The 115,343-nt window shown below is 34.4% G+C and carries 114 protein-coding genes, 2 tRNA genes, 1 other RNA gene and 1 riboswitch (1 of these 118 running past the window's edge); of the genes, 60 read left to right on the top strand and 57 right to left on the bottom strand.

Translation table 11 applies throughout. The features are described from left to right. Nucleotides 1-173 precede the first annotated feature (173 nt). The 6 genes from BKP56_RS09985 to addA all read left to right on the top strand — a co-directional run bounded on the left by BKP56_RS09985 (nt 174) and on the right by addA (nt 11,570). Complete coding sequence (locus tag BKP56_RS09985; RefSeq protein ID WP_072694938.1) at nt 174-794, top strand: 50S ribosomal protein L25; 621 nt, start codon at nt 174-176, stop codon at nt 792-794. A 144-nt stretch (nt 795-938) separates the two neighbouring features. Further along, a complete protein-coding gene (locus tag BKP56_RS09980; protein WP_072694937.1) occupies nt 939-1,640 on the top strand; it encodes a tRNA (adenine(22)-N(1))-methyltransferase in 702 nt (233 codons plus the stop codon). Further along, nucleotides 1,637-2,755, top strand: a complete 1,119-nt coding sequence (locus BKP56_RS09975) for a Nif3-like dinuclear metal center hexameric protein (RefSeq protein ID WP_072694936.1) — start codon at nt 1,637-1,639, stop codon at nt 2,753-2,755. The genes BKP56_RS09980 and BKP56_RS09975 overlap by 4 nt, the downstream gene beginning before the upstream one ends. A gap of 72 nt (nt 2,756-2,827) precedes the next feature. Continuing rightward, nucleotides 2,828-4,057: a peptidase T gene (gene pepT / locus BKP56_RS09970; protein WP_072694935.1), complete on the top strand. Its 1,230-nt coding sequence runs from the start codon at nt 2,828-2,830 to the stop codon at nt 4,055-4,057. Between the two features lie 92 nt (nt 4,058-4,149). Continuing rightward, entirely contained in the window at nt 4,150-7,770 is a 3,621-nt protein-coding gene (locus BKP56_RS09965; RefSeq protein WP_072694934.1) for a PD-(D/E)XK nuclease family protein, read from the top strand. Next, a complete protein-coding gene (gene addA / locus BKP56_RS09960; RefSeq protein ID WP_072694933.1) occupies nt 7,767-11,570 on the top strand; it encodes a helicase-exonuclease AddAB subunit AddA in 3,804 nt (1,267 codons plus the stop codon). The genes BKP56_RS09965 and addA overlap by 4 nt, the downstream gene beginning before the upstream one ends. 59 nt (nt 11,571-11,629) lie before the next feature. Here the strand turns inward: addA and BKP56_RS09955 are convergent, their stop codons facing one another. Genes BKP56_RS09955 through BKP56_RS09945 form a run of 3 tightly spaced genes read right to left on the bottom strand, consistent with a single transcriptional unit; the run spans nt 11,630 to nt 14,403 of the window. Further along, nucleotides 11,630-12,862, bottom strand: coding sequence for a putative glycoside hydrolase (locus BKP56_RS09955; RefSeq protein WP_072694932.1), 1,233 nt, complete (start codon nt 12,860-12,862; stop codon nt 11,630-11,632). Further along, a complete protein-coding gene (locus BKP56_RS09950; protein WP_072694931.1) occupies nt 12,859-13,746 on the bottom strand; it encodes a polysaccharide deacetylase family protein in 888 nt (295 codons plus the stop codon). The genes BKP56_RS09955 and BKP56_RS09950 overlap by 4 nt, the downstream gene beginning before the upstream one ends. 12 nt (nt 13,747-13,758) lie before the next feature. Then, nucleotides 13,759-14,403 carry a YkyA family protein gene (locus BKP56_RS09945; protein WP_072694930.1) on the bottom strand — a complete coding sequence of 215 codons (645 nt, stop codon included), beginning with the start codon at nt 14,401-14,403 and terminating at the stop codon, nt 13,759-13,761. Nucleotides 14,404-14,631: 228 nt separating this feature from the next. Here BKP56_RS09945 and lspA point away from each other — a divergent pair, with 228 nt between their 5' ends. From lspA to pyrR, 3 genes are read left to right on the top strand one after another with little or no spacing between them, the layout of a single operon-like run. Then, the gene (gene lspA, locus BKP56_RS09940) at nt 14,632-15,108 is read left to right on the top strand and encodes a signal peptidase II (protein WP_072694929.1); all 477 of its coding nucleotides are present in this window, start codon (nt 14,632-14,634) and stop codon (nt 15,106-15,108) included. Next, the gene (locus BKP56_RS09935) at nt 15,108-16,013 is read left to right on the top strand and encodes an RluA family pseudouridine synthase (RefSeq protein WP_072694928.1); all 906 of its coding nucleotides are present in this window, start codon (nt 15,108-15,110) and stop codon (nt 16,011-16,013) included. Before lspA ends, BKP56_RS09935 begins: the two co-directional genes overlap by 1 nt. Nucleotides 16,014-16,046: 33 nt before the next feature. Beyond that, a complete protein-coding gene (gene pyrR / locus BKP56_RS09930) occupies nt 16,047-16,598 on the top strand; it encodes a bifunctional pyr operon transcriptional regulator/uracil phosphoribosyltransferase PyrR (RefSeq protein WP_072694927.1) in 552 nt (183 codons plus the stop codon). A 71-nt stretch (nt 16,599-16,669) separates the two neighbouring features. Here the strand turns inward: pyrR and BKP56_RS09925 are convergent, their stop codons facing one another. Next, entirely contained in the window at nt 16,670-18,370 is a 1,701-nt protein-coding gene (locus tag BKP56_RS09925) for an NFACT RNA binding domain-containing protein (RefSeq protein ID WP_072694926.1), read from the bottom strand. Between the two features lie 157 nt (nt 18,371-18,527). Between BKP56_RS09925 and BKP56_RS09920 the strand changes: the two genes are divergently transcribed. The 16 genes from BKP56_RS09920 (at nt 18,528) to ffh (ending at nt 37,350) form a co-directional block, all read left to right on the top strand. Next, nucleotides 18,528-18,983 carry a MarR family winged helix-turn-helix transcriptional regulator gene (locus BKP56_RS09920; protein ID WP_156849246.1) on the top strand — a complete coding sequence of 152 codons (456 nt, stop codon included), beginning with the start codon at nt 18,528-18,530 and terminating at the stop codon, nt 18,981-18,983. Nucleotides 18,984-19,019: 36 nt separating this feature from the next. Further along, nucleotides 19,020-19,616 carry an ECF transporter S component gene (locus BKP56_RS09915; RefSeq protein ID WP_072694924.1) on the top strand — a complete coding sequence of 199 codons (597 nt, stop codon included), beginning with the start codon at nt 19,020-19,022 and terminating at the stop codon, nt 19,614-19,616. Between the two features lie 138 nt (nt 19,617-19,754). Then, the gene (locus BKP56_RS09910) at nt 19,755-20,894 is read left to right on the top strand and encodes a zinc-dependent alcohol dehydrogenase (protein ID WP_072694923.1); all 1,140 of its coding nucleotides are present in this window, start codon (nt 19,755-19,757) and stop codon (nt 20,892-20,894) included. Between the two features lie 157 nt (nt 20,895-21,051). After that, nucleotides 21,052-21,756, top strand: coding sequence for a YrrS family protein (locus BKP56_RS09905; protein WP_072694922.1), 705 nt, complete (start codon nt 21,052-21,054; stop codon nt 21,754-21,756). A gap of 169 nt (nt 21,757-21,925) precedes the next feature. Then, nucleotides 21,926-23,194 (top strand): YcjF family protein, encoded by a 1,269-nt coding sequence (locus BKP56_RS09900; protein WP_072694921.1) that lies wholly within the window; start codon nt 21,926-21,928, stop codon nt 23,192-23,194. Nucleotides 23,195-23,592: 398 nt separating this feature from the next. Continuing rightward, the gene (locus BKP56_RS09895; protein WP_072694920.1) at nt 23,593-23,904 is read left to right on the top strand and encodes a PTS sugar transporter subunit IIB; all 312 of its coding nucleotides are present in this window, start codon (nt 23,593-23,595) and stop codon (nt 23,902-23,904) included. A 24-nt stretch (nt 23,905-23,928) separates the two neighbouring features. Beyond that, on the top strand, nt 23,929-25,218 hold the full coding sequence (gene celB / locus BKP56_RS09890; protein ID WP_072694919.1) for a PTS cellobiose transporter subunit IIC: 1,290 nt from the start codon (nt 23,929-23,931) through the stop codon (nt 25,216-25,218). 86 nt (nt 25,219-25,304) lie between these two features. Continuing rightward, on the top strand, nt 25,305-25,610 hold the full coding sequence (locus BKP56_RS09885) for a PTS lactose/cellobiose transporter subunit IIA (RefSeq protein ID WP_072694918.1): 306 nt from the start codon (nt 25,305-25,307) through the stop codon (nt 25,608-25,610). A gap of 13 nt (nt 25,611-25,623) precedes the next feature. Then, entirely contained in the window at nt 25,624-27,009 is a 1,386-nt protein-coding gene (locus tag BKP56_RS09880; protein WP_072694917.1) for a glycoside hydrolase family 1 protein, read from the top strand. An 86-nt stretch (nt 27,010-27,095) separates the two neighbouring features. Beyond that, nucleotides 27,096-29,045, top strand: a complete 1,950-nt coding sequence (locus BKP56_RS09875; RefSeq protein WP_072694916.1) for a BglG family transcription antiterminator — start codon at nt 27,096-27,098, stop codon at nt 29,043-29,045. A 161-nt stretch (nt 29,046-29,206) separates the two neighbouring features. Further along, nucleotides 29,207-29,905: a ribonuclease III gene (gene rnc, locus BKP56_RS09870; RefSeq protein WP_072694915.1), complete on the top strand. Its 699-nt coding sequence runs from the start codon at nt 29,207-29,209 to the stop codon at nt 29,903-29,905. Between the two features lie 63 nt (nt 29,906-29,968). Continuing rightward, nucleotides 29,969-33,529: a chromosome segregation protein SMC gene (smc, locus tag BKP56_RS09865; protein ID WP_072694914.1), complete on the top strand. Its 3,561-nt coding sequence runs from the start codon at nt 29,969-29,971 to the stop codon at nt 33,527-33,529. Nucleotides 33,530-33,633: 104 nt separating this feature from the next. After that, a complete protein-coding gene (locus BKP56_RS09860) occupies nt 33,634-34,446 on the top strand; it encodes a Cof-type HAD-IIB family hydrolase (RefSeq protein ID WP_232226876.1) in 813 nt (270 codons plus the stop codon). Nucleotides 34,447-34,510: 64 nt separating this feature from the next. After that, a complete protein-coding gene (ftsY, locus tag BKP56_RS09855; RefSeq protein WP_072694913.1) occupies nt 34,511-35,557 on the top strand; it encodes a signal recognition particle-docking protein FtsY in 1,047 nt (348 codons plus the stop codon). 12 nt (nt 35,558-35,569) lie between these two features. Beyond that, a complete protein-coding gene (locus BKP56_RS09850; protein ID WP_072694912.1) occupies nt 35,570-35,920 on the top strand; it encodes a putative DNA-binding protein in 351 nt (116 codons plus the stop codon). Nucleotides 35,921-35,925: 5 nt separating this feature from the next. Next, the gene (gene ffh / locus BKP56_RS09845) at nt 35,926-37,350 is read left to right on the top strand and encodes a signal recognition particle protein (protein ID WP_072694911.1); all 1,425 of its coding nucleotides are present in this window, start codon (nt 35,926-35,928) and stop codon (nt 37,348-37,350) included. Between the two features lie 70 nt (nt 37,351-37,420). On the opposite strand, the gene BKP56_RS09840 is transcribed toward ffh, so the two are convergent. Next, the gene (locus BKP56_RS09840) at nt 37,421-37,756 is read right to left on the bottom strand and encodes a hypothetical protein (RefSeq protein WP_072694910.1); all 336 of its coding nucleotides are present in this window, start codon (nt 37,754-37,756) and stop codon (nt 37,421-37,423) included. A 183-nt stretch (nt 37,757-37,939) separates the two neighbouring features. Here BKP56_RS09840 and rpsP point away from each other — a divergent pair, with 183 nt between their 5' ends. The 7 genes from rpsP to BKP56_RS09805 all read left to right on the top strand — a co-directional run bounded on the left by rpsP (nt 37,940) and on the right by BKP56_RS09805 (nt 41,468). Continuing rightward, nucleotides 37,940-38,212, top strand: coding sequence for a 30S ribosomal protein S16 (rpsP, locus tag BKP56_RS09835; protein ID WP_072694909.1), 273 nt, complete (start codon nt 37,940-37,942; stop codon nt 38,210-38,212). Between the two features lie 66 nt (nt 38,213-38,278). Beyond that, complete coding sequence (locus BKP56_RS09830; protein WP_072694908.1) at nt 38,279-38,524, top strand: KH domain-containing protein; 246 nt, start codon at nt 38,279-38,281, stop codon at nt 38,522-38,524. A gap of 311 nt (nt 38,525-38,835) precedes the next feature. Next, nucleotides 38,836-39,351, top strand: coding sequence for a ribosome maturation factor RimM (gene rimM, locus BKP56_RS09825; RefSeq protein ID WP_072694907.1), 516 nt, complete (start codon nt 38,836-38,838; stop codon nt 39,349-39,351). Further along, nucleotides 39,348-40,082 (top strand): tRNA (guanosine(37)-N1)-methyltransferase TrmD, encoded by a 735-nt coding sequence (gene trmD / locus BKP56_RS09820; protein ID WP_072694906.1) that lies wholly within the window; start codon nt 39,348-39,350, stop codon nt 40,080-40,082. The genes rimM and trmD overlap by 4 nt, the downstream gene beginning before the upstream one ends. 140 nt (nt 40,083-40,222) lie before the next feature. Further along, on the top strand, nt 40,223-40,573 hold the full coding sequence (gene rplS / locus BKP56_RS09815; RefSeq protein ID WP_072694905.1) for a 50S ribosomal protein L19: 351 nt from the start codon (nt 40,223-40,225) through the stop codon (nt 40,571-40,573). A gap of 109 nt (nt 40,574-40,682) precedes the next feature. After that, nucleotides 40,683-41,138: an alpha/beta fold hydrolase gene (locus tag BKP56_RS09810; protein WP_072694904.1), complete on the top strand. Its 456-nt coding sequence runs from the start codon at nt 40,683-40,685 to the stop codon at nt 41,136-41,138. 51 nt (nt 41,139-41,189) lie between these two features. Continuing rightward, nucleotides 41,190-41,468, top strand: coding sequence for an alpha/beta fold hydrolase (locus tag BKP56_RS09805; RefSeq protein ID WP_072694903.1), 279 nt, complete (start codon nt 41,190-41,192; stop codon nt 41,466-41,468). Between the two features lie 104 nt (nt 41,469-41,572). Here the strand turns inward: BKP56_RS09805 and BKP56_RS09800 are convergent, their stop codons facing one another. Next, a complete protein-coding gene (locus BKP56_RS09800; protein WP_072694902.1) occupies nt 41,573-41,923 on the bottom strand; it encodes a hypothetical protein in 351 nt (116 codons plus the stop codon). Between the two features lie 205 nt (nt 41,924-42,128). On the opposite strand from BKP56_RS09800, the gene BKP56_RS09795 reads away from it, so the two are divergent. The 4 genes from BKP56_RS09795 (at nt 42,129) to BKP56_RS09780 (ending at nt 44,831) form a co-directional block, all read left to right on the top strand. Then, on the top strand, nt 42,129-42,614 hold the full coding sequence (locus BKP56_RS09795) for a hypothetical protein (protein ID WP_072694901.1): 486 nt from the start codon (nt 42,129-42,131) through the stop codon (nt 42,612-42,614). A gap of 8 nt (nt 42,615-42,622) precedes the next feature. Beyond that, nucleotides 42,623-43,042 (top strand): OsmC family protein, encoded by a 420-nt coding sequence (locus BKP56_RS09790; protein ID WP_072694900.1) that lies wholly within the window; start codon nt 42,623-42,625, stop codon nt 43,040-43,042. Nucleotides 43,043-43,146: 104 nt separating this feature from the next. After that, on the top strand, nt 43,147-43,860 hold the full coding sequence (locus BKP56_RS09785) for a SatD family protein (RefSeq protein ID WP_072694899.1): 714 nt from the start codon (nt 43,147-43,149) through the stop codon (nt 43,858-43,860). Continuing rightward, nucleotides 43,857-44,831, top strand: a complete 975-nt coding sequence (locus BKP56_RS09780; protein ID WP_072694898.1) for a hypothetical protein — start codon at nt 43,857-43,859, stop codon at nt 44,829-44,831. Before BKP56_RS09785 ends, BKP56_RS09780 begins: the two co-directional genes overlap by 4 nt. Nucleotides 44,832-44,969: 138 nt before the next feature. Here BKP56_RS09780 and BKP56_RS09775 read toward each other — a convergent pair whose 3' ends face one another. Continuing rightward, entirely contained in the window at nt 44,970-45,878 is a 909-nt protein-coding gene (locus BKP56_RS09775; RefSeq protein WP_072694897.1) for a helix-turn-helix domain-containing protein, read from the bottom strand. 148 nt (nt 45,879-46,026) lie between these two features. Here BKP56_RS09775 and BKP56_RS09770 point away from each other — a divergent pair, with 148 nt between their 5' ends. Then, on the top strand, nt 46,027-46,317 hold the full coding sequence (locus BKP56_RS09770) for a hypothetical protein (protein ID WP_072694896.1): 291 nt from the start codon (nt 46,027-46,029) through the stop codon (nt 46,315-46,317). Nucleotides 46,318-46,739: 422 nt separating this feature from the next. Here the strand turns inward: BKP56_RS09770 and BKP56_RS14015 are convergent, their stop codons facing one another. After that, entirely contained in the window at nt 46,740-46,796 is a 57-nt protein-coding gene (locus BKP56_RS14015) for a putative holin-like toxin (protein ID WP_232226965.1), read from the bottom strand. 315 nt (nt 46,797-47,111) lie between these two features. On the opposite strand from BKP56_RS14015, the gene BKP56_RS09760 reads away from it, so the two are divergent. From BKP56_RS09760 to BKP56_RS09745, 4 genes are all read left to right on the top strand, one after another. Beyond that, on the top strand, nt 47,112-47,591 hold the full coding sequence (locus BKP56_RS09760) for an AI-2E family transporter (RefSeq protein WP_072696113.1): 480 nt from the start codon (nt 47,112-47,114) through the stop codon (nt 47,589-47,591). A 39-nt stretch (nt 47,592-47,630) separates the two neighbouring features. After that, nucleotides 47,631-48,434 (top strand): hypothetical protein, encoded by an 804-nt coding sequence (locus BKP56_RS09755; protein WP_072694894.1) that lies wholly within the window; start codon nt 47,631-47,633, stop codon nt 48,432-48,434. 230 nt (nt 48,435-48,664) lie between these two features. After that, entirely contained in the window at nt 48,665-48,988 is a 324-nt protein-coding gene (locus BKP56_RS09750; RefSeq protein WP_083540538.1) for an AbrB/MazE/SpoVT family DNA-binding domain-containing protein, read from the top strand. Then, nucleotides 48,988-49,395 carry a type II toxin-antitoxin system death-on-curing family toxin gene (locus tag BKP56_RS09745; RefSeq protein ID WP_072694893.1) on the top strand — a complete coding sequence of 136 codons (408 nt, stop codon included), beginning with the start codon at nt 48,988-48,990 and terminating at the stop codon, nt 49,393-49,395. The genes BKP56_RS09750 and BKP56_RS09745 overlap by 1 nt, the downstream gene beginning before the upstream one ends. 933 nt (nt 49,396-50,328) lie before the next feature. Here the strand turns inward: BKP56_RS09745 and BKP56_RS09740 are convergent. After that, the gene (locus BKP56_RS09740; protein ID WP_072694892.1) at nt 50,329-51,186 is read right to left on the bottom strand and encodes an aldo/keto reductase; all 858 of its coding nucleotides are present in this window, start codon (nt 51,184-51,186) and stop codon (nt 50,329-50,331) included. Between the two features lie 213 nt (nt 51,187-51,399). Next, nucleotides 51,400-51,610: riboswitch (Lysine riboswitch) on the top strand. A 106-nt stretch (nt 51,611-51,716) separates the two neighbouring features. Between BKP56_RS09740 and BKP56_RS09735 the strand changes: the two genes are divergently transcribed. The 7 genes from BKP56_RS09735 to BKP56_RS09705 all read left to right on the top strand — a co-directional run bounded on the left by BKP56_RS09735 (nt 51,717) and on the right by BKP56_RS09705 (nt 58,591). Next, the gene (locus BKP56_RS09735) at nt 51,717-52,919 is read left to right on the top strand and encodes an aspartate kinase (protein ID WP_072694891.1); all 1,203 of its coding nucleotides are present in this window, start codon (nt 51,717-51,719) and stop codon (nt 52,917-52,919) included. 36 nt (nt 52,920-52,955) lie between these two features. Next, entirely contained in the window at nt 52,956-53,945 is a 990-nt protein-coding gene (locus BKP56_RS09730) for an aspartate-semialdehyde dehydrogenase (RefSeq protein WP_072694890.1), read from the top strand. Then, complete coding sequence (dapA, locus tag BKP56_RS09725; RefSeq protein WP_072694889.1) at nt 53,946-54,830, top strand: 4-hydroxy-tetrahydrodipicolinate synthase; 885 nt, start codon at nt 53,946-53,948, stop codon at nt 54,828-54,830. It begins immediately after the preceding gene. After that, nucleotides 54,831-55,565: a 4-hydroxy-tetrahydrodipicolinate reductase gene (gene dapB / locus BKP56_RS09720; RefSeq protein ID WP_072694888.1), complete on the top strand. Its 735-nt coding sequence runs from the start codon at nt 54,831-54,833 to the stop codon at nt 55,563-55,565. It abuts the gene before it with no gap. A gap of 4 nt (nt 55,566-55,569) precedes the next feature. After that, entirely contained in the window at nt 55,570-56,283 is a 714-nt protein-coding gene (gene dapD / locus BKP56_RS09715) for a 2,3,4,5-tetrahydropyridine-2,6-dicarboxylate N-acetyltransferase (RefSeq protein ID WP_072694887.1), read from the top strand. Nucleotides 56,284-56,382: 99 nt separating this feature from the next. Beyond that, on the top strand, nt 56,383-57,531 hold the full coding sequence (locus tag BKP56_RS09710; protein ID WP_072694886.1) for a M20 metallopeptidase family protein: 1,149 nt from the start codon (nt 56,383-56,385) through the stop codon (nt 57,529-57,531). A 1-nt stretch (nt 57,532) separates the two neighbouring features. Beyond that, nucleotides 57,533-58,591, top strand: coding sequence for an alanine racemase (locus BKP56_RS09705; RefSeq protein ID WP_072694885.1), 1,059 nt, complete (start codon nt 57,533-57,535; stop codon nt 58,589-58,591). A 190-nt stretch (nt 58,592-58,781) separates the two neighbouring features. Here the strand turns inward: BKP56_RS09705 and BKP56_RS09700 are convergent, their stop codons facing one another. The 3 genes from BKP56_RS09700 to pflB all read right to left on the bottom strand — a co-directional run bounded on the left by BKP56_RS09700 (nt 58,782) and on the right by pflB (nt 62,876). Further along, nucleotides 58,782-59,711, bottom strand: a complete 930-nt coding sequence (locus BKP56_RS09700) for a manganese-dependent inorganic pyrophosphatase (protein ID WP_072694884.1) — start codon at nt 59,709-59,711, stop codon at nt 58,782-58,784. A gap of 115 nt (nt 59,712-59,826) precedes the next feature. Then, complete coding sequence (pflA, locus tag BKP56_RS09695) at nt 59,827-60,570, bottom strand: pyruvate formate-lyase-activating protein (RefSeq protein WP_072694883.1); 744 nt, start codon at nt 60,568-60,570, stop codon at nt 59,827-59,829. 47 nt (nt 60,571-60,617) lie between these two features. Beyond that, a complete protein-coding gene (pflB, locus tag BKP56_RS09690) occupies nt 60,618-62,876 on the bottom strand; it encodes a formate C-acetyltransferase (protein ID WP_072694882.1) in 2,259 nt (752 codons plus the stop codon). A gap of 317 nt (nt 62,877-63,193) precedes the next feature. Here pflB and adhE point away from each other — a divergent pair, with 317 nt between their 5' ends. Then, nucleotides 63,194-65,809, top strand: a complete 2,616-nt coding sequence (gene adhE, locus BKP56_RS09685; protein ID WP_072694881.1) for a bifunctional acetaldehyde-CoA/alcohol dehydrogenase — start codon at nt 63,194-63,196, stop codon at nt 65,807-65,809. A 76-nt stretch (nt 65,810-65,885) separates the two neighbouring features. Here the strand turns inward: adhE and parC are convergent, their stop codons facing one another. Together parC and parE are read right to left on the bottom strand one after the other, a co-directional pair. Next, entirely contained in the window at nt 65,886-68,351 is a 2,466-nt protein-coding gene (parC, locus tag BKP56_RS09680) for a DNA topoisomerase IV subunit A (protein WP_072694880.1), read from the bottom strand. Between the two features lie 19 nt (nt 68,352-68,370). Then, nucleotides 68,371-70,344 (bottom strand): DNA topoisomerase IV subunit B, encoded by a 1,974-nt coding sequence (parE, locus tag BKP56_RS09675; protein ID WP_072694879.1) that lies wholly within the window; start codon nt 70,342-70,344, stop codon nt 68,371-68,373. A 351-nt stretch (nt 70,345-70,695) separates the two neighbouring features. Between parE and plsY the strand changes: the two genes are divergently transcribed. Beyond that, nucleotides 70,696-71,292, top strand: a complete 597-nt coding sequence (plsY, locus tag BKP56_RS09670) for a glycerol-3-phosphate 1-O-acyltransferase PlsY (RefSeq protein WP_072694878.1) — start codon at nt 70,696-70,698, stop codon at nt 71,290-71,292. Nucleotides 71,293-71,606: 314 nt separating this feature from the next. Then, nucleotides 71,607-72,803 (top strand): IS110 family transposase, encoded by a 1,197-nt coding sequence (locus tag BKP56_RS09665; RefSeq protein ID WP_072693656.1) that lies wholly within the window; start codon nt 71,607-71,609, stop codon nt 72,801-72,803. A 208-nt stretch (nt 72,804-73,011) separates the two neighbouring features. Here the strand turns inward: BKP56_RS09665 and BKP56_RS09660 are convergent, their stop codons facing one another. The 17 genes from BKP56_RS09660 to BKP56_RS09580 all read right to left on the bottom strand — a co-directional run bounded on the left by BKP56_RS09660 (nt 73,012) and on the right by BKP56_RS09580 (nt 89,523). After that, nucleotides 73,012-74,343 (bottom strand): ISL3 family transposase, encoded by a 1,332-nt coding sequence (locus BKP56_RS09660; RefSeq protein WP_083540537.1) that lies wholly within the window; start codon nt 74,341-74,343, stop codon nt 73,012-73,014. A gap of 152 nt (nt 74,344-74,495) precedes the next feature. Further along, the gene (locus tag BKP56_RS09655) at nt 74,496-75,323 is read right to left on the bottom strand and encodes a hypothetical protein (RefSeq protein ID WP_072694877.1); all 828 of its coding nucleotides are present in this window, start codon (nt 75,321-75,323) and stop codon (nt 74,496-74,498) included. Nucleotides 75,324-75,377: 54 nt separating this feature from the next. Further along, nucleotides 75,378-76,799, bottom strand: coding sequence for an ATP-dependent protease ATPase subunit HslU (hslU, locus tag BKP56_RS09650; protein ID WP_156849244.1), 1,422 nt, complete (start codon nt 76,797-76,799; stop codon nt 75,378-75,380). 10 nt (nt 76,800-76,809) lie between these two features. After that, nucleotides 76,810-77,349, bottom strand: coding sequence for an ATP-dependent protease subunit HslV (gene hslV / locus BKP56_RS09645; protein ID WP_072694875.1), 540 nt, complete (start codon nt 77,347-77,349; stop codon nt 76,810-76,812). A 46-nt stretch (nt 77,350-77,395) separates the two neighbouring features. After that, the gene (gene xerC, locus BKP56_RS09640; RefSeq protein ID WP_072694874.1) at nt 77,396-78,292 is read right to left on the bottom strand and encodes a tyrosine recombinase XerC; all 897 of its coding nucleotides are present in this window, start codon (nt 78,290-78,292) and stop codon (nt 77,396-77,398) included. Nucleotides 78,293-78,458: 166 nt separating this feature from the next. Continuing rightward, a complete protein-coding gene (topA, locus tag BKP56_RS09635; protein ID WP_072694873.1) occupies nt 78,459-80,528 on the bottom strand; it encodes a type I DNA topoisomerase in 2,070 nt (689 codons plus the stop codon). 201 nt (nt 80,529-80,729) lie between these two features. Continuing rightward, the gene (gene dprA / locus BKP56_RS09630; protein WP_232226875.1) at nt 80,730-81,629 is read right to left on the bottom strand and encodes a DNA-processing protein DprA; all 900 of its coding nucleotides are present in this window, start codon (nt 81,627-81,629) and stop codon (nt 80,730-80,732) included. A gap of 74 nt (nt 81,630-81,703) precedes the next feature. After that, the gene (locus BKP56_RS09625) at nt 81,704-82,495 is read right to left on the bottom strand and encodes a ribonuclease HII (protein WP_425434153.1); all 792 of its coding nucleotides are present in this window, start codon (nt 82,493-82,495) and stop codon (nt 81,704-81,706) included. Further along, a complete protein-coding gene (gene ylqF / locus BKP56_RS09620) occupies nt 82,470-83,339 on the bottom strand; it encodes a ribosome biogenesis GTPase YlqF (protein WP_072694872.1) in 870 nt (289 codons plus the stop codon). The genes BKP56_RS09625 and ylqF overlap by 26 nt, the downstream gene beginning before the upstream one ends. Nucleotides 83,340-83,450: 111 nt before the next feature. After that, the gene (lepB, locus tag BKP56_RS09615; RefSeq protein ID WP_072694871.1) at nt 83,451-84,104 is read right to left on the bottom strand and encodes a signal peptidase I; all 654 of its coding nucleotides are present in this window, start codon (nt 84,102-84,104) and stop codon (nt 83,451-83,453) included. Between the two features lie 88 nt (nt 84,105-84,192). Then, nucleotides 84,193-84,732, bottom strand: a complete 540-nt coding sequence (gene lepB / locus BKP56_RS09610; protein WP_072694870.1) for a signal peptidase I — start codon at nt 84,730-84,732, stop codon at nt 84,193-84,195. A 156-nt stretch (nt 84,733-84,888) separates the two neighbouring features. Next, a complete protein-coding gene (locus BKP56_RS09605; RefSeq protein ID WP_072694869.1) occupies nt 84,889-86,373 on the bottom strand; it encodes a S41 family peptidase in 1,485 nt (494 codons plus the stop codon). A gap of 54 nt (nt 86,374-86,427) precedes the next feature. Further along, nucleotides 86,428-87,138: a purine-nucleoside phosphorylase gene (deoD, locus tag BKP56_RS09600; protein WP_072694868.1), complete on the bottom strand. Its 711-nt coding sequence runs from the start codon at nt 87,136-87,138 to the stop codon at nt 86,428-86,430. Nucleotides 87,139-87,159: 21 nt separating this feature from the next. Then, nucleotides 87,160-87,384, bottom strand: coding sequence for a YozE family protein (locus tag BKP56_RS09595; RefSeq protein WP_072694867.1), 225 nt, complete (start codon nt 87,382-87,384; stop codon nt 87,160-87,162). Next, the gene (msrA, locus tag BKP56_RS09590) at nt 87,381-87,905 is read right to left on the bottom strand and encodes a peptide-methionine (S)-S-oxide reductase MsrA (RefSeq protein WP_072694866.1); all 525 of its coding nucleotides are present in this window, start codon (nt 87,903-87,905) and stop codon (nt 87,381-87,383) included. Before msrA ends, BKP56_RS09595 begins: the two co-directional genes overlap by 4 nt. Nucleotides 87,906-87,981: 76 nt before the next feature. After that, entirely contained in the window at nt 87,982-88,611 is a 630-nt protein-coding gene (locus tag BKP56_RS09585) for a YpmS family protein (RefSeq protein ID WP_072694865.1), read from the bottom strand. 36 nt (nt 88,612-88,647) lie between these two features. Further along, nucleotides 88,648-89,523 carry a GDSL-type esterase/lipase family protein gene (locus tag BKP56_RS09580; protein WP_072694864.1) on the bottom strand — a complete coding sequence of 292 codons (876 nt, stop codon included), beginning with the start codon at nt 89,521-89,523 and terminating at the stop codon, nt 88,648-88,650. A gap of 219 nt (nt 89,524-89,742) precedes the next feature. On the opposite strand from BKP56_RS09580, the gene trhA reads away from it, so the two are divergent. Next, the gene (trhA, locus tag BKP56_RS09575) at nt 89,743-90,399 is read left to right on the top strand and encodes a PAQR family membrane homeostasis protein TrhA (RefSeq protein ID WP_072694863.1); all 657 of its coding nucleotides are present in this window, start codon (nt 89,743-89,745) and stop codon (nt 90,397-90,399) included. 77 nt (nt 90,400-90,476) lie between these two features. Here the strand turns inward: trhA and BKP56_RS09570 are convergent, their stop codons facing one another. The 8 genes from BKP56_RS09570 to BKP56_RS09535 form a co-directional block, all read right to left on the bottom strand. Next, on the bottom strand, nt 90,477-91,340 hold the full coding sequence (locus BKP56_RS09570) for an IS3 family transposase (protein ID WP_198033939.1): 864 nt from the start codon (nt 91,338-91,340) through the stop codon (nt 90,477-90,479). 26 nt (nt 91,341-91,366) lie between these two features. Then, entirely contained in the window at nt 91,367-91,702 is a 336-nt protein-coding gene (locus BKP56_RS09565) for a helix-turn-helix domain-containing protein (protein ID WP_072694862.1), read from the bottom strand. Between the two features lie 173 nt (nt 91,703-91,875). After that, the gene (locus BKP56_RS09560; RefSeq protein WP_072694861.1) at nt 91,876-92,622 is read right to left on the bottom strand and encodes an ATP-binding protein; all 747 of its coding nucleotides are present in this window, start codon (nt 92,620-92,622) and stop codon (nt 91,876-91,878) included. After that, nucleotides 92,615-94,174, bottom strand: a complete 1,560-nt coding sequence (gene istA / locus BKP56_RS09555; protein ID WP_072694860.1) for an IS21 family transposase — start codon at nt 94,172-94,174, stop codon at nt 92,615-92,617. Before istA ends, BKP56_RS09560 begins: the two co-directional genes overlap by 8 nt. 50 nt (nt 94,175-94,224) lie before the next feature. After that, entirely contained in the window at nt 94,225-94,704 is a 480-nt protein-coding gene (locus tag BKP56_RS09550; RefSeq protein ID WP_072694859.1) for a helix-turn-helix domain-containing protein, read from the bottom strand. Nucleotides 94,705-94,790: 86 nt separating this feature from the next. After that, entirely contained in the window at nt 94,791-95,279 is a 489-nt protein-coding gene (locus BKP56_RS09545; RefSeq protein WP_072694858.1) for a dihydrofolate reductase, read from the bottom strand. Between the two features lie 267 nt (nt 95,280-95,546). Next, a complete protein-coding gene (locus BKP56_RS09540) occupies nt 95,547-96,494 on the bottom strand; it encodes a thymidylate synthase (protein WP_072694857.1) in 948 nt (315 codons plus the stop codon). Between the two features lie 16 nt (nt 96,495-96,510). Next, a complete protein-coding gene (locus BKP56_RS09535; RefSeq protein WP_442914833.1) occupies nt 96,511-98,355 on the bottom strand; it encodes an ABC-F family ATP-binding cassette domain-containing protein in 1,845 nt (614 codons plus the stop codon). Between the two features lie 249 nt (nt 98,356-98,604). Here BKP56_RS09535 and BKP56_RS09530 point away from each other — a divergent pair, with 249 nt between their 5' ends. Beyond that, nucleotides 98,605-98,820: a cold-shock protein gene (locus BKP56_RS09530; protein WP_072694855.1), complete on the top strand. Its 216-nt coding sequence runs from the start codon at nt 98,605-98,607 to the stop codon at nt 98,818-98,820. Nucleotides 98,821-98,869: 49 nt separating this feature from the next. Here BKP56_RS09530 and BKP56_RS09525 read toward each other — a convergent pair whose 3' ends face one another. Then, nucleotides 98,870-99,304 (bottom strand): EbsA family protein, encoded by a 435-nt coding sequence (locus BKP56_RS09525; RefSeq protein ID WP_072694854.1) that lies wholly within the window; start codon nt 99,302-99,304, stop codon nt 98,870-98,872. 42 nt (nt 99,305-99,346) lie between these two features. On the opposite strand from BKP56_RS09525, the gene BKP56_RS09520 reads away from it, so the two are divergent. After that, the gene (locus BKP56_RS09520; protein WP_072694853.1) at nt 99,347-99,751 is read left to right on the top strand and encodes a ribonuclease HI family protein; all 405 of its coding nucleotides are present in this window, start codon (nt 99,347-99,349) and stop codon (nt 99,749-99,751) included. A 42-nt stretch (nt 99,752-99,793) separates the two neighbouring features. Here the strand turns inward: BKP56_RS09520 and BKP56_RS09515 are convergent, their stop codons facing one another. Continuing rightward, nucleotides 99,794-101,110 carry a hemolysin family protein gene (locus tag BKP56_RS09515; protein WP_072694852.1) on the bottom strand — a complete coding sequence of 439 codons (1,317 nt, stop codon included), beginning with the start codon at nt 101,108-101,110 and terminating at the stop codon, nt 99,794-99,796. Between the two features lie 235 nt (nt 101,111-101,345). Between BKP56_RS09515 and BKP56_RS09510 the strand changes: the two genes are divergently transcribed. Beyond that, nucleotides 101,346-102,188 (top strand): DUF368 domain-containing protein, encoded by an 843-nt coding sequence (locus BKP56_RS09510; protein ID WP_232226874.1) that lies wholly within the window; start codon nt 101,346-101,348, stop codon nt 102,186-102,188. A 185-nt stretch (nt 102,189-102,373) separates the two neighbouring features. Here BKP56_RS09510 and BKP56_RS09505 read toward each other — a convergent pair whose 3' ends face one another. The 6 genes from BKP56_RS09505 to BKP56_RS09480 form a co-directional block, all read right to left on the bottom strand. Continuing rightward, the gene (locus tag BKP56_RS09505; protein WP_072694850.1) at nt 102,374-102,886 is read right to left on the bottom strand and encodes a GNAT family N-acetyltransferase; all 513 of its coding nucleotides are present in this window, start codon (nt 102,884-102,886) and stop codon (nt 102,374-102,376) included. A gap of 48 nt (nt 102,887-102,934) precedes the next feature. Next, nucleotides 102,935-104,056 (bottom strand): THUMP domain-containing class I SAM-dependent RNA methyltransferase, encoded by a 1,122-nt coding sequence (locus BKP56_RS09500; protein ID WP_072694849.1) that lies wholly within the window; start codon nt 104,054-104,056, stop codon nt 102,935-102,937. A gap of 36 nt (nt 104,057-104,092) precedes the next feature. Continuing rightward, entirely contained in the window at nt 104,093-104,521 is a 429-nt protein-coding gene (locus tag BKP56_RS09495) for a hypothetical protein (RefSeq protein WP_072694848.1), read from the bottom strand. Between the two features lie 144 nt (nt 104,522-104,665). Further along, nucleotides 104,666-105,032, bottom strand: an RNA gene (gene rnpB, locus BKP56_RS09490) — RNase P RNA component class B. 21 nt (nt 105,033-105,053) lie between these two features. Beyond that, nucleotides 105,054-105,371, bottom strand: coding sequence for a cell division regulator GpsB (gene gpsB / locus BKP56_RS09485; protein WP_072694847.1), 318 nt, complete (start codon nt 105,369-105,371; stop codon nt 105,054-105,056). Nucleotides 105,372-105,493: 122 nt separating this feature from the next. After that, nucleotides 105,494-106,036, bottom strand: coding sequence for an SLOG family protein (locus BKP56_RS09480; protein WP_232226873.1), 543 nt, complete (start codon nt 106,034-106,036; stop codon nt 105,494-105,496). Nucleotides 106,037-106,132: 96 nt separating this feature from the next. On the opposite strand from BKP56_RS09480, the gene recU reads away from it, so the two are divergent. Then, the gene (gene recU, locus BKP56_RS09475) at nt 106,133-106,759 is read left to right on the top strand and encodes a Holliday junction resolvase RecU (RefSeq protein ID WP_072694845.1); all 627 of its coding nucleotides are present in this window, start codon (nt 106,133-106,135) and stop codon (nt 106,757-106,759) included. A gap of 147 nt (nt 106,760-106,906) precedes the next feature. After that, nucleotides 106,907-109,531: a transglycosylase domain-containing protein gene (locus tag BKP56_RS09470; RefSeq protein WP_072694844.1), complete on the top strand. Its 2,625-nt coding sequence runs from the start codon at nt 106,907-106,909 to the stop codon at nt 109,529-109,531. A gap of 51 nt (nt 109,532-109,582) precedes the next feature. Here the strand turns inward: BKP56_RS09470 and BKP56_RS13915 are convergent, their stop codons facing one another. After that, nucleotides 109,583-109,777 carry a hypothetical protein gene (locus BKP56_RS13915; RefSeq protein ID WP_198033938.1) on the bottom strand — a complete coding sequence of 65 codons (195 nt, stop codon included), beginning with the start codon at nt 109,775-109,777 and terminating at the stop codon, nt 109,583-109,585. A gap of 505 nt (nt 109,778-110,282) precedes the next feature. Here BKP56_RS13915 and BKP56_RS09465 point away from each other — a divergent pair. Further along, nucleotides 110,283-110,594 (top strand): hypothetical protein, encoded by a 312-nt coding sequence (locus tag BKP56_RS09465; RefSeq protein WP_072694843.1) that lies wholly within the window; start codon nt 110,283-110,285, stop codon nt 110,592-110,594. Between the two features lie 85 nt (nt 110,595-110,679). Here the strand turns inward: BKP56_RS09465 and BKP56_RS09460 are convergent. The 4 genes from BKP56_RS09460 to BKP56_RS09445 form a co-directional block, all read right to left on the bottom strand. Further along, nucleotides 110,680-110,752, bottom strand: a tRNA-Gln gene (locus tag BKP56_RS09460). 8 nt (nt 110,753-110,760) lie between these two features. Next, a tRNA-His gene (locus BKP56_RS09455) sits at nt 110,761-110,833 on the bottom strand. A gap of 464 nt (nt 110,834-111,297) precedes the next feature. Next, nucleotides 111,298-111,552 carry a hypothetical protein gene (locus BKP56_RS09450; RefSeq protein ID WP_072694842.1) on the bottom strand — a complete coding sequence of 85 codons (255 nt, stop codon included), beginning with the start codon at nt 111,550-111,552 and terminating at the stop codon, nt 111,298-111,300. A 71-nt stretch (nt 111,553-111,623) separates the two neighbouring features. Then, entirely contained in the window at nt 111,624-111,881 is a 258-nt protein-coding gene (locus tag BKP56_RS09445) for a hypothetical protein (protein ID WP_072694841.1), read from the bottom strand. A 191-nt stretch (nt 111,882-112,072) separates the two neighbouring features. Between BKP56_RS09445 and BKP56_RS09440 the strand changes: the two genes are divergently transcribed. Further along, nucleotides 112,073-112,492: a hypothetical protein gene (locus BKP56_RS09440; protein ID WP_072694840.1), complete on the top strand. Its 420-nt coding sequence runs from the start codon at nt 112,073-112,075 to the stop codon at nt 112,490-112,492. Between the two features lie 77 nt (nt 112,493-112,569). Here the strand turns inward: BKP56_RS09440 and BKP56_RS09435 are convergent, their stop codons facing one another. From BKP56_RS09435 to BKP56_RS09415, 5 genes are read right to left on the bottom strand one after another with little or no spacing between them, the layout of a single operon-like run. Continuing rightward, nucleotides 112,570-113,643 (bottom strand): N-acetylmuramoyl-L-alanine amidase, encoded by a 1,074-nt coding sequence (locus BKP56_RS09435; protein WP_072694839.1) that lies wholly within the window; start codon nt 113,641-113,643, stop codon nt 112,570-112,572. 1 nt (nt 113,644) lies between these two features. Next, nucleotides 113,645-113,902 carry a phage holin family protein gene (locus tag BKP56_RS09430; protein ID WP_072694838.1) on the bottom strand — a complete coding sequence of 86 codons (258 nt, stop codon included), beginning with the start codon at nt 113,900-113,902 and terminating at the stop codon, nt 113,645-113,647. A gap of 3 nt (nt 113,903-113,905) precedes the next feature. Next, nucleotides 113,906-114,211 (bottom strand): hypothetical protein, encoded by a 306-nt coding sequence (locus tag BKP56_RS09425; RefSeq protein ID WP_072694837.1) that lies wholly within the window; start codon nt 114,209-114,211, stop codon nt 113,906-113,908. After that, complete coding sequence (locus BKP56_RS09420) at nt 114,208-114,615, bottom strand: hypothetical protein (RefSeq protein ID WP_072694836.1); 408 nt, start codon at nt 114,613-114,615, stop codon at nt 114,208-114,210. The genes BKP56_RS09425 and BKP56_RS09420 overlap by 4 nt, the downstream gene beginning before the upstream one ends. A 43-nt stretch (nt 114,616-114,658) precedes the next feature. After that, nucleotides 114,659-115,105, bottom strand: a complete 447-nt coding sequence (locus tag BKP56_RS09415; protein ID WP_072694835.1) for a hypothetical protein — start codon at nt 115,103-115,105, stop codon at nt 114,659-114,661. Nucleotides 115,106-115,232: 127 nt separating this feature from the next. Here BKP56_RS09415 and BKP56_RS09410 point away from each other — a divergent pair, with 127 nt between their 5' ends. After that, nucleotides 115,233-115,343: the beginning of a hypothetical protein gene (locus tag BKP56_RS09410; RefSeq protein ID WP_072694834.1), read on the top strand. 495 nt of this gene lie beyond the right edge of the window; 111 of the gene's 606 nt are visible here — the first part of the coding sequence; it begins with the start codon at nt 115,233-115,235; its stop codon lies beyond the right edge, outside the window.

Here is a 115,343-nt window from a genome sequence, read left to right as displayed (position 1 = left end):
AAAGGCCACTTTAAAGTGGCCTTTTACTATTTAATGATGCTAAAATATAGATTGAGAATATCAGCGGTTGGTGGTTTCTTTTGCTTTAATCCCCTATATTTGGTATAATTATATAGTAAACGTCAGAAAATAAGTATCTTACTTATTTAATATATATTCGGAAGGTGAAATTAATGAAATTAAAAGCAACTAAGCGTACTGAAACAGGTACATCAGCTTCGAAAAAAGCAAGAACTGAGGGATTAGTACCCGCAGCTATCTATGGTAAAGAATTGGAAACTGTGCCTGTATTGTTAAATCAGAAAGAATTGGAAGACACTTTGCGTAAGGTAGGGGCTAACGGAGTATTCGACGTTGAAGTTGACGGAGAAACTTATCATGTTTTTGTTAAAGAATTAAAAACAGCTGCTATCAAACCTATTTTGTATCATGTAGACTTATTATCCTTTACTAAAGGTCAAAAAGTTCATATGACTATTCCAGTTTATATTTCTGGGGAAGACGAACTCAAAGAAGGCTATGTTTCTCAATCAATCTCTGAATTAGAAGTTGAAGTTGCGCCAGCTGAAGCTCCTTCTGACTATACAGTAGATGTATCATCGCTTACTATTGGTGATACTATTAGTGTAAGTGATCTTGAAATTGGAGAAGGTGCTACACTATTGACTGATGCTGAATTAACTGTTGTTTCAATTTCTGCTCCTGATGCAGTTGAAGAAGAAACAACTGAAACATCAGATGACATGCCAGAACCAGAAGTGATCGGCGAAGACAAAGATGAAGATTCTGAATAATCTTTATTTTTCCTAACAATCACGTTTTTAACAGGACCTGCAGAAGAGAATTCTCTTCTGTGGGTCTTTTATTACATATTTCCTTTTATTCTGCTAGTGGAAGCTGTTAAAATGAGAAATATAAGAATTAAGAAGAGGTGCAGGATGGAATCGATACAATTATCTAAAAGACTAGAACAAGTAGCGGCATACATACAACCCGGAGCAAGATTAGCTGACATTGGTTCTGATCATGCTTATTTACCTTGTGCACTGGCTCAGAAAAAGTTAATTAACTGGGCAGTGGCTGGTGAAGTAGTAAAAGGTCCCTACAATAAAGCAAAAAAAGAAGTTTCGTATAGAAAACTTGAAAATAAAATTGAAGTTAGATTGGGAGACGGTTTGGAAGTCATTCACTCAGATGATAGAATCGATACAGTTACCATTTGCGGGATGGGTGGTACTCTGATTCGCGATATTTTACAGCGAGGAGTAAATAATGAAGTACTTTCCAGAAAAGAAAAACTGATTCTACAGCCAAATGTAGGCGAAAAGACACTCCGAACTTTCTTGATGAATAATCAGTACAAAATCATAAACGAGGAAATTTTAGAAGAAAACGATAAAATCTATGAGATCATTGTAGCGATTCCAACTGATGAAACTATTCAATATAGTGAACTAGAATTAACTTTTGGACCTGTTTTACTTATGAATTCTTCTTCGATATTCAAGCTGAAATGGACTCGTGAGTTAGAAAAACTCTTTTATATTAAAGAAGAACTAAAAAAGTCTAAAGAAGTGAATTCAATTAAATTAAACAGGTTAGATCAGGAAATTGATCAAATCACGGAGATGATAAAATGACCCAAGTAAAAGTTAAAGATATTATTCAACGAATCGAGCAGTTTGCACCTCCATATCTAGCTGAAGAATGGGATCCTATTGGCCTTTCTTTTGGTACATTAGATAAAGTAGTTAATAAGCTCATGATTGCTCTTGATGTTGATGCCGATACAATTCAGGAAGCTCAGGAATTAGGAGTTGATCTAATTTTTACTCATCATCCTGCTATTTTCAAACCATTAAAGTCATTGAATACTGAGAATCCCCGCAGGAGTGAATATATTGATTTAATTAAATCAGATATAGCTGTTTTTTCTGCTCACACGAATATAGACGCTGCTGACTTCGGTATGAGTGACTGGTTAGCTGATGCTATAGGTCTTCCAAAAGACAGAGAAATAGTTTTTCCAACTTACCGTGAAGGTTATAAAAAATTAGCTGTATATGTTCCTGAAAAAGATGTTGAAAAAGTTAGAAGAGCATTACATCTTGCTGGAGCTGGTGAAGTAGGAGACTATCAAGATGTTTCATATAGTATTAAAGGACAAGGCAGATTCACTCCGCAAAAAGGGTCAGATCCTACTGTTGGAAAGATAGGAAAAGAAGAGATCGTCAATGAAGTTCGTATTGAAGTGATGTTCCCTCGTCAGTTAACGACAAATGTAATAAATGCAGTACAAACCGCCCATCCCTATGAAGAACCTGTTTATGATCTTTATACTCTTGAAAACGAAAATAAAGTTTATGGTTATGGAAGAATCGCTGCCTTTGAAATTACAACTGAAGAGATGTTGACAAAAGTTACGTCCGAACTTGAACTTAATGGTCTGAAGTATGCAAGTAAAAATCCGAAAAAATTGCACAAAAAAGTGGCTATATTTGGAGGAGCGGGTTCTGACTATTATTTCGATGCAAAACAAAAAGGTGCCACACTTTTTATTACTGGGGACGTTTCTTATCATAATGCACAGGATATGTTAAGAGATGGGGTTGATGTTATCGATGCTGGTCATTATATCGAATCAGTTTTCGTTTCAGAAATGCACCAGATCATTAATAACTGGAAGATAGAAGAAAATTGGGATCTTAAAATTTACCCTTCCAAAAAGCAAAAAGATGTATTTAATTTTAAATAATATCAGGAAATGACTGACTTTTTAGTGTAAAATAAAAGAATCAATATAGTAAACAGAAAAGGAAGGACCAATATGTATACAAACTTAGTAGATCGTTTTATAAAATATGCAAAAATTAATACTCGTTCAGACGAGTCAAGTACTATGGTTCCATCAACTCAATCACAAATAGATTTTGCAAATATATTAATGGCAGATTTAAAAGAAATCGGATTAAGTGATATTGAGTATAATGATAAAAATGGATATGTAACAGCGACTCTTCCTTCTAATATGGATCAGGAAGTTCCAACAGTTGGATTTATTGCTCATATGGATACAGCTGATTTTAATGCTGAAAATATTAATCCGCAAGTACATGAAAATTATGATGGTAAAGAAATCATCTTAAATAAAGATCAGAACATTATTTTATCTCCAGAAGATTTTCCAAATATGAAAAATTATATTGGCCAAACGCTTATTACTACTGATGGAACTACACTTTTAGGATCAGATGATAAATCAGGAATAGTAGAAGTGATTAGTGCTGTAGAATATTTACTTGCAAATCCAGAAATTAAACATGGAGACGTTAGAATTGCTGTTGGACCAGATGAAGAAATTGGTATTGGGGCGGATCGCTTCGATGTAGAACATTTTAACGCAGAATTTGCATACACTGTCGATGGTGGTCCTATTGGTGAACTGGAATATGAGAGTTTTAATGCCGCTTCTGCAAACATAACAATTCAAGGTAAAAATGTTCATCCAGGTACTGCTAAAAATACAATGGTCAACGCATTAAAATTAGCCATTGAACTTGATTCAATGCTGCCTGAAAATGAAGTACCCGAAAAAACAGAAGACAGAGAAGGTTTTTATCATTTATTAGGCATTAATGGAACGGTTGAAGAAGCAAGTATGGGATATATTATTCGTGATCATAGTCGAGAGAAATTCAATGAGAAAAAGGAAATGATCCAATCAATTGCAAAACAGATTAATAATCGATTTGATCAGGATCGAATCAAAGTTGAAGTAAAAGATCAGTACTACAATATGAGAGAAGTTATTGAAAAAGATATGCGCTCAGTAGAAATTGCAGATGAAGCAATGCGCAATGTTAATATTGAGCCTGATATCAAACCAATTAGAGGCGGAACTGATGGATCTAAGATCTCTTTCATGGGACTTCCAACACCAAACTTATTCGCTGGCGGAGAAAATTTCCATGGTCGTTACGAATTCGTTGCTGTTGAAAGTATGGTTAAAGCTACTGATGTTATTGTAGAAATCATTATGCTAACCAGCAAAAAATAAGAACTTCTTTAAAAAGATAGATACTAGAGAATAGAGTATCTATCTTTTTAGCTTTTATAGCTTTTTATTATCTAGTAGAGAGGAGTTTTGATTTGAGTTTACAATTTGTAATCGGACGAGCATATACGGATAAAGAATCTGAATTGATTCGCGAGATGAAGCAAACGATGGATACAGATCCAACTGCCCAAGTCTTTTATCTAGTTCCTGATCACATTAAATTTGAAACGGAAATCAAGGTGCTTGAATTTTTGAAAAGCGAACGAGAAATAAAGACTGATTATACAGGCATGATTACTCTTCAAGTATTTAGTATCAGCCGTCTGGCTTGGTATTATCTGCAAAATTCAGCAATTTATAACCAAACTCAATTAACTGAAACCGGATTATCTATGCTGATAAGGAAATTATTAAAAGAAAACGAAGAAAATCTGACTATATTTCGTGGCGAAAGTATGCAGCAGGGTTTTGTTGAAAAACTGACTACACTATTTATGGAAATGAGAAATGGCCGAATCACTTCAGATGATTTAGAAAACTTCTTTACACCGGAACAAATAGAAAACCATTCAGGTAATGATTTTATACAGAAAATTGCGGATATAAATTTATTATTTCAAGCTTTTAATGATAATCTGATTGGTCAATATATTGAAAAAGAAGATATTATAAGATCGTTGATTGAAGAAATCAAAAACAGAGATATGTCTAATACGAAGATTTACATTAATCATTACCAGAGCTTTTCAGCCCAAGAACAAGAACTGATTATTGAACTGATCCGTGCATGCAAACAAGTAACGGTCTCATTGGTGTTGGATCAGAAATTTGCTGTACAACCTCCTGAATTGACACATTTATTCTATGAAACAGGAATGACTTACTATCGTCTTTATCAAAATGCACTAGAAGAAAATCTTCCTGTTTTAAATGATATTATCTTAAAGGAACCAAGTAATACAAGGTGTGCTGAGCTGAATCATTTAGATAATTATTGGGTGGAAAGTTCGATCGGTTCTACGATCGGAACTTCTAGTAAAACCAGTTTGAATATGAATGAGTGTATAGAAATATGGGCAGCTGAAAACAAACAAGCCGAAGTAATGCATATAGCTAATTCAATTCGACGTATGGTTGCTTTTGAAGGATATCGCTTTAAAGATATTATGTTGATGAGTCGCTCTATTGATGAATACAAGACTGTAATAGAACCGGTTTTCAAGGAAAGTGAACTTTCTTTATTTATTGATGAACCTGACTCAATGTCTGGACATCCTTTAGTTGAATTTGTTCAAAGTCTTTTCTTGATTGCAAAAAGACATTGGCGCTATGAAGATGTTATGCGTTTTTTAAGAACAGAGTTGTTTATTCCACAGAAAGTTGATGCTGTACCTAAAGAAGAAAGTCTTAGAATAGATTATTATAAAAAAGCAAACATCGACTGGAGATATAAAGTCGATTTAACCGAAAATGTAATTTTGGCCTACGGTTATGAAGGTAGTGACTGGACAACAGACCAAGAATGGATATATGCACGTTATCAACTAGAAGAAGTAGAGGCACAATTAGACGCAGATAAGCAGATTCAAGCTATTTCAAATCAGGTCAGACAAACCGTAAGAAATATACTGCTTCCTTTCTTCAAAAAGATACAAAAAGCAAAGTCTAATCAGGATGTTGCCCGATTACTATATCAATTTATTGTGAATAATGGAATAGATAAACAAATTGCTTATTGGCGTGATCAAGCTATAGCAGCAGGAGATCTTGTCGAGGCAAGAAAACACGAACAAGTCTGGGAAACTTTCATTGGACTTTTAGATGAGTTTGTAGATGTGCTTGGAAATGATGAGTGGGATATGGATTCTTTTTTAACGATTATGGAAACAGGGTTTGAACAAGCAACTTATAGTATTGTTCCACCAAGTCTTGATCAAATAATGTTTACAAATTTTGATAAAATTCGTGTAAATACAAAAAAGGTTGTTTTTATTTTAGGAATGACTGACAATAGTTTACCATTAAATCGAGAGAACGAATCTGTACTGACGGATGAAGACCGAGAAACGTTACAAGGTGATCTTCCAATTGATAAATTTCTGGCACCTTCTTCGCAATCCATATTAGCTGCTGAACCATTAGCTGCTTATATGGCTTTCAGTAATGCATCAAATAAACTGATTTTCAGTTATCCGGTTCAACAAGACGGAACAACAGATAATCGAATAAGCCCATATATCCAGAGAATATCAGATCATTTAATGATTCAGGTTCAAAAAAAGCTTGCAGATAGTCATCTGGTTCTAGATGAAACGATTGAAACAAATTTATCTTTTATAGGTTCCAGAAAGCAAACCATTGGTCAACTAGTAACTGTTTTGAGAGAAGGGATAGATCGAGATACCCTGCCTAATATGTTCTGGTTGTTGCTCTATAATAAAATGAGAGATTACGATAATTTATTTGAGAATCGTGTTTTTTACAGTCTGGAACATAAGAATATACCGGTTCCTTTACCTCCGGAACTTGCTGAAAATCTATATGGTAAAGACCTTTATTTATCTGTATCTCAGTTAGAAAGTTTTTATTTAGATCCGTACAGTCATTTTCTTCAATATGGTTTGAAATTAAGAGAAAGGGCCATTCAGGAGCTTACACCAATGGAAACCGGTAATTTTTATCATGATGCTCTTGATAGTATTTTCAAAACGATTATTGAAAGAGATATCCGGTTAGAAGAGTTGAATGATAAAAATCTGTCTCTATTGACTGATGAGGTATTAGAAAAGTTGTATGATAAGAATCAGTTTAGACTCTTGTCTATGTCTAACCGAATGAAATTTATCCGAAATCAATTAAGTAAAACTGTAAAAAAAATGATGTGGGCAATAAGCAATCATAATAGACGCAGTAAATTGACTCCTCAAAAATCAGAAGTTTTATTTGGTAGAATTGGTACTGCAAATGGCATACCTGGTTTATCTTTTCCTATGAAAAATGGCGGTAAACTTCATGTCCGAGGAAAAATTGACCGTTTAGATACTATGGAAATCAATGAGCAACTTTATCTGAGTATAGTTGACTACAAATCCAGTCAACATAATTTTAAATTTGATGAATTATATTATGGATTAATGATGCAGATGATTACCTATTTAGATACAGCGATCGAATTCTCTCCAGAATTATTTGGCAAAAAAGCTAAACCAGCTGGAGCTTTTTATGCTCAGGTCCAAAATCCATACGTTAGGCCAAAGAAAAGAAATCCTGAAGACTGGATGTTAGAACTACTTAAAGAATTTAAACTAACAGGACTAGCCATCAACGATGATACAGTTTTGAGCAATCTGGATTTATCACTAGAAGCTGGTAATCATTCTTTAATTTATCCTATTAATCAATTAAAAAGTGGATTGTTAAAAGGGCGAGGATTAATGACTGCAGAAGAGTTAGAGATTTTATTTCAGCATAATCGAAAACTGATCACAGATGCTGGTAATAAAATATTGTCAGGTGCAAATGAATTACAGCCTTTTATGGAAAAAAGGAGATTTACACCTTCTGTTGCAGGACCTTATAAAGCAATCTCCCAATTTGATGTTTTACTTGATGAAAACAATTATCGTCATTTTGAAACAATATCTGATAAACCTAGTTTAATTGAAAAAATTTCTAAAAAACTGATTCTGCCTGGAGAGGAGGAATATAAATGAATCGAATACCTGAGAAACCTAAAGATAGCCTGTATACTGAAAGTCAATGGAGATCAATTCACGATGACGGGAAAAATCTTTTGATATCCGCATCTGCTGGTTCAGGAAAAACGACCGTTCTCGTTCAACGCGTTATTGAAAAAATTAAAAAAGGTATTGGTGTGGATGAACTACTAGTCGTTACGTATACAAATGCTGCCGCTAGAGAGATGAAAGAACGAATACAAAGAGCCATCCAGAAAGAAATAAATCAAACAAAAGATTCGGCATTAAGGCGACATTTAGTTCAACAGTTACCTTTACTAAACCAAGCAAATATTTCAACACTCCATTCATTTTGTCTAAAGGTGATTAGACGTTTCTATTATTTGATTGATTTAGATCCTGTATTTCGACTATTAACAGATGAGACTGAAAATATCTTGATGAAAGAAGAAGTTTGGAATGACTTAAGAGAGAAATTGTATGGAGAAGAGGACTCCATGTTTCAAATTTTAGCTGAAACCTATTCTAATGATCGTACTGATGATGGTCTAACTGAACTGATATTTTCATTATATAATTTTTCCAGATCAAATCCGGACCCTGATCGATGGTTATCTGATTTAACTAAATTATATACTATTCCTGATGGTCAGCTATCAGATAGTGAACTTTATAAGAAATTAGCAAAACCGCAAATGTTACAAATTATTGATAACTTTATTGAACTCAATGGAAATGCTCTTTCAATCGGTTACCAAGACAGTGAATTGGAGAAATTAATTAATATTTTAGAGGACGAAAGTGTTCACTTTAAATTAATAAGAGGTTACATTACTGAAGATAGGCTCGAAGATGCTTTCAAAGCCATACAGTCATTTAAGTTTAAGACTTGGAGTGCTCCGAGGAAGAAAACTACCCCTGATGATATAAAAGCAGCAGCAAGCGAGATGAAAAATTTTAGAGACCAAGCTAAATCAGCTTACCTTAGGCTTCAGGAAGAATACTTTAATATGTCTATAGAAAGTCAAGTTGAACTTATCCAATCTGTTAAAGTTTTGGTAAAAGAGATGTCAAGAGTTACTAAATTATTCTCTCAAGCCTTTCAGGAGCATAAATACGAAAGACGCCTTCTTGATTTCAATGATTTAGAGCATATGACCTATGAAATTTTAACACAAAAAGTTCAGGGAAAACTTGTTCCATCAGAAGCGTCTAATTACTACCGAGACTGTTTTAAAGAAGTTATGGTAGATGAGTATCAAGATATCAATTTTCTACAGGAAAGTATCTTAAAATGGCTCACACATGATTATACTGAAGAAGGAAACCAATTTATGGTCGGAGATGTCAAACAGTCTATCTATGCTTTCCGTTTGGCTGATCCTGATTTATTTATCGACAAATACGAACGCTATGCTTCTGGAATAGAAGGCGAGCGAATTATTTTAGCAGAGAATTTCAGATCCAATGCGCATGTACTTGATTTTACCAATTATATTTTTTCTCAATTGATGGATAAAGAAGTGGGCAATCTTTCTTATGATAATTCGGCACGTTTAGTACAAGGGTATAAAGATTTCCCGGCAGACTTACAGTGTGAAACAGAAATTTTGATATATGAAAAAGAGACACAAGAAGAGACGGAATTAACCGAACAATCTGACTTTGAAGATTCATCTGAAACATTTCAAATTGATTCTAAAACTGAAGGCGAATTGCTGATGGTTGGAGAAAAAATTCTTGAGCTAAAGAACAACGGTTTTGAGATTTTTGATAAAAAGCTGAATCAGACTAGACCGATTCAGTTTGGTGATATTGTTTTGCTGACACCTACTAAAAAAAATAATATTGTCATTCAAGATGTATTTAACAAACAATTAGATATCCCAACTGCAATTAAAGATACACAGAATTATTTTAGAACGACCGAAATTAGTATCATGATGTCTTTACTGAATGTTATTGACAATCCATGGCAGGATATTCCATTAGCTGCTGTACTAAGGTCTCCCATAGTTGGACTCAACGAGATTGAATTAACCAAAATCAGATTGATGAATGCCACTTCTAGCTACTATGAATCTTTACTGGAATTTGTTGAGCAAGAAGAAATAGATCCAAGTAATAGACGTTTACAGCTCAAATTGAATGAATTTTTGGATATGCTTGAACGTTGGAGAGAATTAGCTAGACGCCAAGCAATCGTCAAGCTCATTTGGACTATTTATGAAGATACTGGCTTTTTATATTATGTAGGCGGAATGAGTTCAGGAAAACAACGAAAAGCAAATCTTCATGCTTTATATGAACGAGCAGCTTCTTATGAGAAAACTAGTTTTAAAGGATTGTTCCAATTTATTCGTTTTATTGAGAAAATGCAGAAAAAAGATAAAGATCTTGCAGAACCTTCTGTTATTAGTAGTGGAGAGGATTCTGTCAGAGTAATGACAATCCATGCTAGTAAAGGATTGGAGTTTCCAGTCGTGTTTATTTTAGATATGACCAAGAAATTTAATCAGACAGATCTTAAAAAGTCCTATATATTTGATGAAAAATTTGGTGTAGGTGCTGAATATAAAGAAATTTCTGAATCTGCTGATTTTCAAAATGGGAAATTCACAACACTACCTGAAAAAGTATTGAAAACACATAAAAAGAATAAACTTTTATCAGAAGAAATGCGCGTTTTATATGTTGCTCTAACTCGCGCAGAACAGAAACTATTTTTAGTTGGTTCCTATAAAGATAAGGAAACAGCTTTAAGAGAATGGGGAACAGTTACGGGTCATAATAATTCTGTTTTACCAGCTGATATCAGGTTACAATCTTCAAGTTATATGAGTTGGATAGGGCTTGCTTTAGCACGTCACCATTCATTGGATTACGACAGCTGGCTTACAAATTCAAATAAAGAAATTACCAACCATCCAGTAAGGTTCACTCTATCATTTTTTAATCATGCAGATTTGGAAGCAAATTTACTAAAGCTGCAAAGTAAAGAGAAAACAATGTGGTATAAAAAGTTTAAAACCAAAAAGTTGCAGTTGAATGAAGATGCTCAAACCAAACAAGCAGTTGTGAAAGCAGTAGATCTGATTAATATGTCTTATACTCATCAAGTTGCTACGATGACGACAAGTTATCAATCTGTATCAGAAATTAAGAGGTTGTTTGAAGAGCCTAATGATGGACAAATGATGAAAATAGATGTAACAAATCCTAGAAAGCCAAATAGATATGTTGAAGATCAGTTGGAAAGACCTTCATTTATATCCGAAGTTCTTAAACCAACAGCACCTGAAATTGGTCAAGCTACTCATTTAGTGTTGCAATCTTTAGACTTGTCCGAATATCCAACAGAATCATCAATAGAAAAACATATAGAAAACCTCGTGAAAAAAGAAGTTCTTACTAAAGAAATGGCGGCTTTAATCAGAATCGATCAGCTAGTTCGCTATTTTAAGACAGATTTCGGGCACAAAGTCATTAAATCAGCAAACCAAACAAAAAGAGAAGTTCCATTTTCTTTAATTTTGGAAGCAAGAGAATTATTTTTAGATATGGAGAATGAAAAAGATCACATTTTGATTCACGGTATTGTCGATGGATATATAGAAGAAGATGATGGGATAGTCCTTTTTGATTACAAAACTGATCAGTTAAGTCGGTATAAAGATCCAGCAAAAACTATGCTTGAAAAATACAGTGGTCAGTTAAGACTTTATAGAAAAGCATTGGAATCTATTTTGAAAAGACCGGTTAAAGAAACTTATCTGATTTTATTAGATACAACAGAAATTTTATCTATTGCATAAAAAAACGTAGAGCTCAGAGAAGAAATTAATCTTCTAAGCTCTACGTTTTCCTTTTTTATTTAATCAAAACTATATTGAACATCTTCAGAATATACATTTCCAGCATTCCACAGCAGGAATTCATTTATTCCATGTTCATTCAATGCACGAATCTGATCTTGAACTTCTTCAGCGCCATACTGCTTGTAATAACCAGAACCAAGGTAAGAAGCCGTAAAGTCCTGTAACCATGGTCTTGAAGTTGGAGCCTTATCACCTAATTGTTCAAAAATATCATTTTCATATTCCATATAATTATCTACAACTTTATACGGTTCCAAGTCTGGGCGATCTATACCTAAAGAACCAACTCCCCAATGACTAGGGTAGATCATTGAAGAAATAGCATCTACATTCTCTGCGATACGAGAGAAATTCTGACCAATGCCTGGTGTTTCCTCTAGAGTTGCAGCATAACCAAAGATATCTACGGAAACATCTACATCATACGATTGTAGTTCTTGTCTAGCATATGCAACAAAGTCAGTTACTGCTTCAACCCGTTGTTTTGTATTATTCAAATCACTTTCCGCATAATCGCCTCGAGAATAAGTCAATTCTTCATCTCGATTTTCAAATCCTTCAGGAAAGCGAACATAGTCAAATTGAATGTCTTTGAATCCTAATTTTGCGGCCTGTTTAGCTACTTCAACATTATATTCCCAGACTTCTTTTTCAAAAGGATTAACAAAACTTTCATTACCACCATTTTGCCAAACCTCTCCGTTTTCATCGGTGAATGATAGATCTGGGCGATCGTTTGCTAATTTAGTATCTTTAAAGACCACAATTCGGGCGATAGGGTAAATATCATTTTCTTCCATAGTATTCATAAACTCTTCAGGATCTACAACGTTTTGGGTAGACTGATTGATTAATTCATTATCTGATCCAAGTGGCATCATCATATTTCCATTATCATCTTTCACATCTACTACCATTGAATTTAATTCCGTTTCATTTAACATTTTAACTAAGCTATCCATTTTAGAGCCGCCAGCAGAGTAGCCTGTTACGAAAATCCCTTTAACTCCATCTTCTGGATAGTCAATATCAACACCGCTGTCATATTTGAATTGACTAGGGAATTCTTCAGGAACAGATAGAATTGGTTCTTGAGAAAGTGTTAAAAATTTTGTTTCTCCTTCTTTAGGCTGATCAGAATTTTCATCTGCAAGAACAGTTGAAGGGGCTAAGGAAACTAAAGTAATTAAACTTGAAGTTCCTATGATAATTTTCTTTTTCAAATTCATAATTCAAAATCCTCACTTTCATTGTTTACTGATTTAATAAGGGCAGGATCAATTATTTCATAATCCTTCTCACGTAAGCCTGTAACAATATCAGGCGTAGCTTCCATTGTCCATTGTCGATCATGCATTAATAAATTAGATCCCGATACCAACAAATTGGTATTAAGCATGATATCCGTAAGTGCATCTGCATCTTGATATTCTGCATTCCAGTCATATCCATAAGTCCAATTCATTAATTCCATACCTTGTTCATGAGCTAGTTCAGTTGAATAATCAGTATTTGAACCAAATGGCGCTCGGAAAAATCGAGGTCGTTCACCAGTAGCTTCTTCTACTAAATCACTGGTTTTAACGATTTCATCATATTGTTCTTCTTCGCTGATATCTGGTAGACTGGCGTGTGTCTGACTATGATTTCCAATTTCAAATCCCATATCATAGATTTTTCTGATTGTTTCTTTTCCTTCATCATCTTCAAGGTACATACCATTAACAAAGAAAATAGCTCTTGCATCTAGGTCGACTAAAGATTCCGCAATCTCAAGTGCATGTTGATCAGGAGCATCATCATATGTAAGCAAAGCAATTTTTTTATTTGCTTGTGTACCTTCAATTGGATTAATATATGCATAATTTTCAGTATTTACTTGGTATTGAAATTCAATTTGCTCATTTTCCTCTTCAGTGATATCTGAACCATCTTCGTTTATTTCCGGTTCTTCTGATTCTACTTCATTTTCTTCAGTCGTCGTTTCATCGTTTTTAGTTTTTGAATCAACAGCAGCTTGTTCATTTTCAGTAGTAGGTGTATTTTCATCATTTCCGCAAGCAGACAAGAGTAGGACAGAGGTGAACAAAAAAGCATATTTTGATTTATTCATAAGTTATTCTCCTTATTCATTTTCAGTAAGTGCTGTTTCAATCATTTCTTGTGCTTCTGTAATATGTGTATCTAAAGTAACTAATGTCTCATCTAAAATAACTAAGTCTTCTTGAATACTTGTTTGTTGTTCATTTATTGTATTAATACCATCTGAAAAAGTATCATAATTTGCTTCTTCGCTGCCGATAGAAGTAAAGTATTCCTCTTGTGAGGTGAGTGAAGCATCATAATCGGTTGTAAATCCTTGAAGTTGAGATGAAAATTCATCAATTTTACTGTTTAAACCATCGAGTTCTTCACCTGATAAACTTTCGCCTTCATAAGAAGCTAAAATTTCTTCTTGCTCTTCAAATTGTTCATTTAGACTATTAATTGAATCTAAATGTTCTCTTCTCGATTCAATATTTTGAAAAACAACAGCAGAACCATCTGAGAAAGTTGTCAACTCTTCATCTGATTTAAGTGTTTCATCAAATGCATCTTGAAGCATTGTTTCTTCCTCGGTTAATGCATTTAATTCTGTGATAATATCATCATGAATCTGATCGATTTCATTGACTGATGTCTCCATCTCTTCAATATTTTCTCCATCACAGCTTGCTAGAAGAAACGCCGAGAGACCAAGATTCGCTAGAATATATTTTTTCTTTATCATTACAAAGATCTCCTTTAAATAAAATAATACAAGTCTATATGCTTATAAAAGTGTTACCAAAAGAGTATAACAAAAATATACATCAGTTAAAAAGGAAATGAATAATATTTTAGCAGGTTCTACTAAAAAACTTAGAAGTATTAAAGAATGAAAATGGTTATAAGTATGTTTTTCACACTCAAAATAAGGTACAATTAAGAGGTATCTTATTTAAGAAAAGAGGTCAACATGGTTATTTATTATATTATTGCAGCGATCTTTATCTGTATTGATCAGCTCGTAAAATACTTAACGGTTCAAAACATACCCTTACGTGAAACAGTAGAAGTCATTCCAAATGTCTTATCACTTACCTATCATCAAAATACTGGGGCAGCTTGGAGTATTTTAGAGGGACAAATGTGGTTTTTCTATATTGTCACACTAATTGTCGTTGGAGTAATTCTATATTATTTGCACACTCAAGGACGTCAGAGTAAGTTGTTTTCAACAGCTTTATCTTTTTTATTGGCTGGTGCAGTTGGAAATTTGATAGACAGATTATTTCATCAGTTCGTAGTAGATATGTTCCAACTTGAATTTATTCAGTTTCCAATTTTTAATGTTGCAGATTCAGCTTTAACTATTGGTGTAGCACTGATGATTCTTTACTTGATTATCGATGAAATCAAATTATACAAACAAAAGAAAGCAGCTGATAAGTAATGAAGGATCACTATACATTTTCAAATGAAGGAATAAACGAACGTATTGATAAGTTTATAACTGAGAAAGTAACAGATGCTTCTCGTTCACAAATTCAAAGTTTAATTAAAGAAGGGCACATAACTGTCAATGGCTCTTCAGTTAAATCCAATTACAAAGTACAATCAGAAGATATAATCGAAGTCAATATACCCGAGCCCGAAGTTATAGATGCAAAACCTGAAGATATAAGCATTGAAATTATTTATGAAGATCAAGATGTCTTGGTTGTCAACAAACCTCAAGGTATGGTAGTTCATCCATCTATTGGTCATAGTTCTGGTACACTTGTTAACGCTTTGTTGTATCATATAAAAGACTTGTCTGGAATAAACGGGAAAATTCGACCTGGAATAGTGCATAGAATTGATAAAGATACTTCAGGGTTATTAATGATAGCAAAAAATGATGTTGCGCATGAAAAATTATCTGAACAGTTAAAAGAAAAAAAAGCACAGAGAGAATATATTGCTTTAGTCCACGGTTTAATTCATCATGATAAAGGCACGATTGATGCCCCTATTGGAAGAGATTCTAGTAATAGAAAAAAATATGCAGTTGTCGATAACGGCAAACCCTCTGTAACTCATTTTGAAGTTATTGAAAGATTCAACAAATATACTTTAATAAAGTTAATTCTTGAAACAGGTCGAACTCATCAAATTAGGGTCCATATGGATTATATCGAACATCCTTTGGCTGGTGATCCAATTTACGGACCTAGAAAAACAATTAAGGGAAATGGGCAGTTTTTGCATGCTGAAACTTTAGGTTTTACACACCCGACTACGGGGAAAGAAATGAAGTTCTCATCTCCAATACCAGAAATTTTTCAAGAAACACTTGAGATTTTAAGGAAACAATAATGCCTATTATATTTATTAAGGAGGTTATCTTAATTGGCTACAACTGTTACCGTTTTAGATGAAATTGCTATGCAGAGAGCTTTAACTCGGATTTCTTATGAAATCATTGAGCGCAATAAAGGGATTGATCATTTAATTTTGGCAGGAATTAAAACACGTGGAATACACATTGCCAATCGAATTGCAGAACGTATCGAGCAAATTGAAGGAAAGATGATTCCAGTTGGAGAATTGGATATTACTTTATATCGAGATGATCGTCATTTTCCTGATGAAGTTGGAAATCCTGAAGTTAAAGGACAAAATTTTTCTGTCTCAGTAGAAAATAAGGTCGTTATATTAGTTGATGATGTTATCTTTACTGGTCGAACAATTAGAGCAGCAATGGATGCTGTAATTGATCTTGGAAGACCTAAAAAAATCCTTGTTGCCTCATTGATTGATAGAGGACATCGTGAAATTCCAATTAAAGCAGATTTTATTGGGAAAAATATTCCAACTTCAATGAAAGAACAGGTTAAAGTATCTGTTATAGAAGTGGACCATAAAAATGCTGTAGAAATTATCAAAACTGAAGAAATCTAAAAAAACATGCCTATCTTCAACTTGTACACTACAAAAGTGATAAGAGGGGATAGGCATGTTTTAAGCTATAGTTAACTTTTTTTCAGTTTATTTATTAATTCTTCTTTAGGCGTTACATAATAAGTCGTTTGGCCTTCATAAATGACGAATCCAGGTTTAGCACCGTTTGGTTTTCGGATATGTTTGACTTGAACTGTATCAACAGGGACTGAAGCAGATAAACGATATTTACTAAAATATGCAGCAATTGCTGCAGCTTCTTCTATAGTCTCTTCAGAAGGATGCTCACTTCGTATAATAACATGTGATCCCGGAATATCTTTAGTGTGTAACCACCAATCTGTTTTTCGGGCTGTTTTCATAGTCAATTCATCATTTTGCAGGTTGTTTTTTCCTACCAGTATCAAGGTGCCATCCGAAGATAGAAATTGATCTGGTTTTGTGGACTGACGTTTTTTTCCTTTTTGTTGCTTGCGTTTTTTCTTTATATATCCGCCGGCTTGTAACTCATCTCTTATATCTTCGACATCTCTTGGAGAAGCTACTTCCATTTGTGTCATGACTGACTCTAAATACTGAATTTCTGCTTTTGTGCTTTTTATCTGACCTTCAAGATGCTTAATAGCATTTTTTAATTTTTGATATCTAGAAAAATAAGCCTGAGCATTTTTAGAAGGGGTTTTACGGGGATCCAAATCTATTTCAATTTTTTCATTTTCCTCATAGAAATTATCTAGAGTAACGGACTCCATCCCTTGTTCAATCTCATGAAGATAGGCCGTTAAAACTTCTCCCTTAATACGATATTGATCTGCTTTTTGAGTTTGCTGCCACTCTTTTTCAAGCTTAATCAATTTCTTTTCATTTCGTTCCGTTTCATTTTTTACTAGACCGAATAGATCATTGGCTTGTTGCTGAACTCGATCTCGTTCAGATTTATTACCATAAAAACGATCTGCACAAGCACTAAGCGTTTTAAATAGGATTTGTTCTCCCACAAGTGAATCGTATTTGACAGCTGTAAAATATTCTTTGTTTTTGACTTTTGTCAAAGTAGGAGTTAAATTCTGCTTTTTATATGGCTCCATAAATTTTTGGAAAACTAGGGCTGGCGCATCGTCAGGATGCGTTTCTATTTGAAAAGCTAATTCTTCTGCAGAATCTTTACCAAAACCTTGAAAGGTTTGCTGTATCCATTTAACTTTTTCATTAGTAGGTAATGACGCGATCGGTAATGGTTTATCAAAGTGGAAAGGGTTGTTCTTGTTTTGGGTTGGTGCTTGTCTATATTGGGCACCCGGCACTAAAGTACGATAGGTATTTTGGCTTGATGAGATATGTCGGATTGTTTCAAGGATTTTTTCTTCCTGCTTTTTAACCAATAAAATATTGCTGTGTCTACCCATAATCTCAACAATCAGTACTAGATTTTCTATATCTCCCAATTCATTACGACTATTAAATGAAAACTCAACTACTCTGTCGTTTTCAAATTGCTTTATATCCTCTAGAATTGCTCCATCCAAATACTTCCTCATTACCATACAAAACTGGGGTGGAGAAGTAGGGTTTTCAAAAGGTATATCAGTTATCTGCATGCGAGCGTACTGGGGATGTGCAGATAATAAGAGCTGAATATTTTTTCTATTGGCACGAATTTTAAAAATGACTTCGTTATCATAAGGTTGCTGAATTTTCGCAACTCTTCCACCTATGAGTGTTTCTTTCAATTCCGTTACCATTGCATGTGTAAATAATCCATCAAATGACATTTTAACTGTCTCCTTTCAGACGAGACTCCTTTTTAGTATAGCATTTTTAAGAGGTCAACACCATTCTACAGTAACAAAAACCATTGCCCAAGTAATTAAACAATGGTATAGTTGACACGTACAAATAGTTGTTTTCAGCATGAAATCAGTTTAGAAAGTGAGCGATGATATGACACCATCAGTCGATACGAATGAAATTTTATTAAAACTGGCAGAACTACAATCCTTATATAAAAAAATGACTCAGAATTTACTGACAGATTATAATATATCTGCTTCTGCTTTAAATCTAATTGAAATTCTTGGAGAAGAACAAGCTACCCTAAAGTCAATTACTGAACAAAGCCAATTAGATAAATCAACAGTTAGCAGACAGATGAATACTTTAGTTAAAAACGGCTTAGTCGTTAAAACAACTGGTGATGACAAACGGTATGCTTATTTTACTCTATCTGAAGATGCTAAATCAAAATTTCAAGAGTACAATACTGCTGCTCAAAAGATATTCTCAGACATTCTGGAAGGGTGGACTGAAGAAGAAAAGCAATTACTTTCAGTATTAATAGGTAGATTAAATAGAAGTTTGACAAATGGACTATCTAAAATCCAATAGTTATAATAGATTTCATATTAAGAAAAGAGGAATCTTATGCCTTTAGGTAGAAAAAAATCCAATCCTTATCGTTTAGCAATTTTAGGAATATTAACAGCAATTATATTGATTCAGAACTTTGTACCATTCTTAGGAAATATTCCAATACCGCCACTTAATCCAACAATCATTCATATTACTGTCATTGTTGCAACATTGACTTTAGGAACGAAAGACGGGATGATCATAGGTGCTGTATGGGGCATTACAAGAATGGTTAGAGCTTATACTGTACCAGCAACACCTCTGGATTGGTGGTTATGGACTAATCCTCTTATAGCTTTGTTACCGCGTATTTTAATTGGTTTACTGACAGGTTGGAGTTATCAGTTCCTGAAGAAGTTCTGGCCTGATAAAGATAGAATTTCTATGGCAATATCTGCGGTTATTGGTTCTTTCACAAATACAATTTTAGTTTTGCTCTTTATCTATATCTTTTATGGGGCTAGATATGCTCAGGCGATAAATGTTGATTTAAGTAATCTTGCAGGAGTTCTTCTAGTTATAGTCGGAACAAGTGGCGTGGCAGAAGCTATCGTTGCTGCTATCGTTGCTCCTTTGATCACTAATCCTCTTAAAAAAATCAAACATTAAATTCAAATATATTAGAAAGTCTTTTAAGGTTACCTACCTTAAAAGACTTTTTTTAACTAAAACAAGCGTTTTATTTTCTATTATGTTTGAATCATGCTAAATTTGTTCTGTACAAACTATTTGAAAGGGGTAAGAAAAATGAGAGCAGTAACATTTCAGGGTAAAGAAAAAATGCAGGTAACGACCGTTCCAGATCCTATAATTGAAGAGCCTACTGATGCTATTATCAGAGTTACCTCAACAGCTATTTGTGGATCTGATTTACATTTATATCATAATGGGAATCTTGTTTTAAATGATGATTATATTGTAGGACATGAACCAATGGGAATCATTGAAGAAGTTGGACCAGATGTAAAGCATCTTAAAGTTGGTGATAGAGTTGTAGTTTCATTTAATGTTAGTTGTGGTCATTGTGATTTTTGTAAAAACGATATGGAAAGCCAGTGTGATGAATCAAATAAGAACCCGGAAGTTGATTATGGTGGGTTGTTTGGATTTGGTAAATTAAACGGGGATTATCCTGGTGGACAAGCAGAATTCATGCGTGTAGCTCATGCTGACCATTCTGTATTCAAAGTACCGGATAATGAAGTTCCAGATGAGAAGGTTTTGTTTTTATCTGATATCGTTCCAACAGCTTGGTGGAGTGTAGAACACGCTGGTGTAAAACCAGGTGATACTGTCATTGTACTTGGTTCTGGACCAGTTGGGCTATTTGCTCAAAGGTTTGCTAAAATGAAAGGTGCTAAAAGAGTTATTGCAGTAGACAGCGTTAAACATCGCTTGGAGTATTCAGCGAAAAAAATCGGAATTGAAACGTTGAATTTTGAAGAAGTTGATATACCTAGTATGGCGCTTTTGGATATGACACACGGCGGAGCCGATGTTGTGATTGATTGTGTTGGAATGGATGGAAAAGAACGAAAACTTGAAAAAGTGACTAATCTGATTTCTCCTCAAAAAGGAACAACAAGACCAATTGAAATGGCCAGTGCAGCAGTCAAAAAATTTGGTACAATCATGTTAACCGGTGTTTATTTAACTCCAGCAACAACTTTTCCAATCAATCATATATTCGCTAGAAATGTAACCTTAAAAACTGGACAAACTCCAGTGCCGCATCTAATGCCGAAGCTTTACGAAAAAATCAGAAATAATGAATTTGATCCTACAGATATTATTACGCACACTATGCCACTAGAAGATGCCGCTAAAGGCTATGATATTTTCGATAAAAAAGAAGACAATAATATAAAAGTAGTGCTCAAACCTTAATTAACTAGTACTTTGCACGCTTTCTGTTTAATTGTAATGCAGAAAGCGTGTTTTTGTTGTTTAGTTGTTATGCGATATACTCAATATTGAAATCTTTGTGTGATAAACTATCCTAATAATATGAAAAAGTGTAATATTATAAAGGAGATACAGTTTCATGAAAAGAAATCACTCAAATCAATCTCGTACTGAAAGAAACAAACCTGAAAATAAATTCGATAAAATTTACTATATTGTAATTGCTGTTCTAGTCTTAATTTTATTGGCTTTGCTCACTTATGTTTTTGTCATTCGTGATAATAATACAAATCAACTTTCAGAAAATATAGCACCTAGCTCAGAATTAAATACTGAGATTGATCAGAATGAAACAGGAGAAACGGATCAGAATGAAAATGAAGAAAATCAGGCAGAATCTGATGAACTAAGTCAAGACGAAAATAGTGAAGAAGACAGTCAAGATCAAGTGGAAAATGATGAAACAACTGATGAAAATGACAGTGAATCTGAATTAAATAATGTTGAAGAAGTTGATTCTGAGGATCCACTTGTTGAGAAAGCTTATACTGGACAATGGTCCCCAATCGGTACAGAACAATCTGGAGATCATATTACAAATTTCAATGATGGCTCACAAGATCGTATTGAAATCAACCAGGCTATTACATCAGTTACTGGATTAGAATCAGATACTATTATTGAATGGTGGATTGCCGGTGATGGTCCCAATCGAGTAGAAGCTACAGTCTCTAATCAAGGTGAATCAGAAGTATATAGAATTTATCTGCAGTTTATTGAAGAAGAAGGATGGCAGGCGACTCGAATTGAAGAATTATCGGAAGTTCCTTCTGAATATAAATGATAACTAATCATTTAAATATAAAAAGCATTCTAACCTCTTTATATAATAAGTTGTTAGAATGCTTTTTATTCATTCCTGATTCGATAGGGCCTTACAATCTTGATTCTTCCTTTTTAGTAAAAGTTCATGGTAAACTATTTATAATCATGTTAACAGTAGGAGGCAATTTATGAAATTATCAGGCGATAAGCTTAATGTGATTCAAGAAATATTGGATAAAACTGAAAAAGAAGTAGAAAATATGGATCCAGTCAATATCCTTATTGCAGGGAAAACTGGAGTAGGGAAAAGCACACTAATCAATAATATTTTTAGAGAAAAGTTAGCCGATACTGGAATTGGTAAACCAGTCACTAAACACTTGAGAAAAATTTCAAAACAAAGTATACCAATTGTACTTTACGACACTAGAGGATTAGAACTAGAGCAATCTATCCAAAATCAGGTAAAACAAGAAGTATTTGATTTAATTAAGAAACATAAAAACAGCCAAGAGGCAATACATGTTGCTTATTATTGTATTCAAGCTACCTCATCTCGTATTGAGGATATGGAGTTAGAATTAATAAGAGATATTGCGGATAAAATTCCGGTCATACTTGTATTAACTCAAGCTATCGGCAAACCAGCCGAAGAATTTAAAAGATATTTAGAAAACATGAATCTTCCAGTAGCAGCTATTCAAACGATCATGTCAGAACCATATGAAATTTCCGATGATTATGTTATCCCTGCTTTTGGCTTGAAAGAATTAGTAGCTAAATCCCTTCAGCTTATCCCAAAGGATGTACAAAAAGCTTTTACGAATGCCCAGCAGGCAGACATCGAGAAGAAAGCAAAAGATGCTAGACGCTGGGCAACTCGATATGTAGCGACGAGTTTTGGTGTAGGATTTATTCCGATCCCTTTTTCTGATGCCTCTGTGTTGGTGCCGATGCAAATAACGTTACTTGCTCATATAACAGCAATATTCGGTATTTCCTTAGATAAATCTACGATTGTTTCCATTGTAGCTGCTGTTGGCGGAACAAGTTCAGCTACTTTATTAGGTAAAACATTAGTAGCCAATGCTTTTAAATTCATTCCAGGTGCAGGGACTATTGTGGGTGGTATTATCAGTGGTACCACTGCATCGGTTGTTACTAGCGCTTTAGCAATTAGCTACATTGAAGTTCTTAGTGTGATTTCAGCAAAGGAAAAAGCTGGTGAATCGATCGACTTGTCCCTCATCGAAAAGCTGATGACCAGACAATTCAAAAAAAATATCAAACTAAATCGTAAACAGATCAATAATAAAGAATTGGAATTTGAAGAGGGGTCTGAATTAGAAACTGCATTAAATGAATATGATATTCAGCAAAATCAATCTTTACCTTTTTACAAAAAGATTATACCCACCATCAAGAAAACTATTGAGAAACATCAAAATAAACATTAAAAATCTATTATTTATATTCACGTATCCCTATTTTTGGTGCTCCACTAGATAGCATTTAATTTCATACTCTTAAATAGTTCTCTTAAAGGATTGTGTTGATTAGCTCCAGCTATTTCGAATCGAATTTCGTTGAGCAGTGGTCCTGCAATGGTCTATTACTTCATTACATCCATTGTTTACCTTAGAAATTTACTATAAAATCAAACGTTAGAAATCAAAGACCCACTGGTATTCTTTGATTCCTAACGTTTTTTACTGTTCTAGAAGATTTTTCTATAATTACCTGAGAACAAATATAAAACTTCCACTTCCTAACGGAAATTAACCACATGGATATGTAAGCGGTATTACATTAATATATGAGTATCGAAAGAAAAAAACAGAAAGGAGGAAATAAAATGAAAAAGATTTTACTTGCTTGTTCATCAGGTATGTCAACAAGTTTACTGGTGACAAAAATGGAAGAAGAAGCAGAAAAACGCGGGGAAGAAGTTAAGATTTGGGCTGTAGCACAAGATAAAGCAGAGACCGACATGGAAGAAGCTGATGTTTTATTGATTGGCCCTCAAATGCGCTTTATGAAAAAGAAATTTGCAGTAACTGCTGAAAAAGTCGGGATCCCATTAGATGTAATTGATCCTGTAGCATATGGTAGAGTTGACGGAGTAGCCGTTTTAAATAAAGCTATTGAGTTAATTGATCAAAGTTAAACTGAGAGAAACTGGAGGACTAAAATGAATAAGTTTATGAGTGTATTAGAAGATATTCTTTTACCAATTGCAGATAAGCTAAACAATAACCGCTATCTGACAGCCTTAAGAAATGGTTTTATGGTAGCGTTACCCTTAATTATATTCGGATCAATTTTTGTTGTTATTGCTAACTTGCCATTTTTAGATAGAGTCATCAGCGAAGAAGCCTATACTGCCTATCAAAATGCATTAGGACCAGCTTCTGCTGCTACTTTAAGCATTATGGGATTATTTGTTATTATTGGTATAGGATTTAAAATGGTAGAACAGCGTGGAGGCGAGGCTATCTATGGAGGAGTAGTCGCCTTAGCATCATTTTTAGTATTGACACCACAAGTTCTTGAAGATGTTTCTGGTGTTATACCAACAAGTGCCTTAGGAGCAGAAGGAATGTTCTTAGGTATTTTTACAGCTTTTATATCTGCTGAGTTATATCACTTTTTTGTAAGAAAAAATCTGACAATCAAAATGCCAGCTGGGGTACCAGATGCTGTATCCAGATCATTTAGTGCATTGATTCCTATTACTTTAACATTGACCGTGTTTTTAGTCATTCGAATTCTATTTAGTTTTACATCATTTGAAACAGTTCAGAACTTCATATATACTTTAATTCAACAACCGCTTACAGCATTAGGTAGTGGACTACCTGCTACAATTATTGCTGTATTATTGATTCAAGTATTCTGGTTCTTTGGGTTACACGGACAAATTATTGTTAACTCTGTTTTTGATCCAATCTGGTATTCTCTAAACGAGCAAAACCTTTCTGCTTTCCAATCTGGCGAAGAATTACCAAATATTGTTACGAAACAATTTATGGATACTTTTATCGTTGGTATTGGTGGATCCGGGATGACTTTAGCAGTTATTGTTGCAATTTTCGTAGTAACTAAGAGTCGTCAGCTAAGAGAACTTGGAAAACTTGGTGGACCCGCTGGTATATTTAATGTTAATGAGCCTATTATCTTTGGGTTACCGATTATCATGAACCCATTAGTATTGATTCCTTGGTTACTAGCACCAGTAGTTGTAGCAATCGTAACATACTTTGCGATGGATATTGGATTCGCTCCAAAACCAGCTGGACTGATAGTTCCATGGACAACTCCCGCATTGCTGAGTGGATATTTAGCAACGGGAAATAAAATCATGGGTGCAGTTATGCAACTAATCAATATGGGTATTGTTTTTGTAATTTGGTTACCGTTCTTGAAAGTATTAGACAATCAATATTACGGCGAAGAACAAAAAGCACAAACTACGAAATAAGTTAAATAACAATAGAAAATTGCATAAAGGGAATCGGATGTCTTTGAACATTCGCTTTCCTTTTAGTTTTTATGGAGGATTATATGATGGATACAATGACTGAGGTTGCGTTCCAAATTATCTTGTTTGCAGGTAATGGAAAATCAAGCGCGATGGAAGCAATTCATGAAGCAAAAGATGGTAACTTTGAAGAAGCCGATAATAAACTAAAAGAGGCAAGTGAAGAACTAGGAAAAGCTCATCAACATCAGACTAAGCTACTTCAAAATGAAGCTAGGGGAGAGGAACAGCCACTGAATATTATCCTTGTTCATTCACAGGATCACTTAATGACTGCTATGACTGTTCGAGATCTAGCTGTTGAACTAGTTGAGATATATAGAACAAGATAAGGAGGAAATACAAATGTCATTAGACTATCAATTTCCAGAAAATTTCTGGTGGGGAAGTGCCGCTTCAGCAACACAGACTGAAGGTGGAGAGAATGGAACCAAAGGTAAAAATATCTGGGATCAGTGGTATGAACAGGAGCCTAATCGTTTCTTTGAAAATGTAGGCCCTGAAGTTACTTCTGACTTTTATAATCGTTATAAAGAAGATATTGCTAATATGAAAAAAATTCATCATAATAGTTTTAGGTTGTCAATATCATGGGCACGATTGATTCCAGGTGGTACAGGAGAAGTTAATCCTGAAGCAGTTGATTTTTATTCCAAAGTGATTGATGACTTGATTGAAAATGGTGTAGAACCGTTTGTAAACTTGTATCACTTTGATATGCCTTTGGAATTACAGGAAATCGGTGGATGGGAAAATCGCAAAGTCACCCAAGCATATGCTGATTATGCAGAAAAGGTATTTGAATTATTTGGAGATCGTGTCAAGAAATGGTTCACGTTCAATGAGCCTGTCGTACCAGTAGAAGGAGGGTATTTATACGACTTTCATTATCCTAACATCGTTGACGCAAAGAAAGCTGTTCAAGTAGGCTATAATACAATGATTGCTCATGCTAAAGCAGTTAAGCTTTATCATGAAAATTACGATGGTAAAATTGGCATTGTTCTTAACTTAACGCCTTCATATCCCAGAAGTCAAAATCCTGCAGATTTAAAAGCTTCTCATATTTGTGATTTATTCTTTAATAGAAGTTTTCTTGATCCAGCAGTAAAAGGAGAATACCCACAAGATTTGATTGACTTACTTGCTGAATATAATCAACTTCCAGAGACCGAACCTGAAGATAAAGATTTACTCAAAGAGAACCTTGTAGATTTACTTGGAGTAAATTATTATCAACCCAGAAGAGTTAAAGCGAGAGATTCCCAACCGAATCCAGATAGTCCTTTTATGCCTGACTGGTTCTTTGATAATTATGAAATGCCTGGAAGAAAGATGAATCCTTATCGTGGATGGGAAATCTATGAAAAAGGTATTTATGATATTATGATTAATTTAAAAGAAAACTATGGGAATATTGAGTCCTTTATTTCTGAAAATGGTATGGGCGTTCAAAATGAAGAACGATTCTTAGTTAATGGACGCATTGAAGATGATTATCGTATTGATTTTATAAAAGAACATTTAAAATGGCTGCACAGATCAATTCAAGAAGGATGTAATGTGAAAGGCTATCACCTATGGACATTTATGGATAACTGGTCTTGGATGAATGCTTACAAAAACCGTTATGGATTCTTTTCAGTCGACCTTAAAACTCAGCAAAGAACGGCGAAGAAAAGTGCTTCGTGGTTTGCAGAAGTGTCAGAAAAAAATGGTTTTAACGATTAGAATTGAACAGTTTAACACATAAGCGTAGTGATAAAGGATTACTGCGCTTTTACCATGTGTTAAAGTTCCGGAAAGGAGGAAGTCTAATGGAAAATAGAAAAGTCAAGATTCTAAATATTTTGTCTTCTGCTAATACACCCATTACAAGCACTCAGTTAGCAGCGGTTACTGAGGTTTCTTCTAGAACAATCCGAGAAGATATCAAGGAATTAAATACAGACTTAAAAATAAATGGCGCTCAAATAGAAGCTTTAAAAGGCAAGGGTTTTAAAATCACTATTTTTAATGAGTTTTTATATAATCAATATTTAGAACAAATTGATCATTCATTAGATCAAATCAGTAATAATCCCGATACCCCGAATGAGCGTATCGATTATTTGTTAAATCTTTTTTTAAGTGAAAGCAATCCTGTAAAACTGGATGATCTAAGTGAAGAAATACACGTTAGTCGGTCGACTATTCAAGCAGATTTAAAAACAGTCAAACAATTGCTTGAACCATATTCTCTAAAATTAATCAGTCGTCCAAATTATGGAATAAGTTTAAAAGGAACAGAATTAAACCGTCGATTTGCTATCTCAGAGTTTTTATTCAACCAACAAAAGGCTGGACCTAGTCTTCTACAAATGCAACATGTAAGCTCTATTGCTGAAATCAATGAACTTATTTTAAATAATATGTGGTCTATTTTACTTGAGCAAATTAACCGTAATGAGATTGTACTTTCTGATGTAGCATTGAATAATTTGTTTGTACATATTGTTATTGCTTACAAACGAATCAAAGAAGGCTATAGTGTAGCTCTAGTTGAAAAAGATTTATCAGAGATTCAAACACAGAAAGAATACAAGGTTGCTACTAAAATTGTTGAACAGATAGAGCAAACATTACATGTTACTTTCCCAGCGATTGAAATCGCTTATATCGCGATTCATCTGCTTGGTACGAAACTAATTGGTGAATCCAATAATTCAACGACTCAATATGAGCAGGTTATTGATCCAATGATTCAAAAATTAATTGACCAGATCCTTTTACAGTTGAAAAAAGAACTTAATTTATCTCTTTTAAATGACCAGGAACTGATTATGAGTCTAGCTTTACATTTAAAACCAGCAATCAATCGTTATAAATTCAATATGAATATTCGTAATCCTATGTTAGAAGATATTAAATCGCACTACCCTCTTGCTTTTGAAGCAGGAATTATTGCAGCGCTTGAAATCAAAAAAGCTTTATCCGTGGAAATCGATGAGAATGAAGTAGCCTATATCGCTTTGCATATAGGTGCAGCAATGGAGAGAGAAAAGGAAAAACATTTCTTAAAAAAATGCTACATTGTCTGTGCTTCAGGAATAGGTAGTTCTAAACTAATTCAGTACAAGGTCACTGCGGAATTCCGTTCAGAAATAGAAGTCGTCGGTACGACGGAATTATATAGAATTCACGAAATCCCTTATGATAATATCGATTTTATTATCAGCGCTGTACCTATCAAAGATACACTGCCGGTACCCATTATAGAGGTTAATACGATTTTAAGTCACTATGATTTGTCAAGAATTGAACACTTTATAAAGGATGTTCACTCAGATCCTATTGCGTTTATCGATGAAGATCATACCTATTTGAACCAGTCGTTAAAGTCTAAACAAGAAGTTTTTAACTTTTTAGTTGATAAACTGACACCAATACATGCTTTACCAGCAGACTACCAGTTATTACTGGAAAAAAGAGAAGAAATTGCACCAACATCGTATGGAAATAATGTGGCTATCCCACATCCTATTACTCCTCAAACTTCAAAAACATTTTTAACATTTTGTACATTAGATCAGCCCATTATTTGGGGAGAAAGAAAAGTCCAATTCATCTGCTTGTTGAATGTTGAAAAAGACAGTCGGGAAGATTTGCAGTTGTTATATGACATTCTAGGAAAAATTGTTAACACTCCTGCTATCGTTGCGAAATTGCTGCAGTGTTCATCTTATAATGACTTTATTTCCATCATTCAAACGCTAGCAAATAAATAAACTATATATATGATATAAAGATACTTTTAGCGAAGTATCTTTTTTATTTGTATTGTACAGAGTCTGCATTAGATTAGCTCAACGAATGGATTGTATATTTATTTTTAACTTTTTTTCAAGTATAATATAGTTATATAATTGATTGAAAGGAGTGTAAAAGTTTGACTGAACAACTTTTTGAGCATGTAAAGAATAATTTTGGAATCACATTTCATGATAATGAGTTATTGATTGAAGCCTTTACTCATTCATCCTATGCGAATGATCACCGAGACTTAACATTAAAAAATTTAGAACGTTTAGAATTTTTAGGCGACGCTGTGTTAGAATTAACAGTTTCTGAATATCTGTACAAAAAATTTCCCGAATTACCAGAAGGTCAATTAACTCGTATGCGTGCTTCTATCGTCAGAGCAGAAAGTCTGGCAAAATTAGCAAAGGAATGTGAATTAGCTCAGTTTCTTCGTCTGGGAAAAGGTGAAGAGCTAATGAACGGACGCAAGAGACCATCACTATTGTGTGATGTTTTTGAAGCCTTCGTTGGTGCCATATTTTTAGATCAGGGAATGGAAACTGTAATGGATTTTCTAAGACGAGTTTTATTTCCTAAAATTGATTCCGGTGCTTTCTCTCATGGGATGGATCATAAAACAGCTTTACAGGAGTTATTGCAGAAAAACGGTGTCGTAACAATAGCGTATCAGGTCATAAAAGAAATTGGACCTGATCATGATCGGCAATTCGTTGTAGAAGTGTTTGTAGAAGGAGATTCATTAGGTACTGGTAAAGGTCGTTCTAAAAAGGGAGCAGAACAAGAAGCTGCTAGAGTTGCCTTACAGACATTAGAAAAAAATAGTTAAATGAAACGAAAAAGAGTATTTTTCTTTTATCGCTTTATACGTTAGCAAGGAGAGAAAACGTCTGTGCAATTAAAGAGGCTAGAACTAAAAGGGTTTAAGTCGTTTGCCGACAAAACGACACTGGAATTTAACGATGGTGTTACAGCTGTGGTTGGACCAAACGGTAGTGGAAAAAGTAATATAATCGAAGCCATTCGCTGGGTAATGGGAGAACAATCTGCCAAGAATCTTCGCGGGGGGCGGATGCATGATATTATATTTTCTGGTACTGACTCAAGAAAATCAGTAAACATTGCAGAAGTCACCTTGATTTTAGATAATCAAGATGGCTTTCTTCCTGTCGACTTTGAAGAAGTAAGTGTAACTCGCCGAATCAATCGAAATGGTGAGAGTGATTATTTTATGAATAAACAGACTTGTCGTTTAAAAGATATTGTAGATTTATTCATGGATTCTGGATTAGGAAAGGAATCTTTCTCTATTATCTCTCAAGGTCAAGTCGAGGCAATCTTTAATAGTAAAGCAGAGGACCGTCGTTCCATTTTTGAAGAAGCTGCAGGTGTTTTTAAATACAAGATGCGAAAACAGAGTGCAGAAAGAAAACTGGAAGATACACAAGATAACCTTGACCGGGTACAGGATATTCTTTATGAATTAGATGCACAAGTAGAACCATTGAGGATTCAAAGTGATTTAGCAAAATCATATATTGAACAAAAAGAAGAATTAACCGGAATTGATATTGGATATACAGTAATGAAGATCCAACAGTTACAACAAACGGTAGAGAACAATCAGGAAAAGCTCTCTGTAGTTACTGGAGACCTTACTGAACTGACGCAGTCAATTGATGATGATAATCGAGATTTTCAAAAATATAAACTTGATCATCTCAAACTGGAACAACAGCGAGAAGAGTTGCAAAATAAGTTATTACAGATTGTCCAATCAATCGAACGTACGGAATCAGCTTTAACACTTTATGCAGAAAAAGAGAAACATAAAGAAGCATTTGTAACTGAAAAAAAAGCAGCAATTAAAAGATTAGACGAACAGAAGTCAGCCATCACAACACAGCTTGATAGTGTAACTGTCAAATCAAAGAGGCTATCTGAAAAAGAAACAGCTTTAGAAAACGAGATTAACGAAAAACAGGCACAAAAAGAACGTTTAGAAGGCAATAGAGAAGAAGCTATAGAAAATCTACGTGCAGCTTATATTGATCTAATGCAAGAACAAACCACTTTAAAAAATGAACAAACTTATCTGGAGCGTCAACTACAACAACAAGCTGTTTCTAAAGAAAAAGTTTCAAGAAATTCAGTAAAAACATCTCAAGAACTGAATGAACTCGAAAAAGAAGTTGCTGCTAAATCAGAACTTCATTCTCAGCTTGAAAAAGAAGTAAATAATTTATTGAATTCTTTTCAGTCGACAAAAGAGCAACTGAATGCATTGACTAGTTCGATTGAAAATAAAGAATTGCGTCTAAATCAATCTCAAAGTAAATTGCAGCAAGCCATTGCAAAGAGAACAAGCTTGCTTGAAATGCAGGAGAATTATGCAGGCTATTTTGCTGGTGTAAAAGCGGTGATGAAACAAAAATCACAATTAACTGGGATTATAGGTACTGTTGCTGATCTAATCGAAGTACCCAAATCATACGTTGAAGCAATCGATACAGTATTATCCTCGACCAGTCAATTCATCGTGGTAGAAGATGAATTGGCTGGTCGTGAGGCAATTCAATATCTAAAAGCGACACGAGCCGGCAGAGCTACTTTCCTGCCACTTACTACGATCCAGCCCCGCCTGATAAGACCAGAAATCAAAAACTCTGCCAAACAAATTCCAGGTTTTATCGGGATAGCAAGTGAGTTAATTCATTATAATGACCGAGTTTCAAATATACTGGAAAATTTATTAGGAAATACCATTGTAGCAGAATCATTAGAAGCTGCGAATACAATAGCTCGAACAGTCAATTATCGTTACCGGGTCGTTAGTCTTCAAGGAGACATGATGAATGCCGGAGGATCAATGACTGGCGGAGGCGGAAAACGGTCTTCCAATTCTCATCTTTTTTCTCAAAAAAAGGAATTAAAAGATTTAAATATTTTTATAGATGAAGCAGAAAAAACAGTCCAGCTACGCAGAAAAGAAATTTCCAAAGACAAAGATGCTCTGGCAATAGTGAACAATAAACTGGAAGAGATTCGATCAAACGGAGAAGAGAAAAGAGTAGAAGAAAAACAACTTCAGAATGAACTCAATTCTGTTGAAGAAAAACGTACTCGTCTCAGCAGAGAGCAGCAAGCATTATCCTATGAATCTGGCCTCGTGGAAAAAGAATTCTCTAACAGCCAAAAACGGTTAGAAGAAATTAGTACTGAAAGAAAACTGATTGAAGATAAAATGGAGAAGCAGAAAAAAGAAATGAACGAATTATCTGCTGAAAAAGAAGATATAGAAACTCAAAAACTTCTAATCCAGAATGAGCTGGAAACACTGATAACAAATTTACAGTCTGTCAATGAACAGCAAGCAGCTGTAAAAGCCGAAGTCGCTCATTTTAAAAATCAGAAAAATCAAATTGATGAAAATATTGAATTATTGCACGCTGACCTTAAGGCTTATGAAGCTGGGGAAAATTTCGGATCCAAGGAAGAACTACAACAACAATTACTAAATTACAAGCAAAATAACAAACAACTTCGAGAAAGAGAAGCTTCTATGAAATCTGAAATACAAAATACTGAAGCTATACAGACCCAAATCGAAAATCGCTTAGTTGCTAAACAAGCCGATAAACAAAGACTTAGTGATTTGAAATCCAAAATTGAAATTGAATCTTCCCGTGCAGATGTTTCATTAGATCATCTATTAACTTATTTATCAGAAGAATATGGATTGAGTTTTGAAGAAGCCAGACTTGATCCAATTGAATTATCAGAAGAAGAAGCTCAGAAAAAAGTTAAATTATTAAAAAAAGGAATTGAAGAATTAGGCCCTGTAAATATTGGAGCGATTCAGGAATATGAAAAAGTATTTGACCGGTTCACTTTTTTAAGTGATCAACAACGGGACTTGCTTGAAGCCAAAGCAAAACTTTACGATACGATGGATCAGATGGATTCAGAAGTTGCTAAACGCTTTAAAGAAACTTTTGATCTGATAAAAGAACAGTTCACTCTCGTTTTCCCCCGTATGTTTGGGGGAGGAAAAGCTGAATTACGATTAACTGATCCAGAAAATCTTTTAACTTCTGGAGTTGAAATTGTTGCTCAGCCACCTGGAAAAAATTTACAGTCTTTAAGTCTCTTATCCGGCGGCGAAAGAGCATTAACAGCTATTTCTTTACTATTCGCCATTATAGAAGTGCGTCCTATTCCATTTTGTATATTAGATGAAGCAGAAGCTGCATTGGATGAAGCTAACGTTTCAAGATTTGGAAAGTATTTGCAGAACTTTTCAATGAACACTCAATTCATTGTTATCACTCACAGAAAAGGAACCATGGAAGAAGCTGATAGCTTATATGGAGTTACAATGCGGGAAAAAGGTGTTTCAAAATTAGTATCTGTAAGGTTGAAGGATGTTGAACAAATAGAAGGTGTCTCTTGACCCATAGAAATCATTCAATCTTTCAAAATGCTCATTTATTTTTCTAATTAGGTAAAAATTCTTTCAATATAACAAATCAATTATTTTATTTAGGAGCGTGCAGAGTGGGAATTAAATTAATAGCATTAGATTTAGATGGAACCTTGTTGAATAAAGAAAAAGAAGTTTCAGAAGAAAATAGACAAGCAATCCAGCGGGCAAAAGATGCTGGTATTAAGGTTGTTTTGTGTACTGGAAGACCCTTAAAAGCGATTCTTCATATTCTTGAAGCTTGTAACTTACTCGAAGATGGTGATTTGGGAATCACTTATAACGGTGGCCTGATTCAGTGGACGCGAACAGGAGAAAGCTTAAGTCAAATAACTATGAGTAAAGAAGAAGTTTTAGAAATCTATGAACTAAGTAAAACACTAGACGTTCCTTGTAATTTCATTGATTTGAATACTGTTTATGAACCAGGTTATCCAAATGGTAAAAATTCATTATATCCAACTATAATGAATTTACTTCCTTTTAAACCTATTAATACTGCTTCCCTTCCAGATTCCACTGCTATGAATAAGCTAATATTTTGCTGGCATGAGTTTGAATTGGATGAAGCAATCAGAAAAATACCTGCTGAGTATTATGATAGATATACAATAATGAAGTCACGTCCAAATTTGCTTGAAATCCTGCCTAAAGCTGTAGATAAAGGAAAAGGATTAGCATTGCTGGCAAAGGAATTGGCACTAGATGTGAGTGAAATCATGGCAATTGGGGATCAGGAAAATGATCTGGCAATGATCCAGTATGCGGGTATTGGAGTTGCTATGGAAAATGCTACTGATGAAGTGAAAAAACATGCAGATCTTATTACAAAGTCGAATGTCGACCATGGTGTTGCTTATGCTATTGATCAATATGTGTTAAACTGATTTAAATAGCATTTGACTGTTATTCTAAATAATCTACTACATTTAAATAGAAAGTTGGGAAAACATGGGATTATTCGATAAAATCAAATCCGCCTTTACGAATACAGATAAAGAAATTAAATTGCCAGAAGAAACTGAACAAAAACAACTTGAACAAGTAAAAAAAGAACAAGAAAAAGCGAATTCATATGAAAAAGGTTTGCAGAAGTCCCGTCGCTCATTCACACGTCGCTTAAATGAACTTTTTGCTAATTTCCGTTATGAAGATGAGGAATTCTTTGAAGAATTGGAAGATTTGCTGATCGAATCAGATGTTGGTTTCGAAGCAACGATGTATATTTCTGAAACATTAAGACAGGAATCTAAAGTGCAGAATGTTAAAAGTATGGCAGATGCAGAACGAGTTATCGTTCAAACAATGGTCGATTTATATGGGGAAACTAATCCGGATCATCATATATTTAATGATAACCCAAACGGTTTAACAGTCATTTTGTTCGTGGGCGTTAATGGTGTGGGGAAAACAACTACAATAGCTAAAATGGCTCATCAATATATTGACCAAGGGAAAAAAGTGGTTATGGCAGCCGGTGATACATTTAGAGCAGGTGCTATTGAACAATTACATGTTTGGGGAGACCGGGTAGGCGCACAAGTCGTGTCAACTAAACAAGGTGGAGACCCCGCTGCAGTTGTTTATGACGGAATCGTTCAAGCAAGAGAACATCAGGCTGATGTTTTACTTATTGACACCGCTGGTCGTCTTCAAAATAAAAAGAATTTAATGAATGAACTAGAGAAAATGAAACGCGTCATCAGCAGAGAAATTCCTGATGCTCCTCATGAAACTTTGTTGGTGCTGGATGCAACAACTGGTCAGAATGCATTAAATCAAGCAAAAATCTTTAAAGAGACAACAGACGTTACAGGAATCGTATTGACTAAAATGGATGGTACTGCCAAAGGTGGAATCGTGCTTGCAATTGGTAAAGAATTGAACATCCCTGTGAAATTCGTTGGACTTGGTGAGACTATGAATGATCTTCATCCTTTTGATACAGAAAAATTTGCTTATGGATTATTCAAAGAACTAATCCAGCAGACAGCCTAGAGGAGCATATAAATGGAACTAGAGAAAACACTTCAAATGAATACTCTTTTCAGTTTCTATGGACCACTTCTAACGAATAAACAACAAGAATATATGAGATTATATTATGGAGATGATTATTCACTAGGTGAAATCGCCGAGGCTTTTGGTATCAGCAGGCAAGCTGTCTATGATAATATAAGACGATCAGAAACAATTTTAAATGATTATGAAGAAAAACTGCATTTAGTTGAAGACTTTGATCGAAAACAAGATGCACTAAATGAGATTCGTTCATACGCAGAAAAAAATTATGCCAATGATAAGACATTATTGCATTTACTTCATAAAGTAAGCTATGAACCTAAACGAGAGGGGAAATAACCTGAATGGCCTTTGAAGGATTAACTGGACGTTTGCAAGATGCATTTTCTGGTCTTCGCAAAAAAGGAAAGATTACAGAAGCTGATGTTAAAGATGCAATGCGTGAAGTACGTTTGGCTTTACTTGAAGCCGATGTCAACTATAAAGTTGTTAGAGAATTTGTTAAAACTGTAAGAGAAAAAGCAATTGGGGAAGAAGTCCTTGAAAGTATTAATGGAGGACAACAAGTCGTTAAGATTGTTAATGATGAGTTGACTCATTTAATGGGAGGAACACAAGAAAAGATCATCTTCGCTGATCGTGGACCAACTGTTTATATGATGACTGGTCTACAAGGTGCTGGTAAAACAACAACTGCTGGTAAACTAGCGAATTATTTACGTAAACATGAAAACAAAAAACCTATGATGGTTGCTGCAGATATTTATCGTCCAGCTGCGATTGATCAATTACAGACCGTTGGAAACGACTTGAATATTCCTGTATTTAGTATGGGGGATCAAGTGAGTCCAGTAGAGATTGCAGAAAAAGGAATACAAGAAGCGAAAGATACGAACCGAGACGTTGTTATTATTGATACCGCTGGTCGTCTGCATATCGATGAGACCCTCATGGATGAATTGGAAAATGTAAAAACAGCGGTAAATCCACATGAAATTTTCTTGGTCGTAGATGCCATGACTGGTCAAGATGCCGTTAATGTAGCAAATACATTTAATGATCGTTTGGACATTACTAGTGTTATTTTAACAAAACTAGATGGTGACACTCGTGGTGGGGCAGCTCTTTCCATCCGTTCGGTAACACAAAAACCAATCAAATTCACTGGTACCGGAGAACGCCTTGATGCTTTAGAACCATTCCATCCAGACCGTATGGCAAATCGAATTCTTGGAATGGGCGATATTCTTACATTAGTAGAGCGTGCCCAACAGGAAGTAGATGAGAAAAAAGCAGAAGAAATGGCTGTAAAAATGCGTGAAAATACGTATGATTTCAACGATTTCATTGAACAGATGGACCAAATGCAGAACATGGGACCCATGGAAGACTTATTAAAAATGATTCCAGGTGTCAACCAGATACCTGGAATGGATCAATTCGAAATGGATCCTAAAGAAATGGCTCATATGAAAGCAATTGTTATGTCCATGACTCCTGAAGAAAGAACTAATCCGGACCTATTATCTCAAAAACGCAGACGCAGAATTGCAAAAGGTTCTGCTAGAAATATTGCAGAAGTAAACCGGATGATCAAGCAGTTCAAACAATCAAAAGAAATGATGAGTAAAATGTCCAATGGCAACATGAGTGGTATGGAGAGCTTATTCGGCGGTGGAGTAAAAGGAAAACTAGGGAAAATGGCATTTAATAAAGCCTCCAAAAACTTTAATAAAAAGAAAAAGAAAAAGATTAGACGTAAAAAATAATACTATCGAAATAATACCCTGACAAATTATTGAATAAGTTTGTCAGGGTATTATTTTTTTAATTTCTGTTCTAGAGCCAGGCCTGCTTATCTTCTACATATTCTATAATTTTTGATAATTCTACCTCTTCGGCTATTTCCTCATTATTCAATAAAACAGCTAATCTTTCTGAATCAAATCCTAATTCCTGGCTCATTTCTTCTAATGTTAAACTTCTTGCTGTCTGTATTTCCTCTATTCTTGCCATATAGACGATTGTTTCAATTTCTCTGTCTGTCATTTCATCTTCAATAGAATATTCGGATTTAAGAATTTCTTTGATAGAAAAAATATCTAAAAATTTACCTATCCCTTTAGCAAATAGTTGAATTTGTCTCATAATATAGTCCTGATCTTCTAAGCTCATTTTAGGAACTCCTTTTATTTTTACTATAGCATAAATCAACTTAAAATAATTTTTTGTTCTGTAAAGAAAAAACACTTTACAACATAGTTCCCTCATGTTATGATAAGCTTCGTGAGATTGAGAGAAGGCATTAGTTGAAGTATTCAAGTAGTGCTGGACACTAACAGGAGGTGCAAGTTAAACATGGCAGTAAAAATTCGTATGAAACGTATGGGTTCTAAAAGAAAACCTTTTTACCGTTTAGTTGTTGCGGATTCTCGTGCTCCACGTGATGGTCGTATTATTGAAGCGGTTGGAACATATAACCCAGTATCAACACCGGCTGAAGTTAAAGTGGACGAAGAACTCGTTTTAAAATGGCTAAGAGAAGGCGCTAAACCGTCTGATACAGTTAAAAATCTTCTTTCTAAAGAAGGAATTATTAAAAAATTCCACGACGAAAAAAGAAGAAAATAATGAACTTAAAGATCTTACTTGATTGCTTTCAGTCAAGTAAGTGATCCTACATAAAAGGATGGTATTATGACTGATAAAGAAATGAGAGAATTGATTCTTACAATTGTCAATCCGTTAGTCAGTCATCCCGATGAAGTCAAACTTGACTTGCAAGACACCGATGAATTCCATGAATATCTATTATCGGTTCATCCTGATGATGTCGGTCGTGTGATTGGAAAGAAAGGACGAATTGCTAAAGCCATTCGTGCTATTGTCTATAGTATCCAATTTGACGGACCAAAACGTGTACGTTTAACAATTGTAGATTAATAGAGTAGTCTAGATTTTACTGATTCAAGTAAAATAAAAACTATAGTTCAATCCATGTTAGATAATTTGATGGTTAATAGGGAATGGGGATGCCTCTGAGGAGAACATCTCCATTTTCTTATATTATAGAATAATAAAAGGCAATGACCATTAGCAGTAAAACATTTTGCAAGCGTGTCTTTAGAAGCAGCGTATAGGAAGAGTAGTTTTTTCGATATTGTAAATAGACTATCTCATGGGAAGCTAGGCAGATTCGGCAATACACTAGATGGAGTACTATCTTATAGAATAAATATATTTTTAGGAGAAGGATAATGGAATATTTTGATGTAGGAAAAGTCGTCAATACACATGGTCTAAAAGGAGAAGTTCGAGTCATTTCAATTACAAACACACCGGAAGAGCGTTATTTTCCTGGAGCCGCGCTGATCTGGTTTGGTAAGGATAATGAACAGATTAAGTTAACTGTCCGTACACATAGAATCCATAAAAATTTTGACTTAGTTGCTTTTGATGGATATCCAACAATTAATGATGTAGAAAAATTCGTGGGTGGATTACTAAAAGTCAGTGAAGATGATCTACTTGAACTAAATGATGATGAATTCTATCTACATGAGATTATTGGTTGCACAGTTATAGACGAAGAAGGTACTGAATTGGGGAAAGTGAAAGAAGTTCTTTCACCTGGTGCCAATGATGTCTGGGTTGTTCAACGTGAAGGAAAACGTGACTTACTGCTTCCTTATATTGATCCTGTTATTTTGGATGTAGATATAAGGAACAAGGTGATTACTGCTCATATAATGGAAGGGTTAGACGAATGAAAATCGATATAATAACTTTATTTCCAGAAATGTTCGATAGTCCATTAAGTCATTCTATGATGAAACGAGCAATAGAAAAAGACTTATTAGAAGTTAATATGGTAAACTTTCGGCGTTTTGGCAGTGGCAAGCATCAGCATGTTGATGACACGCCATATGGTGGCGGAGCTGGCATGCTGCTCAAACCTGAGCCTATCTTTCAATCTATTGAAGAAATCAATCAGCGTTCTCCTATGACTAATAAACGCATTATTCTAATGGATCCAGCAGGTAAACCTTTTGATCAGTCTATGGCTGAAGAATTTTCACAAGAAGAACATTTGGTATTTATATGTGGGCATTACGAGGGTTATGATGAGCGAATCAGAAGCCTAGTGACTGATGAAGTATCACTAGGAGATTATGTGCTAACGGGTGGCGAACTGGCTTCTATGGTCATGATGGACGCTGCTGTACGTCTAATTCCAGGAGTACTCGGTAACGAAGTATCTGCTGAAACAGACTCTCACTCTAGCGGTTTACTAGAACATCCTCATTATACACGACCAGCTGAGTATAAAGGGATGGCTGTACCGGAAGTATTAATGAATGGAAACCATAAATTAATTGAAGAATGGCGTCATATGGAATCTTTAAAGCGTACATTTGAAAGAAGACCGGATATGCTTGAGAAGCGAAAATTAACAGATCAGGAAAAAGCTTGGATAAAGCAATGGCAGGAAAAAGATTAAATTTTAAAAAATCAAGTGAATTCCCTTTACAGTAAATGCTTAATATGATAAAGTTAATAGTCGAGTGGGCAACCACTTGTATTTGACAATATTCCGCTGGGACAAGCGCCTAAGAGTATTGTGCGAAAGGAGTAGTTAAAATGAATCCATTAATTCAAGACATCACCAAAGAACAACTACGTAGTGATCTTCCTGACTTTCGTCCTGGAGATACAGTTCGTGTTCACGCACGTATCGTAGAAGGAACTCGTGAGCGTATCCAGATCTTTGAAGGCGTAGTGATCAAACGTCGTGGACAAGGTATCAGCGAAATGTATACTGTTCGTAAAGTATCTAACGGAGTAGGCGTTGAGCGTACTTTCCCACTTCATTCACCACGTGTTGCAAATATCGAAGTTACACGTCAAGGTCGTGTACGTCGTGCTAAATTGTATTACCTACGTAACTTACGTGGTAAAGCTGCACGTATCCAAGAACGTTCTCGTCGTTAATTACAATGAGTATATTAAAAGAACTGTCGTCTCTGTGGAGATGACAGTTCTTTTTTATAGAATAAATGATATATTTAAGTAAATAAATCAACCAGAAGAAGGTAATCTAATGAATGAATTTATCTATTCTAAATATGCTGAAATCTCCGTAGATAAATCAGGAACTGGAGAAGAGGCTGTGCTCTTTATTCATGCGGGAATCGCAGATAGAAGAATGTGGTTGAATGAAACAAAATCATTAGCACATCAGTATTTTATTATTAATATTGATTTACCAGGATTTGGTAAAAGTAAAATTTTAGGTAACGAAATAGATTACACTAGTATTATGCAGTCTGTTATAGAGTTTTATCAGCTACAGAAAGTCACTATTGTTGCGGCGTCATTTGGAGCTAAAATTGCTATAGATTTTTATTTGATTTTTTCTGAATACGTTACAAGAATGGTTTTGATTTCGCCTGCTGTAAGCGGCTGGGAAGATTCAGCTGAAATAACTGAATATGAATATATGGAAGAAAACTTAAATGGTCTGCCTGAGCTTGTAGAATTAAATTACAACTTTTGAATCAATAGAGGTCGCGATGCTGAAAGTATAGGTGCTGGAATAAAAGCTCTGATGTATACGATGCTTTTTGACATTCTGTTTCGATCCAATCAGGATGTAAAAGAAGTTGAGTTGATTAGCAATAGTTTGAAGTGTATTGAGAACATTCGTCGACCTGTGTTAATTATCAATGGTGAAAAAGATGTTTCGGATTTTATAATGATAGGAAAAATATTGCTTTCAAAAATTCCAAATGCAAAATTAAAAGTAATTCCCGAAGCAGCCCATTTGCCAAATCTTGAAAATCCAGCTTTATTTACTCGATACCTTTTAGATTTTTTGAACCAATAAAAATGATTCTTTCGTCCTATTATAATTTTAGCTACTGCATCCAATGATTTACATAAAAATAAGAAGGGCTATCAAAATAGCTTCCTTCTTATTATCAATTTTTTCTAATTTACAAAGTGAGTGTTTTTAGTTTTCCAGTCTTCTAGTTTGATTGCTACCCAGAAGCCATAGATACCTAGTGTAATGATCATAAGTAATAACCATTTGATCCAGTTGCCGAACAGTCCAATTCCGGTTCCGTAAAAGTGCATTCTATGACCATCTACTACTGTATGGTTAATTTTCCACCCGAATATCCAGCATAGTACCCATGGATAAGCAATTCCAATGGTGAAAAATGTAACGATCGAGCCTAATATCTGAATCAATATGTAAGTAAGTAATCCTCCATCAAAATAAGATTGCCGTCCCCATTTTTCTTCAGGACCATACCCTGGTCTTCTTACATAATCCATTTTCTTCCTCCTTATTAGTTTAAAAGTAGTATACCATGTCAGTTTTCATGAAACGAGGATTTTCTAAATATTTCTCCGAGGTGTTTTCTATTATTAAATTTGACCAAATTGTTCTCAAGCCTGTATTTACAATACAATCTACGTTATAATAATAAAAGTGAGAATTTAATGATAACTACAATCAAACTAACTGGAGGACTTATAAATGAGTATAATTACTGAGAACTTTAAAAAAATGGCTGAAGAAAAAAAAATTCAATTTAAAACTAAAGAACTACCAGCTCCAATTCGTAATAAAGAAGGAAACACTGTTGAACAGAAACAACTCTTGTTTCAATCCGCTTTACGCGTAACTAAAACTAAACCAGTTGGATGTGCAGTCATCATTCACGACGCAGAACTAGAACGAGTAAACTATCAAATCACTTATAGCAAAATTGGTTATGTTACGGATCGCAACAAACTACCTGATATTTTGACTGAGCTAAATGATTTGAACGCAATGAGATCAGGATATTATCGCTTTTTAGTTTCTGGAGATGGTGAACTATTTATGCGTTTCTTAGGTATTACTGGTGAAGATGTAGCTCCTGTCATGGATATATTTATTTTTGGTGGACGAATCTTGCGTGCTCTACTACCAGAACTAGACAAAATCGACGGAATAGACTTAACGCCTAGAAAAGGATAAGGATCTAAATGAACAAACCACTTTTTGAAACACAAATCGTAAATAAAGATGGAGTAAATGGCGTAGCTTATGTTAATACCGCTAAAGGGTTACGGGTCGTTACTTCTAGTCCTTTAAATAATGATCCGGGCACCAATCCTGAAGAATTATTCGGATTAGCCTTGACGACGTGCCTGAATGCAACGATCCAATCTCTTTTAAAAGCCCGAGGATTTGCAAACGAGAGTAAGGTTGAAAGTACGATTCAGCTAAAGCGTGAATCTAGTGGTGTAGGATTTTTCTTTGACGTTAAGCTATATGCTTCTATCAAGGATTTTGATTTTAAAGAGGCAGAACAAATAATTGCTTCTGCAGAAAAGCGGTGTCCCGTTTCTAAATTGACTCAAGGAGCAGAAACTCTTGAAATTCATACTGTTCCTTATTCTTAACCTTCAACATTAAAAGTTTTTTCTTAAACCAAACAAGGTTGATAATTGATAATCAACCTTATTTGGTTTATAATTTATCTATAAATATTGAAGGGAGACATTGTATGGAATCAAAATTAAGTATAGCTGTCATTGCAGACATAATTGCATCAAAAAAGATTGAAAATCGAGCGCCCTTACAGGAAATATTAAATGAAATATTAAAAACTGTAAACACAAATTTCAATGATCAAATCGAATCATATCTAACAATAACACTTGGAGATGAATTCCAAGGAATTATTAAGGACTTCAAGACAACGTTTTTAATCATAGACTTAATTGATACCCAGTTAAAAACATTAACGAAATCAATTCTTAAAGAAGAAGTTACTTTGCGGTGGGGAATAGGGGTAGGGGAGTTAGTTACTCCTATTAAAGATAAAACAATCAGTATAGGTTCTGACGGCCCAGTATATTGGAATGCTAGAAATGCAATCGAAAAGGTACATTCACACAATGATCATGGAAATACTACGGAGAAACTGGTTTCTGAAACTCTTGAAGATGATTTTTTTAATAGCATTATACGAATACAAAATGTTATTAAAAATCAATGGACGACCACACAACAAGATACGGTAAGCATTTTATTGAAAGAATTTGGTTATGAAGAAGTCAATAATCAGAAACTAAAAATTCTTCTTAATCAAAAATTAAATAAAGATTACAGCGAGCAGACAATTAGTAAAAGAGTCATTTCGACCCACATCAAACAGTATGTTCAATCTAGAATACAATTAGCTGAAAGATTAGAAGATTGGAGGAAGCTCAAGTGATTGTTGAAAGTTTGATTGTACATGTACTGGGAGACTTTTATCTTCAAAAACAACCTAAAGATCTATACCATAATCGGACTAGGTTAGAAGTAGAAAATCAAATCAGAAATTATGGTTGGAGCAGTGTAGTTGTTTTTTTGATTTCAATATGGATGAACCCGAATCGAGATTTCATCCAACCCATTTTCCTTCTTCTGGCAATTCCTGTATTGAATTTTTTACATAAAAAGTTAATTGTTCTCTTAATAATAAAAGGAATTAACGCTATATCTAAATCTCAAGCCAATATAGCTGAATTTTTTACAAAAAACGGCAAATTGATGATTTTTATAATAAGCCAAATCATTCACACTGTTTCGATTCTATTAATCATTAATATGAGTATAAATCTAGAAGAAATACTGAAAATTACTTTAACAGGAGTACTAACAATTTTAACCCTAATATATTTATACAAATCTAGAAAAGAATATAATTTGAAACAGGCAGGACTATTTATAGCAGGTTCGCTTATCATTACAGCTTCTATCCTTTATATACTATATAACTTTACTATTTCATTAAGGTATGAAATTTTTTACCAACAAATCATTAGTTATACTCTCGTCATTTTAATCCTTATGCGGCCAGCCAATTTATTGATTAGAAAGCTAAGTTCTAATTATGATCCTAAAAGCGACTTGGATTACTTAGGTCGATTTACTAATAAATCTTCTCCAAAACCAGCAGCTGGATTTCGGGGAGCAGGGGCGATGATAGGAAATTTAGAACGTATTATGATTTTACTATCTTTTGTTTCTGGTAATTTAATTCCTATCGTAGCAATTCTATCGATAAAAGCTTTTGCGAGATACAAACTGATTGTAGAAGATGCTTCTTTTTCCGAGTATTTTGTCATTGGTACAATGCTTAGTGTGGTCATTACGTTTGTTTTATATTTAATGCTTCACGCACTTCTAGGGCTTAACTAAATATCAGTATATTAAAAATACTATGTAAAAAGACCAGTCAAAAATTATAATACCTCTAAAAGTTAGACGTGTTGGAGGTATTATAAAAATTTACTGGTCTTTTACTATTAATAATAGATGGAGAAATAACTACTTAACCTATTCAGGCTTGATTTCAACATCCACATATCCATAAGGATTATAAACAAGTTTAGGATTTTCTTTTGTTAATTTAACCAAATCTTCCCGATCCATTACATGAAATAACTCAATAGCTAGTTCATAACTTTCCTGACTTTCTTTTTCTTTATCCAATCCCTGCAGACACAAGCCTTGACGAACCAGTGCAGCACCAAAAGATAGGACATTACTATCATTCTTCGATTTAGTAATAAGTTGATCAATATACTTTAATGCAAGATCATACTCTTCATGCGCTATCAGTATACAAGAAAGGTGAGATAAGTAGGATAGTCTCAGCTCCTCAGCTTCTTTAAAACAGTAATATTTTTCAAGATCCTTTAAAGCTCTATCTGTCAGGGAGATAACTGTTTCTACCTCAAACAAATAGAGAATACCATTTAATAAATGAAGTTCTGAGAGATAGAATTTATCTAATTTTTTCAATCTCTCCCATGTACTTTCTGCATATTTACGAGCAGCTACAAGATTATGGTCTTTCATCAAACTATAATAAGCTTGAGCAATATTCAGCACATCTTTTGTCAGGTGATCATAGCGACTCTCAAGCAAATCATTAGCAGCATCTATCAATTTTTTTACATATATTATCTCAGGAAATTGCTCCATTTTCTTATATAAATACAAAACATTGTCTTTATCATTTAAACTATAATCATTTAATATAAATGAATACTCATCGTGGTGCATATCCATATAATCAAGAATAGCCAAATATTTCACTACGTTTGGATTGATTTCATCTCTCTCAAGTTTTGTATAATTAGACCTTGACATCGTACTGTCAGAAATTTCCTGCTGGGAATAGCCTTTGTTTTCTCTAATAGTTTTTAAGACCTTTCCTAAATGATAATAAGCCTCGTTCATTGTAAAACCTCCTAATTCGATTGGGTAAAATAATAACAATTTTCAATAAATTGATAAATTATTGTTAATATATTTTATATAAGGTTGATATTCGATGATTAGTCGGTTAAAAGTATAACAGGATGAACTTAATGTGAGGTGGGATCATATGAGAGAAATCAAATTAGCACAAAACTATAAAAAAAATACGTATAAGTATATTATAGAGTGTAAAAGTATGCAAATAACTTTAACAGTGGACAACAATGATATTATCCATAATGCAGATGGAGATATTGACTGTCCCTTGGAAACAGTATTACGAAAAAATAATTTTACTTTATACGAACTTAAAAACTGGGGATTAGTAAACATTCAATTTATAGAAATAATAAATGAAGAAGAAACGATTAGAAAACAAATTGATTGTGAAATTGTATTACAATCGATACAATTTTAACATGAATATATAGAAATAGATATTAGAATTTCCAATATTACCTTTAGAAAAAACCATCACAGACTTAGAAAACTGTCTTTGATGGTTTTATTTATTGCGTCTGTATTATGGTAATATAATTTAAGTAAGAGAAGCATATTATTTTGAAGTATTTATATTTAAGGTCTGTAGGAATAAGAGTATCTATCCTAATTGAACTGGGACTGGAGTAAATATGAAGAGAAGGGGAGTGTAGGGAGGGGTACTCAATAATTTGATTTTTTAAGATTGACAGTGTTATCTTTTATGATATACTTGAATTGAAAAAGAGCCTTGCGCTAACAAGACTCCTTACGTAAGCCGTTTAATTCAACGGTGACAAACTATATATGAACGATCAACCGTCCTTGAACTCGCCAAAGTTAGGACGGTTTTTTGTGCCTTCATTTATCTTTTTTATTGATGCTAACAATGAGAGAAATTAAAGCAACTATAAACATGCCAAATCCCATCATCAGTTGCAAGGCATCACTCACACTCAAAAAGGCTTCTACTTTCTGAAAAATGGACTATGTGGGACATAGAACCACCTCCTAAATTTAAAGCCACCGTCGTAACTTCTTACAAGATCATTATAGCAAACATGTGTTCTAAATCAAGCGAAAATCATCTTGATTAACTAATTATCTTTTTTTGATTAATATAAAAGCAATTGCTTAAACAGGGTAGTTCTTTCATTAGATTTCAAATTTCTGGTGTGATTCTGGTATAGTATGGACAGGAAAACAAAATATATGGATGAGAAGGTTGAAAATATGAATTTAGATAAATCATTCTGGTCAGAAGTGTTGAATTTAGGCATTCGCAATATCTGGCTCTATTCAAAAGTACAAGTTAAAATCATTGGTCTGACATATATTTTACTGACGCTGGGGCTTTGGTTCATCGGCTATGGCGCCTGGTCTTTATTAATCGCTTTAGGCATCAGTATATTAGACATCGTTCCAGTTATCGGGGCCGGTATTGCATTTGTTCCTTGGATAATATGGGAATGGATAGCAGGAACGGCCAGTCAAGGTTGGTGGCTGCTCTTACTTTACATTGGGGTAGAGGCCTTCAAACAACTCGTCGAGCCGTACTTCTTAGGAAAAGATATGGAATTGCCATTTTGGGTACCCTTTTTCATCACAATTGTCTGCGGATTGATTTTTAATATTTTCGGAATAGTTGCAGCCGCATTGATTATTCCATTTTTAAGTGCTTATCGACAAGTCCGTAAAACTTATGATAAATAAAGGGATGATCGTATTTTTACATTAAGCAGAAAGATCCACTTGGATGATAAAACAAACATAGCCATTGTATTATTTACGCTTGCAGCATTTACTCTAGGCTGGTTGTTTACAGAGGACTTTTTCATTGGTCTAAGCACAGGCGGAGGCGTATTTTTGACATGGGCAGTAACTCGAGAAATCGATCCGACACACCATTCTTCAGCATTTATAGCTGCTGTATTTTCTTTGTTCCACCTTCTTTTTTATATGGAGTCCATCCACTTACTAATGCTGGCATGGATCCTGACGCTTTTGAGAGCGGTCAATGGTATTACAGGAAAAAAGCTGACACTAGTCGATATTTTAGAAATTTTCGCATTAACGGTTTTTCTGTCCTTTTTCAATGAAAACAGTTTGTATTTAATTGTATTAGGTTTAGCACTTACGAGTTTATTCGTATTGCAGATAAAGAAAGAGGCGGTTCTAATATGTGGAGTGATCACGTTCCTTTTATTCATTGTCCAATTAACTTTTTTTGATTATGGTTCTTTTATGGACATTGATCAGCTAACGTCTTTCCATTTGGCCGCAGTAGCATCAGCAGTTTTATTTGCTATTTTTTTCAGTTTTAGTCAATCATTTCAAGCAAAGATCGAAGCGAAGGATGACCAAGGCAACAAAGCCGACGAGAAGAGGATCCTTTACGGGCGGTTTTTATATAGTGCAACCATCGTTTTGTTCATTTTTTTCGCTCATCAAACTACCAGTAATGTCCTCATTCATTTATCAGTCCTGTGGGGTACTTTTTTATCTTATATAATTTTTAAAATATTGGATTATTTTAATAAGGTTTCAGATCACTGATTGTTACTACGTATAACATAAAGGAGAGAGGGGGGGGAGAAAGGTTTACTTTGCAAAAAGAAGAAAACTACATAGAAATGACGTTAGTTGAATTAGTTAGTCTAGTAGAAAGAAATTAGAGCACAGTACTTTCAGCTTTTAGCATATCTTAAATTTTTATTTACTCTTTGATGTGTACAAGTTTTACTGTATAATGTAGTTACATAACTACAAACAAGGAGTGGCTTAAAATGGCACATGTGAATATTAAACAAGGACAACAAGTAAGAGGGGGTTCATCAAAACTCCGTCTTGGAAGAAATGTAGGAAAAGCAGTAGCGAAAGTAGAAGAAAGAAAGTTACGGAAAGTCGGTAACAGCGTAGGTGTAACGATTCCTGTTGCCATCTTAAATGATATGGGCTTAAAAGAAGGCGATACGATTTCTTTTGAAACAAATAATGATGGTATTGTTTTAAAAAGAAAAGATCCGATAGTGACTGATGAATTTATGAGCCTTATTCAAAAAGTTGCTGACGAGAATGATGCTGCTCTAAAAGCTTTGGTTGAACGTTAATGAATTTTTTAACGGAGAATAACTTAATTACAATCAATGCATACCTTATCCAACGTTATTCGCCTGGAGAAGACGTTGGTGTGAAAGTGCCTGAAGCATTGGATATGACTGTAAACTCAGTTCACACATCTCTTTTTGGTGAAGAAATGTATCCAACATTATTTGATAAATCGGCGGTTTTATTCATTAATTTGATTAAGAAGCATTGCTTTTATAATGCCAATAAGCGCACAGCTTATCATGCTTTAGCTACTTTCTTACAAATGAATAATTACGAAATATTACTAGAAACAGATGACGCAGTAGAATTTTGTGTAATGGTGGCTACTTGGGATGATGAGTTTGATATATTAAAGAAAAAGGTTCGTAATACAATAAAAGATAATTCTAAAGCCTTAGACGTTTAGAAGAAAGCATGACAGACTCGTTGTGTTTTTTTCTTTTACCTTAAAAATCAATTGATAGTCTTTTATTTTTAAATTAGTTTACATAATATATATTATACAAAGTAGAATGTATGAAATAAACTCTCTTCCCAACCAGTATAATTTTAAATTCAAATGAATTTCAATTGAGATTAAACCTAATTATTTATTAGTTAGTATCTTGCCGACCGTAAATCGATTCCTCTAGTTCTTTTCTCATTAACGAGATTTTTTGAATCTAAATATCTTGCACCTGTTTTTTCATAAAACCTTTTTGCAGAATTTTCAGCTAATTTTTTCTAATAATTATCTACTGATTTTTTTACTCGGATGACTTTTACTAGACATATCATATGTAACTCACAAACATATTCTGTATAGATTTCCTTCAACCTATTTTCTCAACCTGAAATGAATCCTATGATTTGATATTGATCGTTAACTACTATAAAACTAATTGGGACTCTGTTCCGTAAAATATTCTTTGAAATTTTTCATATAAATCGTACCGCATACTATTTAGGGAATTTCAGAAATTATATTTTTTATATGTGTTCTCCAACTATCTAATTTTACCTTAGCAACTTCTGAAACAGCTCCTATAATTAATAATCGCTAAATGATTGATGCGTCCTTAGCATTGCGCTTACGAAAAAAACAATAGTAAATAACCATCTACTAACTTTGACAAGTAGTAAGTAGATGGTTATTTACTATTTAAAAAAAGTAACCGTCTTTTTAACGGCTCTAATGCTAAGAGAACTATTACAGCAGGACAGTTACTTTTACAATATAATTTCCGAGTTATAGGAGGAGTCTCTTCTCCCTCAACTCCCATAGTCAACATCTTCTATACAATATATTTCCACTGACAGTCTTTATAGTAATATTATTCTTACGTTACAAGAATAGGTATTATTGAACACGCAGTGGTATTCTTTTTTCTGGTGCCGGAAAAGCTTCATCAAGTAAGGCTAATTCTTCTTCTGATAACTGAATATCAAAAACATCTACGTTTTGGCTGACATGATCTACTGAGCCAGCTTTAGGGATAGCAATCGTATTATCTTGCTGCATAACAAAAGCTAATAATAATTGGATAATTGAAATTCTATGAGCATCCGCAATTTGTTTAACTACGGGACTATTATAAACTTTATCTTTTAATGCAGGTTCTTGACCAATAATCGGACAATAAGCCATAAGTGGAATATTATTTTCTCTCATATAATTTCTTAAAACTACTTCAATACCTCGTGACGCCATATGATACATCACCTGATTTGTTTGACAGTTTTCACCATTTCTTAAAGATAAAAGGTTCTGCATATCTTCAAGGTCAAAGTTAGAAACACCCCAGTTTCTGATTTTTCCTTGTCTCTTCAGATCTTCGAAACAGTCTACCGTTTCCTGAAGTGGCACACTACCTGGCCAATGTAAAAGGTACATATCCAAATACTCTACCCCTAGCCTCTTTAGAGTTCCATCACAAGCATCAAAGATATTCTGTTCTCCGGCGTTATGAGGATATACTTTAGAAATTAAAAATAAATTCTCTCTATTATATGGTTTAATTGCTTCACCAACTAGCTGTTCTGATTTTCCATCTCCGTACATCTCAGCTGTATCAATAAGGGTGACCCCTTTTTCAATACCAATTCTTAATGCATCCACTTCTTGATCATATTTACTTGGCTCTTCACCCAATCTCCACGTTCCCTGTCCAAGGTTTAATACTTTTTGACCACTCGGAAATTGTATCTGTTGTTTCATACTCGTCTCTCCTTTTCAAGCTTGTTTATTCTATTGTATCAATAAACATATACAAATCGAAAAATTTGCTTTTACACTTTAAAATGAATAAATATTGGATTCTATGTTAATAGAATTCAGTTTGAAATGTATATTTCACTTTTTTAGCGAATAATTGTTTACTTTCATTTATATTTTTGATATGGTTATAAGCAAATAACAAACTACAACTTAATGACTGGATGAGGCGCAAAGATCATTAGTACTTAATCATACGAAGAACCTGTAAGTTCGTGATAAGGAAAGGGAGATTTGCCGAAATGGTTTATATTTTGCAGAATATAAACTGTTGGGCTGTATATGAAGAATAGACAGACTGCCGTTTTATAAGTAGACGACCTAATAATTGAATAGGTAATCTACTTTACGGAGTGCTTCCGCTTGTATATATAGATTCTTTAGGACAAGTCGGCAACCTCGACTTGTCCTCTTTTTTATTATTATGAGGCAAAACATTACAGGCAATCTCAGTACATTTAGAAAGGATAAATATGAAAAGAAGTGTATTGAAATTCGGCGGATCTAGTGTTGCAGACTTATCAAAAATCAAAGATATTGCAAATTATTTGAAAGAACGAACTGAAAATGATGAACAATTAGTCGTCGTAGTATCTGCTATGGGGAAAACAACAGATGAATTGTTAGAAAACGTAAAACATATTACTTCTACTCCTAATGATCAGGATTTAGCTATGTTGTTGACTACTGGTGAACAGCAGACTATTTCTTACCTCTCCTTGACTTTGAATGACATAGGAGTGAAATCCAGGCCTTTAACTGGATATCAAGCAGGAATCGAAACAATTGGTCACCATCTGAAAAGTAAAATTTCTTCTATTAAGACAGATTTATTTAATCAGCTATTCTTAACAAATAAAGTAATTATTGTTGCAGGGTTTCAGGGATTCAATAAAGAAGGAGAATTAACAACTCTTGGCAGAGGCGGATCCGATACAACTGCTGTAGCACTTGCAGCAGCCTTAGGTTCTACTTGTGAAATCTATACAGATGTAACAGGCGTATACAGTACAGACCCGAGAATTTTTCCTGCTGCAAAACGCTGGGACATGATCTCATATGAAGAAATGATGGAAATGTCCGCTTTAGGAGCTGGTGTACTAGAAACTAGGAGCGTTGAATTAGCTAACAATAACGGAATTCATCTATACCTTGGAAAAACATTATCAACTGAGAAAGGAACATGGATCGTGCCTAATGACCAAATACTTGAAAGAAAAGCTGTAACTGGTGTAGCTTTAGATAAAGATATGTCTCATGTTACTCTGACAGACTCGTCAAACGGAGAAGCACTTCTTAATGATATCTTTAAAAAACTTGAACAAGAAGAAATAAACATTGATATGATTTCTCAAATTAGAAATACTTATGGAATGCAGTTATCTTTCACTGCTAAAGATTCTGACGAGAGACAATTGATCACTATATTTAACCTTCTCAAAGAAACATATCCTGATCTTACGGTAAGTATTGTCGAGGATTACGCAAAAATATCTGTTATTGGCGCTGGAATGAGAGATATGTCCGGCGTCGCCTCCCGTATATTTAGAACATTGATTGAATCAGACATTCCTTATTATCAAGTTACAACCTCCGAAATAAGTGTTTCTTGTGTGATTGATGAAATAAATGGAGAAAAAGCTACTAGACTTCTATGTCAAAAGTTTGATTTATAAAAGTATTTTAAATTTTAATTCAGAAAGGAACTATTTATGTATTCTATCGCAGTTGTTGGAGCAACCGGACTAGTAGGCAGTACAATGCTGGAGTTGCTGGAAAAAAGAAACATCCCCATAAAAAAACTGACACTTTTCTCATCAGCCAGATCAGCTGGAAAAGAAATTGTTTTTAAAGGGCAAACTTATAAGGTAGAAGAATTAACAGAATCTAAAACCCAGGGTCCTTATGACTATGTGCTAATGTCAGCTGGTGGAGAAACTAGTTTACGATTCTCTCCTCTATTTGAACAACATGGATCAGTTGTTATCGATAACTCCAGCGCTTGGAGAATGGACCCTGAAATTTCACTCGTAGTACCGGAAGTGAATCCCCCTTCCCTTTCACGAAAAATTATAGCTAATCCAAACTGCTCCACCATCCAATCGGTTGGTCCCTTAAATATTTTAGCAGACGCTTATGGCTTAAAGCGAGTAGCCTATACGACCTATCAATCGGTTTCGGGATCGGGCTGGAAAGGGATAGAAGATCTTAAACGCGGTGAACACGGTGAAGAACCTGTTACTTATCCTCATCCAATCTATAATAATGTTCTACCACATATAGATGTCTTTCAAGAAGACGGATATACTAAAGAGGAAGTCAAAATGATCGAAGAAACTAGAAAAATCCTTCAGCTTCCTTCTCTACCCGTCACAGCAACTTGTGTGCGAGTACCCGTTACCAGTGCTCATTCAGTAGCCATAAACGTTACCTTAGAAAAAGAAACAACTTCAGAAGAAATCAAAGCGTTATTCAATAAGAATCCTAATGTTATACTTGAAGATGATCCAAAACAAAATATTTACCCTATGCCAGTTAATGCAGGTGGAAAAGAAGGTATTTTTGTAGGGCGGATCAGAAAAGATGATAGCTTTCCTAATACTTTCCATGTCTGGACAGTCAGTGACAATATTTTAAAAGGCGCTGCCTTGAATGCCGTTCAAATCCTTGAACAATTGATCAACGGAAAGGAGCAATACTAAATGAATCATCTATTTACCGGTATCGGAGCTGCAGTGACTACTCCCTTTTCCGAAGGAGAAGTTGACTACACAAGCTTCCGTGAACACTTAGAATTTCTGAAGGAAAATCATATTCAAAGTTTTATTGTCAATGGAACAACTGGAGAAGGCTCTACGCTGACTTCAGAAGAGAAAACTGAACTGCTCAAAGTATCACTTGAGGTTTCTGATGGACAAATTCCTGTAATAGCAGGAACTGGCTCAAACAATACTAAAACGAGTATTCAGGCTTCTAAAGAAGCTGAAGAACTTGGTGTAGATGGTTTACTAGTCATTACGCCTTATTATAATAAAACCAGTCAGCGAGGCTTACTCGCGCATTTCACTGCCATTGCAGATGCAGTCAATATTCCTGTGATTTTATATGATGTACCTGCGCGTACTGGTATGACGATTGATCCAGAAACATTGCGCGTGTTATCAGAACATCCAAATATAGTTGGGTTAAAAGATGCCACTGGTGATTTGACTAACTTAAGTCGTCTTCAGTCTGTTGTCAATGATTCGTTTGCTTTTTATGGCGGTAATGACGATCTTGCTCTTCCCTTTTTCTCTCAAGGTGGTCATGGATTAATTTCCGTAGCTGCAAATGTATTACCTAAAGAATACCAGGAGATGTTTGAATCTGTAAAAAAAGACCTGGATAGAGCAAATTTGCTTTATAAAGATCTTTTTCCTTTACTGGAAGCATTAAGTATCGATGTCAATCCTATTCCAGTTAAAGTATTAACTAGCTTTTTAGGATTCGGGGATTACGAAGTGAGACTTCCCTTAGTTACTCTAGAAGAAGTTGATCAAATTTCAATAATTGAAACTTACCGTCATTTAATAGAAAGAAGGAATTAGATGGACATTTTATTAGTCGGATTTGGAGCAATGAATAAACGTGTGGCAGCTATCGCTGAAGAAAATGGTCATAAGATTTCTGGAGTAATTACTCCAGAAAAAACAATTGATGCACCTTATCCAATATTTTCAAATTTTGACAACGCCTTACCTGCAGTAGATGTTGTAATCGATTTTTCACACCCTACACTAACGACTCAGCTTTTAAACTCTACTATCTCTGCACCGTTAGTGATTGCGACAACTGGAGACAAAGATGCATTGGTTAATCTTATGCAGAAAAAAGCAAAAACGCAACCTGTTTTCTTTAGCGCCAATATGAGTTATGGAGTGCATATTTTAACGGAAATCATTAAATATGCTACCCCTCTTTTACAAGATTTTGATATTGAAATGATTGAAAAACATCATAATCAAAAAGTGGATGCTCCAAGTGGAACCTTAGTAAAATTATATGATGCAATTGTCCAAAATTCCAGGCAAGATGCTCAGCCAGTTTATGATCGTCATGAAAAATCTGAGAAACGAGGTAGTAGAGAAATTGGAATATCATCTATTCGCGGAGGAACCATTGTAGGTGAACATGAAGTGCTATATGCCGGACATGATGAAGTCATCTCTATCAAGCATACTGCCCAATCAAAAGATATTTTTGCAAGTGGTGCACTGACCGTTGCGGCTCAATTGCTCAATAAACCAAACGGATACTATACTTACAACAACTTAGGAGAATGAAAACATGAGAGAATTTTCAGCAGAAGAAATCATTCAATATATTAGCGATTCAACTAAAACAACACCTGTTAAAATCTATGTTAATACGGATTTAAAGAAAACTGATTTCCCTGATACTTTTAAAGTATTTGGGAGCAATAATAGTTATACCCTATTTACTGATTTAAATGACTGGAAAAAATTCTTTGTCGATCATAAAGAATCATTGATAGATCATGTATTGGAACAAGACCGCAGAAATTCTGCAATTCCTTTATTAGATGCTACTGAAATCAATGCCAGAATTGAGCCCGGTTCTTTTATTAGAGAACATGCAGTGATTGGAGACAATGCTGTCATAATGATGGGGGCTGTCATCAATATCGGAGCAATCGTTGGAGAAGGAACTATGGTTGACATGGGAGCTGTCTTGGGTGGTCGAGCAACTACCGGAAAAAATGTTCATGTTGGGGCTGGAGCTGTTTTATCAGGTGTAATTGAACCTGCTAGTGCAAAACCTGTCATTATTGAAGATGATGTTCTTATTGGCGCCAATGCAGTTGTTCTTGAAGGAGTAACAGTTCACAAAGGCGCAGTGGTTGCTGCAGGTGCTATTGTAACAGAAGATGTTCCAGCAAATACTGTAGTAGCTGGAGTTCCCGCTCGAGTAATCAAAAATACTAGTGAAGTAGCAGCTGGAAAAGTAGATATTATTTCTGCCCTTCGTAATTTAAATTAATCCATTCAGCTAAAGTGAATTTCATTTTTAATTTCACTTTAGCTTTATTCTTATAAACATCTACTCAATTTATTATACAAATCAAGGAGTCGAAAAACTATGAAAGACTATGTAAAAACTGTATCAGCCCACCGTCAAGCATTACATCTGATTCCTGAATTATCTTTTCATGAATATAAAACAACAGCTTATATAAGAAATACTTTAAAACAATTAAATATCGATTATTTAACACCTCTTGAAACAGCAACTATTGTATATCTAAAAGGAAATTCTGGTAAAACAATCGGTTTCCGCGCGGATATTGATGCCCTCCCAATTGAAGAGGAAACTTCATCTCCTTTTACCTCTACTCATTCCGGAGCAATGCATGCTTGTGGCCATGATGGTCATACCTCTATTCTACTCACTTTCGCTGAATTATGTAAAACACAACAGGACCAAGGGTTACTTAAACATAATGTTCTATTAATCTTTCAGCCATCTGAAGAATCGAATGCTGGAGCAAACGCTCTTATCAAAGCCTTTCCTTTTTCCGATTATAATTTAGAAGCCATTTTTGCTCTCCATTTAGGTCCAGATACAGATGAAGGTGTCATCTTGACAAAAGAAGGTCCATTAATGGCAAGTGCTACTGAATATCGAATCAATATTAAAGGAAGATCAGCTCATGTTGCTGAAAAAGAAACAGGAGCAAATGCTTTAGGATCATTGTCACATATTGCTAATCAAATTGCTCAGATTCAACAGTACCACCTAAATGGATTAAATCAGAATGTTATTCATATTGGTAAAATGACTGCCGGAGAAGCCATTAATACAGTAGCTAGTACCGGATATTTAGAAGGAACGATTAGAACCTATGATCCAAAAGATCTTGAAATCATTAAACAAAAAATTGATGCCGTCGTTAAAAGTAGTGATTTGATTTTTAAAACATCTACTACTCTAACTGTAGCTGAAGGATATCCTCCAGTCATTAATACCAGTTCTTTACTTGAACTAGTTGAAAAAAGTGTAGAGTCGGCAGGTTTAAGATTTAAAGTCAAAGAACATCCTTATCTATATGGAGAAGATTTTTCTTTTTATGACACAGTAGCTAAGACTAATTTTGCTTTTTTAGGTATTCGAAATGAAGAATTAGGATATACCAGCGGACTCCATACCTCTACTTTTAACTTTGACGAAAAAGTACTGATTAATGGCGTAACTTACTTTCAAGAAATACTAAATAATTTAGGAGAATAAGATGACTGCTATACTAAAGCTGAATCAACAAAGACTCTATGAACAAGCCAAAGCCTTACAAAGTCAAAATGATGTTATTGTAGTTGTGAAAAATGATGCCTATAATTTCGGAATGGAACGTGCGTTTACTGCATTTTTTCAAGCCGGAATCAAAAGTTATGCAACAACGAATCTATCTGAAGCTATCTGGTTACGTAAACAAGATAAGGAAATTATGATATTATTGTTAGATCCTTCTACTGAATTTAATCTGTTGAAAAATTATAATATTACATTAACTGTCCCCAACCTGACTTTCTATAATAAATACAAAGCACAACTAAAAGGAATAAAAGTACAGCTAGTCTATAAAAACTTGTTGAATCGATTTGGATTTGATCATTCAGAAGAAATGCTTCAAGTATTGAAAGAAGATTATGTTGAGATAACGGGGATTTGGACACATTTTGCCTTTGCAGATGATCTTACAGAACTTAGATATGAAATTGAAAAGAATAACTGGTTAACTGTATTGAATCAACTAAAAGACTATATTAAAGATCTGGAGTATGTTCATGCTCAAAACAGTGCTTCTTATACGAGAGAAGGACTGCTGGAAGGACACACTCATATAAGACCTGGCGCTACAGCGTACGGTGCACTTCCCTATTTTGATAAAATTCCTACATCACTACCAGCTCAGACAATTGAAGTAAGTGCTAGTGTGAAGGACATCGTTCAGCTTAAAAAAGGTCAAAGCGCTGGATACTCTGCTGTATTTGTTGCCGAAAAAGATACTTCTATAGCTATATGCGATATTGGTTATGGAAATGGTATAATGAAAAATCGTGCAAAACATGACGTTCTGATCAATGGAAAGCTCTATCCTATTGTTGTGTTAATGATGAGTCATTTAATGGTTGAAGTAGATGAACAGGTTAACATAGAAGATACTGTTATTCTTTATAATGATCAATTACGATTAGATGAATTTGCCTATAAAGGTGTAGGAGCCATTTCAGAACAAATGGCTAGTTTGAACCGTCACACTTTTAACTTAGTAGAAATCTCCTTAAACTGAAATTTCAAAGTATACAAATATGAATTAGAATATGTTTGTATACTTTTTAATTTTATTTTTACATTGTGATTTATACTACAAAATACATTTTTTTTATACTTATTTTTGCACATACAATAATGTGCGTTTATTTCTAAACAGAAAAAAAGCAAAGCTCGTTTAATTTAAGCTTTGCTTTTTCTATTATATATTAATTTTCAAATTGAAGAGTCAGTTGTGGAACCACTTGTTTTTTACGAGAGACAACACCTTCTAAAAACATAACATTATCTTTTATAGTACTATTCAACGCATCACTAACTTCTTCAACAGGATTTCCATATATAATAGCTGTAGAGTCATTTTCCAGAACATTCGTAATTAACAAAATGAATAAATCATATCCTTGGATTTCGCTTTGTACTTTCATCGCTTCTAATAGTTCTTCTTTTCTTGCTAGAATTTCATTTACATCTACTACATTCACTTGTCCGATTCGAACTGTTTTTTCGTTCATCGGGAAAGATTTTGCATCTGCGTCGAGAAGATTTTCTGCAGATTTATTTTTTGTCTTAGTTCCCGCTTTTAATAGTTCTACTCCATAACTTTCTAAATCAACTTCCGCAATTGCAGCTAATTCTTTTGCAGAATCTACATCAATTTCTGTACAAGTTGGTGATTTCAACAATAGAGTATCTGAAATAATTGCAGATAACATAATTCCAGCTATATCTTTCGGCACTGTAATACCATGCTCTTTATATAATTTCAAAATTATAGTATTTGTACACCCAACGGGCTCAGCTCGATAATAAAGAGGATTAGCTGTCTGAAAATTCGCAATTCTATGATGATCCACTACTGAAAGTACTTCAACTTTTTCAATATCTCCAACGCTTTGTTGTGATTCATTGTGATCAACCAGCATAACCTGTTTCACTTCATTCGCCACTGTACTTACCACTCTAGGCTTGCTAACGTTAAAATAATCTAGTGCAAAAGTCGTTTCTTCACCGAGTTCTCCAAGTGCAACTGCCTCCGTATCTAATCCTAACTGATTTTGCAGATAACTAAAGCTAATGGCTGATGTTACTGCATCTGTATCTGGACTTTTATGTCCAAAAACTAGTATTTTATCCATTTAAAAATCTCCTTTTAATCATTTATGTCTATTCCTAGAATATATGAATTTTTAAATAAATTCAATCATATAAAAAAGGAAGCAAAAGTTAGACTTCTGCTTCTTTCTTTAAAGACTAGTATTTATATGTCTGTAATATACGGTTTGCATTGGCAACCCGTTCAGCAGTTGGTGGATCGATATGCTCTAATTTATAGGGAATTCCCAACTCTTTGTATTTATAAACGCCTAATCGATGGTAAGGTAACACTTCAACTTTTACAACACTTTCTAGTTGCTCAATGAATTCATGTAGTTGTTCGAGATATTCATCATAATCAGAACGCTCTGGTACTAATACATGCCTTAGCCACATCGGTACGCCACGAGTTGATAAATACTGAGCCATAGCCAATATACTCTCATTAGAATGCATCGTATATTTTTTGTGTTCCTCATTATTAATATGCTTCACATCCATCAACACAAGATCAGTATAGTTCATTAATTCTTCAAATCGCCCAAAGAATGGCTGATCATATGTGAATGGTTGTCCACAAGTATCAAGAGATACATGGATACCTTCTTGTTTTGCTAATTTAAAAAATTCTATTAGAAAATCAATATGGAGCAGGGGTTCACCACCACTAACGGTAATGCCTCCCTCTTCTCCCCAGTATTCTCTATAATCAAGTGCTTTTTTCATCATTTCTTCTGCTGTATACGGAGTTCCTCCACCCATATTCCAAGTATCAGGATTATGACAGAACTCGCATCGCATACGACATCCTTGCATAAAGATCACAAATCGAATACCCGGACCGTCTACTGATCCAAAGCTTTCCGTAGAATGAACGTACCCTATCGCTGGTTCTGTCATAATAATTCCTCCAATAATAATTGTTCTGCTTTTGTTATTGCTTTTCCTTACATACTTTCGTGGAATGTTCTGCTTAAGACATCCATTTGTTGTTCTTTTGTTAATTTCACAAAGTTAACGGCGTATCCAGATACTCGAATTGTTAACTGAGGATATTCTTCAGGATGTTCCATTGCATCTTCAAGTGTTTTACGATTTAAAACATTTACATTAAGATGATGTCCATTCTTTTTCACATATCCATCAAGCATTGTTGCAAGGTTTTTTCTTTGAGTTGTATCTTCTTTACCTAATGCTCTAGGAACAATAGAGAATGTGTTTGAAATGCCATCTAGTGATTCTTTATAAGGCAATTTGGCTACTGAGTTCAAACTAGCTAGCGCACCGTGTGTATCTCTTCCGTGCAATGGATTAGCACCTGGAGCAAATGGAGCACCCGCTCTTCTTCCGTCAGGAGTATTTCCTGTTTTCTTACCATAAACAACATTTGAAGTAATTGTAAGAATAGATGTAGTATGTTTAGCATCACGATAAGTCGGATGTTTTTTGACTTTAGTCATGAATGCTTTTAATAAATTAACTGCTATTTCATCTACTCTGTCATCGTTATTACCATATTTTGGATAATCTCCATCAATTTCATAGTCAGTTACTAATCCATTTTCATCTCTAATTGTTTTTACTTGTGCATACTTGATTGCTGAAAGTGAATCTACTGCCACTGAGAAGCCAGCAATACCTGTAGCCATTGTTCTTGCTACTTCAGTATCATGTAGAGCCATTTCAATTCTTTCATAGCTATATTTATCATGCATATAGTGAATGATGTTTAATGTATTGATATACATACCTGCTAACCATTCAAGCATATCATCATATTTCTCTAAAACTACATCGTAATCAAGGACTTCAGATGTAATTGGTTGGTATTTTGGTCCAACTTGAGTTTTAGTACGTTCGTCCACCCCGCCGTTGATAGCGTATAAAAGGGCTTTAGCAAGATTAGCGCGAGCTCCAAAGAACTGCATTTGTTTACCAATCGGCATAGCAGACACACAACATGCTATTCCGTAGTCATCGCCCCATTCTTCTCGCATGATATCATCATTTTCGTATTGGACAGCACTACTTTCAATAGATACTTTAGCACAGTACTCTTTGAAAGAAGCTGGTAATTTTGTAGACCATAAGACTGTCAAGTTTGGTTCTGGAGCAGGTCCTAAGTTTGTTAATGTGTGTAGGAAACGGTAACTGTTTTTCGTTACCATATGGCGTCCATCTATACCGACACCACCAATAGATTCAGTAACCCATGTGGGATCTCCTGAGAATAATTCATTATATTCCGGTGTACGAGCAAATTTCACAAGTCTTAATTTCATAACGAAATGGTCGACTAGTTCTTGTATTTCTTGTTCAGTCATAGTACCATCTTTTAAATCTCTTTCAATATAGATATCTAAAAATGTTGAAGTTCTTCCTAAAGACATAGCAGCTCCATTTTGTTCTTTGATTGCTGCTAGATAACCTAGATACAACCATTGGAATGCTTCTTTAGCATTTTTAGCTGGTCTAGAAAGATCAAATCCATAAATATTTCCTAATTCTTTCAGTTCTACCAATGCTCTGATCTGATCACTTAATTCTTCACGTTGACGAATGATTTTTTCACTCATCATGCCATTACCACAATTTAATTTATCTGTTTCTTTATCAGCAATTAGGCGGTCAACACCATACAGAGCTACTCTTCTGTAGTCACCAATTATACGTCCACGACCATAGGCATCAGGAAGACCGGTAATAACACCCGTACGTCTAGCATTTCTAATTTCTGGAGTATATGCATCAAAAACACCTTGATTATGTGTTTTTCTCCAATCTCTAAATACATGTGATAACATTGGATCTACTTCAAATCCATAAGATTCAGCAGCCTGTTCCATCATTCGGATACCGCCAAAAGGTTGCAGTGAACGTTTGAAAGGTTTTTCTGTCTGGAATCCGACGATTTGTTCTTTTTCTTTAGTTAAATATCCAGGTCCATGAGAAGTGATAGTAGAAACGACTTCAGTATCCATATCCAGCATTCCGCCGGCATCAAATTCTTTTTTGTTGAGATCCATTACTTGATCCCACAATTCGTTAGTACGTTCAGTAGCATCTTCTAAGAAAGAGTCATCTCCATCATAGGGAGTATAGTTTTTTTGAATAAAATCTCTAACATTAATTGAGGTTTTCCAGTCTGACCCATTAAAACCCTTCCATAACTCTTCTAACAAGTTAGTTTTATGTTGTTTTTCCATATTATTTACTCCTTTATAAATTATATTATCTTCACGTTCAATATATCACAATTATGCATATGTAACAAGTGAAAATTTGAACTATAAGACTCTATTAAACAAAACGAACATATAAAAAACTACTAATTGTGAATTGTGTCACAAAATTGTCACAAATTTTTTTTTGGTAACCGTTTACACTATGTTATAGTCAATTTGTGATATATAGATGTTTTATTTATACTTCTTTTAATCCTAGGAACTGAGGTATGATGAAACATTTTATTTTTAGCACTACATGCTCATAACTTCACAATAATTAATCGGAGGGATTTATAATGGTTCAATTAGCATCAGTCAAAAAAACAGAAGAAGTTAAAGTTGAAAACTCAATCGAAAATATGATTGATAATTTAGTCAACAATGCACAAATTGCTTTAAAAGAATTAGGTTCATTAGATCAAAAACAAATAGACGAAATTGTTAAACAAATGGCTTTAGGCGGATTAGATCAGCATATGCCATTAGCTAAAATGGCTGTTGAAGAAACAAAACGTGGAGTATATGAAGACAAAATTATCAAAAATCTTTTTGCTACAGAATATATCTATCATAGTATCAAGAATGATCGCACAATTGGAATTATTGCAGAAAACAAACATGAAGGAACTGTTTCAATAGCAGAACCTATTGGTGTTATCGCAGGTGTTACACCTGTTACCAACCCAACTTCAACAACAATGTTCAAAGCAATGATTTCTATCAAAACAGGTAATCCGATTATATTCGCTTTCCACCCTTCTGCTCAAAAATCAAGTGTCGCAGCTGCTAAAACAGTTTATGATGCAGCAGTCAAAGCAGGTGCACCAAAAAATTGTATCCAATGGATTGAAGCACCTTCTGTGGAAGCAACTCAAGCTTTAATGAAACATGGTGGAGTAGCAACCATTTTAGCAACTGGAGGTCCCGGCATGGTAAAATCAGCTTATAGTTCAGGTAAGCCTGCTCTTGGTGTAGGTGCGGGTAACGTCCCTTGTTATATTGAAAAAACTGCAAATGTTAAACGTTCAGTTAATGACTTGATTTTATCTAAGACTTTTGACAATGGGATGATCTGCGCATCAGAACAAGCCGTCATAATTGATAAAGAAATTTATACTGAAGTAAAAGACCTATTAACTAAATATGATTGTCACTTCTTATCTACAGCTGAAAGAGAAAAAGTTGAAAACTTTATGGTTTCTCCTGAAGGCAATTTAAATGCTGATATTGTTGGTAAGCCAGCTTACGAAATTGCTAAACTTGCAGGTGTTTCCGTTCCAAAAGAAACGAAAATTTTGATCGCTGAACTTGAAGGCGTAGGTAAAGATTATCCACTTTCAAGAGAAAAACTAAGTCCAGTTCTTGCAGCCTATAAAGTTAATAGTAGCGAAGAAGGAATCAAGCGTGCTGAAGAAATGCTTGCTTATGGCGGACTAGGACATTCTGCTGTCATCCACTCAACAGATGAAACTGTAATTGATGCATTTGATCGTCGCATGAAAGCTGGACGTTTAATTGTGAATGCACCTTCTTCACAAGGGGCAATTGGGGACATTTATAATGCTTACCTCCCTTCATTAACACTGGGCTGCGGTTCTTATGGTGGAAACTCAGTATCTTCAAACGTAGGAACAATGCATTTGATTAACGTAAAAACTCGTGCAAATCGTAAAAATAATATGCAATGGTTTAAATTACCACCTAAAATTTACTTTGAAAAAAATTCAGTTCAATATTTAGCAAAAATGCCTGATATTAAAAAAGCTTTCATTGTTACAGATCCTATGATGGTTAAATTAGGTTATGTAGATAAAGTTCTTTATTATCTAAGAAACCGTCCTGATTACGTTCACTGCGAAGTATTTTCAGATGTAGAACCAGACCCTTCTAAAGAAACTGTTCTTAGAGGTGCAAAAGCAATGAATGACTTCCAGCCAGACGTTATTATTGCTTTAGGTGGTGGTTCTCCAATGGATGCTGCCAAAGGTATGTGGTTATTCCATGAACATCCTGATGTTGATTTTAAAGGACTAAAACAAAAATTCATGGACATCAGAAAACGTGTTTATAAATACCCAACTCTCGGACAAAAAGCTAAATTTGTAGCGATCCCTACTACATCAGGTACTGGATCAGAAGTAACCTCATTCGCAGTTATTACTGATAATGAAAATAACATCAAATATCCATTAGCAGATTATGAATTGACTCCAGACGTAGCGATTATTGATCCTCAATTTGTAATGAGTGTACCAAAAACTGTTACCGCTGATACGGGAATGGATGTTTTGACTCATGCAATCGAAGCCTATGTCTCCAACATGGCAAATGATTATACTGATGGCCTTGCTATTAAAGCAATTCAACTAATATTCGAGTTTCTTCCTAAAGCTTACCGTAATGGTGACGATGAACTAGCAAGAGAAAAAGTGCATAATGCCTCTACTATGGCGGGTATGGCCTTTGCAAATGCATTCTTAGGAATTAATCATAGTTTAGCTCACAAGCTAGGTGCTCAATTCCATATAGCTCACGGTAGAGCTAATGCTATATTATTACCACATGTTATTCGCTACAATGCTAAAAAACCGACAAAATTTGTTTCATTCCCTAAATATGAACACTTTATTGCTGATTTACGTTATGCTGATATTGCAAGAACTTTGGGTCTTCCTGCCAGCACAACTGAAGAAGGCGTTCAAAGTTTAGTAAACGCTATTTACAAACTTGCTAAAGAATTGAATATTCCAATGAGTATCAGAGAAAATGGTGTTGATAAAAATACTTTCGAAGCAGAAGTTGATGCATTAGCTGAAAGAGCTTTTGAAGATCAATGTACAACTGCAAATCCTAAATTGCCATTAGTTACAGAACTTGCTGAAGTTTACAGACAAGCTTTCATCGGAAAATAAATAAATTAAGAATTAAATAATGAAAAAGGATGCCCGCCTTAATTAAAAAGCGGACATCCTTTTTTTATTCAACTTTTCAATGCTCAGATTCATTGATCACGACTTGATCGTAACGAAAATCTACTGGTATTCCGTCAGTAGTTTCATCCAATAAGAAAGAACCATTATTGTAACGGTCACTTACCTTATAGTCTTTGGGAATAACTGTAAATTCTTTTTGTTTATCCGTAATTATCGTAATATTTTCTTTGTTATTTTTTGCATCGATCAATAAGTTTATTCTATGTGGATTTTTTTTCAATTGTTTGAGTACATGTAAACCTCGTTTTGCTCTAGAAATTGTATCAAACTCAATTAAGTTCATTTTTTTGACTGAGCCTCGCTGTGTAACGAGTAGCGCATTATATTGTTTTTGATCCTGTTCAAATACTATACCAGAAACAACATAATCATCTTCTTTTAGATCCATTGATTTTACACCAACAGCATTCGCTCCGACAACTGAAACTTCATCTAATGGATATTTTAAGCCAAATCCTTTATTGCTGACTAAGAAAACATCTCTAACATTTTCGTTCTCAAGGAAGTATACCGCAACCAGTCGATCATCATCAGTCTTCAACTTTATTCCATTTGCAGCTCTTGAACGATAAGTTCTTTTAGGTTCGTACTCAGTCGCCAATGTTTGTTTGATAAATCCCTGTTTAGTTATTAAAACAAATCGGTTTTTCGAACTAAACTCATTCATTTTAAATACAGCTAAAACTTTTTCATCTTGACTTAAAGCAATTGATTGAGAAATATGATGTCCCAGATCTTTCCATCTTATATCTGGAAGTTCATGAACCGGGCGATTAATTACATTTCCTTTAGTAGTGAATATAACAATCTGCTGCAATGTAGTCATCTCTTCTGAGAAAACAGGGTAATCACCTTCACGCAGACCAATCTCTTCAGGTTTTGAGGCACCGTAAGAGCGTAAGCTCGTACGTTTCAGATAACCTTCTTTTGTTACAGAAACAACTACATCCTCTTCAGCAATCAAAACTTCCGTATCAACTGTAAGTTCTTCGATTTTATCTTGAACAATAGTCAGACGATCTGTAGCGTAAGCTTTTCTAGTTTCTTTCAACTCTTTTTTCATCACATTATTAAGTTTTGTCGAACTATCAAGTATCTCTTGATATTGTTTAATTCGCTCTTGCAGTTCAGCTTCTTCTTTTTGTAATTGTGTAATATCAGTATTTGTTAATCGATAAAGCTGTAAACTAACAATGGCTTCTGCTTGTGCTTCGGTAAATTCATATTTTGTAATTAAATTATTTTTAGCATCAGATTTATTTTGGCTGTTTCTGATTACTCTAATTACATCATCTAATATTGAAATTGCCTTAATCAGACCTGCAACGATATGTTCTCTTTTATGGTCTTTTCGCAATAAAAATTCTGTACGTTTCAAGATTACTTGCTTTTTATGACCAATATAAGCCTGAATAATTTGCTTCAATCCAACTTGTTGTGGTCTTTTATCATCAATTGCTACCATATTTAAATTATAAGACACTTGTAAATCTGTATTCTTCAGGAAATAAGTAAGTATTCCCTCCGCATTTGTCTCTTTCTTCAATTCTATAACAATTCGTAAACCTGTGCGGTCAGACTCATCTCTGACTTCTGCGATTCCTTCAATTTTACGGTTGATTCGTATTTCATCCATTTTTCTTACGAGATTGGCTTTATTTACTTCATATGGAATTTCTGTTATAACAATTTGCTGCTTTCCACCGCGTAATTCTTCAATTTCTGTCTTAGAACGTACGACGATTTTTCCTTTTCCTGTTTCGTATGCAGCTGTCAGACCTGCTACTCCTTGTATAATCCCACCGGTTGGAAAATCAGGTCCTTTAACAAACTGCATCAATTCTTTAGTTGTTGCTTTAGGATGAGAGATCAAATGAATTGATGCATCAATAACTTCTCCAATGTTATGGGGAGGAATATCTGTAGCATAACCAGCAGATATACCAGTTGCTCCATTAACTAATAAGTTAGGGTAACGAGCTGGCAAAACAGTAGGTTCATGTGTTGTGTCATCAAAATTCAATACAAATTCAACAGTTTCTTTATCAATATCTGCAAGTAGCTCTGCTGCTATTTTTGAAAGACGAGCTTCAGTATAACGCATAGCTGCTGGAGGGTCTCCATCCATACTACCGTTGTTACCATGCATGTCGATCAATGGTTCTCTCATTTTCCAAGACTGACTTAAACGAACCATAGCATCATAAACACTGCTATCTCCATGAGGATGAAAGTTACCAATTACGTTACCGACTGTTTTGGCAGATTTTCTAAAACCTTTATCTTGAGTATTTCCTTCTGAAAACATTGCATATAAAATACGTCGCTGTACAGGTTTAAGTCCATCTCTAATATCCGGCAACGCTCTTTCCTGGATGATATATTTACTATATCGTCCAAATCGATCACCCATTACTTCTTCTAATGTCAATTCTTGGACTTCTATTCTTTTTTCTGACATTCAGTTGTTCAAACCTTTCCTACTTTTGAGAAGTTTCGTTCTCTTCCAGCATTGTATTAGTTTCAAGGATACTACCATCTTCTTCTAGAGAAAATTCTACATTTTCCTCAATCCATTTTCTACGAGGATCTACTTTATTTCCCATTAAGACAGAAACTCTTCTTTCTGCTTGCGCCAAGTCATCTAAAGTAACTCGTATAAGTGTTCTAGTAGCAGGATCCATAGTTGTTTCCCAAAGCTGATCTGCGTTCATTTCACCTAAACCTTTATATCGTTGGATAAGATAAGTTTTTCCGAAATCTTTTAAAGTCCCATTTAGCTCTTCATCTGTCCATGCATAAGCAGTTTTTTCATTTTTTCCTTTACCTTGAGTAACTTTATATAAAGGAGGCAGCGCTAAATAGATTTTCCCATTTTCAATTAATGGTTTCATATAACGGTAGAAAAAAGTCAATAATAGAACTTGAATATGGGCACCATCGGTATCCGCATCTGTCATGATAATAATTTTATCATAATTGCAATCCTTAATATCAAATTCCGGACCTACTCCAGCTCCAATTGTATAAATCATTGTGCTGATTTCTTCATTTTTTAGTATATCTTGCATATTTGCTTTCTCAGTATTGATTACTTTCCCTCTCAGGGGCAGTATAGCTTGAAATTTACGGTCTCTGCCTTGTTTCGCTGACCCCCCAGCAGAATCACCCTCGACTAAGTAAAGTTCATTTTTAGCCGCGTTTCGACCTTGAGCAGGTGTCAGCTTACCAGACAGTAGTGTTTCTCGTTTTCGTTTTTTACCGTTTCTGGATTCTTCTTTTGCTTTTCGTGCAGCTTCCCTTGCTTCTCTAGCTTTAATAGCTTTGCGAACAATTTGCTGGCTCATTTCACCATTCTCAGATAGATAAAAGTTTAATTGTTCTGAAACTACATTATCACAAGCGGCTCTTGCTTCAGTTGTTCCTAGTTTGCTTTTTGTCTGACCTTCAAACTGTAATAAGTTTTCTGGAATACGAACCGATATAATGATCGCAATTCCTTCTCTTACATCTGTTCCTTCTAGATTTTTGTCTTTCTCTTTTAAAAGTCCTGTTCTTCTAGCATATTCATTGAATGTTTTCGTGATAGCTGCTTTTGTTCCGATTTCATGTGTTCCACCATCTCTGGTCCTAACATTATTGACGAAACTCAAAACACTTTCAGAATAGCCATCATTATACTGAAAAGCACATTCTACTTCTATGTTATTATTTTCTCCTTCAAAATAGGCAATTGGAGTTAAAGTATCTTTTTCTTCATTGATGTAATGAACAAATTCTTTGATACCTTCTTCATACATAAATTCTTCTTGTATATCATCTCTCTCGTCAGATAGTGTTATCTTTAGGCCTTTTAACAAAAAGGCTGATTCTCGCAGTCTTTCGGATAATAGAGAGTATGAATAATCTACAGTAGAGAAAATCTTCGTATCGGGCTTAAATTGGATAGTTGTCCCATCTTTTCGTTTAGAGACTTTCTTGCTTTCTAATTTTCCAACTGGTCTTCCGCCATTTTCAAAGCGTTGTTTATAGAGCACATTATCTCTTACTACTTCTACTGTTAACCATTCCGACAATGCATTAACAACTGAAGCACCTACTCCATGTAAACCACCAGAAGTTTTATATCCACCTTCTTGACCGAATTTACCTCCAGCGTGAAGTACGGTAAATATCACTTGGATGGTTGGAATTCCTGAAGCATGCATTCCTACAGGCATTCCTCTACCATCATCGGTAACTGATATACTATTATCTTTATTTATTTTGACATTGATTTCTGATCCGAATCCAGCTAGTACTTCATCTACTGAATTATCAACAATTTCATAGACTAAATGATGTAGACCTCTTGAATCCGTTGATCCAATATACATTCCTGGTCTTTTTCTAACTGCATCTAACCCTTCTAATACCTGGATCGATGTATCATCATATTGAGGTTTTTTTGCCAATTCCAGCCACTCCTTATACTTTATTCTTCAAATATAATTTGAAGAAGCCAAACTTTATATTCATGTTAGAATCTTATTGAATTTGCTCATTGAATTTAAGCAAGCATAGTTATCTTACCATAAAGTAACTATTTATGTGAAGAACGTATGTGCCGAATACGGATATATTCGTCATTTATCTGCTATATTTGCAGAAATATGATCCTTATTAATATTGTCCCAATTCTTTTACTTTATATTTTTTTTCAAGAATAATCAATATCTGGTTTAATCATTAATAATTATTTTTCTTTGTATCTATACGTGGTATTATATTAAGAGATAGAAATTGTTTGGTAAGGAGTGAAGTCTTTGTTAGAAGCGATCATGTTTCTCTTGGCATATTTATTAGGATCTATACCTTCGGGGGTTTGGATCGGTAAACTATTTTATAAAACAGATGTACGTGAACATGGTAGCGGTAATTCAGGAACCACAAATACATTCAGGGTACTCGGTAAGAAGGCTGGAATCATTGTTTTAGTCTTAGATATATTAAAAGGTACTTTAGCTGCTTTATTACCTATATGGCTAGGCTCAAACATCCACCCTATGGTAGTAGGTCTTTTTGCAGTCATTGGTCATGTTTATCCTATTTTTGCTAAATTTAAAGGGGGGAAAGCAGTTGCCACCAGTGCAGGGATTGCTTTGGGAGCTCAACCAATATTTTTGCTTTGTCTAGCAGTAATCTGGGGAGTAGTATTATACACTTCAAGTATGGTAAGTTTAGCCAGTATTATTGCAGTCATCATTGGAGCAATCGCTTCTCTTTTTTTAGGAGATCCTTTATTTGCACTAATTGTTTGGATTGCAATGATCATAGTTATTGTCAGGCATAAATCAAATATTGGTCGGATCAAAAATGGAACTGAAAATAAAGTGCCATTCGGATTGAAAAAGGATAAATAATTTTACCTTATTTTTATATCATACAGAAAGCCTTTCTCTATCATTATACATCGAGGTTCTCTGTCAAACATACTAAGATTAGTAGTGTAATATCCACGACGGTGGATATGCACTACTATTTTTTTATATAGTAGAGGTGAAGATGAGGCCGTCAACGTTAGAAGACCATGAGTCTGCATGTCAAACTGGCCCCTTCACTATCCTTGATTGAATTAGTTTGAAGTATGTTGGTCCTTTGAGATCGTCTATAGGAAAGTGGAATCGTTAAGGCATAGTGGAGTACTTCAATTTAATATAGAAAGGAGCGAAAATAAATGAGAGTCATGGCTTTAGATGTAAGTAAAGGAAAAAGTTATGTTGTTATTTATGAAGAAGAATTGTGTGTTGCAGAATGGGAAATTAAGCACAATCAAGAAGGGTTTAACCAACTTAAAAGCCAGCTTTGTAAAGAAACTACTGAAGTAGTTTTTGAAGCTACAGGTGTTTATTCTAAACAGATTGAGTCTTTTTTTAAGACTGAGCGGATTTCGTATTGTATCCTAAACCCATTATTAGCTAAAAAACAAACCGATGGTTTGCGTGGCAATAAAACAGATAAAGTAGATGCACATAAATTAGCACAGTCACATTATCGTTTTGATCGTGAAAAAAAGAATCATCAGACCTCAATCTATTCAGAGATACATGAAGTATCTATTTTGTATGATGAGGTTCACGCTAATCTAATAAAACAAAGAGTACAACTTCACGCCGTTCTCCAACAGTGTTTTCCAGAGATAGAGACGCTGTATTCTAGTAACCTATCTAAATATGCATTAAATATTATTGAGCGTTTTCCTCATCCTGCATATATTAAAGAGTTAAGTAAAACAAGGATAAAAAATATAATTCTCGCAAGCACTAAAAAAAATATCTCAAAAGAAGAAGCTCTACTGAAAGCAGATCAACTAATTCATTTAGCAGATGTATCTTATCCAGCAGTAGATAAAGATCATTTTTTAGTAACTAAAGTTCAATACAGAATTAAGCAGATACAACAGTTATTTGATACAAAAGAACGATTATCTAAAAAAATGATTGAACAGTCAAAAAAGCTTAATGAATTTTCAGTATTAGTTAGTATTCCTGGGATAGGCCCTCTAACGGCCGCGTTAATTATTTCTGAATTAGGGGATATCAGACGATTTTCTACTTCAAATCAGTTGAACGCTTATGTTGGAATTGATATACGCACTCATCAATCTGGAACGATGAGAAAGAAAGACCGAATAAATAAACGTGGGAATGCCCGCGCTAGAAAGATATTATTTTTTACTATTCGAAATATGTTAAAAACTCAAAAAACTGCACCCAACCATATTGTTGATTACTATTATAAATTAAAAAAACAACCTTACTCCAAAAGAGATAAAGTTGCTGTAATAGCTTGCATGAACAAGCTGTTAAAAGTTACTCATTATTTAGTTAATAAAAATGAGTTATATGATTATGCTAAGTCCCCACATAGCTAATCTTTATATTAATAGTATACATGCCTAGCTTGTAAAAAAAAAGCATAACCGCTAGGTTTATTTAGTATGTAAAAAGGTAACTTAATAGGTGTCAACTTGATACAGATATAAATTAATAAGAGTTATGACTTGACTGCACCTAGGAAACAACGTTGGTAAAGAATAAAGTCAAATAATAATGGATTTTGGAAGAGGATGTACAACGAGCTTACGCTGCTGTATGTTCTCTTTCTTTTTCTATCATTTTGATTTTATTTCTGATTGGTTTTAAATTGAAGTGCAGGATAATGCGATTTTTATAATGAATAAAGTTACCGTAACCATAGGCTACCCGGTTCAATACTTTGATCTTGTTATTGATTCCCTCTATCTTTCCATTGTTATAAGGATAATAGAAGGTGTTTTGGATATGTGGAAAATGAGCGCGCAACGTCTTTAAACTGGTTTTCATGTATCCAGATAGTTCAGGAGAAGCTGGTTGATCTAAAACAGTTCTTAACTGTTTTGAGTCATTGTGTTCGACGGCTTTAAGAATAGCTTGATACATTGTATAAGCTGCTTTTAGTTCTGGATCATACGCCAACATCTCAGAAACGATTGCTGATTCCAGACGCTGTCCGAACATGGGAAAGTATTGATAGCTAGTATAAGACAACTCGGACTCTTTCTTCAGTAGTTTCTTCCAGAAGCGTTTGAGTCGTCTGTACTTCTTTTGGTCTTCTCCATTGGACGTTCGAAGTCGATTCATGACTTTTACGCGTGTTTTGTTCATCGCTCGGTTCACGAGCTGAACGATATGAAATCGATCAATAATGATATCAGCGTTTGGAAACAGTTCAGGGATGAAGCTGACGTAACTGGCATTCATGTCTGTCGTAATCGTTTTGACCTGATTTCTCTGGTTTTGGCTGTATCGAGAACAGAAGTGATCTTTGATTGTACGAGTATCTTTGCTTTCTAAAATATCTAGTATCGTTCCTGTTACGACATCAATATACTCAAAAGCCATTTGCCCATTACCATACTTAAACTCATCAAAAGACAAGTTCTCCGGCAATGAATGATAGTAAGGTCGATAATACTTCACCTGTTCATTGATGATTCTTTGAATCGTTGTGGAAGAGACATTCGTCTCTTCTGCCAAGCTCTTGATCGAACGAGCATCAGCTGACTTCGCCAGTATTTCTGCTTTGATAAAATTAGAGATAAAACACGCCTCTTTTACAATCGGTGTTTCCGCAGTAAATGTTGCTTCACAAGATGTACACTTGAACCGCTGCTTTTTCACTCTGAGATAGGTCGGGTAAATGCCAGATATTGGAAAAGTGATTCTAGAAGTCTGAGTCCCATTTTTATAGATAGAGAAGTCCTTGTTTGGTTCCTGACATTTCTTACATTCCGTAGGAATATAAGTCAATGTACAGTCTATAAATTTACATTTCTTTTGTTTGTGTATCCCATAAGACACGCAGTTATCTTCGAAAATCATGTTTTTGTCTTGAATATCTAGTACATTTTGCATATCATTTGATGTAGGCAAGTGAGTTCCTCCTATGGATATTTGGTTTTTGTCGACTATTATTCTACAGGAGAACTCACTTGTTTTCTATTTTCTGAGACAAAAAAAGACGCCAGTGATTTCTCACCAACGTCATATATTATAGAACCTACATCGATAGAGAAAGGCTTTTTTTATTGCTCCATATTCCCAAAAAGCGCTTTAGTAAACAATGGATTTAGAACTTTTATATAAGTTCCTCTCATTCCCATAGAACGCTGTTCAATAACGGAAGCTGATACCAGCTTTCGTAATCCATTAACAACAATTGATCTAGTTACACCAATTTTATCTGCAATCTCAGAAGTAGTGAGTATCATTTCCATAGTTCCTTCACCCATGTGATTAAATACGCCTCTTAAAGCTTTGACTTCTGTGATTGATAACGTAGACATTGCTAAGTTTGCTCCAGCTATCTGTTTTTCGATCTCTACTTCGATTTTACCGTATTCTAAAGCAATTTCTATAGCAATCATCGAAGCTGCATGTTCAATGACAAGATGATCTACTTCAGTGATTTCTCCTTGGACCCGTCCCACTAACAGAGTGCCTAATCTATCATCTGAAAGCTTGATTGGTACAATAGTTGTTAAAGCCTCCGGATAATTAGCTCTTTTTTCAACAGGAAAAATTGTTAGATTATCATCGATTTTAACATCTTTAACTGTCGTCTGGACATTTGCCAGCCTGTGAATATAATTATAAGGAAATGACTTATTTTCAATCAGGTTCCTTACTCGTTGAGTGTTAACACGATGTCGCTCATAATATCCCAAAAGTGTTCCCTCAGCATTAATAACGTAAATATTTGCATCTAATAATTTACCTAAGGCGAAAGAAATACTTTTCAATGGAAAGTCGATCTCTTTTGAGTCATTTGAAAGAATATACTTTGCCCATTCTTTTATGTTAGCCTGTTTATTTAATTCTTTTATTTTGTCTAAAAAGGCTTGATTACTCATTTAATATAGTGTTCCTTTCCTTACTAAGATAGGTCAATTGACTAGAATTACAGTTTAAAGAATGTAGCGGCTAAGATCTTTATTTTCAACAATATGTCCTATTTTGTCATCTACATATTTTTGAGTGATTTTAACTTCTCCCATTTGCATATCTGGTGCTTCAAAAAGTAATTCTTCAAGGAGACGTTCAAGAATCGTATGCAACCTTCTCGCGCCTATATTATCAGTGGATTCATTTACCTCAAAAGCAATCTCAGCAATTCTTTCAATAGCTTCCATTGTAAAAATAACATTGATATTTTCAGTCCCCAGTAAAGCTTGATATTGTTTTACTAGTGCATTTTGTGGCTCAGTTAAAATTTTAACAAAATCTTCTTTTGATAGATCATTTAATTCAACACGAATAGGGAAGCGTCCTTGTAGTTCTGGAATCAAATCACTCGGTTTAGAAACATGAAATGCTCCTGAACCGATAAACAAGACATGGTCTGTGTTTACTGTGCCATATTTTGTTTTTACACTTGATCCCTCTACAATTGGCAAAATGTCTCTTTGTACCCCTTCTCTGGATACTTGACCACTGTTGTTTTGCCCTTTTGAAGTGATTTTATCAATTTCATCAATAAAGATAATACCCGCATTCTCAGTTAGTTGAACAGCTTCAGCGTGAATGTCTTCTTGATTAATCAATTTATCTGCTTCTTCTTCCGTAAAAATCTTAATAGCTTCTTTGACTGTTACTTTGCGTTTGATTTTTTTTGAAGGTTTTAATTGACCGAACGTTTCTGAAAGGTCAATTCCCATTTGCTCTAATGGAGCATTCATCGGGCTTACAGATTGTTTTTTTTCTTCAACTTTAATTTCTACTTCTCTTGAATCTAAAATACCTTTTCGAATTTGATTTATTAGCTCTTCTCGTTTAGTAGATATTTCTGCTGTAACTGTTTCTTCTTCTTCAGCAGGTTCAGCATATAATTGGTTAGGATCAATTCCTATTCCTTTAAACATACCTGCTAATGGGTTTTGATCTTGTTGTTTTTTTTCTTTTTTTATACCAGGAGCTAATACTTTTGCAATTCTTTCGATCGCTTTATTCTCTGCTCTACCACGGACATTCTTGCGCTGCTCTTCACGAACAATTTGTACAGCAGCTTCTGTCAAATCTCTGACCATCGATTCCACATCACGACCAATATAGCCGACTTCTGTAAATTTAGTTGCTTCAACCTTTATAAAAGGTGCATCAACAATATCTGCTAAACGTCTGGCAATTTCTGTTTTACCGATACCTGTAGCACCGATCATTAAAATATTCTTAGGGGTGATTTCTTTTTGCATATCGCTATCCAGTTTCAAGCGACGATATCGATTTCTCAAGGCTACAGCAACAGATTTTTTTGCTTCTGTCTGACCTACTATATATTTATCAAGTTTTTCTACAATTTCTCTAGGTTTTAAATCAGTTTTTGTACTCATCATAGTCTCCTTACAATTCTTCTGAAATGATATTGTGATTTGTGTAAACGCAGATGTCTGCTGCTATCGATAAACTATTTTCTGCAATTTCTTTTGCAGATAATGGCCCAGCATATAGCTTTAAAGCTCTAGCAGCAGATAACGCAAAGTTCCCGCCTGATCCTATTCCAAGAATTCCATCATCTGGTTGAATAACTTCTCCATTTCCTGAAATCAGCAGCATTTCTTCCTTATTCATTACAATCAATAAGGCTTCAAGATTTTTCATCATTTTATCAGTACGCCATTCTTGAGCTAATTCCACTGCAGCACGCATTAGATTCCCGTTGTATTGGTTCAGATATCCTTCAAATTTTTCTTCTAATGTAAAAGCATCTGCAACACTTCCGGCAAAACCTACCAAAACTTCACCATTGTAGATTTTTCGAACTTTGCGTGCCGTTCCTTTCATTACAACTTGCTCTCCCATTGTAACTTGTCCGTCTCCTGCCATTGCCGACATTCCATTATGCTGTATTGCTAATATTGTTGTCGCATGAAATTCAGTCATAGTGTACCTCCATAATTAATATTGATTTGTATTACTTAATCTTTATTTAAGCTCTAGGATGATATTTCTTATAATCAGATTGAAGATGTTCTTTAGTGACATGAGCATAGATTTGAGTCGATGATAAACTCTTATGCCCAAGCAGTTCTTGAACTGTTCTCATATCTGCTCCATTATCCAACAAATGTGTAGCAAATGTATGCCTTAACATATGTGGAGATATATTGGATGTCAGTGTACTTTTTTTAATAATCTGGTTCAATGTATATTGTATTCCGGCTTGTGTAATCTGATCGCCATGGTGATTAATAAATATATAGGGATGATCTTTTGCATATTTAGTCATGAGCTCAACACGAGATTTTTCCATATATTCTTGTAATGCTACTGAAGCATAATGACCAAAAGGAACATATCGTTCTTTATTACCCTTCCCCATTACCAACATGACGCCCATCTCAAAATCAACGTCCTCTACCTTTAATCCGACACACTCACTGACACGTATGCCAGTTCCATACAGAACCTCTAAGAGAGCCATATTCCGATAATCTAGCAAACCAGTTCCTAAAGCAGCTTCAAATAATTGTTTGATTTCTTGATCATAAAAAAAGGTAGGAAGCCGTAATCCTTTCCTTTTCATATTTAAATAAGAAAAAGGATTATCATCAGCTAATTCATTATTCAATAAAAATTGATAAAAAGCTCTAAGACTTGATATTTTTCTAGAAATTGATGTTCTAGAATAGTTTTTATCATTTAAATAACCTAAATATATTCTAGCATCAGGTAAAGTTACAGATAAGAAATCGTCGTTTCCTGTCTCTTTTAAAAACACTGAGAAAGCTTGTATATCTTCTAAATAAGCTTTTTTTGTTAAATCTGAATAATGTCTTTCATGTATTAAATAATTCATGAATAGATGAACTAAATTTTGTTCCATTTCTATCCCTCCAACGTTCATGCTACTATAGTTTACCATAATACTATTAAGAATCGTATAAAGGAATACAAACGAAAAAGACGCTCTCACAGTAAAACTGAATTTTTATTAAAATAATAAAAATTCAGTTGCCTTATACTGCTTACAAGACGTCTCTATTAATATCTTACTTTTGAATATCCTCTGCATAATCACAGTTTGAACATTTTACTTGGCTTTGTTTTTTTGTGATTTTTTCCACTAAGAAATGATCACATTTAGGACAGTTTCTACCGATTGGTTTATCCCATGAAGTGAATTCACACTCAGGATAACGATCACAACCATAAAATATACGATTTTTTTTAGATTTTCGTTCTACAACTTCACCTTTTTTACATAAAGGACAAGTAATTTCTAACTTTTTAACGATTGGTTTAGTATTACGACAATCTGGAAAATTAGAACAGGCATAGAATTTTCCATATCTTCCTATTTTGATAACCATTGGATGTCCGCACTTTTCGCAATCGAAGCCTGCTGGTTCATCTTCTATTTCAACTTCTTCAATTTCTTTTTCTGCTTTTTCGACTTCATCTTTGAACGGATTATAGAATTGATCTATAATCTTAACCCATTCTATTTTTCCTTCTTCAACAGAGTCCAGATCTTTTTCCATTTTAGCAGTAAAGTTCACATCTACGATATTAGGAAAGAATTCTTTGATCATCTCATTAACAATTCCACCTAATTCCGTTGGTTCAAAACGTTTATTTTTTAAAGCGACATAATATCTTCTCTGAATAGTCTCTAAAGTAGGAGCATAGGTAGATGGACGTCCTACTCCGTTTTCCTCTAAAGTCTTGATTAGACTCGCTTCACTATATCTAGCTGGTGGTTGAGTAAAGTGCTGTTCCGGATCAATTTTATCTAATGTAACTTCATCTTGTTCTTCCATTTCAGGTAAAATATTGTCTTTCTCTTTTGACTGATCTTTGTAGACAATTTGATATCCATCAAATTTAATACTAGATCCATTGGCACGGAACATAACGCCGTTTTGCTCAAGATCCACTCTCATCGTATCATAAATCGCCGGTTTCATTAGGCTCGCTATAAATCTCGACCAGATAAGATTATAAAGTTTATATTGATCTTTGGTCAAATATTGCTTGATATCGTCAGGCCTTCTCATCGCACTCGTGGCTCTTATTGCCTCATGAGCATCTTGAGCACCTTCTGCATTCTTCACTTTACGAGCTTTAGAAGCTGAATACTCTTCACCGTAATCCTCAAGAATAAGCTGTGTCGCTTCAGCTTTAGCAGTTTCAGATAAACGAGTAGAGTCGGTACGCATGTAGGTAATTAGACCTACAGCACCCCCACGTCCTAAAGATATACCTTCATATAACTGCTGAGCAACCATCATTGTCTTACGAGTTCTAAAATTTAGTTTCCCAGCAGCTTCCTGCTGCAAACTACTAGTTGTAAATGGATTTTGAGGATTTCTTTTACGTTCTTTCCTAGTTACTTTTTTAACTGTCCATTTTTCATCTTTATCAATTCTATCTAATATTTTATCAGTTTCTTCCTTATTAGATATAGAGGTTTTTTTACCATCTACACCATAAAAATTAGCTTTAAATTTTTTGCGAGTTTTAACAAAATTTCCTTCGATAGTCCAATACTCTTCCGGTTTGAAATTTTTTATTTCTTCTTCCCGGTCACAAATAATTTTTAGCGCAACTGATTGAACTCGCCCAGCACTTAAGCCTCGTTTGACTTTCTTCCATAATAATGGACTTATCTGATAACCAACAATTCGATCAAGAACACGTCTGGCTTGCTGAGAATCAATTAGATTTTCATCAAGGTCACGTGGATTTTTCAGAGCATTTTTCACTGCGTCTTTAGTAATCTCGTTAAACACTACACGATTTTTCTCATCATCTCGCAAACCTAACAGATAGCTTAAGTGCCATGCAATAGCTTCCCCTTCGCGATCCGGATCGGCTGCAAGAAAAACTTTTTCGGCTTTTTTTGCATATTTTTTCAGGTCTTTTATTACAGGTCCTTTACCACGAATTGTTATATATTCAGGTTCGTAATTATTTTCAAAATCAATTCCCATCCTACTTTTTGGTAAATCTCTAATATGACCTAAGCTAGCAACTACTTTGTAATTTCTACCTAAATATTTCTCAATTGTTTTTGCTTTGGCAGGTGATTCTACAATAACCAGATATTTATAAGCCAAATCAACGGCCCCTTTCAATTTGTATAAGCTCTGATGTATAACTTATTCGTCTGTACATCATGTAATCGTACATTATAACTGCTTTTTTTCAAGTTTAAACTTTTAAAATCAGCATTTATTATTCTTTACGAAAGAATCGTTACTCATCATATGCCATACAATAGGGTTTGTCAACTTGCAAGATTGAATTTTCTACAAATATCAGATATCAGACTTTAGATACCACCTATTTTTATAGACTATATCTTCAATAATATCATTAGAAGATGTTACCATTTTAGCTCCAGCTTTTATCAAATCATTTGTCCCTTCAGAAAGGGTACTAAAAATCGATCCTGGTACAGCATAGACTTCTCGGTTCTGTTCCAGCGCTTGATGGGCAGTAATCAAACTTCCACTTCTCTTTTTCGCTTCTACAACTATAACTCCATCGCTTATTCCTGAAATAATTCTATTTCTTAATGGAAAATGATGTCTTAACGGTTTAGAACCTATTGGAAATTCTGTCAACAATAGTTGCTTGTTTTCAATTTCTTTTTGGAGAAGACGATTACTATAAGGATAATAATAATCTAGACCAGTACCAATGACAGCAATGGTCTTTCCGTTCTCTTCCATTGCACTAATATGTGAATAAGCATCAATTCCTTTAGCTAAACCGCTGCATATTATGATTCCTTTTTCAATAAGAGGGGGAACAAATCTTCTAACAATAGCTTTGCCATATTCAGTACATTCTCTAGCTCCTACGACTCCGATTATACTTTTCTCAATCCATTCTATATTCCCCTTATAAAACAGTACTAATGGAGGAAGATAGATTTCTTTAAGTTTTATAGGATATTGCTCATCTAATATAGTTATCCAACCTACTCCCAGCTTTGACAAGTCCACTTTTTTCTGCCGAGAATAAAATGAATTTTTAAATTCTAAAAAAGAAGCTTTCTTTTCAAAAGAAAGCTTCTTTAATGGTTTTAAATCTAATTCACAATGTCCATTCTCCAGTAATAAATCTTGTAGAAAACTCCATTTTTCTTCTATAGACATCTTTGTGTAATGAGCAAGTATAAAGCAGTGCTCTTCAAATTGATCAATTAGCATAATATAGTCTCCTTATGATTTAGTAATATATTCTCTCTTCCTTATATATTACTTACATTAAAGAGATAAGTTCACTAAAGTGACTGTCTTTCTTTTACGGGAGCAAAAGAAAGTCGATGGATAGGCGTGATGCCATTTTCATCTAACCCTAAAAGGTGTTGCTTAGTACCATATCCAGCATTTTGATCAAACCCATATCCTGGATATTTTAAATGATATTGTTCCATTAGTCTATCGCGTTCCACTTTAGCTATGATGCTTGCAGCAGCAATCGAAATACTTTTTGCATCTCCTTTAATAATACTTTCCTGTGGTAATTGCAGCGGCAGCTTCATTGCATCAATCAAAAGATAGTCGGGTTCAGAGCTTAGTTCCCCAACAGCTTTAATCATAGCAAGTTTGCTAGCTTGATAAATATTAATATCATCTATTACTTGAGCTTCAACGATTCCAATCCCAATCCCAATCGCCTTTTCATGAATTTCAGCATAAAGTGCTGTTCTTTTAGCCAATGAAAGCTTTTTAGAATCATTTAATCCTATAATCGGATTGTTCGGATCAAGAATAACCGCAGCTGCAAGTACTGGACCAGCAAGTGGACCTCTACCAACTTCATCTATTCCTGCAATCAATTGAGCCCCACGTGAATATGCTGACTTCTCATATACAGACATACGTTCATAATCCTTCAATAATTTTTCTTCTCTGCTCCTTGCCTTCTCCCACCCTAGTATTGCATTTCTGACTCCTTTACGATCATCTTTTCTAATTTCTTGAAGTCTTGGGTCTTCTATTACAGTTATTTGATCGAGCAGTGCTTTAATCTCCTTAACTGTCAACTTATTCATTAAAATCACTTTCTTCATTAATATCCTCTGGAGTTTCAAATGTAAATCTACCTAATTTTCCATCTCTTAACTCATGGATTAGCACTTGAGCGCCTCTTTCGTAGTCATCTTTAAACCCTCGTAAACGAGTAATCTCCATTAACAATTCCGGAAGTGGCATATCAGTTTCTAATGCTTGTTCAAACTTATAGCGCTCAGCTAAAACTCCTGGATAGTTTTGAACAAGATAGGACATTCCAAATAATGCAATATCATCTAAATGCAGTAAGGTATCTTTTATTGCTCCGGTAACCGCTAATCGTTTGCCAACTTCCTGATCTTCAAATTTTGGCCAGAGAATCCCAGGAGTATCTAATAGTTCTAATTCTTTACCATATTTGATCCATTGCTGCGACTTAGTAACCCCAGGTCTATTACCGGTTTGAGCAATATTTTTACGAGCAAATCTGTTAATCAACGTAGATTTCCCTACATTTGGAATGCCTACACAAACTGCTCGAATAGCTCGTGGTTTCAACCCTTTAGCTTCTCTTTTTTCAAAGAAATCTTTTAAGGCTACCCTAGCTAATTTGATAACCTCTTTTATTCCTTGTCCTTGCTTAGCGTTGATTGATATTGCATATATACCTTGAGACTCATAAAATTTAAGCCACTCATTCACACGCTTCATATCTGCTAGATCGCTTTTCATTAAAATGGTAATACGAGGCTTATTACCAATCATTTCTACTAAATCAGGATTTCTACTTGAATATGGAATACGTGCATCTACTAATTCAAATACCACGTCTACTAATTTTAATTTTTCTTGGAATTGACGTTTTGCTTTCGCCATATGTCCTGGATACCATTGTATTGTCATTGATTATTCTCCTAACACTTTATCTGCTCTCAGTGTACCATAAAGACATAAACCGCACGAAAAAAAGTTGGTAAAAGAGGCTATCTCTCTACCAACTTTTTTATTCATCAGCTATTGTTGCTCATCAATACTTCCAAAATGGTTGAACGGGAAGAATCTATAAGTTGTTTTTCCTGTAATTGTATCTCCTGAAACAAAACCGAAATAACGGCTATCTCTGGAATTACCTCTGTTATCTCCCATTACAAAATACTGATTTTCTGGTACTGTTTCTACACCTTGTAGTGATTCTAGAGAAAATTCATTGATTGTACCACCAATAACGTCTTTTGAGGCACTGCTATCTATTTCTATTCCATCAAGGTATGGTTCATCGACTTCTTCATCATTGATATAGAGCGTTTCATCACTATATCTAATCTCATCCCCCGGCAATCCGATAATCCGTTTAATATATTGCTTTTCAGGATCATCTGGTGCCGGAAAAACAATAATATCGAAGCGTTCATAATCACTGAACTTATTAAGTAACAATTTGTCTCCATCTTCTAAAGTAGGAGCCATAGATTCACCTTCAACACTCACTGGAGCGTATAAAAACATTTGTACAAGATAAAAGACACCTGTCAGAATTACAATGTATAACACCGTACTAACAAGTTCTTGAAGAAAAGTACGTTTTTTTTCAGGTTTTTTCTTGTTATTCTTTCCATACTTACTTTTTCTTGGTTCAAATCCACTTTCTTCATATTGTTGATCACTCATCAATCAACCTTCTCTCTAACTTAATTCGTTAAAAAAACAATTAAATGTTATCTTTGTTATTAAATAAACCCATAACTTTATCTCTCAATTAATAAAACTTTATTTTTTCAGAAGGATAATACATCATAATGATTTCGCCAAGCACTTCTTCACTAGATATACTACCATAAAATCGGCTATCATAACTATAGCGACGATTATCTCCCATTACAAAGTAATGACCATCAGGGACTTCATTTGCATTATCATTTATCATGGTAAAATTTGATGTCCATAAACCTGGTTCATCTGAGATTTCCGAGCGATTCAAAAAGGGCTCTTTAACTAATTTATTATTGATATACAGCTTATCTTGTTCATATCTCACAGAATCTCCTGGGAGACCAATCACTCTTTTAACCACTGTTTTATTCATTGGGTCTGTAAAAACAACGATATCAAACCGATCAATACTAGAAACTGTAGACATGACCACTCGATCATTAGGATTTAAAGTAGGATACATTGAAATTCCTGTCACATCTGTAGGAATAAAAATATATAATCTTAAAAACACTAGGATCAATGCTATACCAAATAAGACTCTCCCAATGCGTAATCGTCTTGATCTTTCAAGACATTTTTGCATATACATCCTCTTCCTCATATATTATCTGGTAACCGAATAATTAATTATAGCTTACAGTTTCAGGTATTATCAAGTTATTTTTAATCATTTCTTATATATTGTAAGTAGCTTCCAAAACAAAACGATTTATGCATTCACATAAATCGTTTTGAGACATTACTTGGATTGTAAATATTTAATTGCTTCATTATATTGTGTGTCATTCTCTTCGATCAAAGCTCTTAATGCTTCTACTAAAGCGCTCGACGTTGCACCAGTAACAATTCCATCAGCGTCAAGTTCTTTCGTATTTTGAAATGCTTTGACTGCCTCTACTGTTTGATCGTTAAATTGACTGCTTGCTTCATCTACCTCATAACCTAATGCTTTAAGGATGGCATTAAGATTTTTCACTTCATCAGATGTATCCCCAGACTGATAAGTTTCCTCACTATTGATCAATAATAAAGTCTGATAATCAGGCATTGCGACTTCTATATCTGGTGATATTCCTTTTTCGTTAATCCATTCACCATTTGCAGTAAGCCATTTACCAGTTGTATATTTCACTTCCCCATCTCCTGTTAAAGGCGCAACATTCTGAATTGTTCCTTTACCAAAAGTTGTCTGACCAATCAAAGGAATACCAGCAGATTCGCTCATTGCTCCAGCTAAAATCTCAGAAGCACTAGCACTACCTCCATCAATTAAGAGCACTGCTTCACCATCGAATTTGAAAGAACCGTACTGTTCAGAATCAGCTGTATAAACAACGGGATCTTCTCCACGAATTTCAGATTGCATCAATGGCTTACCATCTTCAACAAAAATATTTGACATCTGTAAGGCAATATCTAGTAGTCCTCCGGGATTCCCTCTTACATCAAACACAAATTTTTCGGCACCTTTATCGTCTAAATCTTTAATTGCAGTAACTAGCTCTTCATAAGTTGGACGATTAAAGTTCGTAATTTGAATATAACCTATAGAAGAATCTGATTCGTCTAACTCGTATACTACGGATTCAACAGGAATAGCATCTCGAGTGATCGTAACAGTAAATTCTTCTTCAGAACGTTGAAGTAATAATTCTACTTCTGAATCTTTAGGTCCGCGAATTAAGGCAACTGCTTCCTGTAAAGAGAGGTCTGCTACAGATTCACCGTCAATTTCTGCTATTTTATCATTTGCTTGTAATCCAGCTTTTTCAGCTGGAGAACCACTAATTGGAGAAACAATTCTAACAAATTCTCCTTCTTTCATAACTTCAGCACCGATTCCCTCAAATTCACCTTGGGTATCCTCTTGTAATGAAGTTGATTGACTTGCATCTAGATATGCAGTGTACGGATCTCCTATCGCTCCAGCCATTCCTTCTAACGCACCTTCAATAAGAGTGTCTGGATCAACTTCTTCAAAATAGTTTGCAAGTAAAATTGAATATAATTCATCTACTTGATTTAATTCAGTACTTTGAGAATTAGTACTAGCCTCATCATCTTGCACTGATTCTTGTGTCATATTTTCAGGAGTAGTCTCTATTAATCGAGAAAACGACAATGTTCCAATTACTCCAACAATTAACACAATAATTAAAGAAGTGATATATACAAAAAGGCTAACCTTTTTAGTGTGTTTTTGTTTATTTGGTTCTTGTTCCATATCTTTCCTCTTTTCTTAATACGCACCGACCAAACCGTTCTATTATATAAATAATCAATTAATTTGCAGTGCTGTTTCAAGTGCAATAATCATCATATCATCAAATGTCTTTTCACGTTCTTCAGAAGTAGTTTCTTCTCCAGTAAGCAGATGATCACTAATCGTAAGAAGCGAAAGAGCTTTTTTATTGTATTTTGCTGCAAGAAGATAAAGACCTGCAGCTTCCATTTCTACAGCCAGAACACCATAATCCGCTAGTTTCATCTTATCTAATTCTTTATTGTAAAAACGATCCGCACTCAACACATTACCAACTTTAATCTTCATACCTTTTTTTGAACCTATTTCGTAAGCTGTCTTGAGCAAATCAAAGTCAGCAATAGGAGAAAAATCTACTTGATTGTCGAATGTATTCTTTATAACGCTAGAATCAGTTGTTGCTGCTTGAGCTAATACAACATCTCGTATTTCGACTTCTTTCTTCATACCTCCGGCAGATCCTACACGCATAAGTGTTTCAACACCGTATTCTTGGATCAGCTCTTCTACATAAATCATAATAGAAGGAATCCCCATACCAGTGCCTTGAACGGATATTTTTTTTCCTTTATAAGTGCCTGTGTATCCAAACGCATTTCGAACCGTGTTATATTGTACAACGTCCTCTAAAAACGTCTCCGCTATATATTTTGCTCTAAGTGGGTCCCCTGGCAATAGAACAGTTTCTGCGATATCTCCATTTTTTGCATTAATATGTGTACTCATATTTATATCTCCTTTATTTTTTCAGTGTGAATCATTATCAATATATTGATTCCAAGCCTCGTCATAGACATCCATATTTGGTAAATAGTGACCATTCAATTCAAGATAAGCACTGATTTCATTATAATCTTCACTTTGCTTTGGAAAACTACCGTCATCTTCTACAGCATTCGCAAAGAGCGTAATCTCATCTTTTTTGTTTGGATCTCTACGGGTCATTAAGTAGTGGTAAAACGATCTTTTCATGCACTAGGCCTCGATTCTTTATTAGCTTCTTGCCATTCTGATCGTTCTTTTTTTTCTTGTTTATAGCGTCTAGGATTCTTTTTATAGAATTCCTGATGTTCTTCTTCTGCTTTATAAAAAGTTTCAGCTTTTTGGATTTTTGTAACAATTGGTTCCTTGTATCTGCCGCTTTGCTCTAACTGATATTTAGAATCTTTCGCTATTTTCTTTTGTTTGTCTGTATAATAGAAAATAACTGGACGATAGCTGTCTCCTCTATCCATAAATTGTCCCATTGCATCAGTAGGATCTGTTTGATTCCAATAGATTCCAACTAATTCTTCATAGCTGATTTTTGCGGAATCAAATACAATCTCTACCGCTTCAGTGTGACCAGTAGTTTGAGATTTCACTTCTTCATACGTAGGATTCTCAACATGTCCTCCAGTATAGCCTGAAGTAACAGAAATAATGCCATCTTGTTCTTCAAAAGGCTCCACCATGCACCAGAAGCAACCCCCAGCAAATATTGCTTTTTCCATTTTCCAATCATTCCTTCTTCACTATATTTCTGCCCGATTTATTAAATTATTTCTGTATCTTATCTGAAATAGTGTATCATCTTACTGCATCAAGTGGCAAATGAATATTTAGTCTAATATCATTTTCTTGTAGGTTGATACGTTCAAGTGAAAATTGTGTACCATTATCTAACGAAAATTCATTTAAATTAACAACGATAAACTGATCTTCACTATCTATTGCTATCCATTCCGGAAAATCTACTTGTCTAGATATTTGAGCCATTGCAAAGCTTATAGGTAAGTTCAAAGAGCCTATATTTAAAGATTCACCTCGAAGCTGTAGATTTCCATTTTCCAGTACATAAGGTGTCATAAATAGTGAAAATTCAATTGGAAATCCGAACACTTCTATTTCACCACTTAATTCAGCAGAGTCCTCTAAATCAAACCTAAACCCTTCAAATTCTCCATCCAGTTCCTGATTTAAATATTCATTTGTCAATCTAGTTACATCTTCTTTAGTCGTACTGACTTCAAAAATAAGATCCTCTTCAGATGTTGCAAAAGGTTCTGTGTTTTCTTCTCCCACTTTTACTGGTTGGAGCTGTACAAACAGCCATATTAATAGCCCAATTAATAATCCTATCAATATAAGAAAGGCCCATTTCCATAGATTAATTTGTTTCGTTTCTTTTTCTGTTTTTTTTGATCGCTGTTCAGCCAAAATACTCTCCCCTTTATTCTTTTTTCAGCTTATTGACTACTGAATAATCAGATTTTTCAAATCTGTTTCAATTAAATCATATAAAGCATCTGCCATAATCTGGTAACCTCTGTCATTAGGATGAAACAAATCTTCTTTATATAAATAAGGATGATTTTCATCTTCAATCTCATTTACATCGTCTACAGTATCCGAGTTGCTTCTTGTTTCATCAGGAAATTCAGCAGGATTAAATAATGAATCTATTTCAACAAAATTTACATTTTCTGTTTCTTCTGCTATCTGTTTAGTTCTAGAATTCCATGTATCAAAAACTTTTTGAAGTTGAGAGAATTCATTGAAATAATAATGGTAAGGATTATACAATCCATAAATGTAAATAATTGCTTGATTATTCAGCTCACGAATAGTTGAAAAAATAATTTTTACGTTTTCCTCATATGATTGAATCGTAGACTCAAAATCTTCCAATGAACCATTCAAACCTACTTTATCCAGATTATTGACGATATCATTCCCACCAATTGTCAATGTTATGATATCTGCTTGGGCTAATCCCGACTGAACTGTTTCATCTTCCTCAAGTAAGGTCAATAACTGTTCAGTTGTATCTCCAGAATGTCCATAATTCTGAGTTTCAACTGAACTCACCATCGAATCACTTCTCAATTGCTCAGCAACTAATGGTACATATCCCCCTCTTTTCGTACTATCTCCAACACCTTCAGTCAGAGAATCACCAATAGCTACTATATTAAGTGAAACTCTTGAAAATTCTTGATTACTCAGATTTTCGCTAGAGTTATTCCCCGAATTCGAACTGTTTGAAATAAAAGTCAGCAAACCATAACCGGCAGTTGCTGATAATATAATAACTAAAATACTGGAAATAAAAAGTTTTAAATGTTTCATGAATAACCTTCCTTAATTTTAATAAATGCTGATTAATTACCTAGTACTTTCTCTCAATATTTAATAAGATTTCATTTTTGAGATTCGCATTATTAACTATAAATGTGATATACTATTCATATCAAAAATCATTGGTTTCTACTTGAAAGTACTCAAAAGATAGTATACCAAATTATCATTATGACGTACAGAAATGAAGTCAGTTACAGGAGGTTTATTATGTCAGATAACACACCGGAAAAATTGATGTCGCGAGGATATCTCATCTGGAATGAAGTTTTAAACGCAATCACACATGGTTTAGGCTTTTTACTAAGTATAGTTGGACTAGTATTCTTGGTTAAAAAAGGACTTGAAATGGGCGGAATTGTAGAAGTTACTTCCTATGTTGTATATGGAACTACACTAATTTTACTTTATCTATGCTCCACTTTATATCATAGTCTTACTTTCACAAAAGCTAAACAAGTAATGAGAATCTTGGACCACAGTAGTATTTTTCTCTTAATTGCTGGTACCTATACTCCGTATACTTTGATTACGATTTCTGGTCGGTTAGGCGTATTATTAGCCGTTATGATATGGTCAATCGCCTTACTAGGTGTCATATATAAAACTGTCTGGTTCAAGAAATTTCAAGGATTATCTTTATGGATATATATTATCATGGGATGGATTTCATTATTCTTTCTTAATTATTTATACCAAGGATTAGGACTTGAGGGTTTCATATGGCTGGTAGCTGGCGGCTTATCTTTTACCGTTGGAGCTATATTTTATCGCATGAAATACGTACGCTTCATGCACGTTGTATGGCATTTATTCGTGCTAAGCGGTACTGTGTGTATGTTTTTCTCAATTTATTTATACACTTAAAATTATTATAAAGAAAAAAAGCACAAGCAGACTAATGAACTGACCCTTGTCAAGTAGACAATAAAATAATAAAAAATCTATATGGCAACCTGATACCGAAATTCCATCGGTGTCAGGTTGTTTTTTGTTTCTTGTAAACGTTCGAAATTATAAAATTCCATGTATTCATCAATATCTTTAATGAGTTCTTGATATAGAGTGTACTCCTTCAAATGATACGATTCGCATTTGTAGTGCCCAAAAAAGCTTTCCATTGGTGCGTTATCAATACATTTCCCCACTCTAGACATACTACGTGTAATTCCAGCTTCTGTCGTGATTTGACGGTACTGTTTAGAGGTATATTGAGAACCACGATCGCTGTGAAGAATCGGTGTCGCTTTTGGATTCTGCTTAAGGGCTTCTTTTAAAGTCTCCATAACTAAAGCATAATCGTTATTCTTGCTTATTTTGTAGGCGATAACGGTTCCATCATAAAGATCTTTAAGGGCACTTAAATAGGCCTTTTGACCCTTTCCGTATTGTAAATAAGTGATATCCGTTACCCATTTTTGATTTGGTTTATCTGCTTTGAACTGACGATTCAAAATATTCTCTTCGATATTGACATAGCTCGTTTTCGTACAATATCCTTTGGAGCGTCGAATGTGCGATTTTAGCCCCATTTTAAGCATGAGTCTCCGAATTTGTTTGCGGTCATATCTTGCTTCGATACCCTTTTGTTCATTCTCTTTATTTAGATAATGCGTGATCCGTCTATATCCAAAAATGCCTTTATATTTATAAAACATTTTTTTGATCCGTTCCATCAATCGCTGATGATCAATTTCTCTAGTTGAAGGGACATGGTGCACCCATTTATAGTAGCCAGAACGAGAAACACCCAAAATAGTACACAATAAGTGAATAGGATATCTATTTTCTTGGTGAAATTCATACACTGCTTGAAACTCATCTAAACAAGATCCTATACGGGCCGATTCCTCCTTTCGATTTCCTTTAACTTTTTTATTAGACCATTTTCAGCTTCTAAATATTGATTTCTTTCTTCTAATTCTTTAATCCGTAGTTTATAGTTTTCTTCCTCTGTAAGAGATTCTTTGGGTTTGGATTTTAGAGTATGTCCACGGCGGTCACGAAGTGCTTCAGGACCGTTCGCTTTGTACTTGCGTACCCATCCATAGACTTGTTGGTAAGAAACATGATAGACTGTTTCCGCCTTGTGATAATCCAAATTATTGGCTATTGTGAATTGAACAATTTCAATTCTTTCTTTCCAGGTTGTTTTGCGCCCCTTATTCATCTGATTATTCCACCTTTTACTAGTTGGTTTAAACCCTTTTGATTATTACGCGCTTATAGACCCGCCTATTCGCAAGAATGAGTCTCTCAATATCCATTACAAGTCCACTTGTTCGTGCTTAGAGTCCACTAAATAGCCACGCTCGGTGAAAGCGTGGCTTGTTGTGACAGGATTTAGTTAGTACTTGCTTTAGCTAACTGTTCTCGCATATTTAATTGACCTGTATCAAACCATACGGCATTATGCACGATTCTATCCATAATGGCGTCCGCATGAACACCGCCTCCTAATCTTTTATGCCAATCTGACTTTCTAAATTGTGTACAATAGATGGTGGAGCCGGAGTCGTAGCGACGTTCAATGATTTCGAAGAGAAATTTCAGGTCATCTTCTGATAAATCATCTAGTAGCCATTCATCAATAACTAGCAGGCTATAATTTGAGAATTTTGTGATGAGGTTGGTTACACCTTTAGGTTTAAGTGTCGCTTCGTCTCGCTCTATTAATAAGTCAGGCAAACGAATATAGCGTGTTCGAATTTCTCGTTTACACGCTTCTCGTCCTAAAGCGCAGGCTAAATAGGTCTTTCCTGACCCAGTGAAGCCCTGAAAAATAATGTTTCTTCGGTGATTGATATAGCTGCAGGTGGCTAATTCATTAAGTGTCTGACGATCAATATCTCGTTTGTCATAATGAATAGCAGAAACAGTTGCGTTTTGAATACGAAATTTGGATCGTTTAATTAATCCATTCACCCGTTTATTGTATTTCTCTTGATATAGATGGTCAGTACCCAGTTGAAGTCGTTCATCAAAAGACAGTTGTCGTGTATCATTGTCCATCTCTTGAATTTCTAAAGCGTCTACTAATTCACTTAAATCCATTTGACGTAATTTTCTAATCGTTTCGTTATCAATCATTCTTATCGCCTCCATAATAGTCTGATCCTCTCACGAATCCCATGGATTCTTTATAGTTGGTCTCTGCATGTTCAATCGCTTCATTATTAACAGGATTCGTTAATATTGCCTTTAGTTGACGGTATCTTGGGGAATGGACACGTTCTAAAGCTATTTGACAAGCCTTCTCTAAAGAAGCATTTGAATACTTCTTCGATAAATTGAGAACAGATAAGCACGATTGATATCCTTGTTCTTTGAGTGGTAGGTTTTCAAAGATACGCTGAATCACTTTATGGGTGAAAGGTCCAATTTTTTGTGCCCAATTTAATAGTCGTTGGTCATTCCATTCGAGTTGATTAAATTGATCTGGTAGATGTTCTGGCAAGGTTGAAAAGTTATATTCTTTATATGATGGGAATCGTTTGTGAGTCGCAATTCGTTCATTTTGATAATAAATTTCAAGAAAGTTATCTGTTACTTTTAAATCAACGCTCTTTTTGACATATTGATAGGGACAAGAGTAATTATTCTTTTGATACGTAATATGACAATCCAGTTTTACTTTTCTTCCGTAAACCCATTCTGATATTTCGTATGGAACAGAAGGCAAGGCACGCAAAAATTCCTGTTCTGACTCTTTAAAAACAAGCGAACGACTGCCTTCACGCTTTTGAAATTCTTTATTATTATAAATTTCCAATTTCTCACGAACAGCTAATTTTAGTTCTCCCATTGTTGTATATATTTCATTTCTTAATGAAGCAATAACTGCCGTTGCAATTTTACCAACCGCTCCTTCAACCGCTGCTTTCTGTTTAGGTTTTCTTACCTGAGCAGGCATAATGGCCATAACATAATGGTTTGCGAGAGCTTCATATTGTTCGTTTAAAACGATGTCACCCTCTTTGGGGTGAGTTATTACACCGGTCTTCAAATTGTCGCATATTAAACGAATTGTGGTACCGTCAAAATAGGTGAACATATTTATATGGCAACGTAGCCAGGTATCACTTTTCATATCAAGCGTTGGTTCCACATAAGTGTATTGACTATAAGGAAGAGCTCCTACAAACAGATAGACAGTGGTTATTTCACCTGTGTCTGGATTTAATAAACTCATGGTTGAACCACTCCAGTCAACTTGAATTGAGACGCCAGGTTTATGTTTCAAATGATTCGTTAAGCGATATTGATCAATGTGCTTTTGATAATCTTCGCAAAACTTAGTATATCCAACTGCAATACCGTGGGTATTCTTACACTTATCCACGTACTCTTGCCATAAGAGCTTAAGGGTCACACCTACACCTTGAAGTTCCTTATGGACTTTTTCGTAGTCAGGAAGTGTGTATAAAACTTCTGACTGATGTCGTTCAGGGAAGAATTTTCGATACACCTCATTTTCAGATAGCTCTTTTATATCTTCGTAGGAGAGATTAAATCGATCTGCTCGTTGGAAGACATCACTAACTGAACTACGTCCTACTTTCTGTGTTTTAGCAATCATGTTTCGAGAAAAACCTTGATCTCGATACTGCATCACTAACTTCACTGGAATCTTTCTGGCCATAAAAATAGCCTCCTTCATGTATTTTTTAGAAGTTTTACCTTCTAAAATTACTATACATAAAAGAGACTAGTAAGTGGACTTGATGTGCGAATTGATTGCCTTGAAGTGCAAATTCGAGCAGATAACAGAGGAGGACTTGATTCGTGAATTGGTGGACTCGGATTGGATATTGATGGACCTGTGAGCGCGAAATAATCACCTTTACCACTAGTATAAAGCTTTATCCACTTACGTAAAACGGAAGAAGAAGAAATATTGAACTTCTCACAAGTTTTCTGTACCCCCATAGCCTCCTTCAAATAATATTCTACAGCTTTTGTTTTCAGTTGAGGAGAATAGCGCTTCCAAGTCTTGGACTCTGTTAATCCTGCCACGCCATCTCCTTTATATTTTGCGATCCACCTTTTAACTGTTTCAGGAGCGACTTCGAGTTGTTTCGCCATTTTTTTAATCGAACGGTTTCCTTCCATCACATTTAGAACAGCTTCTAAACGTTCATCTAGGGTATGCTTCGTTATTCTTTTAGACATCAAAAAACTCCCTTTATAGTGTCAGAGAATTTTTATTATTTCTCTGTCCACTATAAAGGGAGCATATCAGTCTGCTTGTGCTTTTTTTATTTTCTTTTATAAATCAGAAAGGTATGAGCATGAATATTATGCTCATCTACTACTCCAATTCTTTTTTCAATTATTTCAAAATCATCGTAATTAATTTCTGCCATCATAGTGTCACCATCAAACTTATCATGTATCAATGTTTTATACAGCATATCAACCTCTGATTTAAATAATTCAAAAATATCTGCTCCTCCAATAATATGGATCGGCTTATCAGTTTCAGCAATATACTCTAGAACTTCTTCTTTTGAATGCAATACGAGGACATTATCAATTACTAGATCCTTATTTCTAGTAAGCACAACATTCTTTCTATTCTTGAGTGGTGGGTTAGGAATGGATTCAAAGGTTTTCCTACCCATAAGAACATTTCCAGTCATAGTGATTTCTTTAAAAAATTTCATATCATTTGGTAAATTCCATGGTAATGAACCATTTTTTCCAATAACACCATTTTCATCTTCAGCCCATACAAACGTTAACATTACAACACCCTCTTCTTTAATTGTCTAGTACAACTTTATCGAAACTGCATGGTTGCATCAAACAAATATATTTAGAAAACTCTTTCTTTTTAATAAAATCAGTCATTAAACAGCTCTTGAATAAAGAACTTACTTAACTCTTTTATCGATTCAAACTTATCTTTGTAACAGCAAATAAATGATTATCAACATTCAATGTTGGATTTACATATGATATATAATTTCCAGTTCTACTGTTCTTCTACCTATTATTCAGCACTTTAGTTTTTAAACTGCTATGGGTGCTTTGATACCTTTATGAGGTCTATATCCAACAACTTTGATATCATCCATCTCAAACTCAAAAATACTTTTCTTATCTTTATTTAATTCTAAAGTTGGTAGAGTTAGAGGTTCTCTTGATAATTGTTCTTTAATTTGATCCATATGATTCAAATAAAGATGTGCGTCACCTAATGTATGCACAAATTCCCCTACTTCTAATCCAGTTTCATGAGCAATTAAATGAGTGAGCAAAGCATAACTTGCAATATTAAACGGCACGCCTAAAAAAACATCTCCACTACGCTGATATAATTGACAGCTTAGTTTTCCATCTTGAACATAAAACTGGAATAATGTATGACATGGTGGCAAGGCCATATGCGGAACTTCTTCAGGGTTCCACGCAGAAACAATATGTCTCCTTGAATTTGGATTATTTCTAATTGAATCGATCACATTCTGGATTTGATCAATTGTATTCCCATCGGTTGTTGGCCATGTTCTCCATTGAGCACCATAAACATTTCCTAGTGTTCCATATTTTTCAGAAAATGATTCATCTTTAAGAATTCTTAGGTTGAACTTTTCTTTTTCTTTTTGATACGTTTCATTAAATGCTTCATCCTGTTGAGATCTAAGACCAAAATTTGTCATATCAGGTCCAGTATAATCTTCTGATCCAACATAACGTTCAAATGCCCATTCATCCCATATATGATTATTATTTTCTAGAAGATATTTTATATTGGTATCTCCTTTTAAAAACCATAATAATTCACTTTTAATCAGTTTAAAGTATACTCTTTTAGTTGTTAATAGAGGAAATCCTTTTTGCAGATCAAAACGCATCTGGTGCCCGAAAACAGACTTAGTGCCTGTCCCTGTTCGATCCTCTCGCAGGCTGCCATCGTCTAAAATTCTTTGTGCTAAATCTAAATATTCTTGCTCCATTTTCAATTAGCTCCCTTTATATATATTCACTTAAATATTCCCAGCGTTCCATTTTTTCAGTCAGCTTTTGTTGGAATTTTTTTTGTTTATCACTTAAGTCACCAATCACTGTATAGTCGCTGCCTGCTTGATTCATCTCTTCTTGGATGTTTTCAAGTTCAGCTTCTAAATCAAAAATTTCTTCTTCAATTGTATCCCATTCTTTTTGTTCTAAATAAGTTAATTTGATTTTTTCTTTTTTCTTTTCTTCATTATAGTTCTTTTTTTCAGGCAAATCAGTTTTTACAGGTTGTTTTACTGCCTTTTCTTCTTGTTGCATCAAGTATTCTGACATTTTCCCATAATAGTCGTCAATCTTTCCATTACCTTGAAAAATCAAAAGTTTAGTGGCAATTTTATCTAAAAAATATCGATCATGTGATACAGCAATAACAGCTCCGGAAAAAGTTTGAATATAATCTTCTAATACAGTTAGCGTTTGAATATCTAAATCATTAGTTGGTTCATCAAGTAACAAAACATTGGGTTGCTGCATCAATAATTTTAGTAAATAAAGTCTTCTTTTCTCTCCACCAGAGAGCCGGCTTATAATTGTACCATGAGTTGAACGATCAAATAAAAATTGTTCTAATAGTTGTGAAACACTCAAGCTCGTTCCATCTGCTAACCTGACTTCTTCAGCAACTTCCTGTAAATAAGATATAACTCTCTTATTTTCATCCATCGCTTCATTTGTCTGTGTGTAATAAGCAATCTTAACGGTTTCTCCTACTTCAATAATGCCACTTTCTAGTGGTAGTATCCCTGCAAGAATATTTAAAAATGTTGTTTTCCCAGAACCATTTTCTCCTGTTATGCCGATTCGATCTTTTTGCTGAATTAAAAGATTATACTGATTTAAAATGACTTGCTCATCACGATGAAAAGTTGCCTGTTCTAGTTCTAATACTTTTTTGCCTAGTCGACTGCCTGATAAATTCATATCTAAGGAACCATTCGTATCATATTTAGATACAGATTCCTTTAAATCCGTAAAACGGTCAATTCTAGCTTGCTGTTTTGTTCCTCTAGCTTTTACCCCAGCACGCATCCATGCAAGTTCTTGTTTATATAACTGTTTCTGCTTATGACTCTTCTGGGCAGCAGTTTCTTCTCTTTCAGCTTTCAGTTGAATATAATTCTGATAATTACCAATATATTTTTCAAGTCTTCCATGAGTTAATTCAACTATATAATTCACAACATGATCTAAAAAATATCGATCATGGGTGACCAAAAGCAAAGCTCCTTTATAAGACATCAAAAAATTTTCCAGCCATTTAATCATCTCAAAATCTAAGTGGTTAGTCGGCTCATCTAGTATCAGTAAATCCGGTTCTTGTATAAGTACTTGAGCTAATGCGACTCTTTTCTGCTGACCTCCAGATAATTCACCTACAATCAGCTGCATATTTGTAATACCTAAACGATTTAAAATCGCTTTAGCTCTTGCGCTTGAGTTCCAGGCATTTTCACTATTCATTTTTTGTTCGGCTTTAGCAAATATATTTTGAGCTCTTTCATTCATTGGATCTTCTGTCAGCAGCTGAAGGGCTGCTTCATAATTTCGAACGGTTACCATCAGTGGTGTATCTCCATCGAAAACAGTATTTAATACAGTTTGTGATTCATCCAGTGTACTGATTTGTTCTAAATAACCAATTCTATAATCGTTAGGTTGGGTTATATCACCAGTATCTGGTGATAATTGTTTTGTTAGTATTTTAAGTAAACTCGTCTTTCCGGTTCCGTTTACTCCTATCAATCCTATGCGCTGTCCTTCAGTAATTGAGAAAGTTATTGAATCAAATAACTGTTTCATTCCATATGAATGAGTCAAATTTTCGATTTTAAGTTCTTTCATCTAGACCCACTCCTCTTTTCTGTATTACTTATATTCTATCATATACTGGATCCATTGTGCTTCAAAAACAGGAATTAAGTTATAGATATCATACTTGGCTTTTTGTCTTCAAGTTATTCCAAGATTGCTTAATTAATTAAATTTCTATATACTAGACGTAAGCGTATTAATAAATATAACCTCAATACAATAAATAGGAGGATTATCATGACTTCAGGTAAAGTGAAATGGTTTAGTAATCAAAAAGGATATGGATTTATTGAATATAATGAGCATGATGATGTATTTGTTCATTTTACTGGAATTGAAAAAGAAGGGTATAAAAGTCTGGAAGAAGGACAACTCGTTGAATTTTCAATTGTTGAAGGCAACCGTGGTCCTCAAGCAACTAAAGTTCAAGTGATTGAACCTGCATCTGAATGATGATATATACAAAAAGGATTAGACAATTGTCTAATCCTTTTTACTGTATCTAATTTACTACATTGATATTTAAATTATATTTTTCAAGTCGCTGCAAAAAGAGCTGCTGACTATGTTTATTAAGATAAAATACAATTGTTTTCTGATCAGTAGTTAAAGTAACTTCCCCTCCTGGATTGCTTATTACTACTGAGGTTATGTTATCAAGTTCAACTACACGATCTTTAATACCGGCAAAATAACAAAGCTGGAGTTTTTCTTCGCTGATCCTTAAATATGTTTCTTTTTTTAAATAAAATAATATTAATGCAAGTATTAAAAATAAAACGGTTCCCCAGTTAAAGCTTTCAATCGTAGTTGTAAAAACGACTGCCACGCAGAAAGATATAAAAATACTAGAGAGATAGATCGTTTGAAATGCTGGTTCTAAGTTCAATTTTATCTTGATATTAGTTTTAACATTTGATTCTGCTTTTATATTCATTATCTCAATACTCCTACTTAAATTAATCGAAAGGATGACAATATGTTAAAAGTATACACCGATGCTGCTGTAAATGGCAATCCTGGTTCTGCCGGTATAGGCATTGTGATTTCAGGAAATGGGATTTACGAACAGCTTGCTATTCCTTTGTCAGGTAAATGGGATAATCATTCAGCTGAGTGGGAAGCCATGCGTATAGCCATTAAATGGGTAGAAACAAATCAGACTCTTGATTCCTTAATCCTATTGTATACCGACAGTCAAGTTGTCGCACGCTCAATCAGTAAAAAATATGTAAAAAATATTAATTTTAAACCATTTTTAACTGACTGTTTATCTTCACTGAATCATTTTCCTTTTTATGAAATCCACTGGATACCAGAAAAACAAAACAAAGGTGCGGATAATCTTGCCAAACAAGGACTCCAAAAAGCAATAAATAGTTGAAGCATAATTTGTTTTATCCTTATAAAGCTATTATTACAGAAATTAATTTATTTTAACAATGATGGCTTTTTCAAGTTTATCATCCTTAATTTGAATATTCTTCATTACAAATCCATATTCTTTAAACATCAAAATACTGCTATCGCTTTTATATGCTCTTTTGCTTTCATTAATGTAAAAATCATTCAGATTACTGTAACGATTTATTGGTAAATCAAGTCCTATTTTTGCTGCAATTTTATCGATTGGAGCTTTCCCGCTAACTTGCCAAGATCCTTGATTAAGCGGTTTAATGTCTAGTGAATCTCCTGACATCAAAATATTATCATTAAATTCACCCACGATTTGTTCAAGTAAGTCATTCATTGTGATAATTCCACTCGTTCCACCAAATTCATCAATTACTACAGCAAAACGGTCTTTAGTCTGTTTCATGTTACGAAACAAAACATCTGCTTTTACAGTTTCTAAAACATAATTTACTGGTCTAATAATTATGTTCTTCAAGTATTCTATATCCTTGTCATTTACTCTAAAGTAATCTTTAGTATAAAGAATACCTATAATATTATCTGTAGATTCTTTACAAACAGGATAAATAGAATGCTGTCCCTCGCGGATGGTTTTTTCCCAGTTTTTTTCTGTATCATCCATCCATAAAAAAACAACTTCAGTTCTATGGGTCATAATATTTTCTATTGATATATCATCAAATTCAAAAACATTATGGATCATAGTCTCTTCATCTGGAAGTATTTGACCCTTTTTAGCTCCGATATCTAACATTAATCGAATTTCTTCTTCTGTATTTTCGTTTTCATCCTCGTTTGTGTTTAATCCAAATAAACGCACAATACCCGTTGTAGATGCAGAGAATAATCGAACGACCGGGGTAAACATTTTGGAAATAACAGACACTAGTCCTGACAAGAATAGAGCAATCTTTTCTGGATTTTTTAATGCGATTTGTTTAGGAACCAATTCTCCCAGTACAACAGTGAAGTAAGTAAGTAGTAAGGTTATAACCACCAAAGAAATAATACTAAGTACGGCCTCTGGAATAGCAATGCCAATAGAAGATAAGAGACTGACTAACCGGCTGGAAAAGTTCTCGGTAGCAACAGCACTGCTAAGTAAATTAACTAACGTTATTCCAATTTGTATGGTAGCTAAAAAATCTGAGGAATTCTCAGTTAATTTTTTTAATCGAACAGCTCGTTTATCTCCATTTTGAGCCATACGTTCTAATTTGTTGTCATTAATTGTGATCACTGCAATTTCAGCGCTGGCAAATATTGCATTTAAAAATATAAAGATGAACTGCAGTGCTAATAACCACACCAATGAAATATCTGACAAGTAAACACCCTCCATTAACATTTATCTATTTACTTTATTATAAACTAATTTCATTTAAATTTCTCTCATAGATGTCTTTCTGATTAAATCCACCAATTTTTTACTTAAAGCATTTATTGAAAAATCAATTTTTATAGTATATTCTTTTTATCTTAAATCTTTATTAATTCAAATACGAAATATTGATTATAAGGTCTGGTTAGTCTATTATTGATAAGAAATGGAGGCTTGTAATTTGCATAATAATCTAGCTAGTTGGATCATTAGTTTTATAAAAGGTATGTTTATAGGGTCTGGTGCTATCTTACCTGGAGTAAGTGGTGGAGCATTGGCAGCAGTTTTCGGGATTTATGAAAAGTTGATTCAGTTTATTTCTAATATCAAAAAAGATTTCTTATACAATATATTATATTTTTTACCCGTCGGTTTAGGTAGTTTGTTTGGAATTGTTATATTAGCTCGTCCCATAGAGTCGCTTCTTGTTAATCATCCTGTCTATATCCTGCTCTTTTTCATGGGATGTATCTTTGGGACAGTTCCTCTTTTGTATGCGCAAGCTGGCATACATGGACGTACTATCAAACATCTTGTTCTTACAATACTTACTGCAGTGATATCTTTCATTCTTCTTGTATCAGCAAATGTTTTTTTAGATATACAAGTAGCACAAACGACTTTTACTTGGATATTAGTTGGAATGATTTTCGCATTTGGATTTATTGTCCCAGGTTTAAGTCCGTCTAATTTTCTCATATACATGAATTTATATGAACCATTGACTGGTGCTATAGGAGATTTGAATTTTTCTATACTGATACCTGTATCATTCGGAATAGTACTTTGTGTAATCATATTCTCAAAACTGATTAACCATTTAATGAATTTATACTATACAACGATATTCCACTTTATTTTAGGGATTGTTATTGCTTCTACAGTAATCATTTTTCCTACTATGGAACAATTCAGTGCTTTAACGATTAGTGAAATTATATTCGCCTTTATACTTGCCGCATTAGGTCTTTGTCTCGGACTTTGGATGGGTAAACTGGAAACAAAATATAAGTCGGAAGATTAAATTTCATTAATGTAGCTAACACGATAAGAAGTCAAAATAACATCTGCTGAACAAAAATGTTTTTAAACAGCACTGTATTGTAGAAATCTGACTTAATAAAATAGATTTAAAGTACAATAAAACTCCCTGAAGTATGATTTAGCTTCAGGGAGTTTTATTATGACAATTTTATTCGTAAAGGTTTATTAAATAGACTTGTAATCTTCTTTAAGCAATGCCATTAAAAGACCGTTAACATACTTACCGTTGATATAATACTGTTGTTTCTTTTCGCCTTCAATTTGAAATCCAACTTTTTCATAAACATGAATCGCTTTTTTATTATAATCTACAACATCTAAATTGATTTTATTCAAATTCAGTAAATTGAATCCATATTCTACTATCAGCCTAGTTGAATCAGCTGCATGTCCATTCCCTTGATGATAAGGGTCCAGCATAATTCCAAATGTCCCCGTTCTATGTCTGAAATTAAGATTAAAAAGCGCAGTATATCCTATTTTTTCATCATTCTGATAAATAATAAATTCTCTTATCGAATCATCCGTTTGTCTATCTTCATAGTCTTTTAAGATTTTTTCTTTAGTCGTATAAGGTTCACCACACCAGTACTGCATAATATCATTGTTCTTTCTCATTTTATGAATGAAGTCTAAATCATGCTTTTCTACTGTTCGAATTTGTAATTTATCTGTCAAATTGCTGCCTCCTATTTTTTTATATAATCCTTTAGAAAATGTTAAAAGTTATCTCTTACCCCAATACTGGAAATAATCCGTTCTTAAATAGCCATTATAAAGTTTACGCTTCTTAGTTGCTCTTTCTCCATAATGTTTTTCAAAATCCAAATCACTTGTAATAATATATTTACTCCAAGTTTTAAGCGGTCTAAAAGCTGTACCCATATCTTTATAGATTTGAGCCGCCTGTTCAAGATCTCCTAATCGCTCTCCATAAGGAGGATTTGCAACCATTACTCCAAATTCTTTATCCGTGGTAAAATCTTTGACTTGCATCTGTTTAAATTCAATACTATGAGAAAGACCTGCTTCTAAGGCATTCTCTTTAGCAATTTCTATCATTTTATGATCAATATCGGTTCCAAGTATGTCTAGTTCAGCATCATAATCTGCTTGTTCTTCTGCTTCCTGTCTGATTTTTTCCCACATTTCTTTGGGCATCCAATCCCACTCTTCACAAAGAAACGAACGATTAAATCCCGGTGCAATATTATGACCAATTAAAGCAGCTTCGATTGCTATCGTTCCTGATCCACATACTGGATCAACGAAAGGACGATCTTTTCTCCAAGTTGTCAACATGACTAGTGCAGCAGCCATATTCTCTTTCAATGGTGCTCCACCTTTGCCGGTCCGGTAACCTCGTTTAAATAAACTAGGTCCTGTCGTATCAATTGTAAGTAAAACTTTATCTTTCAAAATAGCCACTTCAATTGGAAACTTAGCCCCAGTTTCCGGTAACATGCCACGACGATGATAAACCTCTTTAAGCTTATCCGCTATAGCTTTGTTAACAATTCTTTGAACATCCGGAACACTATACAAAGTAGATTTATGTGATTTACCTGAGACAGGAAAAGCGGAATCTATTGAAAGAAATGTATCCCATGGTAAGCTTTTTGTCTGTTCGAATAATGAATCAAAAGTCTTTGCCTCAAATTCACCAACAATAATTTTTACCCTATCTGCAGTTCTTAACCACAGATTGGTTTTAGCTATATCTTCTTTTTCTCCCTCAAAACGAACGCGACCATTTTCGACTTGTGCTTGATAGCCTAATTGTTTCAATTCTTTTCCTACTAGAGCTTCGATTCCACTTGCTGCAGTTGCTAAAAGCTTATAGCTCATAATATATAACCCTTCCTTTTCCTTTTATAGTTTTATTTAAACCATTACACCAGTCAAAATCGCTATTCCTACAATATAAATATAAGATGAAAATTTAGAGATTTTTCTATTTCGAATCAATTCTTTAAGATTTTCTGCTTTATAAATATTTAATAATCTGACAATGAGCTCTATCGCTTCCGCAATCAATAGTAGTATAGCAATTATCCTAACTATCGAATGATTATAAGTTAACCATAAACTAATTAAAGTATATCCAAAGAGTAGAAAAAATTGAAACAAGAAAATTCTGCCTACCACTTTTTTCTTTTTATTAAGTTGATTTCCAAGCATTGAAGTCATTAGTACCACTGTCATTTGAATTTCTTTTTGTTTTTCCAGCTTTGACTTAGTCAGACCCATTATAAGATAGACTCCAATCATTATCCCATAGATAACCATCAGAATGTTAAGTATTTCTTTCATTATTATTTTTAGATCCTTTCTATAATTGTTTTAGGACAAAAATAAATCCTCCCTATGCAGGGAGGATATAACCTGAATGAGTTGATGTTTATCTAGCAACTACCTAAAAGATAGTTGCTATACATCATAAACAAATGTGCAAATTACTATAAGCCATGTTCTGTCTAGAGAAAACGATCAGGAATGTTTTCTCCGAGATAATCATCTGTCTGCAATCGAAATTGCCTCTTCTCTCTGTTCATTTCCAGGAGAAAAGTGCCCCTACCATATGTTTGGGTTGCTCACTCGAGGGGTTTACCGCGTTCCACCAGCAGCGTTTCCCCTGCTGCTTCGTCACTGTGGCACTTTCAAGAATACTCAGGCATAGCTAAGCCTTAGCCTTTTTTTCTGCCGTCATCCATTAATGGAGCCGCAGCTTATTTTTTCGCTGCGCACGAACACTACAAACATCTCAGTTTGTGTGAGCATGGACTTTCCTCACATTGAAAACAATGCGCGATTATCCGTAATTTACACATTAAATATTAATTATTTATTCATCATCTAATTTTGATCCAAAAACATGTCGCTCTAGATTTGATAACCTTTTTAAAATATCAAAATTAGTCACTGAAGAACCATTTTGATTCTGACCCTGCGGTTTTGCAGCTGCCTGTTTAGATAATTCATCTAATTTATTCATCAGGCGATCATTTTCAGACTTTAGTTGTTCAATTTCACTTTGAAATGATTCATAATCTCGAATCACTACATCTAAGAACTCATCTACTTCAGTTTGGTTATAACCGCGCATGGTAGTTTTAAAATCTTTTTCAACAATTTCTTTCTGAGTCAATTCTCTGTTCATTATTTTGCACCTCTGGTTTCTTCGATTGCTCTTTAATACATTTTATCCTACTTAAAAATTTTTTAAAAAAACATTTTAACTGCTTCTACATTTTAATTGTACCAAATTATACTCGTAAATAAAAGCTAGCTTTCAAAATGATTTTCTTCATACTCCGAAACAAAGGCTTGTAGTTCATCAAAAGTTATAAAATCTAATTCATAATCATGTGAAATTTTGAATTCATTAATCATATCTAACAGAAACTTAGGTCTTCCTTCAGATTCGGTATCATAGAATAATAAGCACCCTTCTGTATGATTTATTAAAAACTGCTGATTTCCTTTAAGCTGCATAGGATTTTTATAAGGATAACTTGATGTATGGTTACTATAATCTGCCTTTGCAATAATCTTATCAAACAATACACGATTTCCTTCTTTCCAGTTTTCAGCAAATCCCGCATATGGCAATAATACTCCAAGTTTAATATCTTCATAAGTTTCCTGTAATTCTAAAACAATTTCACCAACCCATAGTTCAGTACCAAGTTGTGCACTGATCAATACCCACTCCAGCCCCGTTTCAATATATTCAATCAGTCTATTTTTTAAATACTTTTTTATATAAAATAACTTTGGATCATTTTCTGTGAAAATACTTAATTCATAGGACCTATATCCACTCACATATAAATTTTTGATAAAAATTCACACCTTTCTTTCCTTACCGTTCATTTGTTTGGTATTATACTAGTTAATCATCATTAAAGGAGCGTGAAGTCATTGAGTCTTAACTATCCAAATGGTCGACCTTATCATGTCAATGGTGACAAACAGGCGCTAAAAAAGCAAGTGAAATCCAAAAAACCAGATTATAGCAATCGAGGGATGACCTTAGAAAGTGATCTTAACATAACAAATGAGCAATATCTTATAGCCAAAAAGGCCGTAATCCATAAAAAGCCGATCCCTATCCAAATTGTTAATGTAAGCTATCCTAAAAGAAGTGCTGCTAAAATTACGGAAGCTTACTACCAAAAAGCATCTACGACAGATTACAATGGTATCTATAAAGGTTTTTACTTAGACTTTGAGGCTAAAGAAACTAAAAACAAGACTTCCTTTCCATTAAAAAACTTTCATGAACATCAGATACTGCATATGCGAGCTTGTGTGGAACAAGATGGAATTTGCTTTATTATTATAAGATTCAGTTCATTAAATCGTGTATTTGTATTGTCTTTCGATCATTTGGACAAATGGTGGAAACAGCAAAAAGAAGCATTAGGCAAGAAATCTATTCCATTAAAGAGTATTATAGAAGAAGCATATGAGATTTCTTATGGCTTTTCTCCGCGTCTTCCCTATCTAGAAGCTGTAGATAAAATTATTAAATCAAAGAAATCTTAATAAATACTTTGTAAAGTATTATTATAGTATTAAACTAAGACTAGGATCTTATCTAATATTGATATCCATCTTATATTTATAACATTCTAGTAACATACGTAAATGTCCTATTAACATTAAAGGATTAGAACTGTAAAGGAGAACAACATGTCTGATAATAATATGTCTCGTATTAAAAATAAACAAAATAATCAACAGAAAAAAAAGAAAAACAATAAAGGTAAAAAGAAAAAAGCATGGTTTAAACGTATCTTTCTAACTTTGATTGGTTTGTTTTTACTAGCTTTAGTAGCAGGAGGAAGCTTATTTGCCTATTACGCTTCTAGCACGCCGGAATTAACTGAGGAGGATTTACTTGGGAGTTTTTCTTCTGATTTGCTTGATTCGAACGGAGATGTTTTTTACACGCTTGGAGCAGAGACAAGAGACTTTGCTGAAGCAGATGAATATCCGGAAGTCATGAAAGAAGCGATGACTGCTATTGAAGATCAGAATTTCTATAATCATTTTGGAATAGATCCTATTGGTATCGGACGAGCTGCATTTGGTTATGTTACAAATTTGGGAGAAATTTCTGGTGGCGGAAGTACAATAACTCAGCAGTTAGTCAAGTTAGCGGTATTCTCTACTGCTCGCTCTGATCAAACTCTGAAAAGAAAAGCTCAAGAAGCTTGGTTGGCTATTAAGCTTGAACGCCAACTTTCAAAAGAACAAATCTTGACTCTATATATGAATAAGATTCCTATGGCTGGAAATGTCTATGGAATATCAACTGCTTCTGAAGAGTATTACGGAAAACCTGTAGAAGAACTCGAATTACACGAAGCTGCACTATTTGCCGGAATGGCACAAGCGCCAAATAGATATAATCCATACGTAAATCCTGAAGAGGCCTTGAATCGCAGAAATGTTGTATTGAATGTTATGCGTGATAATGGAGACATCACTGCCGAAGAAGCTGAAACAGCTAAAGCAATACCTATTGAAGAAGGCTTAGTTGAACGTTCAGATAGTAGCCTTAATAGTCAAATGTTTGATAGCTATTTAGTTGAAGTATTAGAAGAAGTCGAAGAAAAAACAGGTTTAAATCCTGCTACTGCTGGTTTAACAATTCAGACAAATATTGATATGGATGCTCAACAAGCAGCATTTGATATTGCCAATAGTGAAGAATACGTGAATTTTCCTGATGATGAGTTGCAGACAGCTATTTCATTGGTAGATGTCAATACTGGTCAAGTTAAAGCTTTAGTTGGTGGCCGCAAGCAAGAAGGACAGTTATTAACAAATAGAACAACTAATACTGACCGACAAACTGGTTCTACGATTAAGCCGTTAACTACTTATGGTCCTGCTATCGAATATAATAAATTCTCAACTTATCATCAATTGGTTGATGAGGAATGGTCTTATCCTGATGGTACATCGTTAAGAAACTACGATGGTAATTATGTCGGACAATTAAGTATGCGAGAAGCCTTAGTAGATTCTCGAAATGTACCTACTGCCAGACTCTTTGCTGAAGAAGTTGATCGTGCTGATGCAACGGAATTTGTAGAAAACCTTGGTTTAGATACGAGTCTCATGTCAAAAGAAGGAGGTTTAGTAGATTCTAATGCAATCAGCGGAACAGCTAGCCCACTGCAGATGGCTTCAGCTTATAGCGCTTTTGCAAATGGAGGTAATTATACTGAACCTTATACTGTTTCTAAAGTGACTACTCAAGATGGACAAGAAATAGATCTGACTCCTGAAACAAACCAGGCTATGTCAGATTATACGGCATATATGATTACAGACATGCTGAAGGATGTGGCAACAAACTATAATAGTTCAGTTGGTATACCCGGTGTTCCTCAAGCTGGCAAAACCGGAACAACTAATTATACTTCTGTTGAAATTGAAGAACATAACCTCCCATCTTATGCTGTTCCCGATTCTTGGTATATAGGTTATACTTCTAATTATTCATTATCTGTCTGGACAGGTTATGATAAAAAATATGAAGAAGGACACTGGCTAAGCAATAACGATGGTACTCGTCAGTTACCGCGAGATATCTATCAAGCATTAATGAGTCAAGTATCGGAAGGATTAGATAACTCCGACTGGACAAAACCTTCTTCCGTTTCTGAAGTTAGTGTGGAAGATGGATCAGATCCGGCACAGTTACCCGGTCCAAACACACCTGAAAGCGAAATTGTAACTGAATTATTTGTTGCAGGTACAGAACCTTCTGAAATCTCAACAACTTATGGTGAAGATCTGACTGCCCCTACTGGCTTATCAGCTCAGTTTGATGAAGAATCTAATGAAATAGCTATTAACTGGGATGAATATACATTAGAAAATGAAGACGAAGACGTCACTTACCTATTATCCGTAAATGGCGAAGAAATTTCACTAGCTGAAACAGAATATACAGTTTCAGAACCTGATAGTGGAAATGTTCAGATCAGTTTATCTGTCCAAGCTTATGGAAATACTGGTCCTGCTGCTACTACTTCTGTAACTGTGCCAGAGCCTGAGGAGGAAGAGCCTGAAGAAGAATCTGATGTAGTTCCAGAAGAACCCGCTGAAGAGGAAGAAGAAAATTCTGATGAAGATGTCGAAGATACTCCTGATGACCCAGAAGAAAATTCCGATAATCCAAGTGAATCAGAAGATACTGAAGACAATAATTCTAATAATAATGAATCCAACAATGATGACAATTCTTCTAATCCACCTTCTGATGACTCTAACACCAATACAGACCAAGATGAAGAATAAATAAAAGGTAGTGAACAGCTGATAAACAGCTTGTTCACTACCTTTTTATTTTTACTTGTCCTCATCTTTGTTTGAATGGTTAAAAAGGTTTTGACCCCTCAAAGCTTTTATCGCTACATATATAGTCCAGATACCACAGATAACGCCCAAACTCCCAATTATGGGGTCAAGCAATAACACATAACTACCTAAAAGAACTAGCAATATAGCAATGATCAATAATAATAAACTTTTGTTTCTACTCATATATAATCTAACTTTCTTTTTGGACTGATATTCAAATACATATGTTACATTTTATAGTATATCAAGCCACTTACAATAGCAACACTATATATGTGAATTACATCTCTTTGCTAAAGCGATCTCCCTTAAATGCTTGTGTGTATGTATCCTGCAAATCACATATACTTGAACGAATATTTCCTATCAGACCGCGACGACTTGTATATGTGAACTTTTATTTAAATCTTTAATACAGATTACAAAGTGATTTTTATACGTTCGGTACTCAACTTATTCAGAAAGTCATTCTATTAGTTACTACAGAGCACTACTGCATACAAAGAGAACAATCACTAAATTTTGTATTATATCAGCATTTAAAAAGGCATTTATCAGCAACCTATAAAAGATGAAGGTTAACTGTTAAATTTAATAACCTTTTCCATTGACAAAAGAGAACATGTGTTTATAATATATTATAAACACATGTTCTCTTTTTATATCAGAAAGAAATGGAGCTATAGTTATGGAAATTATAATGGTTGAAGGAATAGTTGTATCTGAAGAAATTAAAGTTTTAAAAACGGATAAAGGTATCCCCTTATGCTGCTTTACATTTTCAGCTAATTCTACTAAATTAAATTGTTTGATAACAGGGAAAATAGCCTATACCTTTCTTTATGAAGTTGAACATAATACAGAACTTTCTCTAACCGGTAAAATTAACCGGAAAAATCAGTTTGTCGTCCTTCAATATTATATTTTAAAAAAGCCAACCTACTTTGGAAAAATATTTAATTACAAAGGCCATGCTTTACCTTTTTCCAAAAATCATTAAACAGCATTTTTCTATTGCATTAATTAAAATGAAACCTAAAAGAGCTGCATCAAATTAATGATGCAGCCTCTTAACTCTCTATTGACTGGGCTACCAGGATTCGAACCTGGGGAATGACGGGATCAAAACCCGCTGCCTTACCGCTTGGCTATAGCCCAATAATAAGGGCGACTGATGGGGATCGAACCCACGAATGCCGGGACCACAACCCGGTGCGTTAACCACTTCGCCACAACCGCCATAATTTTTTTCAGTAGCTAATAATTACACTACCTAAAAAATACTATACTTCTTAAGGTTTCAAAAACGCTCAAATCACAACAACATGAATATAATACAGTATAATTCTAAATGTGTCAATTTTTTTTAGATTACTTTTAACTTTGCTCTTCTTTCTCTAACTTATTTTAAAGCTAAACTATTTTAACGCAGAAATAATATAAAAATTTAATTTATTCTTTGCTCTCTACTTATTATTCTATAAAACAAAAGCCCTATAAACATTGATAAATCAACATTTACAAGACTTTTAAACTTCTCTCAATTTGTTTTATATTTACCCCAAAAAGGAGAATGAGTCGTTCGCACCCTATGCTTGTAAAAGGCTTAATGACGGTATTTATTCAGCCTGTATGTTAGATGAATGCACAATCAGTGCACAATAAAAAGTATAGAAAGAGCGGATATATTATTCGCTCTCTTTCTATACTTTATAATTTTTTCTTAACGAGTCGCGTATATAACTCAATTTATGTCTATGTACTATTATTCGGTCTCCGTACTCTTTCTTCAATTCTTCTACAATTGTTCTAGATTCATCGTTATCAATAAGAAATTCTACAGGAACAATCCCCTCTTTTAAATAAGCAAATATCATAACTTGATCTTCACCGTATTCCTGAATCATCAGCCCTATCATTAGATGCATGCCTATTTCTTCTATGTTCATCTTTTTCATCTAAACTAACTCCTTTTCTCTCTCCACTATATAATATCAAAAGAAATGCAATCTAACGAAAATCTTTTAAACTATTTTATTTCTCTGTATTTATTATATGAAGAAAGAGAAAATTCTGTTTGTCTCATGATATTTTTCTGTATATGCTTAAACATTTCAATTTTCTTATGTCCGTTCTGCATTCCTTCTTCGCCCTCTTTAATAGAATATCTTACATCTTCTATTGATTCGTCCAATACTTTATTCATCCAGACTTGAAAGTCCTTGTATTCATCTAAATCAGCCTGTGTTTTAATTGTGCTTTCGAATAGGTATTTATTCATATTCATGTTCCTTTCTCTTGACTAAACGAATATACGTTCCTATAATATATCATATACGGAACATACATTCGAGTAAAGGAGTACATATATGGAGCATGACAATGAAATAACGGATGATGATATTTGGGGATTGGGAGAGAGTAGCTTGATACTTATCGGAGACGAAATAACAGAATTGTTAAAGGAGGAGACTAGTCATGAGTGAGGAAGTCGTTATACTTAGCCCGGATCGATTAGGATACAAGGACAGAGGTAAAATGAAATGGATCGGCATGCGCATGATGTTGTCGGACCATATGGAAGCATTGAAGAAAATGTATGCAGATGAATATGAAGAACTCATAGAAGAGAAGCCCGAGATGGACGAGAAAGAAATATCTGAGTTGCTTTATTATGCATACGTTAATAAGCTACCTGTGGCTATACAAGCGGCTGTATTGAGGAATGGAAACTATTATCCGGATGTTATTGCGTTGGTACTTGGCTATAATCATCAGCAGATCATGCTGCAGGTCAAAAAAAAAGACGGAGAAAAGGTTATCAAAAGAATTACGACTGATCAGATTAGGAATATAGAATTGTACGATGTACTTAAATATAATAATAAAGCGAAATAGAAAAAGTCCCTCATCCAATTAAGGACGAGGGCTTTAACTTATTTTTTGGTAACTGGTCGATTTAGACTAGTTTGGAATTACATTAATTGATTTACTCTGTCACGAACTTTTCTATAGGTGGCATCGTTAACCCCTAATGATCTTTGTCTAGCAGCATGACCGTTGCCGTGTTTGCCGTATACAACTTCTTTAGCCATCTCTTCAATTGATTTAGAAGGCGTTGAAGAACCGCCTGCCATCTCATTCACTCGATCTCTAACTTGATTGTAGACGGATTGACTGACACCTAATGATTTACGGCGATTATCGTGACCGTTTCCGTGCTCACCATTGATAACTTCACGAGCCATTTGATCAATACTTTTGCTTGCTTTAACTGGCTCTGATTTAACTCCATAATGAGCATTTACCTTATCGCTTACTTTATTATATTCAGCTTGGCTGATACCTAGTGATTTTCTGCGGTTATCATGACCGTTGCCGTGTTTTCCAGCAATGACTTCCGCAGCCATTTGATCGATTGTTTTCTTTTTAGGTTTAGCGGCTGGTTTAGTCGTTTCTACCGGCTTCGGTTTAGTGTCGTCACCTTTTACTTTCAGACCAAAGTATGCAGCGATTCCGTCAGCGATTGCCACGCCAGCATCTCGCAGTTTGTTGTCATCTCTTAAGGCTTTAATGTCGATACTAGAATCCATATAACCGCCTTCGGTTAGAATAGCCGGCATATTAGATTCTCGTACCATGTGGAAGTTTGCTTGTTTGATACCACGGTCTTTTAAGCCATATGCCTTGTGCAGTCGAGGTTGTACTTCTTTGGCTAGCTTCGTGCTTCCTGGTTGCTCTCCTAGATAAGTGTACGTCTCTGTGCCTGTATGCTGCCCCCATTTACCTGTTAGGGCGTTATGGTGGATAGAGACTAACACATCAGCTTTCGCAGCATTGGCTTTATTAGTACGCTCATTTAGAGGAATATCCCGTTGACCTGTTGGATCATCCATACGAACAACTTTTATACCTTCATATTGTTTCAATCTAGCTATAGCTGCTAACACAACTTTATTATTAAAGCTCCATTCCCTTTCATCGTCTGGTGTGCGTTTTCCTGCTGTATATAATCCGTGTCCTCCACCTAGTGCTACTACTTTTGTCATGTTATTCTCCACCTTTCAAATATTGATCTTTAACTTCATTCGTCAAAACAGCTGCTCCGACAACTAAAATGGCTTGTACAATATTCATCGCCACAAATCCACCTAATAGCCACGGTGTAAGCAAGATGCTAACTACTAGCAAAATTACAGGAATGAAACGATTGTCCAGCAATTCAGTGTGCTTAATGACTTCACCCAAAACAAAAAGGACTGGTACCATGACCAATCCTTCCTCTAAAATAAACTGTAAAATGTCCATTATTTAACTACCCCTTTCAAGAGTATGTTCTTTTTTTAGTTGATCTAATTCATTTTTCGCATCCGCAAGTTGTCTTTCTGCTTCGTCTAACTGTATCCTTAGCTCTCTGTTTTCCGTTTCGGATTCTTCCAACTGCTTGCGCAAGATCTTGATAATACTGTCTAACCGCTCAATCTCTTTATACAAACGATCTATCATTTCAAATGCATTCTTTTCTTTTGCCGTCTTCCTGGTAAACCATACGGATATGACGGTTCCGATTACACTACTTCCCAGAAACAACGTTACAATCTGCCAAAATATGCTCACTCCTTATAATCCCCTTTGAATGAAACGACCAGGCATAGCGCCAATACTAATGCATTAAATCCATAAGTGGCATGCGGATATCCTGTCCCAAACGAGAAGGTCAAAGCTAATGCAAAAAGGCCACTCCACATCCCTGTGAGTGACCATATGCCTAATTTTCGTGCCAATGTGTTATTTTTGATGATTCCAACAAGCTTCAGCATCCCGAATAGAACCAGGCAGTAACCGATAAATTTAATCGATACGATGTGCTGTAGATACGGCTCAATCAATCCTATCAAGTAAAAGTCATTCTGGATATTGAAAAACCCATACCAAATACTGAAAATTGAAATCAGATATCCTAACGAGTTGCTAGGCTTGCGACACCTCAAATCTTCGATGTCTCTTTTTAGATTGTTCATTCGATTCTCCTTTCTAATGTTTTGTAAACAAAAAGAGCAGCCGCTATTGGCTACTCTGGTTATTTTTCAATTCTTTTAAGATTGATCTGATATATATCGCAGAATGTATTTTCTTCTTATGTTTCAGCATTTCCAATCCTGTCCAAAGGATTCCAAGAATCAGCGCAAATAAGAAGAAAGATATTTGAAAATCAAGTCCAATTATTTCCACAGATTTATCTATAAAAAAAGTAAAAACTGTTATCCCTAGAGAAAACACCACTGCAATTTGGTTAAACAGCTCATATCCCGATATTATTCTATCCATTCTAGCTATTGCTATAGACTTGATATCTACTTCTAAATTCTTTAGTAAATTAATATTTCTTGATTTATTTATATTATTGTCCCCTGCAATATTTAAAGATTCTTCCAAATAATTCATTAGCGTACTATCTTCACTGTATAAAATTTTCGCTGTAATTTCTTTGTTATCTGTAATTTGGTTCATTAAACACCTCCAATACAACTATCGGAAGGTGCTTAAACATTTTAACGATACGAGCACTTTATTTTATAAATTTAAACATCCGTTCTAAATTTCTTTTGATATACTCTTATTGGAAGGAGGTGTAAAAATGGATATCATTCAAATAGTTTTAGGATCAACTGTTTCAATCATCTCAATTTTTATCTCAAATTATTTAGGTCGAAAAGCAACTAAAAATAATTACCAATTAGAAACTAAA

The sequence above is a fragment of the Marinilactibacillus sp. 15R genome (assembly GCF_001895285.1).
Classification (GTDB): domain Bacteria; phylum Bacillota; class Bacilli; order Lactobacillales; family Carnobacteriaceae_A; genus Marinilactibacillus; species Marinilactibacillus piezotolerans.
The sequence above is the reverse complement of the archived record's forward strand: the minus strand, read 5'-3'. Positions and strand labels throughout refer to the sequence as shown.

What these genes read in the sequence shown, in the direction of transcription:
- pflB (WP_072694882.1), bottom strand. Translation starts at nt 62,876, where the DNA reads ATGGAAAAACAACATAAAACTAACTTGTTAGAAGAGTTATGGAAGGGT.
- BKP56_RS09905 (WP_072694922.1), top strand. Translation starts at nt 21,052, where the DNA reads ATGAAAAGAAATCACTCAAATCAATCTCGTACTGAAAGAAACAAACCT.
- BKP56_RS09840 (WP_072694910.1), bottom strand. Translation starts at nt 37,756, where the DNA reads ATGAGCTTAGAAGATCAGGACTATATTATGAGACAAATTCAACTATTT.
- BKP56_RS09520 (WP_072694853.1), top strand. Translation starts at nt 99,347, where the DNA reads ATGTTAAAAGTATACACCGATGCTGCTGTAAATGGCAATCCTGGTTCT.
- BKP56_RS09830 (WP_072694908.1), top strand. Translation starts at nt 38,279, where the DNA reads ATGACTGATAAAGAAATGAGAGAATTGATTCTTACAATTGTCAATCCG.
- BKP56_RS09595 (WP_072694867.1), bottom strand. Translation starts at nt 87,384, where the DNA reads ATGAAAAGATCGTTTTACCACTACTTAATGACCCGTAGAGATCCAAAC.
- dapB (WP_072694888.1), top strand. Translation starts at nt 54,831, where the DNA reads ATGGACATTTTATTAGTCGGATTTGGAGCAATGAATAAACGTGTGGCA.
- BKP56_RS09545 (WP_072694858.1), bottom strand. Translation starts at nt 95,279, where the DNA reads ATGTTAACGTTTGTATGGGCTGAAGATGAAAATGGTGTTATTGGAAAA.
- xerC (WP_072694874.1), bottom strand. Translation starts at nt 78,292, where the DNA reads ATGGAACAAAATTTAGTTCATCTATTCATGAATTATTTAATACATGAA.
- BKP56_RS09775 (WP_072694897.1), bottom strand. Translation starts at nt 45,878, where the DNA reads ATGAACGAGGCTTATTATCATTTAGGAAAGGTCTTAAAAACTATTAGA.
- BKP56_RS09980 (WP_072694937.1), top strand. Translation starts at nt 939, where the DNA reads ATGGAATCGATACAATTATCTAAAAGACTAGAACAAGTAGCGGCATAC.
- adhE (WP_072694881.1), top strand. Translation starts at nt 63,194, where the DNA reads ATGGTTCAATTAGCATCAGTCAAAAAAACAGAAGAAGTTAAAGTTGAA.
- BKP56_RS09875 (WP_072694916.1), top strand. Translation starts at nt 27,096, where the DNA reads ATGGAAAATAGAAAAGTCAAGATTCTAAATATTTTGTCTTCTGCTAAT.
- trhA (WP_072694863.1), top strand. Translation starts at nt 89,743, where the DNA reads ATGTCAGATAACACACCGGAAAAATTGATGTCGCGAGGATATCTCATC.
- BKP56_RS09850 (WP_072694912.1), top strand. Translation starts at nt 35,570, where the DNA reads ATGGAACTAGAGAAAACACTTCAAATGAATACTCTTTTCAGTTTCTAT.
- msrA (WP_072694866.1), bottom strand. Translation starts at nt 87,905, where the DNA reads ATGGAAAAAGCAATATTTGCTGGGGGTTGCTTCTGGTGCATGGTGGAG.
- BKP56_RS09550 (WP_072694859.1), bottom strand. Translation starts at nt 94,704, where the DNA reads ATGTCTAAAAGAATAACGAAGCATACCCTAGATGAACGTTTAGAAGCT.
- BKP56_RS09730 (WP_072694890.1), top strand. Translation starts at nt 52,956, where the DNA reads ATGTATTCTATCGCAGTTGTTGGAGCAACCGGACTAGTAGGCAGTACA.
- BKP56_RS09985 (WP_072694938.1), top strand. Translation starts at nt 174, where the DNA reads ATGAAATTAAAAGCAACTAAGCGTACTGAAACAGGTACATCAGCTTCG.
- BKP56_RS09420 (WP_072694836.1), bottom strand. Translation starts at nt 114,615, where the DNA reads ATGAACAATCTAAAAAGAGACATCGAAGATTTGAGGTGTCGCAAGCCT.
- addA (WP_072694933.1), top strand. Translation starts at nt 7,767, where the DNA reads ATGAATCGAATACCTGAGAAACCTAAAGATAGCCTGTATACTGAAAGT.
- lepB (WP_072694870.1), bottom strand. Translation starts at nt 84,732, where the DNA reads ATGCAAAAATGTCTTGAAAGATCAAGACGATTACGCATTGGGAGAGTC.
- BKP56_RS09655 (WP_072694877.1), bottom strand. Translation starts at nt 75,323, where the DNA reads ATGAGTAATCAAGCCTTTTTAGACAAAATAAAAGAATTAAATAAACAG.
- BKP56_RS09415 (WP_072694835.1), bottom strand. Translation starts at nt 115,105, where the DNA reads ATGAACCAAATTACAGATAACAAAGAAATTACAGCGAAAATTTTATAC.
- BKP56_RS09705 (WP_072694885.1), top strand. Translation starts at nt 57,533, where the DNA reads ATGACTGCTATACTAAAGCTGAATCAACAAAGACTCTATGAACAAGCC.
- BKP56_RS09565 (WP_072694862.1), bottom strand. Translation starts at nt 91,702, where the DNA reads ATGAATAAGGGGCGCAAAACAACCTGGAAAGAAAGAATTGAAATTGTT.
- BKP56_RS13915 (WP_198033938.1), bottom strand. Translation starts at nt 109,777, where the DNA reads ATGAGTAGAAACAAAAGTTTATTATTATTGATCATTGCTATATTGCTA.
- BKP56_RS09445 (WP_072694841.1), bottom strand. Translation starts at nt 111,881, where the DNA reads ATGAATATGAATAAATACCTATTCGAAAGCACAATTAAAACACAGGCT.
- trmD (WP_072694906.1), top strand. Translation starts at nt 39,348, where the DNA reads ATGAAAATCGATATAATAACTTTATTTCCAGAAATGTTCGATAGTCCA.
- BKP56_RS09935 (WP_072694928.1), top strand. Translation starts at nt 15,108, where the DNA reads ATGAAGGATCACTATACATTTTCAAATGAAGGAATAAACGAACGTATT.
- hslV (WP_072694875.1), bottom strand. Translation starts at nt 77,349, where the DNA reads ATGACTGAATTTCATGCGACAACAATATTAGCAATACAGCATAATGGA.
- BKP56_RS09810 (WP_072694904.1), top strand. Translation starts at nt 40,683, where the DNA reads ATGAATGAATTTATCTATTCTAAATATGCTGAAATCTCCGTAGATAAA.
- BKP56_RS09795 (WP_072694901.1), top strand. Translation starts at nt 42,129, where the DNA reads ATGAGTATAATTACTGAGAACTTTAAAAAAATGGCTGAAGAAAAAAAA.
- BKP56_RS09760 (WP_072696113.1), top strand. Translation starts at nt 47,112, where the DNA reads ATGAATTTAGATAAATCATTCTGGTCAGAAGTGTTGAATTTAGGCATT.
- BKP56_RS09710 (WP_072694886.1), top strand. Translation starts at nt 56,383, where the DNA reads ATGAAAGACTATGTAAAAACTGTATCAGCCCACCGTCAAGCATTACAT.
- ffh (WP_072694911.1), top strand. Translation starts at nt 35,926, where the DNA reads ATGGCCTTTGAAGGATTAACTGGACGTTTGCAAGATGCATTTTCTGGT.
- BKP56_RS09915 (WP_072694924.1), top strand. Translation starts at nt 19,020, where the DNA reads ATGCCTTTAGGTAGAAAAAAATCCAATCCTTATCGTTTAGCAATTTTA.
- BKP56_RS09540 (WP_072694857.1), bottom strand. Translation starts at nt 96,494, where the DNA reads ATGGAGCAAGAATATTTAGATTTAGCACAAAGAATTTTAGACGATGGC.
- BKP56_RS09750 (WP_083540538.1), top strand. Translation starts at nt 48,665, where the DNA reads ATGGCACATGTGAATATTAAACAAGGACAACAAGTAAGAGGGGGTTCA.
- BKP56_RS09805 (WP_072694903.1), top strand. Translation starts at nt 41,190, where the DNA reads ATGTATACGATGCTTTTTGACATTCTGTTTCGATCCAATCAGGATGTA.
- pepT (WP_072694935.1), top strand. Translation starts at nt 2,828, where the DNA reads ATGTATACAAACTTAGTAGATCGTTTTATAAAATATGCAAAAATTAAT.
- istA (WP_072694860.1), bottom strand. Translation starts at nt 94,174, where the DNA reads ATGGCCAGAAAGATTCCAGTGAAGTTAGTGATGCAGTATCGAGATCAA.
- BKP56_RS09605 (WP_072694869.1), bottom strand. Translation starts at nt 86,373, where the DNA reads ATGGAACAAGAACCAAATAAACAAAAACACACTAAAAAGGTTAGCCTT.
- BKP56_RS09790 (WP_072694900.1), top strand. Translation starts at nt 42,623, where the DNA reads ATGAACAAACCACTTTTTGAAACACAAATCGTAAATAAAGATGGAGTA.
- BKP56_RS09945 (WP_072694930.1), bottom strand. Translation starts at nt 14,403, where the DNA reads ATGATAAAGAAAAAATATATTCTAGCGAATCTTGGTCTCTCGGCGTTT.
- BKP56_RS09800 (WP_072694902.1), bottom strand. Translation starts at nt 41,923, where the DNA reads ATGGATTATGTAAGAAGACCAGGGTATGGTCCTGAAGAAAAATGGGGA.
- BKP56_RS09735 (WP_072694891.1), top strand. Translation starts at nt 51,717, where the DNA reads ATGAAAAGAAGTGTATTGAAATTCGGCGGATCTAGTGTTGCAGACTTA.
- hslU (WP_156849244.1), bottom strand. Translation starts at nt 76,799, where the DNA reads ATGAGTACAAAAACTGATTTAAAACCTAGAGAAATTGTAGAAAAACTT.
- BKP56_RS09950 (WP_072694931.1), bottom strand. Translation starts at nt 13,746, where the DNA reads ATGAATAAATCAAAATATGCTTTTTTGTTCACCTCTGTCCTACTCTTG.
- dprA (WP_232226875.1), bottom strand. Translation starts at nt 81,629, where the DNA reads ATGCTAATTGATCAATTTGAAGAGCACTGCTTTATACTTGCTCATTAC.
- BKP56_RS09435 (WP_072694839.1), bottom strand. Translation starts at nt 113,643, where the DNA reads ATGACAAAAGTAGTAGCACTAGGTGGAGGACACGGATTATATACAGCA.
- celB (WP_072694919.1), top strand. Translation starts at nt 23,929, where the DNA reads ATGAATAAGTTTATGAGTGTATTAGAAGATATTCTTTTACCAATTGCA.
- BKP56_RS09560 (WP_072694861.1), bottom strand. Translation starts at nt 92,622, where the DNA reads ATGATTGATAACGAAACGATTAGAAAATTACGTCAAATGGATTTAAGT.
- BKP56_RS09910 (WP_072694923.1), top strand. Translation starts at nt 19,755, where the DNA reads ATGAGAGCAGTAACATTTCAGGGTAAAGAAAAAATGCAGGTAACGACC.
- lspA (WP_072694929.1), top strand. Translation starts at nt 14,632, where the DNA reads ATGGTTATTTATTATATTATTGCAGCGATCTTTATCTGTATTGATCAG.
- ylqF (WP_072694872.1), bottom strand. Translation starts at nt 83,339, where the DNA reads ATGACAATACAATGGTATCCAGGACATATGGCGAAAGCAAAACGTCAA.
- BKP56_RS09885 (WP_072694918.1), top strand. Translation starts at nt 25,305, where the DNA reads ATGGATACAATGACTGAGGTTGCGTTCCAAATTATCTTGTTTGCAGGT.
- deoD (WP_072694868.1), bottom strand. Translation starts at nt 87,138, where the DNA reads ATGAGTACACATATTAATGCAAAAAATGGAGATATCGCAGAAACTGTT.
- BKP56_RS09525 (WP_072694854.1), bottom strand. Translation starts at nt 99,304, where the DNA reads ATGAATATAAAAGCAGAATCAAATGTTAAAACTAATATCAAGATAAAA.
- BKP56_RS09955 (WP_072694932.1), bottom strand. Translation starts at nt 12,862, where the DNA reads ATGAATTTGAAAAAGAAAATTATCATAGGAACTTCAAGTTTAATTACT.
- BKP56_RS09785 (WP_072694899.1), top strand. Translation starts at nt 43,147, where the DNA reads ATGGAATCAAAATTAAGTATAGCTGTCATTGCAGACATAATTGCATCA.
- BKP56_RS09770 (WP_072694896.1), top strand. Translation starts at nt 46,027, where the DNA reads ATGAGAGAAATCAAATTAGCACAAAACTATAAAAAAAATACGTATAAG.
- rplS (WP_072694905.1), top strand. Translation starts at nt 40,223, where the DNA reads ATGAATCCATTAATTCAAGACATCACCAAAGAACAACTACGTAGTGAT.
- BKP56_RS09580 (WP_072694864.1), bottom strand. Translation starts at nt 89,523, where the DNA reads ATGAAACATTTAAAACTTTTTATTTCCAGTATTTTAGTTATTATATTA.
- pflA (WP_072694883.1), bottom strand. Translation starts at nt 60,570, where the DNA reads ATGACAGAACCAGCGATAGGGTACGTTCATTCTACGGAAAGCTTTGGA.
- BKP56_RS09495 (WP_072694848.1), bottom strand. Translation starts at nt 104,521, where the DNA reads ATGAAAGAAATACTTAACATTCTGATGGTTATCTATGGGATAATGATT.
- BKP56_RS09625 (WP_425434153.1), bottom strand. Translation starts at nt 82,495, where the DNA reads ATGAAGAAAGTGATTTTAATGAATAAGTTGACAGTTAAGGAGATTAAA.
- BKP56_RS09465 (WP_072694843.1), top strand. Translation starts at nt 110,283, where the DNA reads ATGGAAATTATAATGGTTGAAGGAATAGTTGTATCTGAAGAAATTAAA.
- BKP56_RS09440 (WP_072694840.1), top strand. Translation starts at nt 112,073, where the DNA reads ATGAGTGAGGAAGTCGTTATACTTAGCCCGGATCGATTAGGATACAAG.
- BKP56_RS09880 (WP_072694917.1), top strand. Translation starts at nt 25,624, where the DNA reads ATGTCATTAGACTATCAATTTCCAGAAAATTTCTGGTGGGGAAGTGCC.
- dapA (WP_072694889.1), top strand. Translation starts at nt 53,946, where the DNA reads ATGAATCATCTATTTACCGGTATCGGAGCTGCAGTGACTACTCCCTTT.
- BKP56_RS09975 (WP_072694936.1), top strand. Translation starts at nt 1,637, where the DNA reads ATGACCCAAGTAAAAGTTAAAGATATTATTCAACGAATCGAGCAGTTT.
- BKP56_RS09700 (WP_072694884.1), bottom strand. Translation starts at nt 59,711, where the DNA reads ATGGATAAAATACTAGTTTTTGGACATAAAAGTCCAGATACAGATGCA.
- BKP56_RS09925 (WP_072694926.1), bottom strand. Translation starts at nt 18,370, where the DNA reads ATGTCATTTGATGGATTATTTACACATGCAATGGTAACGGAATTGAAA.
- BKP56_RS09900 (WP_072694921.1), top strand. Translation starts at nt 21,926, where the DNA reads ATGAAATTATCAGGCGATAAGCTTAATGTGATTCAAGAAATATTGGAT.
- lepB (WP_072694871.1), bottom strand. Translation starts at nt 84,104, where the DNA reads ATGAGTGATCAACAATATGAAGAAAGTGGATTTGAACCAAGAAAAAGT.
- parC (WP_072694880.1), bottom strand. Translation starts at nt 68,351, where the DNA reads ATGTCAGAAAAAAGAATAGAAGTCCAAGAATTGACATTAGAAGAAGTA.
- BKP56_RS09530 (WP_072694855.1), top strand. Translation starts at nt 98,605, where the DNA reads ATGACTTCAGGTAAAGTGAAATGGTTTAGTAATCAAAAAGGATATGGA.
- BKP56_RS09745 (WP_072694893.1), top strand. Translation starts at nt 48,988, where the DNA reads ATGAATTTTTTAACGGAGAATAACTTAATTACAATCAATGCATACCTT.
- BKP56_RS09665 (WP_072693656.1), top strand. Translation starts at nt 71,607, where the DNA reads ATGAGAGTCATGGCTTTAGATGTAAGTAAAGGAAAAAGTTATGTTGTT.
- BKP56_RS09740 (WP_072694892.1), bottom strand. Translation starts at nt 51,186, where the DNA reads ATGAAACAACAGATACAATTTCCGAGTGGTCAAAAAGTATTAAACCTT.
- BKP56_RS09430 (WP_072694838.1), bottom strand. Translation starts at nt 113,902, where the DNA reads ATGGACATTTTACAGTTTATTTTAGAGGAAGGATTGGTCATGGTACCA.
- ftsY (WP_072694913.1), top strand. Translation starts at nt 34,511, where the DNA reads ATGGGATTATTCGATAAAATCAAATCCGCCTTTACGAATACAGATAAA.
- BKP56_RS09895 (WP_072694920.1), top strand. Translation starts at nt 23,593, where the DNA reads ATGAAAAAGATTTTACTTGCTTGTTCATCAGGTATGTCAACAAGTTTA.
- dapD (WP_072694887.1), top strand. Translation starts at nt 55,570, where the DNA reads ATGAGAGAATTTTCAGCAGAAGAAATCATTCAATATATTAGCGATTCA.
- rpsP (WP_072694909.1), top strand. Translation starts at nt 37,940, where the DNA reads ATGGCAGTAAAAATTCGTATGAAACGTATGGGTTCTAAAAGAAAACCT.
- BKP56_RS09500 (WP_072694849.1), bottom strand. Translation starts at nt 104,056, where the DNA reads ATGAGCTATAAGCTTTTAGCAACTGCAGCAAGTGGAATCGAAGCTCTA.
- BKP56_RS09470 (WP_072694844.1), top strand. Translation starts at nt 106,907, where the DNA reads ATGTCTGATAATAATATGTCTCGTATTAAAAATAAACAAAATAATCAA.
- BKP56_RS09450 (WP_072694842.1), bottom strand. Translation starts at nt 111,552, where the DNA reads ATGAAAAAGATGAACATAGAAGAAATAGGCATGCATCTAATGATAGGG.
- BKP56_RS09535 (WP_442914833.1), bottom strand. Translation starts at nt 98,355, where the DNA reads ATGAAACAGTTATTTGATTCAATAACTTTCTCAATTACTGAAGGACAG.